General features: G+C 54.4%; 112 protein-coding genes and 2 pseudogenes (2 of these 114 cut by a window edge). 38 read left to right on the top strand and 76 right to left on the bottom strand.

Annotated features, from left to right (window positions below; all coding sequences use genetic code 11):
* From K9N21_04065 to K9N21_04050, 4 genes are all read right to left on the bottom strand, one after another.
* Positions 1–755, bottom strand: partial view of a catalase gene (locus K9N21_04065; GenBank protein ID MCF8143077.1) — the 5' portion only. It extends 700 nt beyond the left edge of the window; the window shows 755 of its 1,455 coding nt (coding positions 1–755); its start codon is at positions 753–755; its stop codon lies off the left edge, out of view.
* A gap of 161 nt (positions 756–916) precedes the next feature.
* Entirely contained in the window at positions 917–1,315 is a 399-nt protein-coding gene (locus tag K9N21_04060; protein ID MCF8143076.1) for a redoxin domain-containing protein, read from the bottom strand.
* 69 nt (positions 1,316–1,384) lie between these two features.
* Positions 1,385–1,639, bottom strand: a complete 255-nt coding sequence (locus K9N21_04055; protein ID MCF8143075.1) for a redoxin domain-containing protein — start codon at positions 1,637–1,639, stop codon at positions 1,385–1,387.
* Between the two features lie 61 nt (positions 1,640–1,700).
* Positions 1,701–2,144 carry a transcriptional repressor gene (locus K9N21_04050; protein ID MCF8143074.1) on the bottom strand — a complete coding sequence of 148 codons (444 nt, stop codon included), beginning with the start codon at positions 2,142–2,144 and terminating at the stop codon, positions 1,701–1,703.
* 283 nt (positions 2,145–2,427) lie between these two features.
* Between K9N21_04050 and K9N21_04045 the strand changes: the two genes are divergently transcribed.
* The 3 genes from K9N21_04045 (at position 2,428) to K9N21_04035 (ending at position 6,007) form a co-directional block, all read left to right on the top strand.
* Positions 2,428–2,730 (top strand): hypothetical protein, encoded by a 303-nt coding sequence (locus K9N21_04045; protein ID MCF8143073.1) that lies wholly within the window; start codon positions 2,428–2,430, stop codon positions 2,728–2,730.
* A 158-nt stretch (positions 2,731–2,888) separates the two neighbouring features.
* Entirely contained in the window at positions 2,889–5,636 is a 2,748-nt protein-coding gene (locus K9N21_04040) for a cation-transporting P-type ATPase (protein MCF8143072.1), read from the top strand.
* Positions 5,633–6,007 carry a metallopeptidase family protein gene (locus K9N21_04035; GenBank protein MCF8143071.1) on the top strand — a complete coding sequence of 125 codons (375 nt, stop codon included), beginning with the start codon at positions 5,633–5,635 and terminating at the stop codon, positions 6,005–6,007. Before K9N21_04040 ends, K9N21_04035 begins: the two co-directional genes overlap by 4 nt.
* A gap of 71 nt (positions 6,008–6,078) precedes the next feature.
* Here the strand turns inward: K9N21_04035 and K9N21_04030 are convergent, their stop codons facing one another.
* The 14 genes from K9N21_04030 to K9N21_03965 form a co-directional block, all read right to left on the bottom strand.
* Positions 6,079–6,852 (bottom strand): class I SAM-dependent methyltransferase, encoded by a 774-nt coding sequence (locus tag K9N21_04030; protein ID MCF8143070.1) that lies wholly within the window; start codon positions 6,850–6,852, stop codon positions 6,079–6,081.
* On the bottom strand, positions 6,845–11,827 hold the full coding sequence (locus tag K9N21_04025; protein ID MCF8143069.1) for a PAS domain S-box protein: 4,983 nt from the start codon (positions 11,825–11,827) through the stop codon (positions 6,845–6,847). Before K9N21_04025 ends, K9N21_04030 begins: the two co-directional genes overlap by 8 nt.
* Positions 11,828–12,403: 576 nt before the next feature.
* Positions 12,404–12,685: a DUF2442 domain-containing protein gene (locus K9N21_04020; protein ID MCF8143068.1), complete on the bottom strand. Its 282-nt coding sequence runs from the start codon at positions 12,683–12,685 to the stop codon at positions 12,404–12,406.
* A gap of 10 nt (positions 12,686–12,695) precedes the next feature.
* Entirely contained in the window at positions 12,696–12,884 is a 189-nt protein-coding gene (locus K9N21_04015; GenBank protein MCF8143067.1) for a DUF4160 domain-containing protein, read from the bottom strand.
* A 26-nt stretch (positions 12,885–12,910) separates the two neighbouring features.
* Complete coding sequence (locus tag K9N21_04010; protein MCF8143066.1) at positions 12,911–13,201, bottom strand: hypothetical protein; 291 nt, start codon at positions 13,199–13,201, stop codon at positions 12,911–12,913.
* A 64-nt stretch (positions 13,202–13,265) separates the two neighbouring features.
* Positions 13,266–13,463 (bottom strand): helix-turn-helix domain-containing protein, encoded by a 198-nt coding sequence (locus K9N21_04005; protein ID MCF8143065.1) that lies wholly within the window; start codon positions 13,461–13,463, stop codon positions 13,266–13,268.
* Between the two features lie 127 nt (positions 13,464–13,590).
* Positions 13,591–13,878 carry a hypothetical protein gene (locus tag K9N21_04000; GenBank protein MCF8143064.1) on the bottom strand — a complete coding sequence of 96 codons (288 nt, stop codon included), beginning with the start codon at positions 13,876–13,878 and terminating at the stop codon, positions 13,591–13,593.
* 680 nt (positions 13,879–14,558) lie between these two features.
* The gene (locus K9N21_03995) at positions 14,559–15,473 is read right to left on the bottom strand and encodes a hypothetical protein (GenBank protein MCF8143063.1); all 915 of its coding nucleotides are present in this window, start codon (positions 15,471–15,473) and stop codon (positions 14,559–14,561) included.
* Positions 15,470–17,101: an N-6 DNA methylase gene (locus K9N21_03990; protein ID MCF8143062.1), complete on the bottom strand. Its 1,632-nt coding sequence runs from the start codon at positions 17,099–17,101 to the stop codon at positions 15,470–15,472. Before K9N21_03990 ends, K9N21_03995 begins: the two co-directional genes overlap by 4 nt.
* Positions 17,102–17,248: 147 nt before the next feature.
* Entirely contained in the window at positions 17,249–17,875 is a 627-nt protein-coding gene (locus K9N21_03985; GenBank protein MCF8143061.1) for a hypothetical protein, read from the bottom strand.
* Between the two features lie 124 nt (positions 17,876–17,999).
* On the bottom strand, positions 18,000–18,620 hold the full coding sequence (locus K9N21_03980) for a GIY-YIG nuclease family protein (GenBank protein ID MCF8143060.1): 621 nt from the start codon (positions 18,618–18,620) through the stop codon (positions 18,000–18,002).
* Positions 18,621–18,740: 120 nt separating this feature from the next.
* Positions 18,741–19,445, bottom strand: coding sequence for a hypothetical protein (locus K9N21_03975; GenBank protein ID MCF8143059.1), 705 nt, complete (start codon positions 19,443–19,445; stop codon positions 18,741–18,743).
* Positions 19,446–19,457: 12 nt separating this feature from the next.
* A complete protein-coding gene (locus tag K9N21_03970; GenBank protein ID MCF8143058.1) occupies positions 19,458–20,516 on the bottom strand; it encodes a hypothetical protein in 1,059 nt (352 codons plus the stop codon).
* A gap of 678 nt (positions 20,517–21,194) precedes the next feature.
* On the bottom strand, positions 21,195–21,401 hold the full coding sequence (locus tag K9N21_03965) for a hypothetical protein (protein MCF8143057.1): 207 nt from the start codon (positions 21,399–21,401) through the stop codon (positions 21,195–21,197).
* A 742-nt stretch (positions 21,402–22,143) separates the two neighbouring features.
* On the opposite strand from K9N21_03965, the gene K9N21_03960 reads away from it, so the two are divergent.
* A complete protein-coding gene (locus tag K9N21_03960; GenBank protein ID MCF8143056.1) occupies positions 22,144–24,057 on the top strand; it encodes a hypothetical protein in 1,914 nt (637 codons plus the stop codon).
* Positions 24,058–24,195: 138 nt separating this feature from the next.
* On the opposite strand, the pseudogene K9N21_03955 reads toward K9N21_03960, so the two are convergent.
* Together K9N21_03955 and K9N21_03950 are read right to left on the bottom strand one after the other, a co-directional pair.
* Positions 24,196–24,842, bottom strand: a pseudogene (locus K9N21_03955) (carbohydrate porin).
* A 31-nt stretch (positions 24,843–24,873) separates the two neighbouring features.
* Complete coding sequence (locus K9N21_03950; GenBank protein MCF8143055.1) at positions 24,874–26,523, bottom strand: sodium:solute symporter family protein; 1,650 nt, start codon at positions 26,521–26,523, stop codon at positions 24,874–24,876.
* Between the two features lie 372 nt (positions 26,524–26,895).
* Here K9N21_03950 and K9N21_03945 point away from each other — a divergent pair, with 372 nt between their 5' ends.
* On the top strand, positions 26,896–29,253 hold the full coding sequence (locus K9N21_03945) for a PAS domain S-box protein (GenBank protein ID MCF8143054.1): 2,358 nt from the start codon (positions 26,896–26,898) through the stop codon (positions 29,251–29,253).
* A 101-nt stretch (positions 29,254–29,354) separates the two neighbouring features.
* Here K9N21_03945 and K9N21_03940 read toward each other — a convergent pair whose 3' ends face one another.
* From K9N21_03940 to K9N21_03880, 13 genes are all read right to left on the bottom strand, one after another.
* Complete coding sequence (locus K9N21_03940; GenBank protein ID MCF8143053.1) at positions 29,355–30,446, bottom strand: carbohydrate porin; 1,092 nt, start codon at positions 30,444–30,446, stop codon at positions 29,355–29,357.
* Between the two features lie 70 nt (positions 30,447–30,516).
* Positions 30,517–30,792, bottom strand: a complete 276-nt coding sequence (locus K9N21_03935; protein MCF8143052.1) for a hypothetical protein — start codon at positions 30,790–30,792, stop codon at positions 30,517–30,519.
* A gap of 156 nt (positions 30,793–30,948) precedes the next feature.
* On the bottom strand, positions 30,949–31,098 hold the full coding sequence (locus K9N21_03930; GenBank protein MCF8143051.1) for a hypothetical protein: 150 nt from the start codon (positions 31,096–31,098) through the stop codon (positions 30,949–30,951).
* The gene (locus tag K9N21_03925; protein ID MCF8143050.1) at positions 31,095–31,757 is read right to left on the bottom strand and encodes a class I SAM-dependent methyltransferase; all 663 of its coding nucleotides are present in this window, start codon (positions 31,755–31,757) and stop codon (positions 31,095–31,097) included. The genes K9N21_03930 and K9N21_03925 overlap by 4 nt, the downstream gene beginning before the upstream one ends.
* A gap of 143 nt (positions 31,758–31,900) precedes the next feature.
* Entirely contained in the window at positions 31,901–33,037 is a 1,137-nt protein-coding gene (locus K9N21_03920) for a carbohydrate porin (protein ID MCF8143049.1), read from the bottom strand.
* Positions 33,038–33,348: 311 nt separating this feature from the next.
* Positions 33,349–33,567, bottom strand: a complete 219-nt coding sequence (locus K9N21_03915) for a FeoB-associated Cys-rich membrane protein (protein ID MCF8143048.1) — start codon at positions 33,565–33,567, stop codon at positions 33,349–33,351.
* A gap of 31 nt (positions 33,568–33,598) precedes the next feature.
* Complete coding sequence (locus K9N21_03910) at positions 33,599–34,390, bottom strand: DUF4198 domain-containing protein (protein MCF8143047.1); 792 nt, start codon at positions 34,388–34,390, stop codon at positions 33,599–33,601.
* A gap of 141 nt (positions 34,391–34,531) precedes the next feature.
* Positions 34,532–34,852, bottom strand: a complete 321-nt coding sequence (locus tag K9N21_03905; GenBank protein MCF8143046.1) for a hypothetical protein — start codon at positions 34,850–34,852, stop codon at positions 34,532–34,534.
* Between the two features lie 119 nt (positions 34,853–34,971).
* On the bottom strand, positions 34,972–37,443 hold the full coding sequence (gene feoB, locus K9N21_03900) for a ferrous iron transport protein B (protein ID MCF8143045.1): 2,472 nt from the start codon (positions 37,441–37,443) through the stop codon (positions 34,972–34,974).
* A complete protein-coding gene (locus K9N21_03895) occupies positions 37,440–37,664 on the bottom strand; it encodes a ferrous iron transport protein A (protein MCF8143044.1) in 225 nt (74 codons plus the stop codon). The genes feoB and K9N21_03895 overlap by 4 nt, the downstream gene beginning before the upstream one ends.
* 129 nt (positions 37,665–37,793) lie before the next feature.
* Positions 37,794–38,090, bottom strand: coding sequence for a hypothetical protein (locus K9N21_03890; protein MCF8143043.1), 297 nt, complete (start codon positions 38,088–38,090; stop codon positions 37,794–37,796).
* 54 nt (positions 38,091–38,144) lie between these two features.
* Complete coding sequence (locus K9N21_03885) at positions 38,145–38,363, bottom strand: ferrous iron transport protein A (protein MCF8143042.1); 219 nt, start codon at positions 38,361–38,363, stop codon at positions 38,145–38,147.
* A 4-nt stretch (positions 38,364–38,367) separates the two neighbouring features.
* A complete protein-coding gene (locus K9N21_03880) occupies positions 38,368–38,916 on the bottom strand; it encodes a metal-dependent transcriptional regulator (protein MCF8143041.1) in 549 nt (182 codons plus the stop codon).
* Positions 38,917–39,358: 442 nt separating this feature from the next.
* Here K9N21_03880 and K9N21_03875 point away from each other — a divergent pair, with 442 nt between their 5' ends.
* The 8 genes from K9N21_03875 to gdhA all read left to right on the top strand — a co-directional run bounded on the left by K9N21_03875 (position 39,359) and on the right by gdhA (position 51,231).
* Positions 39,359–39,553, top strand: coding sequence for a hypothetical protein (locus K9N21_03875; GenBank protein ID MCF8143040.1), 195 nt, complete (start codon positions 39,359–39,361; stop codon positions 39,551–39,553).
* A gap of 2 nt (positions 39,554–39,555) precedes the next feature.
* Positions 39,556–40,356 (top strand): Ku protein, encoded by an 801-nt coding sequence (locus K9N21_03870; GenBank protein MCF8143039.1) that lies wholly within the window; start codon positions 39,556–39,558, stop codon positions 40,354–40,356.
* Positions 40,340–41,155 (top strand): Ku protein, encoded by an 816-nt coding sequence (locus tag K9N21_03865; protein MCF8143038.1) that lies wholly within the window; start codon positions 40,340–40,342, stop codon positions 41,153–41,155. The genes K9N21_03870 and K9N21_03865 overlap by 17 nt, the downstream gene beginning before the upstream one ends.
* Before the next feature lie 181 nt (positions 41,156–41,336).
* Positions 41,337–43,850, top strand: coding sequence for a DNA ligase D (ligD, locus tag K9N21_03860; protein ID MCF8143037.1), 2,514 nt, complete (start codon positions 41,337–41,339; stop codon positions 43,848–43,850).
* Between the two features lie 420 nt (positions 43,851–44,270).
* Positions 44,271–44,981 carry a GAF and ANTAR domain-containing protein gene (locus K9N21_03855; GenBank protein MCF8143036.1) on the top strand — a complete coding sequence of 237 codons (711 nt, stop codon included), beginning with the start codon at positions 44,271–44,273 and terminating at the stop codon, positions 44,979–44,981.
* A gap of 175 nt (positions 44,982–45,156) precedes the next feature.
* Positions 45,157–46,740 carry an FMN-binding glutamate synthase family protein gene (locus K9N21_03850; protein ID MCF8143035.1) on the top strand — a complete coding sequence of 528 codons (1,584 nt, stop codon included), beginning with the start codon at positions 45,157–45,159 and terminating at the stop codon, positions 46,738–46,740.
* A gap of 125 nt (positions 46,741–46,865) precedes the next feature.
* Positions 46,866–49,817, top strand: coding sequence for a phosphoenolpyruvate synthase/pyruvate phosphate dikinase (locus K9N21_03845; GenBank protein ID MCF8143034.1), 2,952 nt, complete (start codon positions 46,866–46,868; stop codon positions 49,815–49,817).
* A 64-nt stretch (positions 49,818–49,881) separates the two neighbouring features.
* On the top strand, positions 49,882–51,231 hold the full coding sequence (gene gdhA, locus K9N21_03840) for an NADP-specific glutamate dehydrogenase (GenBank protein ID MCF8143033.1): 1,350 nt from the start codon (positions 49,882–49,884) through the stop codon (positions 51,229–51,231).
* A gap of 100 nt (positions 51,232–51,331) precedes the next feature.
* Here gdhA and K9N21_03835 read toward each other — a convergent pair whose 3' ends face one another.
* From K9N21_03835 to K9N21_03790, 10 genes are all read right to left on the bottom strand, one after another.
* Entirely contained in the window at positions 51,332–52,474 is a 1,143-nt protein-coding gene (locus K9N21_03835) for an acyl-CoA dehydrogenase (GenBank protein MCF8143032.1), read from the bottom strand.
* Between the two features lie 200 nt (positions 52,475–52,674).
* Positions 52,675–53,223, bottom strand: coding sequence for an XRE family transcriptional regulator (locus K9N21_03830; GenBank protein MCF8143031.1), 549 nt, complete (start codon positions 53,221–53,223; stop codon positions 52,675–52,677).
* 140 nt (positions 53,224–53,363) lie between these two features.
* Positions 53,364–53,594, bottom strand: a complete 231-nt coding sequence (locus K9N21_03825; GenBank protein MCF8143030.1) for a hypothetical protein — start codon at positions 53,592–53,594, stop codon at positions 53,364–53,366.
* Positions 53,595–53,726: 132 nt separating this feature from the next.
* Positions 53,727–54,686 (bottom strand): methylmalonyl Co-A mutase-associated GTPase MeaB, encoded by a 960-nt coding sequence (meaB, locus tag K9N21_03820; protein ID MCF8143029.1) that lies wholly within the window; start codon positions 54,684–54,686, stop codon positions 53,727–53,729.
* A gap of 12 nt (positions 54,687–54,698) precedes the next feature.
* Positions 54,699–55,103: a cobalamin B12-binding domain-containing protein gene (locus tag K9N21_03815; protein ID MCF8143028.1), complete on the bottom strand. Its 405-nt coding sequence runs from the start codon at positions 55,101–55,103 to the stop codon at positions 54,699–54,701.
* 194 nt (positions 55,104–55,297) lie between these two features.
* Positions 55,298–56,983 carry a methylmalonyl-CoA mutase family protein gene (locus K9N21_03810; GenBank protein MCF8143027.1) on the bottom strand — a complete coding sequence of 562 codons (1,686 nt, stop codon included), beginning with the start codon at positions 56,981–56,983 and terminating at the stop codon, positions 55,298–55,300.
* Positions 56,984–57,078: 95 nt separating this feature from the next.
* The gene (locus tag K9N21_03805) at positions 57,079–58,224 is read right to left on the bottom strand and encodes an acyl-CoA dehydrogenase family protein (protein MCF8143026.1); all 1,146 of its coding nucleotides are present in this window, start codon (positions 58,222–58,224) and stop codon (positions 57,079–57,081) included.
* A gap of 1 nt (position 58,225) precedes the next feature.
* A complete protein-coding gene (locus K9N21_03800; protein ID MCF8143025.1) occupies positions 58,226–59,014 on the bottom strand; it encodes an enoyl-CoA hydratase/isomerase family protein in 789 nt (262 codons plus the stop codon).
* A 127-nt stretch (positions 59,015–59,141) separates the two neighbouring features.
* Complete coding sequence (locus K9N21_03795) at positions 59,142–60,428, bottom strand: acetyl-CoA C-acetyltransferase (protein ID MCF8143024.1); 1,287 nt, start codon at positions 60,426–60,428, stop codon at positions 59,142–59,144.
* A gap of 80 nt (positions 60,429–60,508) precedes the next feature.
* A complete protein-coding gene (locus K9N21_03790; GenBank protein MCF8143023.1) occupies positions 60,509–61,699 on the bottom strand; it encodes an acetyl-CoA C-acetyltransferase in 1,191 nt (396 codons plus the stop codon).
* A 266-nt stretch (positions 61,700–61,965) separates the two neighbouring features.
* On the opposite strand from K9N21_03790, the gene K9N21_03785 reads away from it, so the two are divergent.
* From K9N21_03785 to K9N21_03770, 4 genes are all read left to right on the top strand, one after another.
* Positions 61,966–63,276, top strand: coding sequence for an aminotransferase class I/II-fold pyridoxal phosphate-dependent enzyme (locus tag K9N21_03785; GenBank protein ID MCF8143022.1), 1,311 nt, complete (start codon positions 61,966–61,968; stop codon positions 63,274–63,276).
* A 38-nt stretch (positions 63,277–63,314) separates the two neighbouring features.
* Positions 63,315–63,518: a DUF86 domain-containing protein gene (locus K9N21_03780; GenBank protein ID MCF8143021.1), complete on the top strand. Its 204-nt coding sequence runs from the start codon at positions 63,315–63,317 to the stop codon at positions 63,516–63,518.
* Between the two features lie 329 nt (positions 63,519–63,847).
* On the top strand, positions 63,848–64,111 hold the full coding sequence (locus K9N21_03775) for a type II toxin-antitoxin system Phd/YefM family antitoxin (protein ID MCF8143020.1): 264 nt from the start codon (positions 63,848–63,850) through the stop codon (positions 64,109–64,111).
* Between the two features lie 5 nt (positions 64,112–64,116).
* Positions 64,117–64,416: a type II toxin-antitoxin system RelE/ParE family toxin gene (locus K9N21_03770; protein ID MCF8143019.1), complete on the top strand. Its 300-nt coding sequence runs from the start codon at positions 64,117–64,119 to the stop codon at positions 64,414–64,416.
* A gap of 166 nt (positions 64,417–64,582) precedes the next feature.
* Here the strand turns inward: K9N21_03770 and K9N21_03765 are convergent, their stop codons facing one another.
* From K9N21_03765 to K9N21_03750, 4 genes are all read right to left on the bottom strand, one after another.
* Entirely contained in the window at positions 64,583–64,966 is a 384-nt protein-coding gene (locus K9N21_03765; protein MCF8143018.1) for a PIN domain-containing protein, read from the bottom strand.
* Positions 64,944–65,213: a hypothetical protein gene (locus K9N21_03760; GenBank protein ID MCF8143017.1), complete on the bottom strand. Its 270-nt coding sequence runs from the start codon at positions 65,211–65,213 to the stop codon at positions 64,944–64,946. Before K9N21_03760 ends, K9N21_03765 begins: the two co-directional genes overlap by 23 nt.
* Before the next feature lie 222 nt (positions 65,214–65,435).
* Positions 65,436–66,185 (bottom strand): HAD-IA family hydrolase, encoded by a 750-nt coding sequence (locus tag K9N21_03755; protein MCF8143016.1) that lies wholly within the window; start codon positions 66,183–66,185, stop codon positions 65,436–65,438.
* 15 nt (positions 66,186–66,200) lie between these two features.
* Positions 66,201–66,659: a hypothetical protein gene (locus K9N21_03750; protein ID MCF8143015.1), complete on the bottom strand. Its 459-nt coding sequence runs from the start codon at positions 66,657–66,659 to the stop codon at positions 66,201–66,203.
* A 258-nt stretch (positions 66,660–66,917) separates the two neighbouring features.
* Between K9N21_03750 and K9N21_03745 the strand changes: the two genes are divergently transcribed.
* The 4 genes from K9N21_03745 (at position 66,918) to K9N21_03730 (ending at position 69,180) form a co-directional block, all read left to right on the top strand.
* On the top strand, positions 66,918–67,688 hold the full coding sequence (locus tag K9N21_03745) for a four helix bundle suffix domain-containing protein (protein MCF8143014.1): 771 nt from the start codon (positions 66,918–66,920) through the stop codon (positions 67,686–67,688).
* 32 nt (positions 67,689–67,720) lie between these two features.
* On the top strand, positions 67,721–68,017 hold the full coding sequence (locus K9N21_03740; protein MCF8143013.1) for an antibiotic biosynthesis monooxygenase: 297 nt from the start codon (positions 67,721–67,723) through the stop codon (positions 68,015–68,017).
* A 72-nt stretch (positions 68,018–68,089) separates the two neighbouring features.
* A complete protein-coding gene (locus K9N21_03735; protein MCF8143012.1) occupies positions 68,090–68,470 on the top strand; it encodes a hypothetical protein in 381 nt (126 codons plus the stop codon).
* A gap of 188 nt (positions 68,471–68,658) precedes the next feature.
* Positions 68,659–69,180, top strand: a complete 522-nt coding sequence (locus K9N21_03730) for a type 1 glutamine amidotransferase (GenBank protein MCF8143011.1) — start codon at positions 68,659–68,661, stop codon at positions 69,178–69,180.
* A gap of 46 nt (positions 69,181–69,226) precedes the next feature.
* Here K9N21_03730 and hflX read toward each other — a convergent pair whose 3' ends face one another.
* From hflX to modA, 16 genes are all read right to left on the bottom strand, one after another.
* Positions 69,227–70,513: a GTPase HflX gene (gene hflX / locus K9N21_03725; protein ID MCF8143010.1), complete on the bottom strand. Its 1,287-nt coding sequence runs from the start codon at positions 70,511–70,513 to the stop codon at positions 69,227–69,229.
* Between the two features lie 140 nt (positions 70,514–70,653).
* The gene (locus tag K9N21_03720; GenBank protein MCF8143009.1) at positions 70,654–71,796 is read right to left on the bottom strand and encodes an acyl-CoA dehydrogenase family protein; all 1,143 of its coding nucleotides are present in this window, start codon (positions 71,794–71,796) and stop codon (positions 70,654–70,656) included.
* 470 nt (positions 71,797–72,266) lie between these two features.
* On the bottom strand, positions 72,267–73,355 hold the full coding sequence (locus K9N21_03715; protein MCF8143008.1) for an iron ABC transporter substrate-binding protein: 1,089 nt from the start codon (positions 73,353–73,355) through the stop codon (positions 72,267–72,269).
* 224 nt (positions 73,356–73,579) lie between these two features.
* Positions 73,580–74,359 carry an ABC transporter ATP-binding protein gene (locus tag K9N21_03710; protein ID MCF8143007.1) on the bottom strand — a complete coding sequence of 260 codons (780 nt, stop codon included), beginning with the start codon at positions 74,357–74,359 and terminating at the stop codon, positions 73,580–73,582.
* A complete protein-coding gene (locus tag K9N21_03705; protein ID MCF8143006.1) occupies positions 74,356–75,459 on the bottom strand; it encodes an iron ABC transporter permease in 1,104 nt (367 codons plus the stop codon). The genes K9N21_03710 and K9N21_03705 overlap by 4 nt, the downstream gene beginning before the upstream one ends.
* Entirely contained in the window at positions 75,456–76,061 is a 606-nt protein-coding gene (locus K9N21_03700; protein MCF8143005.1) for a TraR/DksA C4-type zinc finger protein, read from the bottom strand. The genes K9N21_03705 and K9N21_03700 overlap by 4 nt, the downstream gene beginning before the upstream one ends.
* A 180-nt stretch (positions 76,062–76,241) precedes the next feature.
* Entirely contained in the window at positions 76,242–76,841 is a 600-nt protein-coding gene (locus K9N21_03695; protein MCF8143004.1) for a flavin reductase family protein, read from the bottom strand.
* Positions 76,842–77,218: 377 nt separating this feature from the next.
* Complete coding sequence (locus K9N21_03690) at positions 77,219–78,601, bottom strand: amino acid permease (GenBank protein MCF8143003.1); 1,383 nt, start codon at positions 78,599–78,601, stop codon at positions 77,219–77,221.
* Positions 78,602–78,856: 255 nt separating this feature from the next.
* Positions 78,857–79,483 carry a LysE family transporter gene (locus K9N21_03685; GenBank protein ID MCF8143002.1) on the bottom strand — a complete coding sequence of 209 codons (627 nt, stop codon included), beginning with the start codon at positions 79,481–79,483 and terminating at the stop codon, positions 78,857–78,859.
* Between the two features lie 42 nt (positions 79,484–79,525).
* Positions 79,526–81,181, bottom strand: coding sequence for a nicotinate phosphoribosyltransferase (locus K9N21_03680; GenBank protein MCF8143001.1), 1,656 nt, complete (start codon positions 81,179–81,181; stop codon positions 79,526–79,528).
* A 208-nt stretch (positions 81,182–81,389) separates the two neighbouring features.
* On the bottom strand, positions 81,390–82,730 hold the full coding sequence (locus K9N21_03675) for an alginate export family protein (protein MCF8143000.1): 1,341 nt from the start codon (positions 82,728–82,730) through the stop codon (positions 81,390–81,392).
* A gap of 307 nt (positions 82,731–83,037) precedes the next feature.
* Positions 83,038–83,493, bottom strand: coding sequence for a hypothetical protein (locus tag K9N21_03670; GenBank protein MCF8142999.1), 456 nt, complete (start codon positions 83,491–83,493; stop codon positions 83,038–83,040).
* A 117-nt stretch (positions 83,494–83,610) separates the two neighbouring features.
* Positions 83,611–84,138, bottom strand: a complete 528-nt coding sequence (locus K9N21_03665) for a hypothetical protein (GenBank protein ID MCF8142998.1) — start codon at positions 84,136–84,138, stop codon at positions 83,611–83,613.
* 331 nt (positions 84,139–84,469) lie between these two features.
* Positions 84,470–85,147 carry an ABC transporter ATP-binding protein gene (locus tag K9N21_03660; protein ID MCF8142997.1) on the bottom strand — a complete coding sequence of 226 codons (678 nt, stop codon included), beginning with the start codon at positions 85,145–85,147 and terminating at the stop codon, positions 84,470–84,472.
* Positions 85,134–85,919 (bottom strand): ABC transporter permease, encoded by a 786-nt coding sequence (locus tag K9N21_03655; GenBank protein ID MCF8142996.1) that lies wholly within the window; start codon positions 85,917–85,919, stop codon positions 85,134–85,136. The genes K9N21_03660 and K9N21_03655 overlap by 14 nt, the downstream gene beginning before the upstream one ends.
* Positions 85,912–86,670 (bottom strand): molybdate ABC transporter substrate-binding protein, encoded by a 759-nt coding sequence (modA, locus tag K9N21_03650; GenBank protein MCF8142995.1) that lies wholly within the window; start codon positions 86,668–86,670, stop codon positions 85,912–85,914. The genes K9N21_03655 and modA overlap by 8 nt, the downstream gene beginning before the upstream one ends.
* 874 nt (positions 86,671–87,544) lie before the next feature.
* Between modA and K9N21_03645 the strand changes: the two genes are divergently transcribed.
* From K9N21_03645 to K9N21_03620, 6 genes are all read left to right on the top strand, one after another.
* A complete protein-coding gene (locus K9N21_03645; GenBank protein ID MCF8142994.1) occupies positions 87,545–88,354 on the top strand; it encodes a hypothetical protein in 810 nt (269 codons plus the stop codon).
* Between the two features lie 21 nt (positions 88,355–88,375).
* Positions 88,376–89,254 (top strand): xanthine dehydrogenase family protein subunit M, encoded by an 879-nt coding sequence (locus K9N21_03640; GenBank protein MCF8142993.1) that lies wholly within the window; start codon positions 88,376–88,378, stop codon positions 89,252–89,254.
* A 14-nt stretch (positions 89,255–89,268) separates the two neighbouring features.
* Entirely contained in the window at positions 89,269–89,742 is a 474-nt protein-coding gene (locus K9N21_03635) for a (2Fe-2S)-binding protein (protein MCF8142992.1), read from the top strand.
* A 30-nt stretch (positions 89,743–89,772) separates the two neighbouring features.
* Positions 89,773–92,127 carry a molybdopterin-dependent oxidoreductase gene (locus K9N21_03630; protein ID MCF8142991.1) on the top strand — a complete coding sequence of 785 codons (2,355 nt, stop codon included), beginning with the start codon at positions 89,773–89,775 and terminating at the stop codon, positions 92,125–92,127.
* Positions 92,117–92,920 (top strand): IclR family transcriptional regulator, encoded by an 804-nt coding sequence (locus K9N21_03625; GenBank protein MCF8142990.1) that lies wholly within the window; start codon positions 92,117–92,119, stop codon positions 92,918–92,920. Before K9N21_03630 ends, K9N21_03625 begins: the two co-directional genes overlap by 11 nt.
* Before the next feature lie 160 nt (positions 92,921–93,080).
* Complete coding sequence (locus tag K9N21_03620; protein MCF8142989.1) at positions 93,081–94,010, top strand: formate dehydrogenase accessory protein FdhE; 930 nt, start codon at positions 93,081–93,083, stop codon at positions 94,008–94,010.
* A gap of 4 nt (positions 94,011–94,014) precedes the next feature.
* Here K9N21_03620 and K9N21_03615 read toward each other — a convergent pair whose 3' ends face one another.
* The 3 genes from K9N21_03615 to K9N21_03605 all read right to left on the bottom strand — a co-directional run bounded on the left by K9N21_03615 (position 94,015) and on the right by K9N21_03605 (position 94,884).
* Positions 94,015–94,113, bottom strand: a complete 99-nt coding sequence (locus tag K9N21_03615) for a DUF2080 family transposase-associated protein (GenBank protein ID MCF8142988.1) — start codon at positions 94,111–94,113, stop codon at positions 94,015–94,017.
* A gap of 182 nt (positions 94,114–94,295) precedes the next feature.
* A complete protein-coding gene (locus K9N21_03610; GenBank protein ID MCF8142987.1) occupies positions 94,296–94,688 on the bottom strand; it encodes a PIN domain-containing protein in 393 nt (130 codons plus the stop codon).
* On the bottom strand, positions 94,666–94,884 hold the full coding sequence (locus tag K9N21_03605) for a type II toxin-antitoxin system VapB family antitoxin (GenBank protein MCF8142986.1): 219 nt from the start codon (positions 94,882–94,884) through the stop codon (positions 94,666–94,668). Before K9N21_03605 ends, K9N21_03610 begins: the two co-directional genes overlap by 23 nt.
* 101 nt (positions 94,885–94,985) lie before the next feature.
* Here K9N21_03605 and K9N21_03600 point away from each other — a divergent pair, with 101 nt between their 5' ends.
* Positions 94,986–95,210, top strand: coding sequence for a hypothetical protein (locus K9N21_03600; protein MCF8142985.1), 225 nt, complete (start codon positions 94,986–94,988; stop codon positions 95,208–95,210).
* Here the strand turns inward: K9N21_03600 and K9N21_03595 are convergent.
* The gene (locus K9N21_03595; GenBank protein ID MCF8142984.1) at positions 95,185–95,583 is read right to left on the bottom strand and encodes a DUF4168 domain-containing protein; all 399 of its coding nucleotides are present in this window, start codon (positions 95,581–95,583) and stop codon (positions 95,185–95,187) included. The genes K9N21_03600 and K9N21_03595 overlap by 26 nt on opposite strands.
* Positions 95,584–95,677: 94 nt before the next feature.
* Positions 95,678–96,013 carry a hypothetical protein gene (locus K9N21_03590; GenBank protein ID MCF8142983.1) on the bottom strand — a complete coding sequence of 112 codons (336 nt, stop codon included), beginning with the start codon at positions 96,011–96,013 and terminating at the stop codon, positions 95,678–95,680.
* 268 nt (positions 96,014–96,281) lie between these two features.
* Between K9N21_03590 and K9N21_03585 the strand changes: the two genes are divergently transcribed.
* The 9 genes from K9N21_03585 (at position 96,282) to K9N21_03545 (ending at position 106,210) form a co-directional block, all read left to right on the top strand.
* A complete protein-coding gene (locus K9N21_03585; GenBank protein ID MCF8142982.1) occupies positions 96,282–97,757 on the top strand; it encodes a HAMP domain-containing protein in 1,476 nt (491 codons plus the stop codon).
* A gap of 15 nt (positions 97,758–97,772) precedes the next feature.
* On the top strand, positions 97,773–99,170 hold the full coding sequence (locus K9N21_03580) for a sigma-54 dependent transcriptional regulator (protein ID MCF8142981.1): 1,398 nt from the start codon (positions 97,773–97,775) through the stop codon (positions 99,168–99,170).
* 103 nt (positions 99,171–99,273) lie between these two features.
* The gene (locus K9N21_03575) at positions 99,274–99,684 is read left to right on the top strand and encodes a cation:proton antiporter (GenBank protein ID MCF8142980.1); all 411 of its coding nucleotides are present in this window, start codon (positions 99,274–99,276) and stop codon (positions 99,682–99,684) included.
* Positions 99,668–99,985 (top strand): PTS sugar transporter subunit IIA, encoded by a 318-nt coding sequence (locus K9N21_03570; protein MCF8142979.1) that lies wholly within the window; start codon positions 99,668–99,670, stop codon positions 99,983–99,985. The genes K9N21_03575 and K9N21_03570 overlap by 17 nt, the downstream gene beginning before the upstream one ends.
* Before the next feature lie 220 nt (positions 99,986–100,205).
* A complete protein-coding gene (locus K9N21_03565; protein ID MCF8142978.1) occupies positions 100,206–101,507 on the top strand; it encodes a hemolysin family protein in 1,302 nt (433 codons plus the stop codon).
* 323 nt (positions 101,508–101,830) lie between these two features.
* The gene (locus tag K9N21_03560; GenBank protein MCF8142977.1) at positions 101,831–102,832 is read left to right on the top strand and encodes a helicase; all 1,002 of its coding nucleotides are present in this window, start codon (positions 101,831–101,833) and stop codon (positions 102,830–102,832) included.
* A gap of 757 nt (positions 102,833–103,589) precedes the next feature.
* Complete coding sequence (locus tag K9N21_03555) at positions 103,590–104,798, top strand: DUF3089 domain-containing protein (protein ID MCF8142976.1); 1,209 nt, start codon at positions 103,590–103,592, stop codon at positions 104,796–104,798.
* A 1,020-nt stretch (positions 104,799–105,818) separates the two neighbouring features.
* Complete coding sequence (locus K9N21_03550) at positions 105,819–105,989, top strand: DUF4258 domain-containing protein (GenBank protein MCF8142975.1); 171 nt, start codon at positions 105,819–105,821, stop codon at positions 105,987–105,989.
* 2 nt (positions 105,990–105,991) lie between these two features.
* The gene (locus K9N21_03545; GenBank protein MCF8142974.1) at positions 105,992–106,210 is read left to right on the top strand and encodes a DUF2283 domain-containing protein; all 219 of its coding nucleotides are present in this window, start codon (positions 105,992–105,994) and stop codon (positions 106,208–106,210) included.
* 281 nt (positions 106,211–106,491) lie between these two features.
* On the opposite strand, the gene K9N21_03540 is transcribed toward K9N21_03545, so the two are convergent.
* The 4 genes from K9N21_03540 to K9N21_03525 form a co-directional block, all read right to left on the bottom strand.
* Complete coding sequence (locus tag K9N21_03540; protein ID MCF8142973.1) at positions 106,492–107,025, bottom strand: hypothetical protein; 534 nt, start codon at positions 107,023–107,025, stop codon at positions 106,492–106,494.
* A gap of 5 nt (positions 107,026–107,030) precedes the next feature.
* Complete coding sequence (locus K9N21_03535; GenBank protein ID MCF8142972.1) at positions 107,031–107,708, bottom strand: energy-coupling factor transporter transmembrane protein EcfT; 678 nt, start codon at positions 107,706–107,708, stop codon at positions 107,031–107,033.
* Positions 107,686–109,062 carry an energy-coupling factor ABC transporter ATP-binding protein gene (locus K9N21_03530; protein ID MCF8142971.1) on the bottom strand — a complete coding sequence of 459 codons (1,377 nt, stop codon included), beginning with the start codon at positions 109,060–109,062 and terminating at the stop codon, positions 107,686–107,688. The genes K9N21_03535 and K9N21_03530 overlap by 23 nt, the downstream gene beginning before the upstream one ends.
* Before the next feature lie 477 nt (positions 109,063–109,539).
* Positions 109,540–109,755, bottom strand: a complete 216-nt coding sequence (locus K9N21_03525; GenBank protein ID MCF8142970.1) for a hypothetical protein — start codon at positions 109,753–109,755, stop codon at positions 109,540–109,542.
* 88 nt (positions 109,756–109,843) lie between these two features.
* Between K9N21_03525 and K9N21_03520 the strand changes: the two genes are divergently transcribed.
* Positions 109,844–110,236 (top strand): PadR family transcriptional regulator, encoded by a 393-nt coding sequence (locus K9N21_03520; GenBank protein MCF8142969.1) that lies wholly within the window; start codon positions 109,844–109,846, stop codon positions 110,234–110,236.
* A gap of 37 nt (positions 110,237–110,273) precedes the next feature.
* On the opposite strand, the pseudogene K9N21_03515 reads toward K9N21_03520, so the two are convergent.
* The 4 genes and pseudogenes from K9N21_03515 to K9N21_03500 form a co-directional block, all read right to left on the bottom strand.
* Positions 110,274–110,993: pseudogene (locus tag K9N21_03515) on the bottom strand (hypothetical protein).
* 10 nt (positions 110,994–111,003) lie between these two features.
* Positions 111,004–112,986 carry a TonB-dependent receptor gene (locus K9N21_03510; protein ID MCF8142968.1) on the bottom strand — a complete coding sequence of 661 codons (1,983 nt, stop codon included), beginning with the start codon at positions 112,984–112,986 and terminating at the stop codon, positions 111,004–111,006.
* 350 nt (positions 112,987–113,336) lie between these two features.
* On the bottom strand, positions 113,337–114,722 hold the full coding sequence (locus tag K9N21_03505) for a hypothetical protein (protein MCF8142967.1): 1,386 nt from the start codon (positions 114,720–114,722) through the stop codon (positions 113,337–113,339).
* 177 nt (positions 114,723–114,899) lie between these two features.
* A protein-coding gene (locus K9N21_03500; protein MCF8142966.1) for a hypothetical protein crosses the window boundary here: on the bottom strand, positions 114,900–115,343 show its final stretch. 1,077 nt of this gene lie beyond the right edge of the window; 444 of the gene's 1,521 nt are visible here — the last part of the coding sequence; the start codon falls outside the window, past its right edge — the gene reads right to left on this strand; its stop codon occupies positions 114,900–114,902.

The raw sequence follows: 115,343 nt of genomic DNA, 5'->3' as shown, positions 1-115,343 counted from the left end.
TGCTTGATGGCCTCAAACAGATCGCGGCGGTGGTAGTCGGCATCCTGGCCGGCGATCCGGTCGGCCTCCTCCTGGGTAAGGTACTCAATGCCCTGGTCTGTCTTGAAGTGGTATTTCACCCAGAAGCGCTCGCCTTCGGCATTGACCCACATGTAGGTGTGGCTCGTGTAGCCGTTCATGTGCCGATAGCTTCGGGGGACCCCGCGATCGCTCATGAGGATGGTGACCTGATGGGCAGTCTCAGGAGACAGGGTCCAGAAGTCCCACTGCATGTCGTTGTCGCGCAGACCGCTTTCCGCACGGCGCTTCTGCGAGTGGATGAAGTGCTGAAATTTCATCGGGTCACGGACGAAGAACACCGGCGTGTTGTTCCCCACCATGTCGTAATTGCCCTGGGTGGTGTAGAACTTGAGCGCAAAGCCGCGTACGTCCCGCCAGGTGTCGGGACTGCCGCTCTCGCCCGCCACCGTGGAGAACCTGGCCAGCACGTCGGTCTTCTCACCCGGTTGAAACACGGCCGCCTTGGTGTAGGCGCTGACGTCCTGAGTCACCTCGAAATGTCCAAAGGCCCCCGAGCCCTTGGCGTGGGGCTGGCGGTCCGGAATCATCTCCCGGTTAAAGCTGGCCATCTGCTCCATGAGGTAGTGGTCGTGCAGCAGAATCGGGCCATCAGGTCCTACGGTAAGGGAAAACTCGTCGCTGGATACCGGGATGCCGGCATCAGTGGTTGTGGGCTTAGGGTCGTTGTCTTTCACAATAATACCTCCTTTCAATTTCTCGGCCTGTTAGTGGTCATTCATACCTCCTGGTCCATTGGCTGAGCAGGATTGTTGGAGCGGGCCGCAGGCACATCCTTGTCCGTGCCGGACGGCCCGCCTGAACAGATGCGGATGGGTACAAGGAGCGACCGCGGGCGCTAATCGAAGGCCATCTCCGTCTTCCAGACCTCCCAGACCTTTCCCACCAGGTCCGGTCCAGGCTTCAGGGTCATTTTTCCCGGCTTCCAGCCGGAGGGCGTCGCCTCGGCGCCCTTGCTGTTGCGTACCACCTGGAAGGCCTGAATCTGTCTCAGGGATTCCGCCACATTTCTGCCCACCGGAGGCGTAAGAACCTCGTACCCCTGAATTACCCCGTCGGGATCGATGATGAACCGTCCCCGTGTTTCCACGCCCGCCTGGTCGTCGTAAACACCATAAATGGCCCCCACCTTGCCCCCTGCATCGGAGAGCATGGGGAAAGGCACCCCGCCCTTGACCATCTTGGACAACTCGTTGTCGTTCCACATCTTATGGACAAACACGCTGTCGATGCTCATGGAGAGGACCTGCGCGCCCAGTTTCTGGAATTCCGGATATTTCTCGGCAACTGCCGAGATCTCCGTGGCTCAGACAAAGGTGAAATCACCGGGATAAAAACAGAGGACCACCCATTGTCCCAGGTATTCGGACAGCGTCACATTCACGAACTTTCCTTCCAGATATGCCGGCGCCACAAAGTCCGGCGCCTTCCTTCCGATCATCACCATGGACCTTTCCTCCTTCTTCTCTGCAGCAGTTGTTTCTTTTCCTTCCTCGGGTTCCGGTTCACCCACAGGACCGCCGGTCGGTCGTGCACAGCCCGCCTTAAATTCTTCAGGCATCAACATCCTCCTTTCTTTGATTACATCGGTTTAAAGATTTAAATAAAGATTGATACTGACCTCAATCTCTCCGCTGTTGACACTCAGGGCAGATTCCAAAAAAATCCAGACGATGGCTGGTAATCTGAAACCCGGTTTCTGAAGCCAGTTCCTTGGTCACCCCCTCAAGACTTTCCAGATCCGGATCGATAATCTTATGGCATTTTGTACAAATCAGGTGCGGGTGGGGGTATGGCCTGGTTCCGTCATATCGGTTGCCTCCCTCCGGAAAGCCCAATTCCATCACCTCATTCAACTCCTTGAGAAGCGTCACGGCCTTGTAAACCGTTGCAAGACTGGTGGTGGGAAAACCCTTTTTGACCTCCTCATAGATACTTTCAACACTGGGATGCCCATTGCTCCGTGCAAGGATCCTCAGCACCGCAATGCGCTGCGGCGTGATCCTGAACTGCTGCGCTTTCAGCTTGTCAAGCATCTGTTCCAGGCGGGTCTGCTTTTTAGACATGCTATATCCAATGATAATGATTATGAAATGATAATGATTCTCCCTAAGAATAGACCAACAATACGGGATTGTCAACATAAACCGGATCGCTCTGGAAAAAACCGTTCTATTTGTATATACGATATCCTTGGATCAAGGATTCTGATTCGACTTCGATCTATATTTTCACATGGGGCGATATTCGCCAATATTTACAAGAAAAAGCCGGAAAATCTCTTCATGGCGCTGTGCTTCTTTTTGAGAATTATCGGATGCGGCCGTTGGTCCGCCTTGGGAGACTGATATGGGAACAACACGACTGCCACAAAAGGCCTTTTGCTCCTGGAGCGGGGGCAAGGATTCCTGCCTGGCCCTGGGTTATGCCCGGCAGGCTGGATATGATGTGGCGGTTTTGCTCAACATGCTGGCCGAGGATGGGGAGTACTCCCGATCCCACGGACTTCAAAGGGGTATATTAGAGGCACAGGCCGATGCCCAGCGCCGACATCACCGCAGGATCACTGAAGGTTTCGGAGAGCAGGATCATTGCAGACCTGCTTCTCCGTGGCACGGACAAACAAGGCTGGCAAACGGCTATCACGGATAGGAACCTTCTTGTCCTTGACCCCCAACCCCGTTTCCAATAGACTATATCTCTATAAAAAAGCGATTTCGTCATATCGCCGAAGACGCGATCTCAAGGTCAAGTGCTCGTAGAGTCTCGGTTTTCGCCCTTTTCACCCCTGTTTAAAGGAGTTGCCCATCATGCAGACACTGCCGACGAAATCCTGGCACCATCTGGATCCGGAGGAGGTCTCGCGGACGATTCAAACCGATCCGGCAAACGGCCTGACCCAAGAGGAGGTCCTGTCCAGACGCAGGACCTTTGGGGAGAACACCCTGACTCAAAAAATCGGGCAAGGACCGGTCATCCGCTTTTTGCTTCAATTCAATCAGCCCCTGGTGATCATTCTCCTGGCGGCGACCCTGATGACCCTGTTTCTCCGGGAATGGGTGGAGGCGGGGGTCATCTTCGGGGTCATCCTCATCAATGCGGTAATCGGCTTCGTTCAGGAATCCAAGGCCCTTAAGGCCATCGATGCGCTGGCCCGGGCCATGGTGAGCAGCGCCATGGTTCAGAGGGACGGCCAACGGCAAAAAGTGCCGGCCCGGGAGCTCGTGCCGGGGGACGTCGTCTTCTTGCAGTCCGGCGACAAGATCCCCGCCGATGTACGTCTCTTCGGGGTCCGGGATCTCCGTATCGACGAGAGCACCCTTACCGGAGAGAGCCTCCCGGTCCAGAAAGACGAGGTGGGTCTCCCTGAAGATACCCCCCTTTCTGACCGCCGAAACATGGCCTATTCCTCCACCCTGGTGACCCATGGCGCCGGCAAAGGGATGGTGATTGCCACAGGCGACCATACCGAAGTCGGTCGCATCAACGAGATGATTTCCTCGGCCGAGGTGCTGGCCACGCCCCTGACCCTGAAGATCGAACGCTTCAGCAAGATACTTCTGTATGTGATCGTTGCCCTGGCAATGGTGACTTTCTTGGTCGGGTATTTGCGGGGCCAGGACTGGGTCGAAATGTTCATGGCCTCCGTTGCCCTTGCCGTGGGGGCCATCCCCGAGGGACTGCCTGCGGCCATCACCATCACCCTGGCCATCGGGGTGTCCCGCATGGCCAGACGAAACGCCATTATTCGCAAGCTGCCTGCGGTTGAGACCCTGGGAAGCACCACGGTGATCTGCTCGGATAAGACAGGGACCCTCACCCAGAACCAGATGACCGTCACCGAACTGTACGCGGGCGGCGTTCTCTATGGTGTCTCGGGCGTGGGATATGCACCCAAAGGCCATATCACCCCCACGGAAGGCGGTGCCGGTGTTGCGGACAACTGGGCCTTGATCGAGCTTTTAAAGGCAGGGACCCTCTGCAATGATTCGGTAGTGAGGCAGACCGGGGAGACCTTTATCGTAGAGGGAGATCCCACAGAAGGGGCCCTCATCAGCTGCGCGGCCAAGGCCGGAATCGTTCCGGAAACCCTCCATCATGAAATGCCGCGCATAGACAGCATCCCTTTTGAATCGGCGAACCAGTATATGGCAACCCTCCATGACCAGGGCACGGACAAGTCCAGGGTCGTTTATGTCAAGGGTTCCATCGAAAGCCTCTGCCTGGAATGCAGCGCCCTTTACACCGCAGAAGGCCGGGTGGATCTGGCCGATGCCCGGGAGATCCATGCCCGGGTGGAAAAGATGGCCGGCGACGGGCTCAGGGTCCTGACCTTTGCCCGCAAGGAGGTTCCGGCTGATACCGCGCGCATCACCCATGAAGACCTTCGGGAAGGGCTTACCTTTCTGGGGCTCCAGGGGATGATTGATCCGCCGCGGCCCGAGGCCATGGAGGCCATCGGCGTTTGCCAGAAGGCAGGCATTCTGGTCAAGATGATCACCGGCGATCACGCGGGCACCGCCGCAGCCATTTCCCGCCAGCTGGGGCTGTGCAGCGAGGCATGTTCCATTCATACGCGCGAGGTGATTACGGGACGTGATCTCTCTCAGCTTGGAAATGAGGCCCTGGTCGATATCGCGGAGAAGACCGCCGTATTTGCCCGGGTATCGCCGGAACAGAAGCTGCGGCTGGTGGAGGCCCTCCAGGAACGGGATCATGTGGTGGCCATGACCGGGGACGGGGTGAACGACGCCCCCGCGCTCAAACAGGCCAATATCGGCGTTGCCATGGGCATCACCGGCACCGATGTCTCCAAGGAGGCCGCCGATATGGTGCTTACCGACGACAACTTCTCCACCATCAAGGCCGCGGTGGAGGAAGGACGGGGGGTTTTCGACAACCTCACCAAGTTCATTACCTGGACCCTTCCCACCAACGGCGGCGAGGCCCTGGTCATCATACTGGCCATTTTCCTGGGCGCCGCCCTCCCCATCCTCCCCTTGCAGATCCTCTGGATCAACATGACCACGGCCCTCCTGTTGGGGCTTACCCTGGCCTTCGAGCCCAAGGAGCCCGGCATCATGACCCGTCAACCCCGGGACCCCAGGGAACCGATCCTCAACCGGGCCCTTATTTTCAGGATCGTGCTGGTGAGTCTCCTCCTCTTGATCGGGGCCTTCGGGCTCTTTGAGCTGGAGCTTCGCACCTCGGGCAAAGAAGACCTGGCCCGGACCATGGCGGTCAATACCTTCGTTTTCGGCGAAATGTTCTATCTGTTCAACTGCCGTTCCCTCACCCGGTCATTCTGGCAATTGGGGGTTTTCTCCAACCGCTGGTTATGGGCGGGCGTCGCCGTTATGGCCGCCCTTCAAGCCCTCTTTACCTATGCGCCTTTTTTCAATACTATCTTTCGAACCCAGCCGATGGGGATGGGTCACTGGGCAATGGTCCTGGGGTACAGCGCCTTGATCAGCTGGATTGTGGGGATGGAAAAGCTCGCCAGTGTAAGGCGCCGGAAAAAGGCCGGGCAGGGGATTTTTGAACCGGCAAAGCCATGAAACTGAGCGATAAGACCTTCAACAGGATCGTGAAGAAGGCCATCGACCGCATTCCTCAAGAGATCCGCCGTCACCTGGACAATCTCCTCATATCCGTGCAGAGACGACCTTCGGAAGAGATGCTGGAGGAGATGGGTCTTTCTCCTGACGATTCCCTCCTGGGCCTGTACACCGGGGTGCCCTGGCCGGAGCGGTTTGTTACCTCGCCCCCACTGTTTCCGGACGCCATCCTTCTGTTCCAGGAACCCCTGGAGGAGATGTGCGAAACCGTCGAAGACCTGGAGCAGGAGATCGCGATTACCGTGGTGCACGAGATCGCCCACGCGCTCGGGATAAGCGAACAGAGGCTGATGGAGCTGGGTTACGATTAAGGCATCCTACAAAAGTGCCGCCGGCTTCGATTGTAAAGCCCTCTTCTCTCATTGAAATGTAACCCAATGATTTATATCTTTTTCCCAATATAGAAAACATAGCCGTAAAACTCTTTGTATTTGGAATATAACTCAGCTTCATGCCTTTGGTTTGCGATGAGTTCCTCGGCAGTCTTATTCCCTGCGTATTTTTTCAGGAAGGTTTTCTGTGCAGGAACTTGTGGATCGTAAAAATGTTCAGTCCAGCAATTCTCAGGCAGAACAGAAGTGGCCATCGGAATGTATCCGGCTTTTTGCACTTGTGCGACCTTATTTGAAATAGTATCGATTTCCGGATAAGCATCCTTCCAAAACTCCTCGATTTCGACAGGTCGCGCTTCGGTAAACCACGAGGCCTCAGAAACGGCAATATAGCCTCCGGTTTTCAAAAACTTTCGCCATTCATTCAAGCCACGTTCAAACCCGATATTATAGATTGCCCCTTCAGACCAGATCAGGTCCAATTCTTCATGATGAAACGGGAGATTGTCCATCGAACCCACAATACCCTCTACTCTATCCTGAAGATTCAGCCTATTCGCATTGGTGTTAAAGAGATCTATAAACGTGGGAAACAAATCGATACCGGTAATACATCCCGGTGTATGATACGCCATTACCATTGTCTGACCGCCGGTTCCACAACCAATGTCAGCGATGCGGGATTCATTTGTCAGATTATCGATAAAGCTCAAGGCCTTAATGGTTACTTCAGGGCTGCCGGGCCCTTGTCGTTCTATGCTTGAGAAATATTCGCAGATTAATTTGAAATCAAATTCGTGAATTGATTTACTTTCTTCACCCATGACGGTTACCCCGTTCCCGATTGCTATCGGCCGATTTCTGATCGAGCACCTCGCGCACTTTGGCTGCCAGGTCCATCATCGAAAACGGCTTCTGGATAAAATAAACGCCCGCCTCCAAGATCCCCCGATGGGCAATTACGTTGGCTGTATAGCCGGACATGTACAGGCATTTGAGGCCCGGCTTGATAGAAGCGAGCCGTTCCGCCAGGTCGTGACCGTTCATCTCCGGCATCACCACATCGGTAATCAGCAGGCGAATGTCACCAGTATCCATTTCGGCCAGACGTATCGCCTCTCCTGGTGTCTTGGCCATCAACACCGTATATCCCAATTTTTCAAGGATACTCTTGCCGATGTCCACAATCGCCTCTTCGTCCTCGACCATCAACACCGTTTCCCTTCCTCCATGGGGTGTTTCCGCTGCGGTTTCCACCAGGGGTCCCGCGGGTTCGGCCTTGTGCCGGGGAAAATAGATCTTGAATGTCGTTCCCTGTCCCGGCTCGCTGTATACGTTGATGAAGCCGTCGTTCTGCTTGACGATGCCGTACACGGTGGCCAGTCCCAGGCCAGTGCCCTTGCCCACGCTCTTAGTGGTGAAGAAGGGTTCAAACAGATGCGCTTGTGTTTCTTGGTCCATGCCGCAGCCGTCATCGCTCACAGCAAGGAGGACATACTCACCGGGGATAGAATCCGGGTGAGTGGCGCAATAGTCCTCGTCAAAGGCAATATTTCCCGTTTCAACAGTGACCTTGCCCACTCCAGCGATGGCGTCGCGGGCGTTGACGCACAGGTTTGCCAGCACCTGATCGATCTGGCTTGGATCTATCTTGACGGGCCACAACTCCGCCCATGGCCGCCAGGCCAGATCAATGTCCTCGCCGATGAGCCGCCGCAGCATCTCGAGCATGCTTGAAACGGTGTCGTTCAGGTTTAGAACCTTTGGAGAGATGGTCTGTTTGCGCGCAAAGGCCAGCAGTTGCCGGGTGAGGTCGGCTGACCGACGGGCGGCGTTGTCGACTTTCTGAAGCCGGGCATAGAGCGGATCCGAGGAGGCGACATCCATGAGCGCCATTTCCGCATTACCGATGATCACTGTGAGCATATTGTTGAAGTCGTGTGCCACGCCGCCTGCGAGCCGTCCCAATGCCTCCGTTTTCTGGGCTTGCGTGAGCTGGGCTTCCAGCTTCTTCTCATCGGTAACATCCCTCAGAAAACAGAGAATGCCCGGTTTCTTCTCCCAAATAATCGGGGCCGTGGTGAGCTGAACCCACCTCTCCTTGCCCTTCTTGTCTATGATCCTGAACGGGAATGGTTCGGGCTGCTTTCCTTCCAGCAGCTTCAAATATCCTTCAAGAACCGCCTCTTTATCTGAAGGATGGACAAGATCAATGAAAGGAATGCCGGCCAATTCTTCAGTGGAATAACCCGACATTTCCAAGGCCTTAGGGTTCGGAAATTTCACGGCATCATCCTGGATAATGAAGATGGCCTCACCGGCATTCGTAATTAACAAGCGGTATTTCTCTTCCGATTCCCTCAGATTTCTCTCCGCGGCCCTGCGCCTCCGCTCCTGGGCGTCTCTCTGCAATCTGGCATTAAGGATCGGTGAAACCCTGGATACAATGCGCTCCAGGAAATCCTTGTCCTCCTTGGCGTATCCCCCTTCCTTGTTGGCCACGGAAATCAGCCCGATGGTCTCCTGACCATAAACGATCGGCACTGTGAGGAAATGATCAATGTGGATGTGCCCCTCAGGCGTGCGAAAAGGTCCATTCGAACAGAAGGCCTTTTTCTCCCTGATCGCTCTCCCCCAGAGGCTGGTTCCCCAGGAATCCGTTGGAAAGACGATGGACTTGCTGGGAACCTGGCACTCACTCCAGATCTCTCTGGTCAAACTGGGCATGACAAGGTCTCCATCTTCCCCTATATATCCAAAGATACCGAAGTTGCTTTTCATCACTTGAAGGACAACCGCCAACACTTCTCCGTACATCGCTTCGTCAGGAATCGTGAGAAAGATGCTCGCAATCTGATTCAGAATTGCCTTTTCATTTTCCGAACGCCTCAGGGCATCCTCCGCTTGCCTGCGCTCGGTGATATCTTCGACTATCCCTATGCCGCCTTTGACCTGGCCCTGTAGGTCAACCAAAGGAGCAGTGCGCATGGAAATCCAGATTTCCGCAGAACTGGTGGTGGCACGATAAAAGCCTTCGTAAGAGCCCTCCTTTCCCTCCGCCGCCTGACGCAGAGCGGAAAGCACACTCTGGTCTCGCAGCGTTTTCATATCCAGGCCCACCAATCGGTCCCGGCTGGATTGGAGAATGGCTACAAAGCGGTCGTTGCAGTCAGTGATGTGAAGCTGCATGTCATAGTGGAACACGCCTACTGGCGAACGCTGGAAGAGCAGGCGATAGCGTTCTTCGCTCTCCTTCAGGGCCTCTTCCGTCTGCATGCGTTCGACAATATCCCAAGACAGGTCACCCAATTGTGATAGGATGTCCACATCGCCTTCATCATAATTGGTAGGTTTGTTGCCCACGCCCACAATCGCCTTTATCAGGTTGCCTCTGAAAATCGGGACAACTACTTCTCTAGTGACCGGTGCATGGCCCTCAGGCATCCCTTTGCGATGAGGTAGAGAGGCATAGTCGTTGTGAATAACAGCACGACGTTCATGTACACAATCCACCCATACACCCGCCTGGGCAACATCATAATGGCTGCCTCTTCCCGTGGCCGTGCACATGTTCTCTAGCGTATTCGTCGACCAACTCTGCAATGAGAGCGTCTTTTGATCTGCATCGAGAAAATGATAGAAACCAATCGAACTGCCGGTTAGCGCCTCCATTTCATCCAGCGTTGCGGTCAGAAATTCGTCCATCGAGTGTGAGTTGGCAAATTCCAACAGACAGAGTCGGGCCTGCATGATACTATTAATCCGCTTGCGCTTGGTGATGTCGCGGGCAACATGCACGCAGCCGATCAGCCGACCATCAGATTCGAAAAGAGGGGATGTGCTAATGAGAAAATCGCCGCCCAGACGCTCTTCTCTCATCTCAACACTATGTTCCAGCCCATCAGCCAATAATTGCAAATGGGGACAGGAAGGAGGAGGTTTCTCTGTCCCGTGTACGACCTTATAACAGGTCTTTCCGATACAGACTTGGTTCGGGAGATTCAGCCGATCGGCCATGGCCTTGTTGGCCTGAACAATGTGAAAGCTGTCATCAATGACTGCAACCAGCTCAGGTACCGCGTCGAACGTTCTTTCCCAAAGTTCTTTGGCGCAACGCAAATCGCGAAAAGTCAACAGACTGGCCAAGCCGTCCGCCAGCCGTCTGCCGATTTCCTTGAAGAGTCGCTCGTCCTCTGCTGTCCAAATGCGGGCGTACGAGCACTGATGGATCCCGAATTGCCAGGGACTGCCTATTCTGGGGTAAATTGCCATGGACATGAAACATTTAAAGCCAAATCTTTCTGACACGGCTGCAGGCAGTGCATTCCGAGTCCCCGGACCGAATTGCACCGGACCATCATTTGCCAACAAGATACGCAGCGTCTCCGCAACATCCGGGTCCATTGGCATTTCAAGTCCCAGCGCGAGAACGCCCGGATATTCCGGCTTGTTCCGCTCCTTCGGCACTCGCCATGCGGTTGCCCCAGGATCGCACGGATACATCAGAAACGCCCGGTCGCACTCAAAGATCGAAAGCACCACGTCGAGCACATCGCTCATCATCTGTTCAGGGTTACTCGTCCCTTGTATCGCCCGATTGATTCGATCCATGGATTCAAGGAATCCGAGATGCACCAGACGTTCTTGCTCCGCGCGCTTTCTCTCGGCGATGTCAACGAACGTGCCCACGATCCCTGCCACGTGTTTGCTTTCATCACGAAATACGTTCTTGGCAAAGATGACGGGGCGGTCTATTCCGTTTTTATCTCGTGCGATGAACTCATAAGTCTGCAGCTCGGGATTGTGCATCAGCTCCAAGTCCCTTTGGTGATATATCTCCGCATTTTCACTTGGCCAGAGCTCCATAACCGTTTTTCCCTTTATCTGATCAGCACTGGCCCCGGTAAACTCAGAGAAGGCTTGGTTGCATCCCAGATACCGACCTTCTTTGTCCTTATAAAATACTGGCGTGGGAATTGCCGATAACAAAGCTTCGTTAAACATCAGCGATCGCTCAAGTTGCTTGTGGGCATCCATCAATTCCCCTTCCGCCCTTTTGCGTTCAGTCATGTCCCTTGCGATGCTCAGAATAACAGTTCTCCCCCCGTATGATACCAGACTGGAACTGACCTCCACTGGTAGTCGCCTTCCATCCTTTGTTTCGTGCCATGTTTTAAATACCTGGATTTTATCTCTTGGCATGGAACGGGCCAGGTCTTGTATCTGTTCGGGCGTCAGGTTATCGTCAATATCAGAAATCTTGGCAGATAGAAGCTCTTCCCGCGTGTAACCCAAGACTTTGGCGGCGGCATTGTTGACATCCAGAATCGTCGTATCAAAATCAATCACCCAGACAGTCTCATTCATTCCATCGATCAAATCCCGATACTTTCTTTCGCTCTCCCGCAGGGCATCCTCTGCCCGCTTCAGGTCCGTAATGTCTACCGAAGAACCGATAATCTGGACGATCTTTCCTGCCTCGTCTCGTACCGCCGAAAGCCGCGTCAGCCACCAGGCTTCCTGGGTGCGCCCAACGAATGGCGCTTCGCACTGGATGGCTTCGTTGGTCTCCAGGCAGCGCTGGCAGTTCGCCCGCAGCGCTGCGGCGTTTTCTTGGGGAAGGCCGGAGATTTCTTCGGGGCGCTTGCCGGCTACGTCCTCATTACGAAGGCCGGTGGCTTTCTCGCAGGCCGGGTTGAGGCCGCCGAAAACGAAATCACCGTCCACATCAACCTGTAAGACGAAGATCGGAACTCCCATATGCTCGTAAATGCTGCGAAAGAAAATTTCCTCGTTCATAAAGTCACCTCGGGTTCAACTGCGGCTCCAGGCTCCCTTGGGCGAAATGCGAGCATCAGCGATGCGGCTTTGCCGCGCCCACCTGGATGCCTTTGTGGTACGCCCCCGCATACGGGATTTCTGACCGGCATGTCGAAGATCCCGGTTAACCGGGAGGTGTGAACTTCGGGGGAAAGCTCCCCATTGTGCCTGCCTCCAATGGCAGACATCAGCTGAATTGACGGGTTTCCGTTTTTGGTGTCTGCTGCCAGGCTTTAACGCCATGCATGGCTTCAGAAGCGCATCAGGACGACCATTTTCAGCGAGCGCATTCGCCGGTACCTATGCCAGACCAGCGAGCGAACTCAAGATGACGAAACATTCCTTAAAGTTGGGAGAGCCCCTAAGAGACGGGCGGGGTCTTCAATGCTGTTGAGATGTTGAACGGATTCTAACAAAAGTATTAGCCGAAGGCAAGAGCCTGCCCCGGACCCGATCCGGGGCGTTGCCGCGGGGGGTATTGAGGGGTACGTTGTTTCAATGCTGTCTAACAAGTCAACATCGCAACAACATCCCCTTCTTTCCCTTACGAAAAACTCAGCCGCGCGAGATACGAGCGTCGGCTGAGGCGTCTTGTTCGCTGGCGTTCTCACCGATGTCGTAGAGAAAATCTGGTGAGAAGTCAGCGTTGTTCGGCCAGACGACTGTGTCTATATCGCGGTTCACATAAAAGGATTTGAAAAACCCCTGATCCTTCAATGGCTCAAAAATAGGGCCGTCAAGATGGGGCTCCAAATCAACAGCTTTGACTTCTCCGTTGTCAAATCGGATTTTAAGCTTGTATCCACCAAGATAGGTTGCTTCAGTGACCCATCGCATGATCGTTCTCCTAATCAAGGGGTTTGATTTTCTCCAAAGCTTCACTCCTCTGGGCTTTTTCCCAGTTCACCATGAGTTCATCTCTATGCTGAAATGCCCACTCCAAAACCATTGAGATTGCCCGCCGTGGAAGCTGGCCCTCCATCAATTTGAGATCTTCAATCGAAAAGGCAGCCCATTGCCCAGCGTATTTGAACATCTCCCCTGGTGGTCGGCGCCACCAACTTATTCGGTCAATGTTCGGATTCGCACGCGGTAGGCTGTCTCGCCGAAACTATCGTAGGTAGATGCCCTCAGGATGAAGTCGCCGGCATCCGTGGTGATCCTCCTGCCCTTCCTCCGGATGGCATGCAAATGCTCGCGTAGGCACCGGGCCTCGTCGGATAACGCTGGGAACCTGGCAATGCCTACCCCAAGGGAACCTTTCATGGCGCAGACCTCTTCGTGTCCATCCTTGTATTCGATCTCGAGTCTGTCGGCGCCGTAAGCCACTGCCTTTGCTACAAGTTGCTCCAAGACATCATTAGACTCGCAGCGTGGCTTAACCATCTTTCTTCTCCGAATCAATCATCTCCACGCACTACGAAATTCTCTCAACCTTGATGTCAAGTATTCCAGCTATCCGTTTCGCCATTGCCGGAGTGAGCCTGCGTTTCCCTCGTTCATAATCGCTGATCATATTTTGGCGCACACCCAGCTTTGCCGCAAGCTGTGCTTGAGAAAGAGTTGCTTTAAGTCGTGCAGCGGAAAGAAGGTTACCGACTCTATTGGACTGCATTTCTTTCCAAAAATCAGTTTCTTCAATGGGCACACTCTCAGAATTTTCGGATGTGAGAATGCTTACCTCAAATTTTTTCCCGATCCATTCGATGAGTTCGTCAACATTTTCACCCTGAAGGGATATCTCAATACGGGGCTTTTTCACGAGAGCCAACATAATACACCTCAATTACGATTTCCCCTTGTCTGTGTGTCCAACATGCCACATAGCGGTAATTCAAATGGCAGTGATATGTTTCGTTTCCCAAGGGGGAAAAATTGTGCCAACCTTTTTGGATTGGTCCATCTGCTTTAAGGTCTTCAATCAATAAAAATAATAACTTTCGCACGTTTCCGGGAAGCTTTTCAAGCCCACGGAGGGCTTTCTTTTGGATTTTGACCTCGTACTTCCTATGGTTATAATATAACCTTATTTGGTTATAATCAAGAACTATTTTAGCGTCGTGGGAATCGGGACAGAAGGAGGCCTCCGCGATTCCCCTCTCCCACACCACCCCCGCCAAGACGGGATCTGCGACAGGCATACGGGTCACCTACCTCGGCGGTTCGGATGAGATGCTCTCTTCATGTACGGCGTCGGCACGCCGAGGCCCGTAAAGGACTTCGCAGGTAATGTCCTTACGTTCTCCTTAATGTCGAGCGATCGCCTCTCGATTTATGCGGCGGCGAAGATCACATTGAGTGAGCACGGGGACTTTGTTTCTTTGTTGCCCAACAAGTCAACATCGGGACAACGTTCCTCTCTCCCCCACGTAGCGCTGGAATGACAATCCGCCTCGAAATCAGTTCGGGATATGGGAGAATGAAACCCCTCGCGAGTTCGGCTTCGAGCAGATGGGAAGCCGCGATGACAACATGGCCTTTGGTAAGAGCAAGAAGCCTCAGGGTTCGAGCGAGGGAATTCTTGATCTAATCTACGTCATCTGGGGTGCAGGCGACCTGGCTGTACGTCACTCGATCAAGTGCAGTGAATTACACTCTATGTGGATGGAGTTGCTCGGGTGTCGCTTGGTCCATTTACAATTTATTACCTCAAGTCGCCCAACCCTCAGCATCAGCGGCGGTGGGCAGCGCCGTCCGCTGGCTGCTGTTGTTAGCCCTCTTCATCTGTTTCATCGTTTCCTGGGGCGCTGGCGATGAAGCTCAAACCGGTTGCCGAAAGTTTCGCGGAGAACTCCACACGAGCCTTGGCGATTGTTTCAAAGTAGTTCCGAAATGCGTCGGCCTGACTCCTTGCCCATGCTTGCGATTTCGGCAATGGAATGATGATCTCGCGAAAGCGCGAACCGCAGTCCTCACGGTTTGTTTGCATGAGCGCGATACGACGCCACTGATTTCTCACCGCACTGAGGCACAAGGCCCAAAAGAGATAGAAAGGCTCCCACACTGAGGTGTTGATGACACGGAAAACGAACATCTCTTTTGTGAGAACCACCTGCTCTTCCCCCGGCACAACTATGGCGAACTCGCCGATGTTACTACTCGCCCGATTTGGCGTCAGAACGTCCCATGGTTGAAGTCCACTATTCTTGCCACGCCAAAACCTTTCGGCGACCTTGGCGGTGACAAGGTTCGTAGGATTGATGTTCATACGCATTGCGCGGATGTCAGAAACCTTGATGTAGGGAATGGTTCCGGCTCTTTGGTCGTTTCCAGGACTGCCATGTCCGCCGCGCACGGTGAGAATCTTTGCATCAAGAAGTGCTCCAAGTGTTATGCCCTCCGTTCCAAGATCACGGAGCAGCTCTCTCATCGGTTGATTGTAGCGATCATCGTAGTATGTCGGCACAATGACGCCAGTTGTGAACACGTCTGATTCGTTGACGTCAAAGCGACAAGCCGAAGGTACCCCCTCAACATAGGCGTCTACCGCCGCAATCAACTCATTGTCTACTTCCTCTGTTCGCTTGCCGGTCGCCGGGTCGGTCCTATACCTTACGCCGCCGCTCTTGTAAATTCCGCAAGTCTTGGGGTTCAGGAATGCAACTGTGTGACGTTTTGTATTCATGCTCGCGTAGCTACTTTCTCAAACACGTAAAAGTTTGTCTTTGCTCGGCAAAAACCTTGAAAGGCCTCCATTGGGATATTTGCAACAACAACAGGACGGAGGCGGGGTCTAATCCATTCCGTCACGAAACGGTAGTTGGGGGAGAAGAAATATGTCTCTGGCAACACAATTCCAACCCGTCCTCCCTTCTTTAGCAATTGGTAGGCTCGTTGCAGGAACAAGAGACCTATCTCCAAGTCCCTGTAGCCGCCGTCATTCTGAGCGGCTATCGTGAGGCCAGACAGGCGACTATCCTTTGCGGCAACCTTGAGATTCTTGCCGAACGGAGGATTGGTCAAGACGACTGAAAATCGGCCATCCTTGAACGTGCCTGACGAAAGATGAGAGAAGTCAGTACTCCACTTGTGCGTCCGCACGGAGTCTCCGCGGGCACAGTGAGCAGAGCCATCCCCGGCTATCTGCATTATCGCCTTCGTGAGCTTCAGGCCGATGGCGTCTTTCTCGATTCCGAAGATGTGAGTCTGAGCCCATTTAGAAAGGCCAGAATCCGTCATTTTGGGAAAACGCCGCTTCATTTCAATCATGCTCTGCACGAGAAAGCCGCCAGTCCCACATGCCGGATCGATCACGATGTCTGATTGCTGAAGCCCCATGAGGCGAACCCCCGCCTCGATCACGGCTTGAGGAGTGAAGTACTGGCCTTCTCCCTGTTTTAGAGCCTCGCTTCGCAGCACTTGAAAGGCCACGGCGACCGAGGAGACGCCCATGTCCAGCAGACGAAGCCCTGACAGGGCATCAACACATGCTGTGATAGTGTCATCGGACAAGCGCAACCTCTTGTCATTCTCTGTCGTGAAAGTTTCTGGGTAGACGTCGGCAAGGTTCTCGAATGCGTCGCGTACGGCGGTAGCGGTCTTCTTTGCTGATTCCATGCGCCGGAAGATGACTGGACTGTCTGGATCAGACTTGCCCTGTTTGTCGCTTTCTAGTTTGATCAGCAAGAGATTGCAAAGTTGGTCAAGTTGCTCTTCCCTGCGAGTCACCACCGTGTCAAAGATCACAACCTTGTCCAACAGGTCCGAAATGACTTTTCGAAATATCTGTTCGGTCGGTTCGACCAAGTCAGAGTATGTTGTTGTTTGGACGTCTGGCGCAATCGGCTCACCGGGCCGGGGCAACTTGTCCAGTTCAAGTCGTTTCAGCAGCAATCTGCCATCGGGACTTCGGTACAGGAATGCTGCCTTTGCTGAGGGCTCCGGGGAGTTGACCCATACGCCAAGGCTCGCATGCGGCTCGCCGACGAAGTAGCTCTCCAGTTGACTGACTCCGGCCTTCTCATTCGGTTGCTTGCATTCAACGATGAAGAGTAGATGGTTTGGATCACCACGGTGGGTTTCCCCGTCAAAGACGGCTACATCAACAGGAAAGCCAGCGAAACTCTGACCTTTTTCCCGTTTTGTGGCCTCAGATGGGGTCTTCGGAATCCGCCATTCCGTCTTGCCGAAAATCATTTGACCAGCCTTCCACCCCCGGGAAACGAGGAGGTTTACCAGTGGTCCAACAACGCCGTACTGCTCCTTGGTCTCTTTCAGGACGGCGACAACGTGTTCTTGGTAATCGTACTTCATGATTTCATACGCTCGTCTTCTTGTTTTCGACGCATCGCTTTCATTCTCTCCAGGCTAACGGTGAGTTCAGTTGGCCCGTGCTGTTTCAGGATCAACTGAAACGACAGGTTATGCCAATCACTACATCGCTTGGTTCCATCAGATCTGTCATACTTTGGGAGGCTTAACCAAGGACTCTTTCATGGTTTCCAGTTGTTCTCGCACTCGGGCCAATTCCGTAGCAACATTGTGTATGTCGAATTTACTCGTTGCTCCCCACGCAACCCCATCAAAGGCGCTAAAGTCAAAGGGGAACTCAGTCTTGCTCCTGCTTTTGAAATACCTATACACCGGGACAGGGTTGTCATACTCAACTATTACCGTAAAGGGCTTTGCGAGCACATCTCTATTCGCAACCATGTCACACCAAAAGAACTGTATCTTCTCATTGGTGCCCAAGTACGGAAAGCTCTTCTTGAAATATTCTGAAGTTCTCTTTGCCACTAGACCCGCCTTTTCAGCAGAAGGCCCAAGATTATCCCAACCGATGTAGTCTGGGTTGGATGTAATAACCACGTTCTTCAGTTCTACTCCCCTATTCTCAAATATGAAGTCAGTGAGCTGTACTGTCCGACTCCACTCTTTTGTGTCGCGCGGGAGGGTCTGCATAAAGAAGGCGACATTGGGGACTTTCGGCTTTACAATTGACTCATATACGATGAATAGAAGCAGAAAGAAAGTCAGCACGTCATACATTGCGGTCAATGCTATCGACCATTTTTCATAGCAAGACATTTCTCACCTCCGCTTCCAACCATTGCCGCCAAGCAGCAACGCTTGCAGGAAAGGTCTAACGCGCATCACGACGCTCGACGGCTTTTGCCTTAACCCCAAAACCCGTTGTTATATGAAAACTACTTCAGCGTCGGAGGTAACCCACAAATTTGTGGACGGTCCTTTTCTCCGTGATATCTATTGCTCTATTCACAATGCTCACGGCCTTTTTATCAGAAACATGGAAAAATTCTCGCTTGGGACTTATCCTTTTAGGAAGCATTTCATGTGCAAGGGATTCAGCGTCCTTAACATTGATGGTATATCTGTAATAAAGTATCTCAAACCAATATCCATATCTATTTTCAATTTCCCTTAATCTGTCCTCCACATTTCGCAGAAACCCTATCATTCCGACTTTCTTGAAATGCCTCTCATTGGGTCGGTACAGAACGTAAAGGTACCCATTTTTATATTGTTCATGATTCAAATAGCCATACCAATTGTCTTCCAGATCCCCGAAGCATCTAGCTCTCAAATATTCATTTATGTTTTCGCACATTTCTTTTGGGATACTGGAGTTTTTTGCCCGTTTATATGCTCTATTGACCCAATCATCCGCTTCATTCTTGCCCCATAGGAGATGGCATTTTCGATGTAACTCAATCAATTTTAGGGCCACATCTGATGGACATCTCTGAGCTACCATGTCATCCTTAATGTGGTAGGGGAGAACTTCATATTTTGCTTCTATTGATTGGTCCATAAGCTCTTTTCAAAGCCATTTCCACCTCGATATTCCCTTTTCGTATTCCGTATTCAAGCATAACGAAAAGCTGTCGGGCGGCATGGTCCTCGCCGTCCCGACCAGCGCCAGGTTAAATGCTTACCATATATTGTTGCTTGGAAATGATCTGATCTCTTCTTTCTCAACCAACATCAAAAGTGCATCAGTTTGTATGAAAGTAATATTAAATATCAGTATTTCATTCCAATATTGTTCTAACGCTTCTCTTAAAAAATCTAATCCCTTCGAATAATCTAATGATGGGAGAGGCAAGTTATCATAGATTAGAAGATAATTTCTTGAGAATTTATCGAAATCATCCTTTCTGAGCAAACTGGTCTTATGTTTAATTATCTCAGACATTGCGACCGCCCACTGGATTTCTGGGCTGTCACCTTCCCAACCTGGTCCTGTCAATTTCGTACTTTTCGCAATTTCATATATTTCCTGGGGTCTTCGTTTTTGTCCCCATTTGAATAGAGACATATCCACAACTGTTTCATCTTCCGTCTTTTCTGAAATTGCACTGGCATGTGCATAATCTTCAGGTATGGCCTCAGTGTGCTCGATCCCTATTTCCAGGTTATTCGTTACAAGATGGAAATCTGGCTTGTCGCGATGAGTAAGCTTGATTGGAAAAGTCAATTCATTGAAAGCAGTTAACCAATGACAAATAGACCAGCGCTCACAATGTTCTTTTGTTCGGCCGCACGAGCGTAACGGCACCGAAATATCAACAGATGATAACTCTGCTATCAGATCGGTTCTATTTGAAGCTGAAATATTCATTATCTCTACGCGCATTTAACGTTGCACTTAACCGGGCGCGGCTGGTGGCGCTCCGGTTGAAGCGCTTGTTGGCTTTCGTGTCTTTGGCATCCCTTTCGCCTGCCATACGTTGGGGTACAGGAGTATTCCTATCAGTTGATACACAGTCGGCGCAACCAGATCACCGGACTTAGTTCTCCTCAACCGCCGTTTCCATCGAACCGAAAGCCGGCTATCCAGCAGTGCTTGATACAGCAAGCTATGCCTCTGGAACCGGCTTATTCCACAGCTTTCAAACTCAAGAATCATTTCGCTTGGACTCCACTGTCTCCCATCGGGATATACCATTCTTGGCATAGCAGCCGCCAAGGGCTCTCGCGGTTGAGCCCACAACCCTGTATCGACCCACCCATGAGCAGGGAAAACTATAGCACTAACACGGGAGCCGACTGCCGATGTTGCCGAGCTTGCCCTTCGAATACGCGAAACGGCGAGGTTGGCAACATCATAAGCCTGAACACCTGGCACCGAAAGCAGGGATTCTATATCCTCCGTAGTTTTTGGCGGAAGCGCTGATGTATACCCATTGAGACAAACGCGTGCCTTTGACGGGACTGCAAAATAGATTCGAAAAGGTTTCGGGGCTGGGACTTCAGCCTGCTTCTCTTCATTTACCCAGGCAGGAACGTACTCCTGATCTGTTACTACTGCTATCCACGGATCTGCAAAGAGCCGCGTGTAACCAGCAAACACAACTGTAAATATTGGCGGGCTCTTTGGGTACATGGAGCGTATGTGATTTGATTCTTCGGCCAATGACACGGCAACACGGTGCAGAGCAGTTCCCAGATTATTGCCACAATTCGCGGCTTTCGACAATGCATCGGCAACTACTTTGTCCGTTGTCACGTACTTGCCATTTCGCCGTTTCCACTTTGCAAAGCCCGTGTAAGTGACAGCCCCCCGAACGTCGGCAAAGGCAAATGCAATATGCTTGTTGAATTTCTCGTCTTCCGGCTCGAATTGATTACCGCGCTGAACCACAGACCTGCGATCAGCAACAGACAAAACAAACTCCTGATGTAACATGGTTGCAAGAATCGTCACGGGAAAAGAACTCCTTGAAAGATTGTCACATTACGCGTCCGATTTACGATGCCGTGTTAAGCCAACAGATATTAGACAGAAAAAATCTATTACAAAAAAATTGGCTGAAGCAATTATTCAATGATATTTACAGGATAGCCCACAGGCTCAAGATGCTTAAAAAATATGATTAATAATCTCAAAGAGTTATGCTAACCCATGCCAAAGTGATAGAATTTTGCTGCCTATCATGGCAGCGAACTTTGTAAGGGAACCATTTGAATCGGCTGACTTTTTTAGCTGCAAAAGGGCATCCTACGACAAATGGGTTCAGGTTCATGGTGACGTTGACTCGCGACAGGGGTTTCGGATTCGTCGGCACGAAGCCCGAGGTTGCTTCCGGGTTGATCCGGACAAAGATACAGGCTTCCGGCAGAGACAGGCCCGGGGGTCTGGAGGGACCCGGTCCCGAGAATATGCCGGGGCGGACAAGTGTCAGGGGTATGGATTGGGTGCGGCGCCATCATCAAAGAGTCCCTCCTGCGAGAGGACTATTGCCGTTTGAACCCGCAGCATGACCTTCGCCGCCGGACCCGGCAGACATCCGGAGAAGCCGGGGCGAGGGGCGTCTCCGGTGGGTCGGAAACTGAAAAATTATCCTATGTCACCCTAAATAAAATGTCAACATGCAGGTTTTGTTCAAAGCCGGATCATGAGACTCAAACCGAGCTTTTCACGGCCTTGTTGAGCGCTGACTGCCGACCGAACAAGTCTGACTCGGGTCATCCGCATGGGAAACCCCCGACCTATTTCCAGGCGATATCCATATCTAACGGTATCAATGGTGCAGGGCTTGGTGTGCTCGTGGGTCAGAAGGTCTGTCTTATGGTGGTTGGTGAAACCCATTCACTCGGTGCTCCCATGACCCAGGAGGCGCTCTCAGGGATGAGGTCGGCCCCGAACTCCGTAGATCCTTTTTGTTTGACTTTTGTGTCAAAAGCGGTATGCTTTTGAACAGTCATTTGATTAAAACCTTACCGCAATGAGCTTCAGTTCCGCCCGCCTTTCCAGTTCCGCCATCGCCATCCCCAGCTAAACAGCATACCAATACCACAACAGATTTTCTGCGCCCATCCGGTCTTCTTCCCACCGAGGAGCTGTTCCCGCGATAGGGACACTCCTCCAACTCCGATAGATCCCAAAGAACTCAGACCCTCAACAGGTTCAAATCGGCTAACGATGAGCACCATTTCCAGGCAATATCTATATCCATTGGACCCATGCGGGAATCGATGGTGTGGGATCGTGCCCACCGAAACCCGCATCGGAGGGCCTCCCGCCCCGAACTTAGACCCCCTTATTGTGGCGCCTTGTCCCGACCATAATATCCTGCGGTCATATTTCCGTTTACGTCCGAGCCCGTTTCCGCTATATTTCACCTTTAAAAAGCAACTTCTTATCGCCTCACCTCAACCTGATTGTGCCTGAACGAAAACCCCGTTCAGGCACAATTACGAATTGAGGAATTGCGAATTCCGAATTGATGGAATAGAGTTGAAATTAATAAAACCAAGTTTTCGATTCCACCCTTTTTGGATTTCCGGGTTTCCGTTCAGACACTAATTAACAAACAAATCAAGGGAGAAAAATGAGACCATTCTTTTTTTTCATGACGAAGCCGGCTTTTTGTCGAAAGGGCTTAATCTTGCTGTCCTGCCTGTCTGCATTGCTGATATTGACACTGGCACAGGTGCCCCGTGCATTCGGCGCGATCACCTATTACGAGATGACGGTGCACAACAACTTCGGCCCGGGCGAGTTTTACGGCGCCACGCCGACGGATGGGCAGATTTGGCTGTTGACCGACTATGCGATCGAGTATTGGCAATCCGGCACACTGAAAAAACTAAATCCGGATTCGGTGCAGGGAAACTACGATATTGTGCGATTGAGTGACATCGACCAGGGCAAGATACATATTCTCCGCCCCAACAATGGCACGCGGTTTTACGCTATTTTGAGCGATTCGAAACCTGCGACAACACAGCCGGACGTTACCACAACGATGCCCTACAACTATTTCGAGTGGGTTTTCTTTGGTTCCGCGCCTCAGACCTTTGATATGTCCTGGATCGATCGGTGGGATTTCCTCACCCGTATGGAGTTTTCGAATCTTCCGGCAGATCGGGCCCCCTATGGGCTTTATGGAGCAAAGCAAGGCCAGTCCACCGCCGTGGCAAGCGCCGCTATTGCAGCCTACACCACCCAGCCCCAGTTCGCGTGGCTGGGTGCAGAGGGTGGCGGCTTTTCGAAAAAACTCTTGTTTCCGGGTGCCACTAATCCCATCGGCTGGATCACGCGGAATCAATTTACGGGTATTGGATTTGCTAAGAATATCGGTAGTTTTACCAGCGCCCTGGACCGGATTATTGCCACCACAACGGCGTCTGGAACTGTATGGACGGCAGGGTACGAAGGCACGGGACCGAACTGGACCACCGCGGGTTTCCGTGTGGGCTACACCGAGCCCTTGAGCGATCCTGCGACGGGAACGGTCAATGATGCAACTGCCTGGACCGCCTACGTTTCTTTTACAAAGGATGGCTCCGGCGCGTACACCATGCATGTCAAAGACTTCACGCTCTACAAATTCAACGCGGCTGGGCAGGGTGTTCAGATATGGAATGCGGTGACCAACGCCGGCGGCGCCGTATACGAAGCAACCGAGGCTCAGGGCGTGCTCGACTGCATCTGGATTTCCTCGTGGAACAATCTCGCAACTCCCTGGCCAGCCTGGGTCACCAATCTCGGCGGAAACAGTGCGAATATGATGTATGCCATCTACAACGCCATCTTTTCGGGGGTTATCTACAAGGACGAATTTGTGAACAATTCGCCGCTTCCCACAACGGGGGTATGGACGGGGTACGTGCCGCGCATCAAGGGCGTAGACACCTACAATTTCGAGATTCTGGTCGAGGGGGCCCCGGTAACGGGTGGACTTGGCGGGCTTCTGACCGGACAGGATATGATCACCCTGCAGGACGATCGCCGAACAGCCGGTGATCTGGTGAATCCGTACTATCTGGAACTGATGCGCACACAGGAGGTCACCCCCGCCTATCTGTATCCCTCTGCGGACATGTGGGCGTTTAAAGGAACCACCGGTGATCCGCCGCAATTGGGAATTCAATCAGGCGCCCTGGGTCCCGGGGACTTCGGTGATAACGCCACGCTCGACTGGTATCTCGGCGGAGGCGGAGGCCAGACGCAGCACCACCTTTACGTAAGCAGTGACACCGAAAACAAGTGCGGAGGCAAGACACCCTGCCATACCACCATTCAGGCGGCCGTTGACGCAGCCACCACCGGATCATCCATATTCATAGCGGGCGGGAACTACTCGGAAACCGTTACCGTGAAAGGATCCAAGGCGCTGACTTTTAATGGAAACTGGGATCAGACATTTGAAAACCAAAATGGCAACACGGTGTTGACCCGGGCCCCCGGCGTGGAACAGGGTTCGGCTTTGACGCTGCAGGAATTACATATCACGCCGTGATGTGTAACGTCATCTGTGTCATGGTGGTGTCTGTACGTCTGAAGGCGCACCCGCCGGTCTCCGCTGTGAGGTGGAAATACCCGGCAAGGAGCACAGACGATCAAAGGCGGTCAATAGCAGTCCTCCTTCTTTAATTTTCTAAATTTCCGCCGTTGCCCTGAGCCCGAAGATCCATCCACCCGGACTTTCCCCCGCATTCATGGAGTCTTTCATGTACTGCACGTCTCCTGTGATGGCAAACATGTGGTTCAGGGCAACACGGACATAGGTCTCGAACACATGGGTGTGATCCACATCCTGATTGCCGCCGTTCATGTGGGCGTAGCCGATGCCGATAGTGTCGGAAAAACGTCCCCAGAGGGTGCCGTTGATATGGACTCCTCCCGAATAGACTGCCTTGCAATCTATGGCCGCCGCGTCATCCTGCCAGCCGAACCTGATCCATGCCCCCAGAATGTCACCCAGTTCCTGATCAAAAGAGGCGATGGCGCACCTGCGTCGTTCCAGGTGCGTCCCCGCAGGATTGGGATAGGCATCGCTGGACATGCCCAGCAGGAGTCGATAGTTTCCATGCCCCAGGCCCGAATCCGCGGCATAGGCCAATTGCATGAAATATGCATTGTACGACTCATCGAACTTCCCTTTCCGGCCATTGCTTCCAACGGCCATGGCAAAAAGCGACCCATCTCCCATTCAACGGCAGCGCCCAGGTCATAGGGTGCCAGCCGCCAATCGAGAAGCTTACCCGGCCGGTATGAGTCGTTCTCTCGAGAGGGGGTGGCCATTAAGACGGCTTCCTATCGGGGGTCTCAATTCTCATGAAGATGCGATCGAGAATCGATCGGAGTTTTTCCTGCCCGATCCTGCATCGACCATTCGGACCATCAAGTAGGTTTGAAGGAGGGAAAGCCCCACAAAGTACCCGATCCAGAGGGGTATTCCGGCCCACATGGGACTGGTGCTCCCCCAGGCCCAAAAATCGAGAGAAAGGAGAAACACGCCCAGCAGGAGGTAGACATAGGGGCCCGACATCCATTGAGGCATGGATAAGTGAAGGAGTCCCTCCCGCCAAAGCAAAAACCCGTGTATGGTCAGATAAACCAGAAATGCCAGCGCCATGACCGGGACTACCGGCAGAAACCCCCAGGTGGGCGTTGCTTTAAAGTAGCCGAGGATCATCAATCCCTCGCCGGTGAGTATGGATAGAATGGCCGGGAGCGGCCACACTTTTTTGAAATAGAGTCCGAATATGACCGTGGGAAACAGGACGGCGAGCCCGGTGAAGGTCTGTGTTGCAATCTGGAGGATGGTTGCGGGAGGCCGGTATGCGAGGGCAAGCCCTGAGATGCTCAGGATAACGACAAAGATCCTGCCTGCCGCATGACCCTTCCAAGCTCTTTGTGCAACGATGGGGAGGACGTCTCTTGTAAAGATGGAACTGAGAGTGAGGAGCTGAGAGTCCATGGTGGACATGAGCGCGCCAAGTCCGCAGGCAATGACCAGTGCGGCCATGGCATCTCCGGAGACCAGGGTAATTACCATGGGGAGGATGCGGTCGGCCTCCTTGCCGGCAAGATCCGGAAATGAGAGATGCCCCAGGACCCCAACAGTAACCGGCATAAAGAAGATGATGGTGCATACGATGGGATAGAGAATCATCATCCGGCCGAGGGTCTTCTCGTTCCTTGCCGAAAAAAACCGCTGAAAGAGCTGAGGGAACATCGGATCGCAGAAAAACCAGAGCATGATGAAACTGAACCAGATGGCAGGGGTATATTTTCCGGAGGCCCCCGGCCGTGAGAAAAGCTCCGGATAAATGGCGAAGACCTTCTCACTTGCCGCGACAAACCCGCCATGGTGGTTGGCTACCTCAAACAGGGATATGCCTAGCATCACGGCCATCAGCATCCCCTGGAACAGGTCGGTCCAGGCAACCGCCCGCAACCCCCCGCGAAGGGTATAGAGGAGGGTGATGCCGGTCACAAGGGCACATCCGGCGAAGTATGGAAAGCCTACCAGCTCCTGGAGGGCATATCCCGCGGCCATCGGCTGCAAGGCCAGGTAGGGTATAGTGAATATAATCATGACCAGGGCAAAGAGAAAAGAGAGGAGAGGGCTGTTATACAACAGCCGGATCATCTCCGGAGGGGTTATCGTTCCTTGTTCCCGGCCCACGCGCCAGATTTTTCTGCCAATGACCCAGAAGGTGAGGGCCATGAAGCCCGTGCCGAAGCCCATGATGGGGAAAAAGGCATAGCCGTCCCGGTATCCGGCCCCGGAGGTCCCGAATACCGTGAACGCAGAAAAATTAGTGGCCGCCATGGTGCCGAGGAGCACAAAGGTCCCTAACTTCCTGTCGGCCAGGAAATATGTCTCGGGAGTTGATTTCCATCGGGTCCGCGCGAGAAATCCGATGATCAACACAATGACAAAGTAGCCTGCCAGGACGCACACTTTAATAGACATTATCAGGGACTCCTTATGGAATGCCGTGCCGGTTCCACGTGAGGTGAACAAAAAAAGCCACCCCAAAGTCGGGATGGCTTTTGCCTGACATAACTTTGTCCAAAACCGATATTCACTGTTGACTTATTCTGTTCAACTGCAGATGTTCTGTCAAGAATTTTTTGTCACTATCAGGCGACCTGATCAGGCCCGCCGGATCATGAGGTCAACCTCGTAATTCGCCTCCGCTCGGGTTTCCCGCTTGACGATCACCCGCGCATCTTATATAAGAGATCGGCTATCAATGCGAGTTTTTTGCCGAAATCAGACCATGGGTTCTTCCCAGCGTTTCACCTTTTGTTCCACAAAATCAGAGAGGATGGGGGTGCATGGATGCACACGAAGCCGAGCTATGACGAGCTGGAGCGGAGAATCGAGAGACTGGACCAAGCGGAATCGGCACTGAAACAGGCACAGGAGGCCTTGCGTAAGAGCGAGGAGATGTGCCGCCTGTTGTTAGAGAGCGGCGAAGAAGGAATCCTTATTATCCAGGAGGGTAAGATCAGGTTCTTGAACCCACGAGGCCTTGCGTTCATGGGCTATTCTCTGGAAGAGATGCTGTCTCGGGACATGTTGACCTTCATCCACCCGGACGACAGGGGATGGATTGCCCCGCTTTGCCTCGCCAAGCTGGCAGGGGAAGACGTGCCTTCGGGCAGTTGCTTCAGGGTCATCCACAAGAATGGCTCCGTCAGATGGGTGCAGAGCAGATCCACCCTGCTGGACTGGGAAGGCAAACCCGCCCTTCTCTCTTTTCTGACCAACGTCGACGACCGTAAACGGGCAGAGGAGAAATACCGTCTTCTGGTGGAGAATGCCGGGGAAGCCATATATGTGGCCCAGGCCGGCAAGCTCACGTTCGTCAACAAGAAAACCATGGAGATCAGCGGATACTCGGAACAAGAGCTGACATCCGGGCCTTTCATCGAGTTCATTCATCCGGATGATCGGACCATGGTCCTGGAACGGCACATCAGAAGACAGAGGGGGGAAGATCTTCCCTCCTGCTATCCCTTCAGGATAGTTCATCGCTCCGGCGAAATCAGATGGGTGGAACTTCGCGCGGTTGCCATCCAGTGGGAAGGGAAACCCGCCACCCTCAATTTCTTGTCCGATATCACCGAACGAAAGCGGGCAGAGGAGGCCTTGCGGGAGAGTGAGCTCTTTCTGAAGGAAACCCAAAGGATTGCGCGGCTTGGCGGCTGGAAGGCGAATCCTTTTACAGACTATCTGGCCTGGACCGACGGGGCCTATGACATCATGGAGGCCGACCCGAATTGCCAGCCCGGTTTTACAGAGGGACTCCGGTTCTTTTTGCCCGACTGCGCTGCCTCCATCCGGGAGAAGGTGATGGCATGCATGACCACGGGGGAGCCTTTCGTCCTGGAGTGCCGGCTCGTCACAGAGAGCGACAAGCAGCTCTGGACGGAGTTCCGTGGGATTGCCCCGGTCACGGAGGGGGAGCGGTCCTACGTGATCGGGACGATTCAGGATATTACAGAGCGCAAACAGGCATTGCAGGAGGACGAAAGGCTTCGAGCCCAGTTCCTCCAGGCCCAGAAGATGGAATCGGTGGGCCGCCTGGCCGGCGGCGTGGCCCATGACTTCAATAATTCGCTCCAAATGATCCTTGGCTATGCAGACCTCGCCCTGATGAAGGCAGACAAGTCTCAAAGAATCCATGCCGAGATCGAGAAAATTAGAAGCGCCGCCACCCGCGCCACGAACATCGTCCGACAACTGCTCGTATTTGCGCGCAAACAGACCATCGCGCCGGAGGCTCTGGACGTGAACGATACGGTGGGGGGCATGCTCAAGATGCTGCACCGGCTCATCGGCGAGGACATCGACCTGACCTGGATCCCGGGGCCGGACCTCTGGCAGGTCAAGATGGACCCGTCCCAGGTAGATCAGATCCTTGCCAATCTCTGCGTCAACGCCAGGGACGCGATATCTGGGGTCGGCGAGATCAGGGTCGAGACCTGCAATGCCGTGCTTGACAGAGGCTATTGTCAGAATCATATCGGGGCGGTCCCCGGCCAGTACGTCCTGCTCGCGGTCGGCGATAATGGCTGCGGCATGGACAGGGATATCATGGCCCAGATCTTCGAGCCCTTTTTCACGACCAAAGAGGCTGACAAAGGCACCGGGCTGGGCCTTGCCACCGTTTACGGCATCGTGAAGCAGAACAACGGCTATATCGAAGTGCAAAGCGAACCGGGAAAAGAAAGCGTCTTCAAAGTCTTCCTCCCCAGACACGAGGGGGAAGAAGAAGTGCCGTCTGCACCTGCGGCCGGGCCTGGCGACTCCCTGACCATTGGTACGGAGACCGTGCTTCTGGTTGAGGATCAGGGACCGGTGCTCGAACTTGGCAGGCGCCTGCTCGTGGAATTAGGCTACACCGTCCTGACCGCTGGCACGCCGGATGAGGCGCTTCGCCTGGCAGAGGCATATGCGGAACCAATCCATTTGCTGTTCACCGACGTGATTCTGCCGCAGATGAACGGTAAAGACCTGGCCGGCCGGCTCGCCGCCCTGCGGCCCGGCCTCAAGTGTCTATTCATGTCAGGGCACACGGCCAATGTGATCGCCCACCGGGGCGTCATCGAAAAGGGGATGCACTTCATCCAGAAGCCGTTTTCCATCAAAGAGCTGTCAGCCAAGATCCTGGAGGTCCTCGGGCAGACATAAGTCTATCCTGACGGCAAGTGTATGGGCGACATTCCCCAGGAAAACAACCATCAAAAAGACCACCTGCAAAGACGGTGCAATTGCAGTCCGTCTTTAATTTCCTAAAATTCCGCCGTTGCCCTGAGCCCGAAGATCCATCCGCCCGGACTTTCCCCCGCATTCATGGAGTCTTTCATGTACTGCACGTCTCCTGTGATGGCAAAGATGTGGTTCAGGGCAACACGGAAATAGGTCTCGAATACATGGGTGTGATCCACATCCTGATTGCCGCCGTTCATGTGGGCATAGCCGATGCCGATAGTGTCGGAAGAACGGTCCCAGAGGGTGCCGTTGATATGGAGTCCTCCCGAATAGATTGCCTTGTAATGTATGGCCGCCGCATCATCCTGCCAGCCGAACCTGATCCATGCCCCCAGAATCTCCCCCAGTTCCTGATCAAAAGAGGCGATGGCGCACCTGCGTCGTTCCAGGTGCGTCCCCTCAGGATTGGGATAGGCATCGCTGGACATGCCCAGCAGGAGTCGATAATTTCCGTGCCCCAGGCCCGTATCTGCGGCATAGCCCAATTGCATGAAATATGCATTGTACGACTCATCGAACTTCCCTTTCCGGCCATTGCTTCCAATGGCCATGGCAACCCCTTTTATGGAAAAGCGATCCATCTCCCATTCAACGGCAGCGCCCAGGTCATAGGATGGCAGAAATGCATTGGGCGCGTTTACTAATGCCGCGTTCATAAACTGGGTGTACTCGTCATTGGAATAGGCGTTTTGATCCAAATAATCGGTGGCGTCGATGATGCCGCCGGAAATCCCCAGCGTGTGATCCGCATTGAATTTGAAGATATGCCTGTACCATGCGGTGAGGAGGTAATCGCGCCCTCTCCCGTTGATGTCCTTAACACTATCCTGAGTGTCGCCCCCCCATGGCGCCAGCTTGAATGGGGATTTGCCTCCCTCCGTGAGGCCGTTTCCCGCCCCGAAACCGAACTTGACAAACAGCTCATCGTTTTCCGTCGGTGTGAAACCGGCCTCAGGCTGAATGGCCAGAAGCCCTCTTCCAAGGCTATTATAGCCCGGCGCATCGGATATGCTTTGGTACTGATAGATCCCTGCCATGACGCCGCCGATGGAAAATTTATCGTTGATCTCGTAACCCGAACCGCTGTCTGTCAGAAGCAGGATTCCGCTCATCGCCAGCAGGCAATCCAAGCCAAACTTTTTAATTACTCGTATACTCACGTCTCTCTTCCCCCCCACAGGTTCATCTTATTTCTATCATTTTTGGATTCGAATAGGAAGGCCCGTGCCCGCCTCCCAAATCTAACATCTTTTTGAAGTCTGAGAATCCGGGCAGGGCCGAGAGCATTCGGGCAACCTTTTGTCCCAGGGCTCCCATGGCCCAGGCAGCGCTGACACGGGTGAGTCCGGTCCAGAGCTCCTGGGAAGAGAAATCCCTGGCTGCTTCCTCCCCACCCGGACCCTCTTTGACAAGACGGGTCAAGTCCTTCAGGGGGGCGACGCTTCTCTTTTCGATCATCTGAAATAGGGGACCTGTATAGGTGGGGGACTCCTTGACAAGGAAGGTCTCAGAGATGGGAAGGTTACGATACAGGCCGCTTTTCTTTTCGATCAGATCGATGGTGGCCAGGACGTTCAGAAGGCGCTTGGTGTTTTCAGGATGTGCCCCAATGTCTCAGGCCACGTCCTCTGCTGAACGGAACGTTGTCAGGGCAATGAAGATCTTGAGTTCGATCCCCGTCATCATCAGCCTGGCCTTTACAGGCCCCATGAGGATTTGAAACAGATCGTCGTAATCAATGGATGTTTCGGGCAGACTGATCACGTTTGCTTCCTCCCTTTTGCACATACCACGTTGGTTTCCTTTTGAATCAGCCTCGACTCTTCCACCTGGAACCCGGCAGCTTCAAGCCATCGGGCCACATCACCCGGACCCACGATGCGGTTTTCCCTGGGGGGCAGGCCGAATTTCTTCAGATAACGAATCCCCATGGCAAGTTTGGACCAGAAAGGCATGCCACAGGAGGTGGCGTCTGCCACCAAAATGCGTCCTCCGGGTTTGAGGACCCGCCGGCTTTCGGTCAATGCCTGCATCGGCTTCCCAAGGATGTGAATGACGTTTCCCAAAAAGACCACATCAAAGGTGCCGTCGGGAAAGGTGGTCCGATAGCAGTCTTCCACTTGAACGATCACATTGGCGAAGGGCGACAGCCTTCGCATTGCCACATCCAGCATTTCCGATGCGACTTCCGTGGCCGTGAGATGTCGGGCCTTTTGAGCCACAGCCTCGGAAAACTGCCCGGTCCCGCAGCCCAGCTCCAGAACATCGTCGGTCTCCTGCAATTGGTTTAACAGCCAGCCCTTTGTCTCCCGCTGGGTGCCTTCACCGACCACATGGGCCGTCGCCGCATCATAACTGCGCGCTCTTTCTCCCCAGTAGTTGTATTCCTTCATGCGCTTTTTCGCCCCAATCCTAAGATGCAATTGCTTTATCCAATGCCGACTTGATCTCCGGTGTTGCGATCGATGAGAAGGGAGGACGCCTTCTCGGATCGAGGAGGCGCCTCATCCTCTCGGGCCTAAGAGGAGAGAGTTCTATAGGCCAAACTTAAAATCATTAAAATTTCCTAAAATTCCGCCGTGGCCCTAAGCCCAAAGATCCAGGCACTGGGATCATCACCCCCGTTTTTATACGAATCCTTCATGTACTGGACGTCGCCCGTGATGGCGAATATGTCGTTCAGGGCGATCCGACCGTAGACCTCGAACACATCCGTATTGTTAACGTCCAGATTGCCGCCCCTCAGATGGGCATACCCGATCCCGATGTTGTCCTGGCCACGGCCCCACAGGTTGCCGCTGATGTTCAACCCGCCGGAGTAGGTGTCCTTATAGCAGATGGCCGCCTTGTCATCCTGCCAGCCGAACCGCAGCCAGGCCCCCAGGATCTCGCCAAACTGCTGGTCAAAAGATAGGGTCAGGCCGCTCAGGCGTTCCCTTTTGGTGCCGGCCACGTTGCTGAAATCGTCGCTGGTGGTATCAATGAGGAGGCGGTAATTGCCTTCTCCCATGCCGAAGTCCATGGTATAGCCGAACTGGAGTCCGTAAAAGTTGTAGGGTTCTTCGAATTCCCCTTCCTGGCCATTGGTCCCCAGGGCCATGGCAGCGCCTTTGATGGAAAAGCCCCCGATTTCCCACTCCATGGCGCCGCCAAGGTCATAGGACGGTAAAAAGCAATGGGGGCCGTTGACGAGGGCGCAGTTCATGAACTGAGTGTACTCATCATTGGCAAAGGTATTTTCATCCAGGTAATCCGTAGCGTCGATGATGCCGCCTGTGAGCCCCAGGGTATGGTCATCGCTGAATTTGAAGGTATGTTTGTACCAAGCGGTGAGCAGATAATCGCGGCCCCTTCCGTTGATGTCCTTGACGCCATCCTGAGTGTCGCCGCCCCATGGCGCCAGCTTGAATGGGGATTTGCCTTCCTCCATGAGGCCGTTTCCCGCGCCGAAACCGAACTTGACAAACAGCTCATCGTTTTCCGTCGGCGTAAAACTAGCCTCAGGCTGAATGGCCAGAAGTCCTCTTCCAGTGCTGTCAAAACCCGGCGAATCCGATAGACTGTCATATTGATAGATCCCTGCCACAACGCCGCCGATGGACAATTTGTCGTTGATCTCGTAAGCGACGCTGGGTCCTGTAAGAAACAGCACCCCGCATATCACCGAGAGGCTATTCAGGCACAATTTTTTAATGATTAACATCTTCATTTTCTTCTTTCCTCCTCTTAAATTGAATTTCTCACCCCAGTAGCATCTTCCGGAGCTACGGGGCAGGCAGAGCACTCAGAGGCACAGAGATCATCCCTTGAAACCAAGAAGTTTATTTCTTTGTGTCTGAGGTGAGATGACCCTCTATCTGTAAATGCGTTTGCCAAACAAAAAGGCGCAGACAGGCCCGCCTTCCTAAATGGCTCCTGTTGCGCCTTCACTTGCCCCGCCGTTGATCGAGACCCGTAAGACCCGCACCGATATCTTAACCGGCGCCGTTTCAGTTGTAATTCACCCTAATGCCATCAGGGTCTACCATGGCAGGACTTATCGGAAATCCGTTCACCTCCGCCAATAATCAAAGGCCGGTAGGCCGTGCAATCCGTTTTGTCGAGACCGCACGTACCTCCACAGGTGCCGCACCCGCACGGAGGCCTTTTCCCTTTTACCGCTGCTCGGAATCGCCGGAACAGGTATCCGCCGGCCAGCAGTGCAATCACTAAAACCACGATCGTATCCAACATCGGTGCGCCTCACATTCTGATTCCTCAGACATCATTTCATATCCTTGGCCTGGACCCAGATCACGGCGCCGACTTCGCTGTCCTTGCCTTCAATCTTTCCTCCTTCCATCAAGGCCGCAAAGCCCCACCAGCCGGCCCTGGGAATGGAATAGGTGAAGACGCCGTTTGCATCCGCCTTGATGGTCTGCGTGACAAATGCATCCTGAGGCGCCTCTGCCTTGGCCGCCTTCACAAATCCGTTCCCATCGACATCGTGATTCAGATATTCCACCTCGACCTCGGCAAAGGGGACGGCTTTGCCCTCAAATTTGACAATGCCCCTGAAGACATTTCCGGTCCAGAGGGCATAAGGCTTATCGAGCGGCACGATCTCGGCCGGAAGCCCGACCTCTGCATCCCAATCCGTCGGTATCCCTGCCGCATTTACAATCATTTTCGTGTGCTGGGTAATATATTTGCTTTCAGAGCCCTCCCAGTAAGGGGCGGGGCTGAGATAGAAGACATAATCCCCCATGCCCTTGAGTTTATAGGATGCCTCGAAGGCCTTGCCTTTATTGCTGAGGCTTGAAAACTCAATTGGCTTCACTTTTCCGAGAAGGTCCTCCTTTTTCTTTTTGTGCAAGACGCCGAAGGCGGCCGGGCTTCCCATATCCATGGTATGCCCAGCCTCAAAGGGGTGGGTAAAAACCAGCTTGAGCTCAATGGGTCCCCCTTTTTGGAGGGCCGACTCCGGCGTATAGATCATCTGAAAATGGGCAAAGGCCGGGATGTGAATGGCCAATGCGGCCATTCCAACAAGTGCAGTTACCATCCACTTTTTCATTGCTGCGATTCCTTTCTTGATTTTTCCTTGGGATTCATGTCAATTTGATTATTGTCCCCTTACCAAAGGGAACGCCCAGGGAGCGGGGCGGGTGTTCAGGGATTCGCCCCGCTTCCAACCTGCTCTGCACGAGGGAAAAGATTAGTCGGAGATCTCCTTTCCCTCCACCTCCACCACATGCCCCGGTCCGGCGTTGAACCGAACCTTGAACGGGACAGAGGGTTTCTTGAAGTTAAACTCACTCCCTTGATCCATCTTGCCCTTGATCAAGACCTTTTCATCCGCGTCCATCACCGTCAACTCCACGCCCGCGGCCGAAGCGCCGTCTGAAAACCCGCCCTCGCAGGTGATAGAGCCGTCCCCGTTGTCATAGCAGGAGCAAATCAGGGTGTGGGCAACCACTTGACCGGCCGCGAGCAGAAAAAGGGCTGTCAGGCCGATTAAAAAGGTTCTTTTCTTCATAGGATTCACCTCCTTTCTTACTGGATACTGGATGCTGGATACCCGACCTCATCCTCTCATCCTCTCATCCTTCATCCTCTCATCTTCTCACCTTCTTACCTTCTTAGCCTTGCAGGCCTCTACGAGAAGTTCTCACGATTCTTAATCAGGCCCATCCCGATAGTCGCCGTCAGGGCCAGTCCATAGAATACAAACATGGCCTGAAGACCTGTAAGTCCCAGGGCCTTTCCACCGGTAAACACCGCCATCGCGACCACCAGCCCCAAAGCCATGGGATAGAACATGGAGAAGAGCATCCATTTGAACGACCCGGACTGGACCTTCACCATGATGGTGGTGGCGATGCAGGGGGGATAGAGGACCATGAAAAGCATGAGGGCCAGGGCGTGAAGGGGCGTAAAGCCTTCCTCGCCTTCAGCCATCCGCTGTTCCAAAGACTGGTCTCCTGTCTCCCCCTGGTCGTAAAGGGCGCCCAGAGTGGCCACACTGCTTTCTTTGGCGGCAAAGGCGCTCAGAAGAGCTACATTAACCCGCCAATTGAAGCCGGCCCACTGGGTGGCCGGTTCCAGGGCCTTGCCGAGACGACCCAAAAAACTGGCATCGATCCGCTCCTTTCGCATCTCCCTGAGGAGTCCATTCCGGTCCTTGACCAGTTTTTTGAGCGCCCTGTTCGCGTTTCTCCCGGTCTTGTCCTTCCCCGGTTTCACAATACTGAAAAACAATGCGTTCTTTTTTTCAAATTCCGCATTGACCTTGTCGACCGCCTCCTTGCCGCCTGCCGTCATTTTTGCCGTCTTATACACGTCCCAGTAGAGCACCAGGGCCAGGAGGTTATCGCCCTGAAGGTTTTGCGTGAACGGGGCGCCCTGGATTTTCTCGTAGAAGGCCTCTATGGCCTTGTCTTTTTCAGCCTGGTAGTGGGCCATGCGATTGTCAGTAAGGCCCGGAAACTGGAGCAGGACAAAGATGACCACGGCCACCGCAGCCACGATGGTGATGATCTTTCGGACAAAGAGCCAGACCCGCTCCACGGCCCGGCCCAGGACCCCTCGAATGGTGGGCAGGTGGTAAGGGGGCATTTCCATGATAAATGGGGCTGTAGGCCTTTTTTTCAACACCGTGAGGGTCAGAAGCTTAGCCACCGGCAGGACCATCAACAGGCTGATGGTGGAGATGAAGAACATGGCCATCCCCCTATAGGCCGCAAAGTAGATGTTGATCAGAAGGACATAGAGGGGAACCTTTGCCAGGCAGTTAAGCATGGGGATGATCAGGATGGTGGCCAGTCTGGAACGCTCATCCGGTATGCCCTTGCAGGCCATGACGCCGGGGACCGCACACCCGCCCACATAGATCCCGCCCAGGACCATGGGAAGGGTGGACTGGCCGTGAAGTCCGAACCGGCCGAAGAGCCGGTCGAGCATAAAGGCCATGCGCGGCATGTACCCGCTGTCTTCCAGGATGGCGATGAGCCCGAACAGGATAAAAAAGATCGGGATATAGTTGAGCAGGGCATTGATACTGTCCACAAACCAGAGGGCGAACGAGCGGATAATGGGGATTTCGATAAACCCCGGGCTCGGGGTGATCGCCTCTGTCAGCGCCCTGAGTTTTGCCAAAATGGGCCATGTGTAGTTGGTGATGTTATACCCCTGCACGATGGAGAGGTAGTAGAGGAGATATATCACGCCGATCAAGATGGCCGGACCTAAGAAGCGGTTGCACACAAAGCGGTCCACCTTGTCGGAAAGGGGTCTTCCTATGCCCTTTTTGGGTTTGACGGACGATCGGCTGATGGTCTCGGCCGCCTGGTACCGATGATAGGCAATGTGCCGTTCGGGCGTCTCCTTATGTTCGGATTCAAACGCATTTCGGGTATGTTCAACAAGATCCAGACAGGCCTCCGGATCTGAATAGCCCTGTCGGACCCGTTCCCGCGCATCGGTGTCCCCTTCCATGAGTTTGACGGCCAGCCATCTCAGGGGATATGCATAGGGCCCTTTCCATGTCTCGGAGAGCCTGTCCTGGATCTCCCTCAGCGGTGGCTCCATGGGTCCATAGTCAATTTGTGCCAGACGTTCGCCTATGTCGGAGTCCGCGACCCTTGCAATGGCCTCTTTGAGGTCTTCTTTCCCCTGTCCCGTCTTCATGGAGGTGGGAACGACCTCCACGCCGAGGAGCCTCCCCAGTTCCTGGGTGTTGATCGCCAGGCCCCGTCTCCCGGCCACGTCCATCATGTTGAGATTCAGGACCACGGGGACCTGCATCTCCAGCAACTGGAAGGTGAGGTACAGGTGGCGCTTGAGATTGGAGGCGTCCACCACGTTGACCACTACGGAGGGGTTCTCTTGGAGCACGAAATCGCGGGATACCCTCTCCTCCGGGGAGTAGGAGGTGAGACTATAGGTCCCGGGGAGATCCACCACCTCCACCCGGGTCCCGTTGCGCCGGTAAGACCCGGTCATCTTTTCCACGGTCACGCCCGGGTAGTTGGCCACGTGCTGGCTCGCGCCGGTCAGCGCATTGAAGACAGTCGATTTTCCGCAGTTGGGTTGACCGGCCAGGACCACCAGGATCTTTTCCCGCTTCATTGCGGTTCCACCTCAACGAATCGGGCCTCGTCATGACGCAGGCTTACAAAAAAGCCGCCCAGGGATACCTCCATGGGGTCATCAAGAGGGGCATTCCGAATCACCGTCAGCTGGGTTCCGGGATAAACGCCCATATCCAGAAGGCGCTGTCCCAGCTTGTCCCGAACAGACAGGCCCTTGATGCGGCACCGGCTGCCGGGTTTCAATTCATCCAATGTCATCGCCTTTCCTCCCGTCGATTTACGCAAACAAAAAAAAGGCGCACCTCGATGGTCGTCCCTATCGAGTCGCGCCTTCACTTGCCCCGCGCCTGTGTTATGGCCGGAACCCGTAAGACAGTCTCTGAATCTCTATCTGTTATCGATCAACAGGCTCGTCAGCCGTTTCCGCAAGGCCTCCAGCCTCTTGGATTTGAATGCCTTCCTGCTCTCATCCAGGACCTCGATGGTCTCCTGAATGGCTTCTCGAAGTCTTGCCTCGCGGTTACGCCGCGGACAGACATGGAACAGCGCCTGTATATCGGCCTCATCCACGCCTGTTCCCAGCATGGATGTCACCAGTTTTCGATGGAGTTCAATATGTTGATGCAGTTCCTCAGCGCTTCTCCCAAGCGCCGTAATCAGTTCTTGTTTGTCCGGAAGTTCCATTTGTTAAAAGCCTCGAACGATATTAGGTGTATCTAATAAGTGGCACAAAAAAAATTACTCCACGAAAATTTTCCGGGCCATTCCCTGACCAATAGCCAGACTGGCGTCCTTTACCCTGAGCATCACAGGCCCTCCTCGGCCCCGACTCAAGACAGTAAAGGCCGACCCAGGCACAAGGCCCATGCTGTAAAGCTTCGACCTCATACCCCTGCCCCCGTCGATTCGCACAAGGGTCACCTCTTTTCCCTGGTCAACCCTGCTGAGATCCGTCATTGTTCTACCCTCCAGTCTCCATGTCTTTCATTCTGTCTTCCAATTCGTCGGCAAAGGCCTTCATATGCACCAGGCATCTGGACGTGTTCCTCCCGTGTGCCCGAAAATCCTCAAAACGCTCCAGCCAGTTCTCGCCGGTCCTCGGACACGACTGGATAAACTCCATAAACGCCACCATCCGGTCCATGGTGGCAGGACCGATGGCATGTTCCATGCTGCATGCCTCTTCATCGGCCTTGTCAAAATCGATACCCAAAATATCTGTCAGGAAATCTCTCAGGATATGATGCCGTCTATTGATCTCTTTGCCGACATCCTCTCCCTTATCGGTAAGCTCAAGATATTCATATCGCTCATAGTTAATCAATCCCCGCTCATTAAGGGTCTTGAGCATATTGGTAACCGTGGGCATCTTGACCCCGAGCCGTTTGGCGATATCCTTGACCCGGACCACCCGTTTTTCATTGTCCAGGTTGTAGATCGCCTCCAGGTAGTTTTCCATGGTGGGCGTCAAAGGTTTTTGGGCGTCTTTTTCCAAGGTACTGATTTCCATGTCTCCACATTCGTTAGCGTTTCGGAATAATGTTTTGTGTTACTAATTAATACCTCCCGATGCCCCTGTCAAGCATTTTTGTTGAGCTTATGCCATTTTTTTCGTCTGAGATGGCGGGGAAGGCGCTTTCCTTCCTCGCAAAATAGGGTTGTTTTCAGAGTGAAATACCGGCTTCACCTACTTAACCTTTCCGCCTGTCGTGCATACATTCTGGATCTATGAGAATCCAAGGGATGCGGGAGTTTTCACTCTTCTTTCAGGCAGTTGCATGGGCTGATAAGAGAACTGCCTAAAGCCCGGACGGCAAGCCATCGCACTCCCCGAACCAGCAGCAAAACCAGCGAAAAGGGCGGGACCATTAAGGCCCGGCCGTGCCTGGATGGATGATGTGGGGATCCAGGCCCCCATGTTCACTGAATATTTATGAATAAGGAGAGAGACCGTGGGTGAAAAAGACGCCCTTCCCTGGTGGTTGGAAGGTGAGGAAACCTGTCCCTTCTGCTGCCAACCTTACAGCTATGAGATGGAACGCCGGTGCGTTCACTGCGACGGACCCATATGTCCATGGTGCTGTGCCTCCGACGAACCGGAGATATGCTGTCCTGAATGTTCCCTTCTGTCCGAAGGAGATAGCTGATAATGGCGGCGCGCGCGATCTGGAAAGGAGTTATTTCGTTCCAATCCATTTCCATCCCTGTAAAATTTTTCTCAGCAGTAGAGGATCGTAAAATCCACTTCAGACTGCTTCACGACAAGGACCAAGTGCCGGTAGTCCAGCAGATGATCAATCCGCGCACCAATGAACCGGTACCCAAAGAAAAGATCCGGCGCGGATACGTGGATGACGAGGAAGGAACCGTTATTATCATAGAGGATAAAGAGCTCGAGGCCCTGGCCCCGCACGCCGACCGGGAGGTGACTGTCAAGGGCTTCCTGGATGCGGGACACATCGGTCATCAGTGGTACGACCGCCCCTACTATCTTGGGCCGGACGGAAACATACAGGATTATGCGGCCCTGGCCCAGGTCCTGGAAACAACCGGAAAAGAGGGTTTTGCCCAATGGACCATGCGGAACAAAACCTATATCGGCGCGCTAAGGGCTGAAAAAGGGCATTTGAAGATGATCACGCTGCGATTCTCGGGTGAGGTGATAGAGGCCGCCGAGCTTCCCCGTCCCAAGGGCCGGACCCTCGAGAAGGAGGAACTCAAAATGGCCGGGCAACTGGTGCACGCGTTGGAGGGGGATTTCAATCCAGGGGATTTTCATGATGAATACCGGGAGCGGGTGATGGAACTGGTCCGGACCAAGGCCCGGGGTGGGAAAATGCGTGTGGAAAAGCCAAAAAAACGAAAAGCGGAAGTCATATCCCTCTCGGAGATGTTAAAACAGAGTATCCGGAAAGCCAGGGAGGAGAGGAAAGTTGCCCGAGCAAAATGAGGAACTGCTCCGCCGCCGGGCCTTCTGGTCAGGGACGGTCACTTTCGGACTGGTCAGCGTCCCCGTGGCCCTTCTGCCGGGGAACCGGACACAGCGAGTATCCCTGCGCATGCTGGCTCCCGACGGGACCCCGCTGGAACGCCGGTATGTCTGTCCGTCCGAAAACCGTCCCATAGATTCTGAAGAGATCGTCCGGGGATACGAGATTGAAAAAGGACATTTTGTGGTGCTTTCGGATAAGGAGCTTGAGTCTCTGGCACCGGAAAAGAGCAGGGAGATCGACCTGCGCCGGTTTGTGCCTGCGGATCAGATCTCCCCTTTTTACTTCGATCGCTCCTATTTTCTCGTGCCCACAGGGGATTCCCGAAAGCCGTACCGGCTCCTGGTCGAAACCATGGAGAAGACAGGCCTTGCCGGAGTTGCCACATTTGTTATGCGCTCCAAGGAATATCTGGTGGCCATCCTGGCCCAAAACGGAATCCTTCGGGCCGTGACCCTTCGCTTCGAGGATGAGATACGCCGGCCCGAAGAGGCCGGCCTGACAGGAACCGAGAAGGCGACTGACACCGGCCTGGCCGCCATGGAAAAGGCGGTTCGCGCCGCCTCCATCGACGATATCGACAAAAAAGACCTGGAGGATGTCGATGCCGGCAGGCTCCTCGATCTGGTGAAAAGGAAGAAAGATTCCGGCCGGGACATCATAGAGGTCCAGGAAGTTGTTGAAGAGAAAAAGAAGGAGACAGGCAAGGTCATCGACCTTATGGAAATCCTGAAGCGGAGCATGGAGGAAAAGAGATAGTTATCGGACCCCTGCTTTCGCCGGGACGACGACATGAAACTCTCTTTACAAGACCGTCGAGTTTAATGATAAAGAAGAGTTTAAATAATACCTCCTACGCCCCTTTCACCATAATTTCCGAAATCAAGCGTGCTACTCAGCTGTTCCGGACAGAAGCACCCCTTCAGGGAAGGCCCTGTTTATGACCCTCCGCAAGTACCGGCAAAAACGGCATTTCGAGCGTACCTCCGAGCCGGGGGCGGGCCAGCCGGAAGGTGGTTCCGGAAGGATCTACGTGATTCAGAAACATGCTGCCCGCCGTCTCCATTATGATCTCCGGCTGGAACTGGGTGGCGTTCTGAAAAGCTGGGCGGTCCCGAAAGGCCCCAGTCTCGATCCCTCCCAAAAGCGGCTGGCCGTTCATGTGGAGGACCACCCGGTAGAATATGCCGATTTCGAAGGAATTATCCCGGAGGGAGAATACGGCGGGGGAACGGTAATGGTCTGGGACCGGGGCGCCTGGGAGCCCGAGGGAGACCCGGACAAGACCTATGCCAACGGGCATCTCAAATTCCGTCTGCAGGGGGAGAAGCTGAAAGGATCCTGGACACTGGCCCGCATGAACAGCCCCTCGGATCAGGAGGGGAAGAATTGGCTGCTCATCAAGAAAAAAGATCCGGAGGCGCGTCCGGGCCATCTCCCGGATGCCTCGGACGAGGAAACCCGCAGTGCCCTCACCGGCCGGACCATGGAAGAGATCGCTTCGGGTGAGGGCGTTTCCCGGCCCGGGGACGAGGGGCTCTTTGCGGTGCAGGGCGCCGAACCGGCCCCCATGCCTGTCCGGCCCAGACCTCACCTGGCAATATTGGCCAAGGCGCCTCCCCGGGGAGATGAGTGGCTGCATGAGATAAAGTATGACGGCTACCGCATCCTGTGCATCAAGAAAGATGACACCCTCCGCCTGATTACCAGGAACAATAAGGACTGGAGCGACAAATTCAAAGAGGTGGCCGGGGCCGCGGCCTCCCTTCCGTTTGACCGCTTCATTCTGGACGGCGAGATGGTGGTGCTCCGGTCAGACGGAAAACCGGATTTCCAGGCCCTTCAGAATATTCTCAAGGGGGAAACCTCAGGCCGCCCTGTCTATTATATCTTCGATATACTTTATGGTTCAGGGTACGATCTCACCTCGGTCCCTCTGCTGGACCGGAAGAGGATCCTGCGGAAACTCCTGGAGGGGGCTTCCCAACCCCTGGTATACGGTGATTATATCCAGGGCCACGGCGACCGGGTATTTGATCATGCCTGCCGGATGGGGCTGGAAGGGATCGTTTCCAAACAGGCCGGCAGCCGCTACGAACAGCGACGTTCCCGGACCTGGGAGAAGGTGAAGTGCGTCAAACGACAGGAATTCGTTATCGGCGGCTATTCAGAGCCGTCCGGCTCCCGCAGCGGTTTCGGCGCGCTTCTTCTGGGGTATTATGAGGAACCCGACCGGCTGGTCTACGCAGGCCGGGTGGGGACAGGATTCAAGGAGAAAACCCTGAAAGACATTTCCGAGCGACTGACCCCGCTGGAACAGACGAGCAGCCCTTTTCACAATCCGCCGTCAGGACCGGACGCCAGGAAGGTCCACTGGGTCGAGCCCCTCTTGACAGCCGAGATTGAATTCGGGGATTGGACCAACGACCATATCCTGCGCCAGGGGTCTTTTAAGGGCTTAAGGCTGGACAAGCCGGCCCGGGAGGTGGGTCTGGAACTCCCGGAAGAAATGTCAGAACCCGCACCCGATGAAAACGCCGGGGGGGACGGGAAACCCAACCGCGTGGCGGGCGTGATCCTCAGCAATCCGGAACGGATTCTCTATCCGGAGCAGGGGCTGACCAAGCGTGACCTGGCATTTTTTTATGAACGTATCGCCGATCTTATTCTGCCCCATCTGGTCGACCGGCCCCTCTCTTTGGTCCGCTGTCCCAGGGGTCATCAGGCCCATTGTTTCTACCAGAAACACCTGAACGAACAGATACCGGGCACCCTGAAGGAGGTCCCGATTCAGGAGAAAGGGAAGCAGCGTGTTTATGCCGCTGTCCGGGATCTTCCCGGTCTGATCTCCCTGGTCCAGCTCGGGGTCCTCGAAATCCACCCATGGGGCAGCCGGAGCGACATGCTGGAACGACCCGACCGGATGATCTTCGACCTGGATCCGGGGCCGGAAATACAGCCGGAACATATGGTGGAAGCCCTTGAACTGCTGCACGCGTTTCTGGACGCGCTCGATCTGGTAAGTTTCTTAAAGACAACCGGGGGCAAGGGGTTTCACGTGGTCATCCCCCTGGACCGGCGTTCCGAGTGGGACGAGGTCAAGGGGTTTGCCAAAAAGGTGGCCCAGCACATGGTCCGTCTGCGGCCGGACCTCATGGTCTCGGTTATGGACAAATCCAAACGCCGCCGCAGGATATTTGTGGATTATCTCAGAAACGGGCGCGGCGCCACGGCCGTGGCCCCCTATTCCACCCGGGCCCATCCCGGGGCCCCGGTTTCCACCCCCATCGGCTGGGATGAACTGTCCCCGGAGCTGTCCCCGAACCGCTTCACAGTTCTGAATTTCTCCTCCCGTCTCACCGGTCCGAACCGCGACCCCTGGCCGGAATTCTTCAACATCCGCCAGTCCCTCAGCAAGGAGAGAAAAAAGCGGTTGGAAATTCCCTGGAAATAGTCCCATCGCTTATGGCTGATATCACTATTCTCTGCAGACTTCATGAATCTTGGCGAACATGGCTTTTATATCAGAGAAGTCTTCCCGCGGAATCAGCGTTTTGCCCGCACGACCCCGGGCGGTTCCTTTTTTGGGCTTGCGGCAGGGAAGAATGTTGTATATTGTGGCAGTTAAGATGAAAACCGGCCTCCACCGCGGTCAGGCATTCGGGACAGAGAGATAAAATAGGGCGCTTTTCCGTCCTGACGGATGTCGGTCTGGTGGGGCTGGCCATGGCCCATATCGATATTCAGGAATTCGCGGCAGGCCGTGTTCGCATTGATTGGAAAGCCGGGGTTTGAAGAACACGCCCGGACCATTAAAAATGGGCTGGAAAAGATGGAGAGGATCCGGATCTGAGGCATCGCGGTTCAATTGATTATGGAAAAAATCACCCCCACCACCTATGAGAAATACATCAAGGCCATCAGCGATATCAGCACCGCCATTACCTCCGAACAATATCTGGAAGACATCCTCAAGCTGATCGTCATGGTAACCGCCAAGGTGACCGGGTTTGAAATATGTTCTCTCTGGCTGATAGATGAAACCGTCACCCCCATAAAGATTCGGCTGAAGGCCACGCAGGCCATCGATCCGGAATATGTGAAGGACCGTGCCCTGGGAAGGGTGGAAGGGGTGGTGGGCTTTGTGGCCACCCATAACCAGGCCCTGGTCATCAGGGATGTTCTGAAAGAACCCAGATTCAAGGAAAAAGAGATGGCCAAAAAACTGGGCCTGGTCTCCATGTTGAGCGTACCCCTCCGGGTGAGGGATGGGAAGGTCATCGGCGTGCTCAACTGTTTCACCGATCAACCCCATGAATTCTCTGCCGCTGAAATCAATCTGATAACGGCCGTGGCCAATCAGGCAGGGGTGGCGATCATGAACACGGAGCTGATTGTCAAGACAAAGGTGATTCAGGAGGAGCTGGAGACGCGAAAGCTGGTTGAGCGGGCCAAAGACGTCCTGATCCGGCGCCGGGGCATGACCGGAGAAGAGGCGTATCGCTGGCTCCAGAAACGGAGCATGGATTCGCGGAAATCGATCCGCACCGTGGCCGACGCAATCCTCCTTTCAGAAGAGGCATAGCGAAAAAATGACTTGACAGAGATGGGCTGCGGAGGTATACATCCTTTTTTAATTTTGAAACTTCGCACAAAGGCGTGCGGGGCTTATCGCAACAAGACAAAGGCGTCTGAAACCCTACCCAGGGAAGACGCCTTTTTTTATTCTCTTCCCTGATCCACAAGAAGGAGGACGACAGGTGAACTTACAGAGACCGAATTCCGATGAAGCGCTGCAAACCAAAAACCGTTCCCGGGACGTGACCCCACAGTCAGGCATCTGCAGCAGGTGCATAGACGGATGCAAGGGGAACTGCGACATGTTCAACGCCACCTTCCGGGGGAGGGAACTCCTCTACCCCCAGCCGTTCGGGAGTATCACGGCCGGCGCAGACAAGGACTATCCCGTGGATTACTCGCATCTGAATATCATGGGGTATGCCCTCGGGGCCAAAGGCGTGGAACCCGATCCGGACAAGGCCACCTTCCCGGCGGTCAACACCGAAACCTCGTTCGGCGTCTCCGAAAAGGTGAAGATGAAGGTCCCCGTATTTACGGGCGCCCTCGGGAGCACCGATATTGCGAGGAAAAACTGGGAGCACTTTGCCATCGGGGCCGCCATCAGCGGCATCACTCTCGTCTGCGGCGAGAATGTCTGCGGCATCGACCCGGAACTGGAGTTCAAGCCCAACGGCAAGGTGAAGAACTCCCCTGAAATGGACCGGCGCATCAGGGAATACCGGCGCTACCATGAAGGCTACGGGGATATCCTCGTCCAGATGAACGTGGAAGATACCCGGAACGGCGTCGCCGAATATGTCATCGACAAACTGGGCGTGGAGACCATAGAGCTTAAATGGGGCCAGGGCGCCAAGTGCATCGGTGGAGAGATCAAGGTCAATTCCCTGGACCGGGCCATCGAGCTGAAGAGAAGGGGATACATCGTCACCCCGGATCCGGACGTCCCCGCGTTCCAGGCCGCCTTCAAGGCCGGTCCACTCAAACAGTTCGAACGCCATTCCCGGCTGGGCTTCATCGACCAGGAAGGATTTATGAACGAAGTGAAGCGGATACGGGACCTGGGGGCCAAACGGGTCACCCTCAAGACCGGTGCCTATCCCATGAGAGAACTGGCCATGGCCATTCGCTGGTCCAGTGATGCCAAGATCGACCTCCTGACCATCGACGGCGCGCCCGGTGGCACCGGCATGAGCCCGTGGCGGATGATGACTGAATGGGGGATCCCCTCCCTCTATCTCCACTCCATGGCCTATGAACTGTGCGATCGTCTGGCCAAACGGGGCCTCTGGGTCCCGGACATTGCATTTGCCGGCGGATTTTCCGCTGAAGATCATGTGTTCAAGGCCCTGGCGTTGGGGGCCCCCTACTGCAAGGCCGTCTGCATGGGCCGCGCCCTGATGATCCCGGGCATGGTGGGGAAAAATGCCGAACGCTGGCTGAGAGGCGAACAGGGCGGGCTCCCGCCGACGGTTTCCAAGTATGGGTCCACCAAAGAAGAGATCTTCATGAATTACGAGGTCCTTAAAGAGAAATACGGGGCTGAGGCGGACAACCTCCCCTTAGGCGCCGTAGGCCTGTTCAGTGCGGTGGACAAGCTCAAAGTAGGTCTTCAGCAGTTGATGGCCGGGTCTCGAAACTGGGAAGTGCAGTATATCAGCCGGAAAGACATCTTCTCTCTGACGGAAGAGTGCGCCAAGGTGACAGGGATCCCCTACGTCATGGATGCCTACCGGGATGAGGCCCTCCAGATCATCGATTCATAGGACCTGTGAATTCCGAAATAACTCTTTTTTCCATGCAACCCATCCCCCTGTTTTCCCGAACCGCTTTCGCGAATGCGGGCGGCGGGAAATCAGGGGGATGATCAACAAACCCAAACAGGCTGCCGATGGAATTTTACGCCCGCTTCAAGATCTATCACGAACTCATGTCCAAAAAGATCCGGGAGATCCTCCTGGTATCGAGCCCTTACGACGCCTTCATCATGGAGGAAGACGGGAGTCTGGCATCCCGGATTATCAACGAGTACAGCGGCTTGAACCTGAGCCATCCGCCCCGGGTCACCCGGACGTCATCGGCCTTTGACGCCCTGGCCCTCCTCAATATGAGGAACTTCGACATGGTGGTCACCACCCCCCATCTGGAGGAGATGGATGCCTTCACCCTCGGGTTGAAGGCGAAAAAGACCCATCCCGGCCTCCCTGTCATCCTCCTGGCCCACAGCCCCAGGGGGATCTACCCCCTTCCTGAAAACAAGAACTGCGAGGGGATCGACAAGATCTTCATCTGGTCCGGGAACTCGGATCTTCTCCTGGCCCTGGTCAAGAATGCCGAGGATCATCTGAACGTGGACGCCGACACGGAGCGGGCCATGGTCCGGGTCCTGATCCTGGTGGAGGACTCCCCGGTGTATTATTCCTCCTTTCTGCCGCTCATCTACAAGGAAATCGTCCGCCAGACCCAGGCCGTGCTCAAGATGGGGCTGAACGAAGAGCACCGGCTTCTGACCATGCGGGCACGGCCCAAGATCCTCCTGGCCACCAATTATGAGGAGGCCCTGGCCCTCTACCAGAAATTCCGGTCCTTTCTCTTCGGCGTGATTTCAGACGCCCGCCTGCCCAAGAACCACCAGATGGACGACAACACGGGATTTTTACTGCTTTCCCAGATCCAGAAAGAGGTCCCTGACGTCCCGCTCCTCCTGCTGAGTTCGGAATCCAGCAACAGAAACAAGGCGGAACAAATCCCGGCCGATTTCCTGGACAAGAATTCTCCCCACCTCCTCTCCGAGATACACGATTTCTTCCTGTCCAGACTCGGGTTCGGCGATTTCATCTTCCGTATGCCTGACGGGACAGAGGTGGACAGGGCCTCCGATCTCCACACCCTGGAAACCAAGCTGGCCTGGATACCCGATGCCTCGCTCCGCTACCATGCTGAACGGAATCACTTTTCAAACTGGATCATGGCCCGTTCCGAGATCGCCCTCGCCTCTAAATTCCGTGAGGTCCATGCCAGTGATTTCGCCAGTGTTCCTGAAATGCGCGAGTACATTATCAGCAATATCCGGGCCCTCCGGAAATTGCGGCAGAAGGGGGTGGTGGCCCGATTCAGGGCGGAACATTTTGACCCTTTAATCAATGATTTTCTCAAGATCGGTCAGGGATCCCTGGGCGGCAAGGCCAGGGGGCTGGCCTTCATGTCTGCGGTCCTCGAGCAGGACCAGGAACTTCACGAAAAATATTCCAAAATCAAGATCCGGATACCCAAGACACTGGTCATCTGTACAGACGGATTTGAGGCGTTTGTGGCGCAGAACCACCTGGAACATTTTGCAAAGGAAGGATTCACCGATGAAGAGGTCGCCAGGGGTTTTCTTGACGCGGACATGCCGGAATGGCTGGCGAATGATCTGGAGGCATTTGCGGCCCGGGTCCGAATTCCCCTCTCTGTCCGGTCTTCAAGCCTGCTGGAAGACGCCCAGTTTCAGCCCTATGCCGGACTGTATCAAACCTATATGATTCCCAATAATCATCCCGATCTCTCCATTCGGCGGCAGCATCTCATAACGGCCGTAAAGCTGGTCTATGCATCCACCTACTATGAAAGTCCCAAGGCCTTTGCGAGAAGCACGTCCAACCAGCCCCAGGCAGAGTCGATGGCCGTTATCATCCAGGAGCTCTCAGGGAGGGAATACGGGGACTATTTCTATCCGGCCATTTCGGGCGTGGCCCAGTCTCATAATTTCTATCCGGTATCCCGGATGAAGCCGGAGGAAGGGATCGCCCATATTGCACTCGGGTTGGGCAAGACCGTTGTGGAAGGGGAAAAGACATTGCGGTTCTCCCCCAGATATCCGGAGATCATGCCCCAGTTTTCCACGGTGAAAGACATCCTTTCCAATGCCCAGAGATTTTTTTATGCCTTGAGGATCCGGAATTATCCGGAGGGCCCGGAGTTGTGGCGCGATTCCAACCTGGAAAAACGGGACCTGGATGATGCGGAAAATGAATTTCCGGTAAAGACCCTGGCCAGCACCTATGTGCCCGAGGAGGACCGTATTCGAGATACGGGGTATATGCCGGGGCCCAAGGTGCTGACCTTTGCCCAGGTCTTGAAACATCATATTTTCCCCCTGCCGGACCTCCTGTCCGATCTCCTCACAATGGGGAGGAAGGGCATGGGATGCCCTGTGGAGATCGAGTTCTCCGTGGAACTCACCCCTGATAAAGATCATAAGAACGAGTTCATCTTTCTGCAGATGCGACCGATGGTGGCTGACGAGGAACGATTCAATGTGGAAATCACCCCCCAGGATCTGGACCGGGCATTCTGCCGGTCCTCAACCGCCCTGGGAAACGGCAAAAACGAGGAAATCACGGATATCATCTATGTCAAACCCGATGCCTTCGATGCCGGCGCAACAGTGCAGATTGCAGAGGAAATCGGGCAGATAAATGCGGGGCTCTCAAAGGAAAAGCGGAAGTATCTCCTGATCGGGCCGGGCAGATGGGGATCCGCAGACAGATGGCTGGGCATTCCGGTCCAGTGGCGGCATATCTCAGGCGTGGGCGCCATCGTCGAACTCAGGAACAAGCAGTTGAAGGCCGACCCTTCCCAGGGGTCCCATTTTTTTCAGAACATCACGTCCCTCGGCATCGATTACATCACGGTGACAGAGGACGCGGAATCCGAAGACTATCTGGACTGGAACTGGATCCGTTCGATCCCTGCGGTTCAGGAAACCACCTTTTTGAGACATGCGACAATGGAAAAACCGCTCATCATCAAAATCGACGGCAGGAAATCCCGGTGCGTGATTATCGGTGATGACGGATGAAAATGAGGTTTTGTGCAGGAATTTTTAAGATCATGGCAGCATCAATAAAAAGGGGAGGTTATTTATGGAAGACATTTTAAATTACGTTAGGGCAAGAGATCCTCACGAAAAGGAATTTCACCAGGCGGTGAAAGAGGTCCTTGAAACCATTCAGCCCGTGCTGGAGCGAAACCCCGAATACCGTCAGGCGGCCATATTGGAGAGGATCATCGAACCCGAAAGGGTCATCATGTTCCGGGTCCCCTGGATGGATGACGAGGGACAGGTACATGTGAATCGCGGTTACCGATTACAGATGAACAGTGCGATCGGACCGTACAAGGGGGGCACCCGCTTTCACCCTTCGGTGAATCTGAGCATCCTTAAATTCCTGGCCTTTGAACAGGTCTTCAAGAACGCCCTGACCACCCTCTCCATGGGAGGGGGAAAAGGCGGCTCCGACTTCGATCCCAAGGGAAAATCAGAGAATGAGGTCATGCGGTTCTGCCAGAGTTACATGACCGAACTGAGCCGGCATGTCGGCCCTGACACGGATGTTCCTGCCGGAGATATTGGGGTGGGGGCGAGAGAGATCGGGTATATGTTCGGCATGTACAAGCGGCTTCGGAATGAATTCACGGGGGTTCTGACCGGCAAGGGCCTCGGCTGGGGGGGGAGCCTTATCCGGCCGGAGGCGACAGGATACGGCTGCGTCTATTTTGCCTCTGAGATGCTGGCCACTCGAAACGACACCCTCGAGGGAAAGACCTGCCTGGTCTCGGGGACGGGAAATGTCGCCCAGTACACCGTGGAGAAACTTATCGAGATGGGCGCAAAAGTGGTGACCCTTTCCGATTCATCCGGCTATATCTACGACGAGGCAGGCATTGACCGGAGCAAACTGGATTTTGTCATGAGGCTCAAGAACGTCCGTCGCGGCAGGATCATGGAATACGTGGACAAGTATTCAGAGGCAACCTATACCGAGGTGGATACGACCCTTGATTATAATCCCCTCTGGAACCACAAGGCCGATTGCGCCTTTCCCAGCGCCACCCAGAATGAAATCAATGGGAAGGACGCCCAGAACCTGATCGCCAACGGCGTGCAGTTGGTGGCCGAGGGCGCTAACATGCCTTCCACCCCCGAGGCCATCGACATCTACCTGGACAACAAGATCCTCTACTCGCCGGGCAAGGCCTCCAATGCCGGCGGCGTGGCGGTTTCAGGCCTGGAGATGGCGCAGAACAGCATGCGGCTGAACTGGCCCCGGGAGGAGGTGGACGGCCGCCTGAAAATAATCATGAAGAGCATCCACCAGAGCTGCGCGGATGCAGCCGCGGAATACGGCCGGCCGGGCAACTATTTTGCAGGGGCCAATATCGTGGGATTTGTCAGGGTGGTCAACGCCATGCTGGATCAGGGATTGGTATAAGAAACGCCCACAGATGTTTATTTCCATGCTGAACCGGCGGGTCTTGAACAAGACCCGCCGGCGTCTTTTTCTCCCTCGGAAGATAATCTGAAGACCGGGGTTACTTCCCGATCACATGATTGGAAATCACCATCCTCTGGATCTCGGAGGTCCCTTCGTAGATGGTAAACACCCTGGCATCCCGGTAATATCTCTCCACCGGAAAGTCCTGAATATAGCCATATCCGCCATGGATCTGCAGGGCCTTATACGCCACCTTGTTGGCCATCTCAGAGGCAAAGACCTTGGCCATGGAAGCGGCGGCCGAGAAATTTTCCCCCTGGTCCCTCATGGCGGCGGCATTAAAGGTAAGGAGTCTGGCCGCCTCGATCTGGGTGGCCATATCGGCGATCATCCATCGAATCCCTTGAAACTGGGAGATGGTCTTTCCGAACTGGACCCGTTCCTTGGCATAGCTGACCGCTGCGTCCAGTGCGGCCTGGGCCAGGCCCACGGATTGGGAGGCGATACCGATCCGTCCCCCGTCCAGAGAGGCCATGGCAATACGGAACCCATCCCCTTCCTCCCCCACCAGGTTTTCCGCAGGCACCCGGCAGTCCTCGAAGATCAATTCCGTCGTGTCCGAGGCCCGCAGCCCCATCTTCTTCTCTTCCTTGCCCACGGAGAACCCCGGGGTCCCCTTTTCCACCACAAAGGCGCTGATCCCGCGATGCCGCTTATCTCTGTCTGTATAGGCCGTCACCACCGTGACATCCGAGTTCTTTCCGCTGGTGATGAACATCTTGGCGCCGTTAATCACATAGGTACCGCCGTCTTTGACCGCCTTGGACCTCTGGCTGGCCGGGTCCGAACCGGCGCCGGCCTCTGTCAGTGCAAAGCAACCGATCTTCTCTCCGGCAGCCAGGACCTTCAGGAAATGCTCCTTGAGATACTCCGATCCAAACAGATAGATGGGGCCGCAGGCAACAGAGTTGTGCACCGACATGACCACGGCCGTGGAGGCGCAGGCATAGGCGATCTCCTGTAATGCCACGGAATAGCTCACCGTGTCCACGCCGGCCCCGTTATATTCGGGCGGGACGTTCATGCCCAGAAGTCCCAACTCCCCCATCTGCTTGAGATGCTCCGCAGGAAATTCGCAGGTCAGATCCCTCTCGGCAGCCGTGGGCAATATCGTATCCCGTGCAAAGTCCCTGACCATTGCCCGAATCATCCGCTGTTCTTCATTCAGTTGATAGGCCATCTGCTCCTCATATTCTCAGCTCGGAACTTGTCCTGCTTAAATCCACCTTCCAAACACCAGCAGGCGGTTTTCATTTTGTTGTCACACACAGCCACAACGCCCGCAAAGGAAAAGTCCGGCAAATGCATGCGGTTATAAAATCTTCGTGTCTTCGTGTCTTTGTGTGAGAATTCTCTGGTTCCAGCCTGCCTGGATTAGGTTCAAGGGGTGTACAGCACCACCAGCAACTCCGCCCGTTCCGAGCTGATATTCCTGAGCTTATGGGTGATCGAAGAATTGAAATGGAGACTCTGCCCGGGTTCCAGGATATTTCTGCTTTCCCCTACCATCACCTCGACCTTTCCTTTCAGGACATACTGAAACTCCTCTCCCAGGTGCTGGTAACTGATGGACTTATGCTCTGATTTCGGATCGATAAAGACCTTGAAGGCCTTGAGGTGTTTATGGATGGCCTCGGGCGTGAGGGTCTCGTAGGTATACGCCTCGGTTCTCTTCTTGAAATCCTCAGCGGATTTTTTGCCCGCCTGCTGCTTCTCCTCCTTAAGGAGGATGCTGGAGTCGATTTCAAGGGCCCTTGAAAGCTGCAGAATCACGGAGACGGGCGGGATCACCTCTCCTTTTTCAACCTGGGAGATAAAATTGGTGGCCAGGCCTGTCTCATTGGCCAGGTGCTTGAGGGTCAATTTCTTCTCCCGCCGCCGCTTCAAGAGCCGTTTACCGATAGGTTGACCGGTTTTGGTGCTCGGCATCACACTACCTCCTTTCCCGATCAAACGGGATTCATTAATCCGTGTGAAGGTTCCGGTGGTCGATGTTCAGGAATAGAAGCCCACCCCGTATCAGGCCTGAACCCTCCCTCTAAACTCCACAAACCCAATTGCGCATCCGGTCATTTACCCTCCTTCAGGCGACGGTACACCCTTATCATTCTCAGCACAAAGCCCAGGATCAGGGTGGCGCTGATGAGTATGATGAGGTTGGATGCAAAAAAGGCCATAACAAAGGAATACGGATCGTTCAGTTTATAGGCGGCGATCAGGATATGGATCCCGAATGCCAGGAAGAAACAGCCTGCAAGAATGAGGAGGGCCTGGCGTAGCCACCAGAACATGTTGACCATCGGTTCATCCGGGATCAGAGGTTAAGGCGCAACGGTTATCATCGCTTGACAGGAATCGTGAAGGCAATCCCTTTCCATGCGTGGATCTTGCTTGGGGGAGGAGGCGCTTCAAAAATCGGCCGTGAGACGGATTCAGCCGGACAGAATCGGGAGAACCAGGTCTTCACATGCAGTATAGGGATCCACCTTCCCTTCCACAATCGATGTCACGGCGGCATCGAATTCACCCGAATCCGTCAATCGGTCCAGAACCTCCTCGATAAGCCGGGCCTTGATCATCTCTCCCAGTTCCTGGCGGACCTTGACCCTGTTCGCCCTGAAGTGGAGGCCGTCCTCGGTATTGGCGAGGTATGCTGCATGCCGGTCCACCGCCTCCAGAAATTCATCCACCCCCTTGTCAAACACCGCCTCGACCTTGAGTATGGGCGGCTTCCATCCGCCTTCATTATACTTCTTCTGATCCATCTCGATCATCAGTCTCAGGTCGCTCATGGTCTTGTCCGACCCTTCCCGGTCGGCCTTATTGATCAGGAAGATATCGCCCACCTCGAGGATCCCGGCCTTGATCGCCTGGATATCGTCCCCCATACCGGGAATCACTACGATAACGGTGGTATGGGCGCTCTTCACCACATCCACCTCATCCTGGCCTACCCCTACGGTTTCCACCAGAATATAGTCTTTGCCCATGGCATCCAGGACATCGATGGCGCTCCGGGTGGACTGGGTCAGGCCGCCGAAGTGGCCTCTGGTGGCCATGGACCGGATAAAAACGCCCTGATCCATGCTGTGCCGCTGCATTCTCACGCGATCCCCCAGGATAGCGCCGCCGCTGAACGGGCTGGTGGGGTCCACCGCCAGGACCCCGACCGTCTTTCCCCGTTTCCTGATGTGGGCAACCATCTGATCCACCAGGGTGCTTTTTCCCACACCGGGAGATCCCGTAATCCCGATAACATAGGCCTTTCCGGTATGCGGATACAGCTCTTTCAGGACCTCTCGCACCTCGGGCATGCCGTCGTCAATATCCCGGATCAGACGCGCGACCGTCCGGATATCGCCGGCAACCACCTTTTCTGCTACACTGGCCATAATCTCCTATTTTTACCTCGGTGATACATTTTCCTCGACCCATCTCACGATCTCGTCGAGGGGCGTTCCGGGGGTAAATACCTCCTGGACCCCGGCCGCCTTTAATTTCGCAATATCATCCTCCGGGATGATTCCGCCCCCGCACACCACAATGTCATCCGCCCCCCTGTCCCGAAGCAGCTGAACCACCGCAGGAAACAGATATCTATGGGCCCCGGCCAGGCTCGACATCCCGATCATATCCACGTCTTCCTGAATGGCGGCCTCCACAATCTCTTCGGGTGTCTGGTGAAGCCCTGTGTACACCACCTCGAAACCGGCATCCCGATAGGCCCTTGCGATGATCCTGGCCCCCCGGTCATGACCGTCCAGACCCGGTTTTGCCACCATCACCCTGACTCTTCTCTTCTGTTTCATCTATAATTCCTCAATCCCATCCACAGATTTCTCAGATTCGCGCAGATGTAATGACCATCTCTCCACTCGTTTATTGAACCGTCTCTAATCCCCTGTTGCCGGATAAGCGACTCAAGTGACACAAAGGACTAAAAGGAAATTTTTTGCCCATTCGATGTTGGACGTCCGATATTCGATGTTGGACGTTCAGCTTTCTAATATATCCCCGGATCCCTGTACTCGCCGTACACCTTCCTGTAGACATCACACACCTCCTGAAGGGTGGCGTGCGCCTTGACCGCGTCAATCAGATCCTCCATGACATTTCTGTCGCCCGAACATGCCTCGCCCACCCTTTCCAGACAGGCCTTCACCCGGGAATTGTCGCGCTCATTCTTGATCCGGTTGGTCTTCTCCATCTGGAGGCTTTCCAGTTCTTCGTCGATCTCCAGGATCTCCACCGGGATATCCTCTTCGGTAACATACTTATTGACCCCTACCACGGTCTTTTCTTTGTCATCGATCTGTCTTTGATAGTGATAGGCGGCGTCGGCGATCTCCTGCTGGGGATAGTTCTTCTCAATAGCCGACAGCATGCCGCCCATGTTGTCGATCTTCTCTATGATCTCAAAGGCCTCCTCCTCCATCCGGTTGGTGAGGGCCTCCACAAAATAGGACCCCCCTAAGGGATCGATGGTGTTGGCCACGCCGGATTCTTCGGCAATAACCTGCTGTGTCCTCAGGGCAATGGTCGCGGCCTCCTCGGTCGGGATCGCCAGAACCTCATCCAGTGAATTGGTGTGGAGCGACTGGGTGCCGCCCATCACCGCCGCCAGGGCCTGAAACGCCGTCCGGACCACGTTGTTGTACGGCTGCTGGGCCGTAAGGGAACACCCTGCTGTCTGCGTGTGGAACCGCAACCACCACGATCTTGGATCCTTGGCCTTGAAGCGCTCTTTCATGATCTTTCCCCACATCCGCCTGGCCGCCCTGAACTTGGCAACCTCCTCGAAGAAATCGAGATGGGAATTGAAAAAGAAGGAAAACCTGGGGGCGAAGTCATCCACGTCGAGTCCCCGCTTCATGGCCTCTTCAGTGTAGGCGATGCCGTCTCCCAGGGTAAAGGCCAATTCCTGCACCGCAGTGGACCCCGCCTCCCGGATATGGTACCCGCTGATGCTGATGGTGTTCCATCTCGGGACCTCCTTGGTCCCGAATTCCACCGTATCCGTAATAATGCGGACAGACGGCACCGGCGGGCACATGAAGGTCTTCTGGGCAATGAATTCTTTGAGCATGTCGTTCTGGATGGTGCCGCCCAACACCTTCCGGTCGATTCCCCGTTTTTCCGCCATGGCGATATACATGGCCCAGATCACCGAGGCAGGCGGATTGATGGTCATGGAGGTGGTGATTTTATCGATGGGAAGCCCTTCAAAGAGATCTTCCATATCCTTGAGGGTGTCGATGGCCACACCGCACTTGCCGCACTCCCCCCTGGCCTTGGGGGAATCGGTGTCGTAGCCCATGAGGGTCGGCATATCAAAGGCGGTGGAGAGACCGGTCTGCCCCTGATTCACCAAAAGATGAAACCGCTTATTCGTATCCTTGGCGCTCCCCAGGCCGGCAAACATGCGCATGGTCCAGAGACGGCCCCGGTACATGGAGGGCTGGACCCCGCGGGTGAAGGGGGCGTCTCCGGGAAAGCCGATGTCTCTCATAAAATCCTGGTTTTTGATATCGGCAGGGGTATAGAGCCGCCCGATCTCCAGGTCGGAAACCGTGGAAAACCTGGGGAGACGTTCGGGCCGGGCTTCAAACACCTTCTCCAGCTTCTTCTGCCACTTCTCGTTTTCCCTGTTTATGTCCTCAAAGATCCCGTCATTAAACGTCAAGGGCATATGACCCCCCTTTCGACTGCTGATTGTTGATTGTCGATTCTGGACAAGACTCTTGGTCGGATGCGTTTCAATCATCAATCGCCAATCGTCGATCGTCAATCTCTGATGAGGTTCTTCGCCACCACCATCCGCATGATCTCATTGGTTCCTTCGTAGATCTGACATATTTTGGCATCCCGCATGTGACGTTCCATCGGGTAGTCCTTGCAATACCCGTATCCCCCAAGGACCTGAATGCCTTCGACCGATGCCCTCATGGCCGCATCCGATGCATACATCTTGGCCATGGCAGCGGCCTTCTCATACGGTTTCTTGCGGTCTTCCAGCCAGGCCGCCCGAAGGGTCAGGAGTTCCGCGGCATCCAGTTCCGTGGCCATATCGGCCAGTTTCCACTGGATCGCCTGAAAAGCGGTAATCGGCTTGCCGAACTGCTCTCTGGTCTTGGCATAGGCCACCGCCTCTTCCAGAACGGCCCGTCCGATCCCGATGGCCTGGGACGCAATCCCGATCCGGCCCCCGTCCAGGGTGGTCAGCATCTGCTTAAAGCCTTCGCCCTCCTTCCCCAGAAGGGCATCGGCAGGCACCCTGGCATCCTCAAAGATAATTTCTGCCGTACCGGAGCCCAGGATGCCCAGTTTGTCTTCCACCCGTCCCACCTTGAACCCGGGGGTATTTTCCAGGTCCACCACAAAGGAGGAGATCCCCTTGTACCCTTTCCCCTTCTCTGTGACCGCCGCAATGACGCCGTAGGAAGAGACGTTGCCGTTGGTGATGAACTTTTTCTCGCCGTTGATCACCCATCCGTCTCCGTCCCTCACCGCGGTCGTGCGCATTCCTGCAGGGTCCGATCCGGCGCCTGCCTCTGTCAACCCGTAGCATCCGATCTTTTCGCCCGATGCACAGGGATAGAGGTACTTCTTCTTCTGTTCATCCGTTCCGTATGCATTGACCGGAAAGCAATAGAGGGAATTATTCACCGACATGATCACCCCGGTGGATGCGCATGCCTTGGAGATCTCGATAAGGGCCAGCACATAACTGACGTAATCCATGCCCCCGCCCCCGAACTCCTCGGCGATCACGATGCCCATCATCTTCAATTCGCCCAACTGCCGAACGATCTCTGCGGGATGTTCATGCTTTTCATCCAGTTCGGCCGCCTTCGGTCTGATTTCGCTCTCGGCAAACCGGGCCGCCATATCCTTTACCATCTGCTGTTCTTCGGTCAGTGCAAAATCCATGTCAACTCAAGCCTCCTTTGAACTCGGGCTTTCTCTTCTCCAGGAATGCGCTCATCCCCTCCCTGCCGTCAGGGCTCGCCATGCACAACGCAAACTGGTCCGTCTCCAGACCGCACGCAGCACGCAGCTCTAAATTGAAGCCCCGGTCAATGCAGCGCTTGGCCGCCATCAGTGAAAATCGTCCCTTGGATGCCATGATCTTGGCGGTCTTCAGGGTTTCTTCCCACAGCTTGTCCGCGGGAAAGACCTTGTTGACCAGGCCGATCTCCTTGGCTTCCTGTGCGCTGATAATGGCCCCGGTCATACAGAGCTCCTTGGCCATCCCCTTTCCCACCAGTCTGGGAAGACGCTGGGTCCCGCCGGCACCGGGAATGATCCCCAGGTTGATCTCGGGCTGTCCGAACTTGGAATCCTCTGAGGCGTAGATGAAATCGCACGCCATGGCGATCTCGGTCCCGCCGCCCAGGGCAAACCCGTTGACGCAGGCGATGACCGGTATGGGAAGCGCTTCCATGCGGAATCCCAGGTCATGAAGTGCAACGGAGAAGTCCCTCAACTGAAGCGGGGACAGGTTGACCATGAGCGAGATATCGGCGCCCGCCACAAATGCCTTGCCCCCCTCGCCTGTCAGTATCAACACCCGAATCGACGGATCGGCTTCAACCTCGTCCAGGGCCTTCTGCATATCCTTGACCACGTCCAGATTAACGGCGTTCAAGGCCTTAGGCCGGTTGAACCGGATGACCGCCACATTCCCTTCTGTCTCATAAATGATATTTTCGTAAGCCATTGGTGCTTACCCCCATTCGCATTGTTGATTGTTGATTTGCCAGATCTGGCGATAACTGACGATTGAAGAGCGGGACCTTTCATGGTCCATCCGACATTACGAAAGTCCCAAGGCAATCGACAATCTGTCAATCATCAATCTCTAAGACCATGGCCATCCCCTGTCCGCCACCGATGCATAAAGAGGCCAGCCCCAGATGGGCACCTGATCGCAACATCTCGCCCATCATGGTGACGACGAGCCGGGCCCCTGAACACCCGATGGGATGACCGATGGAAATGCCGCTCCCCAGGCGATTGGTCTTTTCCATATCGCATTTCAGCTCGCGCACGCACGCGATGGCCTGTGAGGCAAAGGCCTCGTTGAGTTCGATTACCCCAAAATCATTGATGGAGAGGTTTTCCTTGTGCAGGACCTTCCTGACCGCCGGAATCGGCCCCAGACCCATATAGGCGGGATCGATGGCCGCGGATGCGCAGGCACGGATCTTGGCAAGGGGTTTCAGGCCGAGTTCAGCGGCCTTTGAATCGGACATGACCAGAAGGGCCGCTGCCGCGTCATTAATTCCGGATGCATTCCCTGCGGTCACTGTACCGTCCTTTTTGAAGGCGGGTCTCAGTTTTGCCATTTTCTCCGCACTGGTATCCATGGGCCGCTCGTCCGTGTCGAAGACCACCGGGTCCCCTTTCCGCTGGGGGATGACCACCGGCACGGTTTCATCCTTGAACAGGCCTTCTGCAATGGCCTTTCTGGCCCGCTGATGGCTCAGGGCGCCCAGTTGATCCTGCTCTTCCCTTGAAATGGCATATTTGGCCGCAATATTTTCGGCGGTGACGCCCATGTGATAGCCATAAAAGATCTCGAACAGACCGTCCATGATCATCAGGTCCACCAGATCGGCGTTGTTCATCCGCGCACCCCAGCGCGCCGCCGGAAGGGCATATGGGATGAGGCTCATGTTCTCCATGCCGCCCGCCAGTATGATGTCTGCCTCGCCCGCACGGATGGCCTGGGCTGCAAGGGCAAGGGACTTCATGCCCGAGGCGCACACCTTGTTCACGGTGAATGCGGACGTCTCCTTGGAGATCCCCGCACGGATCATGGCCTGCCGTGCCACATTCTGTCCCTGGCCCGCGCCCACCACATTTCCCATAATGACCTCATCGATCTGAATGGGCTGACCGGATGCGTCGTAGTCATAATCCTTCTTTTCCAGGTCGATCATACCGAGCCCCTTCAGGGCGTCCGGCTCGAACCGCGTCAGATCGTCTGTCGCGGCCGGTTTCAGATTCAGCTTCTTGAGCGCCCCCTTGAGCACCAATGCCCCCAGATCTACAACCGGCGTCGACTTCAAGGTCCCCCCGAATGCCCCCACGGGCGTCCTTACACCAGAAACAATCACCACATCTTTCATCATTTCGTCTCCTATTCCTTAAATTCCATCTGTAGACTCCGCAGAATTACGCAGATGATTAATAAATTTCTCAGATACGTTTATCCCTCATTGTAAACCACCAGGGTTACCGCCTCTCCGCCCCCCAGGCAGAGGGAGGCCTCACCGATCCTGGCCCCTCTATCTTTCATGGCATAGATGAGGGTGGTGAGGACCCGGGCCCCGCTCGCCCCGATGGGATGGCCTATGGCCACAGATCCCCCGTGGACATTGACCTTTTCAGGATCGATCCCCAGTTCGCGATTGATGGCCACGGAAGAGGTGCTGAAGGCCTCGTTGATCTCGTGCAAATCCACGTCTCCCACCGTGAGGCCGTCCTTGGCCAGAACCTTGGGAATGGACAGGATCGGCGCCACCAGGACGTATTTCATATCAATGCCGGATGCGCCCTGTGCCCCGATCCGGACCAGGGGCGTGCACCCTAACTGATCCGCCTTTTCCCTCGACATCACCACCAGGGCGGATGCCCCGTCACTGATCTTGGAGGCGTTTCCCGCGGTCACCAGGCCGTCTTTCTTAAAGGCGGGCCGAAGTCTTGCCAGGGCCTCCAAGCTGGTCCTCGGTTTTCTCACCGCGATCTCGTCCACCTCGAATATCTTCGGGTCTCCCTTTCTTGAGGGAACCTCAACCGGGACGATTTCATCCTTGAATTTGCCTGCGTCAATGGCCTTCCAGGCCTTTTCGTAGGACCTCATTGCAAAGGCGTCCGTATCCTCCCGGCTCACCCCGTACTTCTCAGACACCAATTCCGCGCTGATCCCCATGTGAAAGTCATTCACATGGTCCCACAGGCCGTCATGGACCATCCCGTCAATCAACTGCCCGTTGTTCATGCGGTATCCGGTCCTGGCCTTGTCGAGCATATAGGGGCACTGGTTCATGTTTTCCTGGCCGCCCGCCACAACCACCTCGGCATCGTTGCATTGAATCGCCTGGGCCGCCAGCATGACCGCCTTGAGGCCGGATCCGCACACCTTATTCACGGTAATGGCCCCCACATCCCACGGAAGGCCGGCCCGCACCATGGTCTGCCTGGCCGGGTTTTGTCCCAGGCCGTGGGGGAGGACGCTTCCCATGATCACCTCGTCCACCTGATCCTTCTCAATGCCGGCCCTTTTAATGGCCTCCCTGATAACAAGCGCGCCAAGATCTGTGGCGGAAACCGTACTGAGCGATCCGGCAAAGTCCCCCACCGCTGTCCTGCACGCACTGACAATAACCACTTCTCTCATAAATATTCCCCTTTTCTGGATTCTGGATTCCCGGTTCCGGATGCACGTCCATGTCCCGTTTTCAGCGGGAATACCAGGCTTATCAAAACCGATTCAACGCATCTGGAATTCAACTCATCTCTTATATTAAAGGAACGCTTTTTAAGTCAAGACAAATTAGCCCTAAGTCGCCGCCTGACAATTTTCTTGACAAATCTGAGGATTAGCAGCTAATCAATATGAATGATAATTGCACAAAAATACCATGAACCATGAGGAGTGAAGCGATGAACCCGATTGCAGAGGAGTTAAACCAGGTCATCCGGGCAGGCAACGAGCATATCTATGGAACGCTGTCAGAAGTGGGGAAAAACCTCTTCTTTCCAAAGGGGATCCTTTCCCAGGGCGCCGAGGCAAAGGAAAAGGCCCATAAGTTCAACGCCACCATCGGAATGGCCACTGAAAAGGGAAGGACCATGCACCTCCCCTCGGTGATGGCCATGCTGCATGAGATCGAACCCGAGGAGGCGCTTACCTATGCCCCTTCTTTCGGCATTCCCCCCCTCCGCCAGGCCTGGCAGGAGGAACTGTTGAGAAAAAACCCCTCTCTGAAGGGAAAAGAGATCAGCCTGCCGGTCGTGTCCCACGCCATTACCCACGGCCTCAGCGTGGTATCGGACATGTGGGTGGACCCGGGCGATACGATCGTCCTGCCGGACAAGATGTGGGGCAATTACAACCTCATTTTTTCCGTCCGCAGGGGGGCGCGGATTGTCACCTATCCGCTCTTTGATGGCGACGGGGCATTCAATCTGAAGGGATTCGAGGCCTGTGTTGAGGGCGAGGCGGCATCCGCCAAAAAGATTATCGTGATCCTCAATTTTCCCAACAACCCCACCGGCTATACCGTCACCCCCCGGGAGGCCGACGGGATTGCGGATATCCTGAGGAAGGTTGCGGAGAAGGGCGTCCGGGTCCTCGCCCTGACCGACGATGCCTACTTCGGTCTCTTTTACACCGACGATGCCCTGAAAGAATCGATCTTCACCCGGCTGATCGGCCAGGACCCCAGGCTCCTCACCATCAAGCTGGACGGGGCAACCAAGGAAAACTACGTCTGGGGCCTGCGGGTCGGTTTTGTCACCTACGGCGCCACACTTACAGGGGAAACAAGACCCGTCTACGAGGCCCTTGAAAAGAAGACCGCGGGCGCGGTCAGGGGATCCATCTCCAATGCCTCCCGTTTGGGCCAGGAGATCGTTCTCAAGTCCCTTAAGGCGGATTCCTATCTGGCGGAAAAGGAAGATAAACTGGAGATCATGCAGGAGCGGGCCCAGGAGGTGATGCGCGTCCTTTCAGATACGAAATTCCAGGATGTGTGGGAACCCTATCCCTTCAATTCAGGCTATTTCATGTGTCTGCGGCTCAAGACCGTCGATGCCGAAGCCCTCCGGGTCCATCTCCTCGACACCTACGGGATCGGACTCATCTCATTGGGGGAGACCGATCTCCGCGTGGCCTTCTCCTGCCTGGAAAAGGAAGACACCCGGGAACTCTTTGACACGCTCTTTCAGGCGGTCAAGGATCTGGAGGCATAGCGCCCGAGGATTTTGTGTCAACCTCGGACGGCGTCACAGTGTTGGATGCAATCTCCATGCGGCTCCAGGTCATAGGCGAGTCGGTGAAACGAATCCAAAAAAAAGGATCTTCGCTTCTGAGTCGTTTTGCCGAAATTGAGTGGGATAAGATTGCACGATTCCGGGATCTGGTTTCTCATCACTATGACCATGTGGATCATAAAATCGTCTATATATCTGTCAGAACCATATCCCAAAGCTGAGGGAGATGGTAGAAAGAATAATCAAAGGGCTCTCCGCAGGGGGAAAAACAGCACAGGCCTCTTAAAGCATTGGGTTATTGTCGTTCATTCCTAAGCCACAGGAAGAAAGCCATGATTCAGGGCACACGAAGACCCCGTTTCTCCAATCAAATGGAGAGCGGGGTTTTGCATGTCGTGGTTCTGTTTTGGGGCACATGGATAAGACATGCGGTTCAAAGCGGGATAACCCATCGAAGTCAGTTCCGTCCTGGACATCACACCTTGACATCAAGAACATAACACCATAATATGGTCTAAAATTATGGTCGACTTTAATGGAGGTCTGTCCTATGGCGACACTATCCCTTTCCGAGGCAAAAATGAAACTCAGTTGGCTGGTTGACAAGGTCAACACCACCGACGAGGAGGTCGTTATCACAAAGAACGGGCGTCCGGCCGCAGTCCTTGTCAGCCCTGATGAATTCGAGGGCTGGAATGAGACCCTTCTCATTCGATCCGATCCTGCATTTCTAAGCGAGATCAAAAAGGGTATTCGAATACTCAGGCAAAATAAGGCAAAGCTCTACACCCTTGAAGAGCTCTTCGATGAGTAAATGCCATGTCCGGATATAAACTCAGAGTCCCCGATCACCTCGTCGGATTCATTCGGGGCCTCCATCCCGAAATACGGAGAAAGATCAAGGGCTCACTCAAGATCATTACCTCTGAGCCCGGCTCCGGAAAGCCGCTGAAAGACGAACTGGAAGGGCTCAGAAGCCTTAGGGTAAGCCGGTTCAGAATCGTCTATCGCATTGCCGATCCCAAAGAGATTCAGATTGTCGCTATTGGGCCCCGGGACCGAATCTATGAGGAGACCTACCGCCTCATTCGCAGGGAAAACAGAAGCCAAAGAGGGTAAATCCAGAGGTCCCCTGGCGATTTGAAGGGCATTCCTCTGTCCCCTGAGACAATTTTAGTTTTTCCCTGATGACTTTTGGCGGGGAAGGATCCCTGAGCGTGCCAAATCAAAATTCAAGACGTAATCCACCGGGAGTTGGCAATCCCTCGATTTTTTTGAGTAACGCTTATAAGGAGAGGTTAATGATCTTGAGCCCCTTTTTTTGGTAAAGCTCAAAATGCGCATCCGCGGTGTAAATTTCGGTACATTCAGATACCAAGAGTGAACTCAGTATTAATGCGTCAAGCCCCGGCATACCGGTGCCGTGCCCTATGTGACTCGCTTGTAAGGCTGTTTTCTTGTCAAGAGGAACTATGGCTACTGCCAGACTGATATCAGAAATCATCGTCGGCCAGTCCTCGAATTGTCCCTTCAGAAGTTTTCTCTGCAGCTCATATAAGACGATGACGGATGTGAGCTTTTCGACCTCATCCCAGATTCGAAGCGCAAGCGGATGTTGGTTTTGTAGGGCAAAGAAAAAGCCGGTATCAAGACCTGCAAGCATCTGCATCAGTCCTTTCTCTGTGCACATCTTCCCAATTGCCAAGCGGTTTTTCCTTTATAAGGGCATTGAGTACACGTTTTTTGGCAGCCTCCTTTTCACCATCTTCAACATCCCCTTTCAGCGAATCAATAAGCTTGTCCATACCGGTAACGGCCGCCTGCTGAATACTGGAAATTTTCCCCATAGTTTGGAGCTCCCTCAGAGTCTTCCATATTTTAAAAGGTATTTTAATGGTTACACGTTTATCTTGCATTTTGCCCTCCTGGCTGGAATTGAAAAAATGCATTTTTATATCATAACACGATAATGTCAAAGTGTAAATCATACGGCAATGCCGTAATGGGTGAAAGAACGTATCAGCCGTTTTTCGTTTCATTGAAATCTCGGGTTTGCTTGCCTACGATAAGTCACCTTTGGAATCCAAAAAAAGGAAGGGTGTGCAAGAGAGGAACCGTGGACGGGATTTGAAAAGAACTCACCGATGCAGAAGGGCCGGCAATTCCCCCCAGCTGGAAATCGAGGGGATGTCGGGGGCCGGGATCTCGGATGGGTCGGATGTTGCCCCGAGAGGCAGGGGGCTTTTCCGGTCGCGGGCATAGGTGAACCAGACCGGCTGAATCCCCGCGCTGAGGGCCCCGCCGATATCGGCATCGGTATCATCCCCCACGTAAAGCATCTCTCCCCCGTCCACTCCCAGGGAACCCGCGAGCTTGTCAAAGACCCGCGGGTGGGGCTTCCGGAACCCCATCTCACCGGAGATCAGCACCACCTCGAAAAAATCATCCAGACCCAGAAGATCGATGAGCTTCAGGGCCGCGGGGGCGTGGGTAAAATTGGAGAGCAGACCCAGACGGTATGACCCCCTGAGCGTCTCGAGCATGGCATGGGTTCCGGGGACAGGATGGCAGTAATCGAAAAAGGCGGAAAAATAGGCCTCAACAGCAGTGGATATGCGGGGATCATCAGGACTCAAGGAGTACCCCGTCCCCTCCAGGGCCGCACTGATCCAGAACCGGTTATGGGTCTCCACGCCGTCCTTGGCCGCCTGTCGGATAAAACCGAGGGCGGCCTCCCGGTAGGCCTGTTGAAACGGTTCGATCTCCGGGCAGACGCCGTTTTGCGCCAGGCCCGTCATCAATCGCCGCATGGCCTCATCGAGCGCGCCGGCCTCTGCGATAATCAGGGTGTTGAAGAGATCGAATCCGATTGCCTTGATATGGTCCATGGCGTCTCTCGCCTCTTATCTCGTGGGCAGCCCCAGGCCTGCACACCCCCGGGTTGTCCACGGGGCTTCCATTTTTCGCCGCACCCTGTTCTTGAACGCCTCAAGGGACACGACGATCTGCTCATTTTCGCCCTCGGCCAGTTTTTCAACCGGGTCAAAGGCAACCACGTGAAAAATGAGTCTGCGCCCCTGAACCGCCGTAAGCTCGGCCTCGGCGCAGACCCGAACCCCCGGCGGTGCGGCTGCCAGGTGCCGGATATCGATGCGGGTCCCAAGGGTGATTTTTCCCTCTGGAATCCTCCCCGAAACAGCGTTCCGCGCCGCCATCTCCATCAAGAGCACCACCCGGTGCGTGGACAGGACATCCACGCCGACATTCCCGGCAAAACTGGCGAGGTCCTTTTCCGAGACCACTATTTCCTCATACCCCCTCAGACCCGTTTCAAGTTCCACGGCCATGTTCCTCGTTTCCATTCAGCTATGCAGACGTCTGAAAGATGAGCTCTCCTGTCTTGTCGTCGGCCCAGGCGCCTGCAGGCGCCCTCTGAAATCTGTTACCAGGCAAGGGCCATCGAGTCAAGGCGAAAAGATCGCCTTGCAGGGGAACGAATGTATGGCGATCGAGTGTTTCCTGGCAAACCCCATTGGGGATTTTCAATTGAAGGATGACAGGTGGCTGTTTTTCGGATATGATTATGTTACAGGCCAAAGAGAATAGGGAAGAGGTGAATTATGCCTAAGAAACTTCGGCCAAGCGGCGGGTACCGAAAGACGGTCAGTTTTCAGACGGCAACCATCATCTACGACGCGACCTACTGGTTTTGCGAGAAATACATTGACCCGCTCTCGCGCACCGTGGATCAAATGGTGCAAGCGGCCCGTTCCGGCCGGCAAAACATCGCCGAAGGGAGCCGGACCTCTGCAACCTCTTCCCATACGGAGTTACGGTTGCTCAATGTGGCCCGCGCCAGCTTTGAGGAACTGCTCCTCGACTTTGAGGATTTTCTGAGGCATCGGCGGCTGGCTCTGTGGGCGCCGAATTCAGCGGAGGCTGCCGCCGTCCGGCAGGTGCCGCAGAGGTTTAAAAAAAACCAGACGGATCGGTCTGACCGGAAGGATTTGACGGATCTGTCCGATCAGGAGCGCTGGGCACTTTATGCGCCCTGGCTGGAACACGAAAATCCTGCGGTGCGGGCGAATGCCCTGATCTGCCTGATAAACCAGGCCAACTACCTGCTGGATCAGCAGATTGCCGCCCTGGAAAGGCAATTTGTCGAAGGCGGGGGCTACAGTGAACAACTGGCCGCGGCCAGGCTGGCGGAACGGAGCAGAAAGAAGAAACCGGATCAGTCCGTTCAATCTGATCCGACCGATCAGATTCCGGACTGTCCACAATGTGGCAAGCCGATGGTGCTGCGGACCGCAAAAACCGGAAAGAACCTTGGAAAGCAGTTCTGGGGCTGCTCAGATTACCCGGATTGCAGAGGGGTGCAGAAACTGTAAAGGCCTGACTAAAAAAATCAGGAGGATTGAAAATGATCGGAGTTATTGCAACACTGCCCATTCAAGACAAAAAAATGGAGGAAGCCATCCACCTCATCAAGGAACTGATGGCCGGTGTGGCCAAGGAAGAAGGAACCCTTTCCTATACCATGAACCAGGACAAGGCCAAACCCAACACGATCATCATCATGGAGCGTTATAAAGACCAGGCGGCCCTTGATTATCATTCCTCCACGCCCCACTTCAAGGCCTTCTTCAAGGGGATCGGGGCGGTCCTGGCGGGGAAACCGGAAATCAATGTCATGGAAGAGATCCATTCGATCCGGTAACTTAAATTCGGGGCTCGGCAGACTTTCCGATAAATCCATCTCTGCCGGATAAACAGCTTTTTGGGGAATCGTATGCCCGTTCATTATGAAAAACTGGATGTCATAAAAGATGCCAGAGGGGATGTTTTTGAGCCCCTTCCCGGAGATGCCCTGTCGGACAAAAAGAACGCCCATGTGGTCATCAGCAATCCGGGGGTCATCAGAGGGAACCATTATCACAAAATCGGCGAAGAAACCATGGCCGTAATGGGGCCTGCGCTGGTGCGCGTTCGCGACCATTCGGAAATCAAAGACATAGATGTACCCGACGGGGAGGTATACACATTCATCTTTCCTCCGGGTCAGTCCCACGCCATAAAAAATCTGAGCAGCGGCACGAATATTCTGGTGGCCTTCAACACCATCGCACATGACCGGCAGCATCCCGATACAGAGTCCGATGTTCTATTATGATCGCAAGGAGGGGAACATAAGACGGTCTCAGGCTTTCCGGTTCGGACTGAACGCGGACGCCGGATTGTGTCTATAAAACCAAAAACATGTTTGTGTCTTAGTGACTTTGTGTCAGAATCCTGGTTGCGGCCGTTAGGCCGCATTGGGCAATAGCAGAATAGCTTGTAACAAGTGCGAGGGAGGTAAAGATGGAACTTGACGGAAAGAAGATAATCGTCCTGGTGGAAGAGATGTTCAATGATCAAGAATTCTGGTATCCCTTTTACCGGCTCAAGGAGGCGGGGGCTCAGGTGGTCGTGGTGGGGTCGGGAAGCGCCGGGACATACGCCGGCAAATCAGGGACCCAGGCAGCGCCGGATGCCGTGGCCGACAATGTTTCGGCCTCGGAATTCGATGGCATCATCATTCCGGGCGGATACGCGCCGGATCATATGCGGCGGTATCCGGCCATGGTCAAACTGGTAAAGGAGCTGTTTGAGGCGCAGAAAGTGGTGGCAGCCATCTGCCACGCCGGATGGATGCTCGCATCTGCCGGAATACTCAAAGGCCGCACGGTGACGTCGGTTTCCGCAATCAAGGACGACCTGATTCATGCAGGGGCGAACTGGGTAGACGAGGAAGTGGTGATAGACGGAAAATTGATCACCAGTAGAAAACCGGATGATCTTCCCGCATTCATGAGGGCGGTTATCAAAGCGCTTGGGCGATAGCCTGGTACAGTTTAGTGGGCAAGAGGCTTATCAGCTCATTCGCTGATCATCCCTTGTCCACGTACGCCTCAAGCTGCCGGATTTCTTTGCTCCCCATTTCCACCTTCAGTCTCACCATATTGCCGTCATATGCCTTTTCCAGGATCCGGCCATGGTTATAGGCATAATGGATGGCCTTCTGCCGGTCTTGGGGAATGGACAGCCGGTATCGCCGGGGGGCGTTCAGGCGGGCGTGGATCTCGTCCAGCAGGCTGTCGATGTGGTCCCCCCTGGAGGCTGAGATGAATACGGCATCCGGATAGTTTTTCCGGACCCTGTCCAAAACCGCAGTGTCGGCCAGGTCTATCTTATTGAATACCAGCAATTGGGGGATGTCGCCCGCTCCGATCTCCCTCAATACCCGGTCCACCTCTTCCATATGCCTTTCGAAATCATCGTCGGATATGTCGATCACGTTTAAGAGGAGATCAGCGTTCTCGGCCTCCCTCAGGGTTGCCCGAAAGGATGCAATCAGATGGTGGGGCAGGTTGGAGATGAACCCTACCGTATCGCTGATCACCACATCCTGAAGGGTCATCCGGTTCAGGGACCGGGACGTGGAATCGAGCGTGGCAAAAAGCCTGTCTTCCACCAGCACCGCGGCCTTGGTCAACCTGTTGAACAGGGTGGACTTCCCTGCATTGGTGTATCCCACAAGACCCACATTTCTGCAGTCCCTCTGCCGTCGCTTCCTTTGGGTATCGATCCTCCGGATGATGGTGACAAGGGACTTCTCGATATCGTGGATTTCCCGCTGAAGCCGCTGCCGGTCTTTCTCACTCTGCTTTTCTCCCATCCCCCTGAACGCAACCCCGGCCCCGGCCCTGCTGCCGAACCGCTCCCGGTCAAGATGGGTCCACATGCTCTTCAGCCTGGGAAGCTCGTATTTCAGTTCCGCCAGCCTGACCTGCAGCCGGGCCTCTTTGGTCTGTGCGTGATCATGAAAGATCCTCAGGATCACCTCGGTACGGTCAATGGCCTCTATGGAAAACGTCTTCTCTATGTTGCGGGCCTGAGAACCGGTCAAATCGTTGTCGAAAATCAGGATATCAACCGCTTCTTCCGCCTCTTCAAGGCAATTTTGGATGAATCCCTCCCCGGCATAAGTTCGCGGATTCTGCTTCTCCCTTCTCTGAATGCACTTCCCCGCCACAGCGATTCCGGCCGTATCCGCCAGCCGATCCAGTTCCTGCATGGAAACCTCTCTGGCCGCCATGCTCTGGTTCGGCAGACACACGCCTATCAAGAGGGCCGTAATTTTTTCGTCTTTCATGTCAGGTGTGAGTTGCTGCATGGCGTATCACATAAATAAGGCGTAAGGCACAAGGCGTAAGGCGCAAGGCGTTAAAGCTGTTGAGGGGTTGAGGTGTTGAGTCCCGCTGGCGGAAATTGAGCGGTTGCGGTTGAATCCTTATCAACGTATCACCTCATCGGCTATCCGCCAAGATCCATTCTGCTGAGGGCGCTCTTGGCCACGATTACCCGCTGGATATCCAGACTCCCCATGACCGCCTGGGCGCTGATGGCCGTCTGATACAGACCGGCGATATCATATTCCCTGCTGAGACCGTAAGCCCCGTGAATCTCCATGGCGTCGGACGTGATCCCCTTTATCTCGCCTGCAACGAACAGCTTGAGGGCGGCCGCTTCCATAAAGACATCTTTTCCCTGGTCCGCCAGGGCGCAAACATGAAAAAGATACGCCTTCATGGCCTCTATCTTTGTCACCATATTGGCCAGCTTGACCTGGGTCATCTGGAACCTGGCGCCGATCGGTTTTCCCCTGTGGGTGCGATGAAGCGCATAGGTGACGGCCAGGTCCAGCGCCCTTTGCGCCATCCCCACAAAAAGGGCACAAAACGCGATCTTCCCCACCGCCTCTGTCTTCAACAGGATTTCAAATCCCTGGTCTGCCCGACCGATCAGATGATCATCCGGCGCAAGATAATCTTCGAGATAGAGATCCCCGTTGTCAAATCCCCTGACATGGATAAAGGACTCTCTCTTGCCTGCCCTGTACCCTTTGCGTTTTGATTCTATCAGAAACGCGGACACGCCGTCTCCTGTCTTGGCGAAAAGGAGCAGATGATCGCATATGCCTGAATGGGTGATGAACCGCTTTGAACCGTTGATCAGCCAGCCTTGTTCCACCTTCTGTGCGACGGTCTTGAGCTGAAGGGGATCGGATCCGGTATCGGCCTCGGTAAAGGCGAAGGCCCCGATACGGTTTAAAGAGAGGAGGGGTTCCAGATAGGCGGACTTCAACGCGTCGGATCCGTAGTTCAAGAGGGGATAGGCCAACATGAAGTTTTCAAACAGGAGCCAGGCAGGCACCAGCGTGGCATAGGATAACTCTTTCAAGGCGATGACCAGCCCTGTAAACGTCCCCCCCGCACCGCCCCACGCCTCAGGGAAGGAGGCTTTAAGAAGACCCATGGAAAAGAGCTTGTCCTTTACCGCATCGGGAAGCACTCCTGTGTCGTCCACCTCCCGGCAGACGGGGAGGAGCTCGTTCTTTACGAATTTCCGAACCGATCTCCGAATCTCCCGTTCCTCAAATGAAAATCTGATTTCCATAATATCTCCGGTTTAAAAGCCGCATGCCCTGAGGATTCACCTCTTTCCAGCATGCCGGCGTTCTTCCATCACCACTCTCCATCTGCCTGCGCCTGTCGGCCCGCCAGATGTGATTTTGGCGAGTATAACGGGAAAACCTACAGGATGCACACAGAAAATTGAAGAACCCTGTAGCAAACTGCAGGGAATCTCCCAAATGTAAGGAATTTTTACCATTTCTTGTTTGCTCGCTAATCAAGCTGCAAGCGGGACCGCAAGCAGCGGGGCATGCGCTCGCTGAGCATTTTAAAGGTATTTGATGGGACGTCGAAGGATAGTCAACCTTCGGGACCGTATCCTGAGATTTCCTTGTCAATATAAGCGATGGGAAAGGAGAGACCGCGCCCCGAAAGGGGCGGACAGCCTTTCTGGAGGGTTGGACAACCCACGGTGCCTTAATTCCGGGGAGAATCCCCGGTTTGCAGGGGCGCCTAAAAAGGGGCTCCGAGGGGACCGAAGTCACGGACCATCTTTTTGTATGCCGGGGCCCCCACAAGGAAGGTATAGATCTCGTCCGCCTTTTCTGCAAGGTCGATATCCTGAAAACGCTCGGGATAAAGAATCTTGCCTGCCCCATAGGCATCGGCCACGGCCGTCCCGATATTGGCTACGTAGTAGATGAACGGGAGGAGTACGTAGACACGGCCGTTTTGAAAGGCCTTCAGGGATTGATAGAATTTGGACTTTTTTTCAAAATCCTGCTTAATGAGGCCGTATCCGCCGGCGTCCACGAAGATGACGTCCGGGTCCCACATGAGGAGTTTTTCCCTGTCGATAAAGAGGTGGTTTTCCCCGGATGCACCGGCCGCGATATTGTCGGCCCGGACCCACTCCAGGGGAATGTAGTCTGGATCCGTACTCTCGATGCCCTGAACCCCCCTGAAACCAACCCCCCCGATGTAGACCCTGGGCTTCCTGGAAGGGTCGATGCCGTCGGTTCTTTTCAGGAGGTCCTTTTTCGCGCCCTCAATAAAGTCTACGACCGCTTCAGCACGAGCCTCCTTTCCCAGGATCTTGCCGGCCAGTCTGAGGGAATCATAGAGCCTCTCGTTGAAGGCTGGAAACCGCCCATAGGTGAGGATCACCACCGGGATACCGATTTTTTTCTGAAGGGCATCGGCTGTAGCGGGTTTCATATAGGTGGCGAAGATCACATCGGGGTTGACCTTGAGGACCGCCTCGAGGTCGGGCTCCTTGTTCAGGTGCTGGGGGCCGCCGGGACCGATCACCGGAAGATCTTTAAGCTCGGGACTGGCAATCCAGTAGGGTCGGCCCTGTGTACGGACATTTTCAAAGTTTTCGATTCCGGCGATCTTCTCTTTTGCTTCCAGATAGCACAAAATTCGGAGTGTCCCGGGTCCGATGGCGATGACGCGGTTCGGATCCGCTGGGACCGCAACCTTCCGGCCTTCCATGTCGGTAACGGTCATGGAATCACCGGCCATTGCCAGGCCCACAGCCCACAGGGATGCAAGGGCTGCCATGCAGCACAACAGAAAAATGCATGAAGGTTTTTTCATCCTTTATCTCCTTTTCGTAAAAAGACTGATAAGCAACTGCGCTGGTGAGCTATTGAGCCTGTGAGCTGATAAGCTGGCAAGCCCTTATGAACCCTTGCTCGGGCATGAGTCGTTGGCCATTCGTTGTGGTTCATTCGATGTTCCATGTTGGACGTTCGACGTTGGACGTTCGTTCTTTAAAACGTTTCTATCCCGACCTAATAGCTCATCAGCTTATCAGCTCATCAGCTCACCGGCTTCCCTCCGTTTCCATTCAGGGCCACAACAATAGGGTATCCCTGTACCTCGCCCAAGATCACCCGGACCCCATAAACCTGATGGATCGCCTCCGGGGTCACCGCGGCCCTGCCCCCCTGGGTATGGACCCTGCCGTCTCTGAGCATCAGAAAACGGTCGGCGTATCGCAAGGCGAGATTGATATCATGCAGACAGACGATGGCAGACAACCCCCGTTTTCTGACGGCCGTTTGGACCAGACCCATGACCTCCAACTGGTTCTTGAGGTCCAGATTACTGGTGGGCTCGTCCAGCAGAAGGAGGTCCGGCTCCTGGGCCAGGGCCCTGGCCAGGACCACCTTCTGCATCTCGCCGCCGCTGAGGGTGCTCACCGGCCTCATGGCAAGGGCCTCCAGTCCCATCTGTTTGAGGGTGGTTTCAACAACCGTGAAATCCGTTTCATCGGCCTTCCATTTCACGTAGGGCGTTCGCCCCAGGAGAACCGCATCAAAAACCGTCAGTTCCTCTTCGCCGTATCTCTGGGGCACATATCCCATATGTCTCGCAATTTCCTCCCCTTTCATGCGGAGGACATCTTCACCGTGAAGACCGACGGCTCCCTTCCTGACATGGAGAATCCGGTTGATACACTTCAGAAAGGTGGATTTTCCGGCCCCGTTCACCCCCAGCACGGCCAGGATGGAACCACGATCCAGCTCCAGATGGATGTTGCTCAGGACAGGGTGGCTGTTGTAGCTGAACTCGATCCCGGCAATGGTAAGCATCATTTTCCGTACCCCCTTGTGAGAAGATAGAGAAAGAGCGGCGCACCCATAAAAGAGGTGAGGACGCCTACGGGAAGGGTCCCGGAGCCTATCAGGATCCGGCCCACCGTGTCCGCCAAAAGCAGGAGGAGGGCACCCACTATGGAGGCAAAGGGGATCAAGAGACGATGATCCGCCCCCACCATGCGCCGGGCAATATGGGGGGCCAGAAGACCCAGAAAGGCGATAACCCCGTGAAAGGCGGTCACCAGGGCCGCGATCAGCGCGGCCATGAGCATGCCCCACAATCGCACCCTCTCCACATCCACCCCGATCCCCCTGGCCACGTCCTCCCCTGAGGAGAGGGCATTCAACCGCCATCGGTTCAGGACAAAATAGACGGTGACCCCTGCCGACGCCGCGGTCATCACGCCGATCTCCTTCCAACTCGATCGGGAGACATCCCCAAAGGTCCAGAAGACAATGGTGGCGATCTCCACCTCTGTGGCAAAATACTGGATCAGGATGGTCCCTGAGACAAAGAGGGAGGAGAGGGCAACCCCGGCCAGGATAATGGAACCGGGCGAGAGCCGCTTCATCCTGGAGAGGGCCAGGATCACCAGCGTGGCCGCCATGGCCCCCAAAAATGCAAAGAAGGTGACGGAGACGATGTTCTCGACAAATATCAGGTTTGAGGCCGTGGTCCTCAGGACACTGCTCTGGGTCGCGCCCCCTCCCAGGACAACAATGGCGAGGGCCGCGCCAAAAGCGGCCCCATGGCTGATTCCCAGGGTAAAGGGAGAACCGAGGGGATTTCTGAGGAGGCACTGCATGGCCACGCCGGAGATGGCCAGGCCCCATCCGGCCACGATGGCTGCCACGATTCTGGGCATCCGGATATTCCAGATTACGATGTCGGCAGCCCCTTTCTCGTACCCCAACAGGGACCGGATAACCTTCAGCGGCGACAGGTCATAGGTTCCGGCCGCAATGGCGTAGACGGCCAATATTCCCAGGAGCGCCAGCAGGGCAAAAAAGAACATCGTTTTCTGTCGCAAGACCCCCTTGTAGGAGGCTGTCAGCGAACTCCCGGTCCCGGTTTCCGTCTCGTCTGCATGGATCATGATTCCGCACAGTCCCCGCACAATGTCCGGCCGTCGACGGTCACCATCCTGGATATCATGGCAGGTTCCCCGCAGCGGTCGCACGGCCTGGAAGGCTCGATGACGGCCTTTTCAGGGACAGGTGTGCTGGTTTTCCGGATCGAAAAAAGCGCTTCCAGGGGCGTTTCCAGGAGTTCCCGTCCTTTATTCAGGTGAAGCGCCTGAAATTCGCTCTTCTCCTCCGGCGTGGCCCGATCCTCCCTGATCTTCTGAATCAGGTCCAGGTGTCGATCATTCAGGTTCATGACGCCATGGAGCAGGGCGATGCGGACCCCCTCCCCTGTTTTTCGGCTTACGATCGTATACGCGTGTTTCCCCTGATCCCTGCAGAGAAGGTTTCCCTTGCCCAGGGTGCATCCGGTCAGGACCTGAATGGCGTCTGTTCCGCAGGCATTGGTCTCCACGGTGGCCACGATTTCCTCATCCGGGGCCCTCCTCTCTGCAAGCCATTCAAGGGCCGCTTTGCCGGCCCGGTACCCGATGGCCAGTCCGGGGCAAAAGTGCCCGTGGAACTCGGCGCACCGCCTGAAGTCTTCCTGCTCCATGATTTTATCTGCATTCATGGGATTTTCTCCTAAAAATGGTTGCTCGTTACTGGTTGGTGGTTGCTAGATACTGGATACTCGATACCGGATATCGGTTCTTTCAACTCCTAACTCCACACTTCACACTCTAACGCATTCCGGTTATAATGAATTAACAGAATCCCTCAATTTTAGGCACTTTAGCTCACTTTAGTCACTTTAGCTCACTTCAAAAGGATCCTTTCCATCCGGAAACATGGCTGAAAAGGCCTGTGATACGCCCAGATCCTGGAGCGTACAAAAATGCATCCCCTTTTTGCTGCCGGTAATCAGGAGCGGTCTGGCCTTTTCAATGTCCAGAGACCCATCCGGTTTCAAGACCTCATCCGCCACCTCGAGCCGCAACACTCTTCCCACGATGAGCGCATATCGGTCTTCCTCGAATTCCCGCACGAGTTCGCATTCCATCCAGCCATAGCAGCCCGCAATGCCCGGCGGTTTGACCAATAAAGACGGCTTTTCTTCCAGACCCGCTTCCGCGAATTCGTCCACCTCAGGGGTGCTGTACCTGGCCGTAGGCATGACCTTGTCCTGCATGGCCGCTCCTGCCAGATTCAATACAAACTGCCCGGTCTTCCGGATATTGACCAGGGTGTCGCGTTTCTTGGCCGATGCCGCACAGATGAGGTCCAGGGGCCGCAATATGGGCATTACACAGGACCAGGGAGCGATATTCCGTACGCCGTCCGGGCTGATGGTGGAGATAAAGGTCACGGGGAGGGGCATCATCCCCTCGCGCATAAACGGTTTAAACAGCACCACATGCTCCTTTTTGTCAAAAAAAAACCACGAAGGCCCCTCCCTTTCGGGGAGGATACACCTTCGTGGTGGTTAATTATCCTTGGATATTGATTTTTGGGACGTTTGGGCCTCTTGCCCTTTGAGACTTCCTGCCTCAAGTGTCTTTATAATGACCCCATTCTTCCTTGTCAAGCCGAAAGTCCGCATGAGCGGCAATTTCTCATGATGAAGCGGCCTCGAAGTGAAAATACACTATGCGTGGCCTCTTGTCTCGACTCTTGGCGGCTGGACAACCGCTCCCGCCAAGTTATCGCTTCGAAACGAAAAATAGCCTGGGCCCGCCCTTGGTCACGATGCGTTTCTTGCCGGGATCCTGACGGCGTTGCTGAAAACCCTTAGGTGATCTGTTCTGCTTTTCTGTTAAAGCACAAAAAAACCACCAACCCGCAGGCGATGGTGCCTCCACTGTACAGGGAAACCATCGGATTGGCCTTTATGAAGAAGACAATCATCCACAGATTGAACAGGATGAAAAAGAGAGGCGTGATCGGATATCCGAAAGTCCTGTAGGGGCTTCCAAGATGACATCCCTTTGCGCGCAGCACCATCATGCCGATTATCGTGAGCATGGCGAAGAGCGAAAGGGTAACGCCGATGTATAAGAGGAGTTTGTCAAAAGACGAGGTGATGACCATCAGTATGGCGATGGCGGCCTGCAGAAAAACGGCCTGGGCCGGCGCCCCGTGTCTCCGGGTGACCCGGCCGAAGCGCGCGAAAAAGAGATGATCCCTTGCCATGGCATAATATACCCTGGGGCCGGCCATGATCATGGCGCTGATAACAGAGAGGAGACAAAAGGTGATCGCCCCGGCAAAGATGCTTTCAACCCCCTTCCCGAACAGGGTGAAGGCCGATGCGGCGCCCACCTCCAGGACCCCGCTCATCTCCGATGGAGGGAGTGCATAGATAAAGACGACGTTCAGAAGGAGGTACAGGACCATGACCGAAAGGGTTCCCCAGAACAGAGAGAGGGGCAGACTCCTGGCCGGGTTTCTGATCTCAGCGCCCAGATAGGCGGCCGCGTTCCACCCGCTGTAGGCGAAGGAGATAAAGATCAGAGATGAGGCAAACCCGGTTGAGAGAAGGGCGCCCTTACCCATCCCGGAAGAAAAATGGTCCATCGACCCGTGACCAAAGGCGATCCCACCTCCCACAAAGGCCAGGATGACCCCGATCTTGAATACTGTCAGCCAGTTCTGGACGCGGCTTCCGAGATGGAGGCTGTAACAATGGATGAGCGAAAAAAGAACGATCACCCCCACGGCAAAGAGGGACAGCGGAGAGATACGGATCCATGCGAGTTCAAGGAACGGGGTATGGGGAGCCCCGGCAAAAGTTTTTGGAAACACGCGGAAAAAATAGGAGGCAAAGGCCATGGCCGCGGCTGCAATGGGCGCTGAAAACCCGACGATCAACGAGATCCACCCGGAGAGAAATCCGGGCAACCTCCCCATACTTTCCCTCAGGTACACATATTCCCCTCCGGCACTGGGAAACATTGCGCCCAGTTCGCCATAGCAGAGTGCCCCTGAAAGGGCCAGGACCCCGCCGGCAACCCAGCAGAGGAGCATGGCCACAGGATCGCCAAGGGCCTCCATGATAAAGCCGGAGGTGGTAAATATTCCGGTCCCTATCATATTGGCAATGACCAGGATCATGGCAGAGCCCGCGCCGAGTTCCCGCTTCAACCCCGCCCGAGACCCGTCAGTTGCTCCCATGCCATCCTTACCCCCGGCAGTTTTCCCCGCCATTCGACCACCCTTCTCCCGGCACCCCCAGGTATCCGGCCTTTCCGCCGCCGGCAGGCAGGGCCGGCATGGATCATAGAGAGGAACTCCTCCGTAGTCCCGTCTATCTTGGATCCGCCTCAGAGAGGCTGGACTTTAAAACGGTCGGATAAGTCATTGAAGAATTACCAAATGGACGGGGTCCCTCCGCAAGGGCAGGTCCCGCTGCCCTTGCGCAGCCCTGTGTCATCGGAGGACCTGAAACCCCATTAGATTCATTCCATCGCGAAAAAGAACAAGCGCAAAGGCCAACAGTATCAGACCCAGTACCCGCATGGTGTATACATAAAAGCGGCCTGTTAAAAACGACCGATATCGGCCCACCAGTACTGCCACCAGAATTTTGGATCCAACCAGCAACAGATAAAAGCTGCCGATAAACGCCACAGCCGCAAAGGCACTTTGATCCCAGGCCTTTATTGTGGAAGGCCCGCCGATGCTTACCCAGAAGAGGTATGGATGCGGGTTTAATACGTTGACGAGAATGCCTTTTCTAAAAGAGTCGGGGTTGAGTTCCCGGAAGCTCAGATCGACCCCTCTGGTAACGAGGCTCTCGTATCCCATATACAAGAGTACAAAACCGCCCAAAAATGAAATCGTCCCCAATATGATATGGAAGGCCGACAGCTTCGTCAATATGTATAAGGTCAATGCAACAATCGGAAGATCGGAGATGATGGGAACCAGGGCAACCTTGGCCCCGGCTTTCATGCCGTGCCTGAGGGTTTCAGATACGACCAGGGCAAGAAGAGGCCCGGGGGCGATACCTGCGGAAAGGCCCAGGACCGTTCCGGTGGTTAAGAACCCTATCATCCGGTATCACCTGGTATTATCCATAACACCGCTGCACACCTGTTAACGCTTCCCCGCGCCATCATTATTGGCGGTCGAGACATGACTCGGGGCCGGAGCGGGCCGACGCTTTCCTGACTTCTCCTTGGGTGCATTCGCGTGGTTGAGTTGGTGCCAGGTGAGGAGTTGCTTCTTGATATCGTAGAGGGTATCTGAAAGTGAGACTTTGTAGATGTGAGGATTGATGAAGCGTTTGGTTTCCGCCTCCAGTCTTCCCACTTCCTCCTCCGCATGGGCCTTGACCTGCGAGAGAGGGGGCGGGTCATAGACCTGTCTCCCCTTCTCGAAAACAGGAATCATGATCTCCTTGGCATGATAGGGAGGCTTATAGGACTTTTTCAGATAGTCATACATGGGGTGATGCGCGACCACCGGAACGCCTTGAGGGATCTTTTCGTTCACGTCGGTCAGAAGATCTCCCATCATCCGGCCTTTGAGGTTGTAGAAACGGACTATTTTCTTAACCCCCGGATTGGTCACCTTTTCAGGGTTCTCGGATATTTTGATCTTGGGGATGAGATTCCCGTCTTTGCTGTCCGCAGCCATGAGCTTGTATACCACTCCCAGTGCAGGAGTCTGATAGGACGTCATCAACTTGGTGCCCACGCACCAGATGTCGATGCGGGCCCCCTGATCCCGAAGGGTTTCAATGAGCCATTCATCCAGGTCGCTGCTTGCCAGAATCTTTACTTCGGAGAAGCCGGCTTCGTCCAGCATGTCGCGAGCGATTTTGGAATAATAGGCCAGGTCGCCGCTGTCAATGCGGATCCCCTGGAGGGCCTTACCGGCCTTGCGCATCTTTTTCGCCACCCGTATGGCGTTGCGCACGCCTTCCACCACCTCGTACGTGTCCACGAGTAATACGCAGTTGTCTGGGAAAACCTTTGCAAAGGCCTCGAACGATTCGATCTCTTTATCAAAGCTCTCCACCCAGCTGTGGGCATGGGTCCCTCTCACCGGGATCCCGAAGAGTTTGCCGGCCATGACATTCGATGTTCCTTCGCAGCCGCCGATATAGGCCGCCCGGGCCCCATAGAGGGCCGCTTCCACGCCGTGGGCCCGGCGGGTGCCGAAATCCACCACCGGTGCTCCCCGGGTGGCGAGCTTCAAACGCGCCGCCTTGGTGGCGATAAGGGTCTGATGGCCCACGATGGCCAGCAGGGTGGTTTCCAGAATCTGGGCTTCGGCAATGGGGCCGGTCACCCTGATCAGGGGTTCATTGGGAAACACGACCGTGCCCTCGGGCACGGCCCATATATCGCCGCTGAACCGGATTCCTTTTGATAATCTCTCCAGGGCTTTCCGGGTGAAGATCCCGAGACCGGCCAGATAATCCAGGTCATCCGGATAAATCTTGAGATGGTTGATATAGCGTATGGCGCTCTCCAGACCGGCAAAAATGCAAAATCCGCCGTCATCCGGATTCTGGCGGTAGTAGAGGTCAAAGCAGGCTTTCTGTTCCCCTTTTCCGGACACGAGATATCCTGCGGTCATGGTCAGCTCGTAGAGATCCGTGTCCAGTGTGTGGTTGCCGATTTTCAGACAGTCCAGGGAATTGCGGGCCTCAAGGAAGCCGATTTCCCGGTTTGCGCGGGTATCGACCACATCAACCCTTTCCATGAGCTTACCGGTGACCGGATCTTTGAAGAGGATGTCCATATCTTAAAATCCTTTCTCCTGGGATTGGGGGATAATCCGAATTTGGGGCGTTAACGATTCACATATCCGAAAGACTTTCGCCTGTCCAATCGGGCTGCCTGGACATACACGCACCTATAGCCCCAGACACCCCTTTTGTCAAATTTTTGATGAGTAACGGATTATCCCCCTCCTGAGCCCCAAGATGCACCGACGCCGTATCAAAGCCCTAGATTTTAATCATAATCTGGCCAAAGGCCCAATAGGCATTATCGTCGCTGCCGGTCGCCTCGACAAAATCCCCCGGAAAAAATGCGGCGCACCCGGCCATAAGGCCGATGCGGGGATGGATCTGATACTGCCAGACGAGATCGATTTCATTGCCCAGGTCGGACCCGGACGCGCCGGTGGGATCCCAGCGCATCTTTTTCCCTGTACAGTAATACCAGGCGTCTTTTTTCTGTGCCAGGCTGAAGTTGTGGTAGTCCAGGGATATTTTCATCTTCTCCACCGGCTTTACGCTCACGCCGACCTGGATGTCCATCAGGTTCATCCAGGAAAAGAGGTTCATCCGGCCATAATACATGTCGATGGCCCCAAACACCCCGTCAAAGGTCCCGTAAGTCCCGTCGTTTGGATCCTTGTCTCCGGAGGCATAACTCAGAGAAACGGCAAACCGCGGGGTCCAGAAATCAATAGGCGTATATCCGACCTCTGCATTGAGGCCGAAGGCGTTGATGTTGTCCTTGCCGTAATCCCCAAACTGATAGGCAAAGGTGGAAGCATAATCGAATCGGTTCCATTTTCCTTTCCCATAAAATCCGACGGTTTGTACGAGGAGTTCCCCGACCCCCGTCTTCCCTTTAGTGGTTTCGTCGGAGTCCCACTTGACCACGTAGAAGAGATCCAACTTGTTTTTGGGGATCGATTTGATCTGGCCGTACGCAGCATAAACCTTATAGGGAAAGTGGTCGTCATCGAATTCATCTTTTTGATAAAGTATCCGCTGTGCGGTAAAGATATCCACGTCCACCGCCGGGGTCTGCACCAGGATCTTCCCCCCATCCCAGGTGTAGCGGCCCACATTACCCCAGCCCCCAGGACCGAATATCCGGTTATCGCCATATTGGATCGCCTGTCTTCCGACCTTGAAGCCTAAAGGGGAGTTTCCGATTTCTCTCCATTCAAAGAATGCCTGGCGCAAATCCAGCTCATTCCAATAAGGGCAGTTGGGACCAAAATTATCTTTTTTCAGATCAGAGAGGGCGAATCGCGCATCCTGGAATTGCACAAAAAATCGTGCCTTTTGAGGCAGCCGGTAGCCTACATTGATCCTCGTCCGCATCAGCAAGACATTATCGGTTTGATTCGTGCCGTATTTCTGGACGCTGAAATTATTTTGATATTCATAACGATACCGAAGACTGCCTCCCAGATCCAGCTCGCCGGGGCCCAGACGTATCCCCGTGAGAGTATCCGATATGGCGTCTGCCCTTGCCTCGCCGCTGACGATTACGGGCCAACATAGGGCGACCACAAAAATGACGAAAAGGATTCTTGTATACCTCATGATATAGATCTCCTTCAGATCTGATATTCCCCCGTTGCAGGTCAATGGGGTGGATGGTGTGGTCTTGCTCCTGTCCCCGAAACAATAAATAGGGACAGGAGCATTCATTCATCAGGCCTTATGGCCAGGTTTTCTGTCACAAAAAAAAGAAAATATGGCCATCCTTCCACTGCACGCTCAGCCTTCCGTCATTCCGGCACGATTCCAGCCGGAGTCCAGAAATACGACGGACTGATTCCGGCTAGGGTTAGGCCGAAATGACGGGACAGCACACAGCCGTTTTGGTTGCGGTTATCCGCTTCAGGCATTAATCCACGAGCTGTTCCGGGTGGTCCATAAATGGCGCCCACTTGGCCTTCTGATCCAGCCGGGGGACCCACATGGGTTCACAATGGGGATATTCCCATTTATAACCGGGCACCCGCTTGATCTGAAAACTCTCCGCTATGGGGTGTTTAAAGACCTCGCGAAGATGTCGATACTGAAGCCAGGTGAATTCCTCCCGGATCTGATTGGGATCGATGGTGGGCTTCTGTCCTTTGGGAAGATACTTCAGGTTATCCTTAATATCTCTCAGTCGTTGAAGCAACTCAGGTTTATCGTATTTCCACTGAATCTTGCAGTCCTTCAGTTGCACTTCCGGCGTGTCCGGCTCATGCTTCCAGGCCGACCATCTCTTGTAGGGCGAGGGATTTGCCTTGTTGGGCGTGCCGAAGACCTTTATGGCATTCCATGATTGAATGCCGTCCTTCCACGCCCCCATCCATGTTTCCTCGGTGTCGATCCTCTGCAGCACGACTGAATGACCTAAATTGGGATCGATATTCAAGGTTCCAAACTGGAACCTGCCGCCTGTAACATAGGCGATCGCATCGGCAATTCACGGAGATTGCCCGGCTATACCCCGCAATAGGGTTCGATCCACAACGCCGTCAGGAAACATCTTGTCAATGATCAGACGAAGGATGGCCGGCGTGTAATACAAGGCTTCACAGGAATGGCCGTGAAAGCGGATGATGTCTTTCATTCCGAATTTGAGAGTATACTTGAAGTACTGACCTGCCGTTCCTTCGGTGAAGATGGACTGAAACTCCGGAAGGTACGGACATTCCTCCTGAAGCGGCGCATAGAACGTCGCCTTGTCGTCAGTCCAGTCAGACCCACGGTAGATGAATTTCTGCGGTGGACCGAATGCCTTATACTGCTTCCGGACCGCTGCCTCCTCGGCCTCATGCTCCTTCTGCTTTTTTTCCCAATACCGATTGATCGCCTCCTCATCGGTCTCCGTGGCGGCACGCGCAAGCGTAACGCCCCCCAGGGCCGCAACCGATCCGGTGGCCATGGTGAACGCCCCCGTCCTTTTTAGAAAATCCCTTCGGTTAAGGCCGTCTCTTTCATTTTCACTCATACCGTTTCCTCCATTTTTCTGTTTGGTTCGGAACCGAGACCTTCTACTTGGAACTCTTGACAACAGCTCCCTCTTTTCCATTAATCCCATCTCCAGATTACGCGCATTTCGAGCAGTCTTCTGGCTTCCGCTCGGCTCACGCGGGAGGTCAAGGTTCGGATACTTCGCCTCCAAGGCCTTTTCCATAGGGGCAAATGGAACAGACAGACTTCCCGCATGAAACATGATCTGATCCTCCTTTATTGGATAATCATTAGAATTTTGGATTTTCAGTTGTTCCCCTTGCCCTCGTTTCACCTGGGCCATCGCCTCTACCCACACCGTGCGGCGGTCAGCCGGAAACATAATCGGCTTTGATCAAATCGAAGGCCTCATCCGCGGAATGAATCTCCTTAATTTCTCCCTGTACCAGGGCCGAAAAACTGTCCCCCACCAGGCCGGCTTCCCTCGGATCGTGAGTGACATATAAAACCGGCATCCCCAGTGCCTTCAGCACCATTTTGAATTCGGGCAGCAGATGTTCCTTGATCGCCAGATCCAGGTCGCTCAGGGGCTCGTCAAAAAGCATGACCTTCGGCCGGGAGGCCAGGGCCCTGGCCAAGGAGACCCGGCTCTGATAGCCCCCGCTCAGAACGCCGGGCTTCTTGTCCAGGACCTCTCCCAGACCCAACATCCTTGTCAATCGGTCTCCCTCTTCGACTGCCCCGCGGCCGTTTCTGAGGGCATAATAGATGTTTTCCTTCACGGTCAAATGCCTGAAAAGGGCCGGATGCTGAGGCACGTATCCGATTTCCCGGTCTTCCGGGCTTAAGTCCGTCACATCTTTGCCGTCGATATAGACATTGCCGGAGTCGGCCTCCCAGATCCCTGCTATGATCTTCAACAATGTAGACTTGCCACCGCCATTCAGGCCGATGATCACCCTGATTTCAGAATCCACAGTCAGGGAGACTCCCCGGAGCACCTGTCGGGGGGGGAAGCTCTTGTCAACCCTTTCAACCTTTAGCATGCCACACCCTCCTCCTCAGGCTCAGGGCCGCCACAATCAATAGAGAAAGAAAGATACAAAAGGCGCTGGCCGTGACCGCCATTTCCAGTTCCCCTTCCTCCACTTTGGTAAAGACATAGGAGGCGAGCACCTGGGTGCTTCCCGGCAAGTTCCCCCCGAACATGACAACAGCGGCGAATTCGCTTAAGGAACGGGAAAAGGCCAGCACAAAGCCGGAAAACAATGCCTCCCCCAGCGTGGGGAGGACCACCCGAAAGTAGGCCTTGACCGGTGTATCTCCCAGAGTTCTTGCGACATCGATCATTTCCGTTTCCATTTTGTCCATTCCGGAGGCCACGGTCCGGGCCGCCAGCGGATAGGATACAAAAAACATGGCCAGCACCACCGCCACCAGGGTGAATGCCAGGCCGGTCTCTCCGATAAAACCGAAGTTCTTCCTGCCGAAGGCTATCAGAAGGGTCAGACCGGCTACTGTATGGGGGAGGGCAATGGGCAGGTCATTCATCAAGTTGGCCACCTTGTAGATCAGGGTGTGCCTTAAAAATAGATAGCAATAGCCAAAGCCGACGGCCAGGACCAGACTTAGAAGGGCGGCCAGCAGGCCGGCACAAAGGGTGTTCCGAACGCTTAACCAGAAATAGCTGTCCGCAAAAGTCTTCAGGGTGCCTGTCCATTCCAGGCGCGCCAGAAGGGCGATCAGGGGGTAAACGATCAGCAATAAAAACAGCGGCGTGAAAAGCACCGCAACGATATTTTTATTCAATTTATTCATACGGTTGCCATCCGTATTGGGTAAACACCGCTATATGGCGGCGGGCAAAATCGTAAAACTCCTTTGCCAGTTTTTGATTCCCGCCCTTGATGATGGCCGCGGCGAAAATGATCTCACCGGTGAGATCCAGGGAGATCATTTCCACGATTTTGAGTTTATGGCCCTTTGCCACGCTCTGGAAAATGATGGCCGCGTCCGCCTGGTCTTCCTTCACCATGATGGCCACCTGGTGTACGGTGGAAGGCCGCGCCTTCAAAATGCCCGCGGCATTGATCTCTTCCCAGATGCCCAGGTTTTTCAAGGCCCTCTCCGCATAGGCCCCATTCGGAGCCTGGGGGTCGGCAATGACCAGGACAACGCCCTTTCTGGTCAAATCCTTGACGGATTTGACCTTTCCTTCTCCTGTCTTGGAAACGATCAGGACTTCATGGTCCTTTAAGAACTTCATTCCCTCGGCCAGTTTCCGATCCTTTTTGATCTTTTCGATATACAGCCAGTCGGCGCTGAAATAGAGGTCGCAGGGTTGTCCCTCTCTGATCTGGGCATAAAGCGACCCCGAAGAGGCATAATTGGCTACCACCTTGATGTTTTCATTTTCCTTTCGAAAATTCTCGATGACCACATCCATCGGTTTTTTCAAGCCGGCTGCCACGTATGTGGTTAATTCTTCCTCCCCGGCAAAGGCAACTGGGCAAACACTTCCCGACAAAAAAATCAGGATCAACACGTAACACCAGAAACATTTTTTCATAACCAGACCTCCATGTTGCGTTTTATAAAAATCGGTCCTTTCAAAAATCAAACACCTTTATGGAACTGAGGACTCAGGAAAGCCGTTTGTCCATGATGCGGGTTCCTTTTGTGGAGCGCCTTTTTTTGGAGGCGCATGTTAGGACCTAGCATCATATGTTGTCAATGTATTTAGAAATAAAAATTGTCTAAGCCTAATAACTACTATTAATAACAATTAATCTCTAAAAAGAACTTCCATTATTGAGAGCATGGCCCTTCTACAAATATCAAGGCCATGGGGACCTCCCGGATTTTGACCTTTCCGGGGTGATCATCCTCTAAGACAAGACCATTCACCCAAACAATGGAGATCCAAACATAAGACAGGGCTGCCTATTAAAAGAAAAAAGTAACGCAAAAAAATATCTAAATTTAGTTTTATTAAACCCGCCTAATCAATATCGGACTCATTAATTTACCGGTTTTCGTTCGAATGCCAGCCAGAATGATTCCCGGCGTGGCAAAAATGCTCTTGAGGATGCTGGCGTGTTATGCCGGCTGCCATACCAGGCATCGGATTCCGTTTGTCCTGGCCAGCTCGACCCAAAGTTAACGCCCTAATCCATGGCGATGATTTTTTGCTTGACAGGCATTTTTATTTTTGCATATATCATATCCGAAATATGGCTTTTTAGTTAGTATAGGTTTATATTAGATATTTATGAATACTTAACAAGTGTCATATTGACAATTTATTCCGCCAATTCATAACTCTGTAGCTTGGCACCTGCGACAACCTGACACCGCCGCAAGAAGCCGGGTCAACAGAAAAGAATGGTGGGCGTCAGACGGTGATCCGGGGCATCCCTATTGGAGTTGGAGGGAGATGACAGATGGTTGTGGTAGAGAATTTCTATAGCCGCTTACCGGATACCCGGTTTTTAGATGGAAGGCCTGCCAGGGAATATGTGCGGCGTCTGGTGAAGCTGAATGCCCTATTGGATAAGGACGCACATCTGAGCAGGTTCAACGAGCCCCTTTTGGAAGAGCGGCTGAACGAACTTGAGGAGATCGGGTGCGAGCACGATGCGGATGCGGCCTACGGGCTGACCCTTGCCCGCATCAACGAGCTGGGTCTGCTGTGTGCGGGCAACTATGCGGATCAGAATGAGGTGCAGGGGGTGGGCGATCTCCTGTTCAATCCGAGGCTAATACTGGTCCATATCCGAGGGCTTCCGGGGCCTGTGGTAAAAGAACGGCACATGGGTCTGACAGAACAATTTGCCGATGTTGCAGACACACGAGAGGGCGTTATCGCCTGGTTCAGGGATGCGACCATCATCGAAATTGAGAAAAGACCTTTATTGCCGCACCTCTACGACAGATTGCGAGATTCAGGGATCGTTTCACTTCAATACCTGGATTCCGTCATGGACCGTACGAGGAAGATAGCAGATCTCACCGGATTTCTTGCCTCGGCCTATTTCCCAAGGGGTCTTGATTTTCATCAATGGATGCAGCACGCAGGGGATGCCGACAAGAAACTCCTCGAGTCGAAACTCTGCCGGTTTGATACCAGCATATTCTGTAAGCTGGGCAATGAATTCCAGCAAGCCCTCCAACTGAGGGATATGCAGACAGGTTTTCCAGGCAAGATGGCCACGGACCCGCAATCGATTAAGAAGCGGCATTCCGGATATTAACACTAACTGCAGGAGAAGAAAGTGCTATTACCCCATTTTGAGTTTCATGAGCCGACTACCGTGTCCGAGGCCTGCGAGATCATGGGCCGGTTGAGGGAGAAGGCCCGCCCCATCGCAGGGGGAACAGACCTGATCGTCAATATGAAGAAGAACCTGATTCGGCCGGACCATGTGGTCTCGCTTGCAAAGATCGACGATTTAAAGGGCATTGTCCGGGAAAACGGCCTTCTGGAAATCGGCGCCTGTGTGACCGCCGCCGAGATTGCCGGTTCCGATGCCGTTGAAAAGAAGTTCGCCGCCCTTGCCCAAGGGGCGAGGGTCCTCGGCTCGCCATTGATCCGGAACCTTGCCACCATATCCGGAAACGTGGTCTCGGCGAGACCTGCTGCGGACCTCCCCCCGCCCCTGATGGCCTATGGAGCCAGGGCGGTGTTGATGAAGACCTCCGGGGAACGATCCGTTGATCTGAACGATTTTTTCAAGGCACCGGGCAAGACCGTCATGGACCCCGATGAAATTCTGACAAGAATTGTCATCGAGGCGCCCCAGGGGCATTACGGCGACAGCTATGTCAAGCTGGGCCTCAGACAAACCTTTGAAATTTCCTTGGTGAATGTGGCTGCGTTTATTTCCTTGGATGGCTCTGACGGCCCCATCAGTAAGGCCCGCGTTATCCTCGGATCCGTGGGACCCACCCCGATCCGGTCTCAGTCCGCAGAAGACGTCCTTGGAGGCCAAATGCCCTCTGAACCGCTCTTTGCCCGGGCAGGAGAGGCTGCCGCCGGAGATGCGCAACCGATTGATGACTTCAGAGGATCGGCCGAATACCGGCGCGACATGGTGGCCGTGCTGACCCGAAGGGCATTGAATATGGCGCTTAAACGGGCAGGGTCCCGCTAATGGAGGAGATCACTATGAAAAGGCTCATACGTCTGAACGTTAATGACAAAATCTACGAAATAGCGGTGGAACCTAACCGGACCCTGGCGGATGTCATCCGGGAAGAGATCGGGCTGACCGGCACCAAGAAGGGATGCGAGGTGGGAGAATGCGGCACCTGCACGGTGATATTGGACGGAAAAACCGTTAATTCCTGCCTGGTCCTGGCGGTCCAGGCCGACGGCAAAACCATCTTGACTATCGAAGGCCTGGAAACGGATCAGGGGCTTCATCCTATTCAGCAGTCTTTTGTGGAGAAAGGCGCGGTTCAGTGCGGTTTTTGCACCTCCGGCATGATTCTCTCCGCCAAAAGCCTTCTCGATCAAAATCCGGATGCCGACGAAAAAGAGATTCGATCGGCCATATCAGGAAACCTCTGCCGGTGCACCGGCTACCAGAAAATCGTGGAGGCGATAGCGAGCGTCAAGGACCGGGGACCCATATCCTGACCGAACAACGAGCACAAGAGGAGATGTAACATGACTGAGTATGACGTGATCAATACCCGGGCGCCCAGACTGGATGCCCCGGACAAGGCCACAGGACGGGCCAAATACATCGATGACCTGCGCATGCCGGGGATGCTGTTCGGCGCGCTTCTTCAGAGCCCTCTCCCCCATGCCAAAATCCTCAACATCGATATCTCAGAGGCGAAGCGGCTTCCGGGGGTCAAATCGGTGGTGACGGCAGAGGATGCCGGTTCAATCCGATACGGGGTCAGCCCGGCGCGATACGATGAAACCATGTTCTGCAAAGAAAAAGTGCGTTATGTGGGGGACGAGATCGCCGCGGTGGCCGCAGTGGACCTGGAGACCGCCCTGAAGGCGGTCTCCCTGATAAAGGTGGATTATGCAGAACTGCCGGCCGTATTCACCCCCGAAGAGGCCATGGCGGAAGGGGCCCCGGTGATCCATGAGGATTACCCACGGAACTTGTGCGCCGAGGTCCACCAGGAGTTTGGAGATGTTGAGGCTGCCTTTAAGGAGTGCGACCTGATCCGGACCGATACCTTCAAGAACAAACGCCAGGACGGTGCCTTCCTGGAGCCCAACGGGTGTGTGGCGGATTACAACCATCTGGGCTATTTAACCCTGCATACCTCCACGCAGGTTCCCCACTACGTGCAGCGCACCGTGGCCATGGTAATGGGCCTCCCCGTGGGCAAGGTGCGGGTGATCAAACCCTATGTAGGGGGCGGGTTCGGTCCCAAGGCCGCCGCAAACCCGATGGAATTGGCCGCATGTCTCCTCTCCATGAAGACCGGAAAGCCGGTCAAGATGAACTATGACCGGGACCAGGTATTTCTCTTTTCCAGGGGCCGCCACCAGTTTATCCATATCCTGACCACGGGCGTGAAAAAGGACGGGACCCTGATGGCCCTCAAAAATGAGTGCTATCTGGAGGGCGGCGCCTATGCGAGTTTCGGCATTGCAACGGTCTACTACGCAGGCTCCCTCCTCGGCGGACCGTACAAACTCCCCAATATGAAGTATGACGGCTACCGGGTCTATACCAACAGACCGGCCTGCGGGGCCCAACGCGGCCACGGCGGGGTGGCGGCCCGGGCGGCCTGGGAACAGCAGCTGGATGTGATTGCCGAAGAACTGGGCATGGATCCTATTGAACTGCGGCTCAAGAATATGATGTCCGCAGGGGATGTCACCTGCAACGATCTCAACATGAGCAGCCTCGGCATGAAGGAATGCATCGAGGCGGTGCGGGACGGGTCAGGGTGGCATGAAAAACGGGGAAAAATCCCCAAAGGAAAAGGGATCGGCATGGCCTGCGGGTTTTTTGTTTCGGGCGCAGGGTACCCGATCTATCGATCCGATACCTATCACTCCACGGTCACCGTCAAACTCAGCGAAGACGGAGGGACCGTCCATGTATATACCGGCTCCGCAGAGATCGGACAGGGGTCCGATACCACCATGGCCATGATCGCGGCAGAGGCGTTAGGGGTTCCCCTGGATCATGTCTCCATATCCTCCGGGGACACCGAGTTCGGGGTGGATCTGGGGGCATACTCCAGCAGGCAGACCCTGATGACCGGTCATGCCACCAAGATGGCGGCGGAGAGTGTCAAGGCGCAGGTCCTGGAGGTCCTCTCCGGTGCCCTCGATGTTCCGAAAGAGGAGATGGACATCAAAAAGGGGCGGATTGTGTTCAAAAGGGGGACGCCTGATTTTGAACCGATCAGGACCCGGTATATCAAGGAGCACCGGGGCTGGAAGGATCAGCCGGCCGGTGACGACCTTACCTTCAGGGAGGCCGCACGAATCGCCTACCTGGCGAAAGGGACCATTGTGGGGACGGGCAAATACAGGCCCGGAGAACTCGGCGGGAAATTCAAGGGGGCCGCGGTCGGCACCTCGCCCGCATACGGATGCTCGGCCCAGGTGGTGCAGGTCAGTGTGGACATGGAGACAGGGAAGGTCACCGTGGACAGGATGACCGATGCCCATGACTGCGGCTTTGCCATTAACCGGACCTCGGTGGAGGCACAGATGGAGGGCTCCCTTTCCATGGGACTGGGGGAGGCCATGTTCGAGGAGGTCAAATTCGACGACAGGGGACGCATCCTGAATGCCAATCTGGGCGAGTACAAGATCCCGACTGCCCTGGACATGCCCCCCATAGACGCCATCATTGTGGAGAGCAATGAGCCAAACGGGCCTTTCGGGGCCAAAGAGGTGGGGGAAGGGGCGATCATGCCGACCATCCCTGCGATCCTGAATGCGGTTTACAATGCAACGGGTGTGCGCATCTGGGAACTCCCCCTGACCCCCGAACGGGTTTATATGGCGCTCAAAAAGAAGAAAAATGGGGCCTGAAATCGCTCCTCGTCACTCGCGAACCGAAAATGGCACAGGCTATCGGGCCCCCGCGGTTCAAAAGGCGTTTCAGCTGCTTCAAAGGGTCGCCTCGGCTGAGGACGGGCTTTGTCTGGCCGAAATATCCCAGGACCTCGGATTCAGCAAGAGTACCACTCACGGATTGATTCAGGCCCTTGTTGCAGTCGGCGCGCTGGACCAGACCCCCCTTCGAAAGAAGTTCTTTCTCGGCCCCTCCATCATGGATTTGGCCTTCAAGAGTCGAAACTACTTTGCCATGTCCACTGAAGTCAGGCCGATCCTGGAACGGCTTCGAAATCGTATCAACGAGACGGTCTTCCTTGGCGTGCTGAGTGATTCGAGGGGGATCATTCTGGCTGCGGCCAGGGCCTCAAAAACGCTGACCATCTCTTCCTCGCCCGGGGACACCATCCCTCTTCTTGCGGGGGCGGTCGGGAAGGCCTATCTGGCATCCCTGAGCGAAACACAGGCCCTGGCCGTCATTCAAGAAAAGGGGCTTCGAAAATACACCTCCGCCTCTATTGTGGATGAAACGGCGTATATCAAAGAACTGGCAAGGGTGCGCCAGGACGGATTTGCCTTGGATAACGAAGAATACCTGGCCGGCGTGAAGGCCCTCGCCATATACCTGGGCCTGCACAGGGGCCTCCCCCTCCTCGTATGGGTTGTCGGATTCACGGATTCCATGTCGAAGGAGAGGATGCCGCAGATCATCCAGGGGACACTGGATGCGGCAAATGAACTGAGGTCAGTGATTGAGGCAAAGCAATAGGTCGGCAAGTGCGATGCTCATCAGTGAAACACATTTATCCGAATGAAGCGGGACATGAATTTTTTGGGTTCCGGGCAATACGTCACGCATTTACAAGCGGTTGTTCATTGCCAATCACACATCGAGATTCACAAAGCCTATATATGTGCAGAGGAAATTTATGGAAAGTGCAACACCCCACAGCGATATCGTAGTCTCTCTCGCCACTCAGATTCAGACGATGGCGGAACGTAAGCCCGTTTTGAAAGAGATCCTGGATGCCTTCATGGGGATCATGATGACCGGGGCCGAACTCAGGACCGAACTGGCGGCCCTGTCGGCCCCGAGCATAGTGCGCCCGGATCCGACCCGGCTTTCGGCTGGGGTCCCATTGCTCTTCGATGTGGAATTCCAGGAGAGGGTTCCCGGCCTAACGGCCGGGGTCAAGAAAATGCTGACTGCCGTGGGCACAGCCTTTCCGCCCCTCAAAGCGGATGGCGCCAAGTTGTTTTCCAGTGTGGTCGAGGATTCCAAGGCCCCGGCTGCCTGGCTGAGGATGTTGCTCCGAAATGAGGACGCGCCTCTAAGAAAACTGGCAGAAGAAGTGGGCCTTGAACCGGACGTGCTCCGGATCGAACTGAAGCAGGTATTCAAGCCCTATCTTCAATGGCTGGCCCACGGCCTGGCCCGGCATGTAGAAGGGATTGCCTGGGACAGGGGATACTGCCCCATCTGCGGGGCCTATCCGGACACAAGTTTTCTCAAGAAGGGCGAAGCGGAGCAGGAATTCCTGATGGCCCATGGGAGTCAGCGATGGCTCCACTGCGCCCTGTGCAGTTACGAGTGGCGGCTGCGCAGGATACACTGTCCCTATTGCGGCACCGAAGATGCCGATTCCCTGGAATATCTGGCCGCCAAGGAAACGCCCCATGAAAAGGTCTACGTATGCCACAAATGTAACAAATACCTCACGTGCCTGGATACCTCCGAACTGATCGAGAAACCACCAAGCGATCTCATCCCCTTTGAACTCCTCCATCTCGACATCATTGCCCGACAAAAGGGCTTCACTCCCCTGAACCGGGGGCATTGGAACAGCATGGCCGTATAGCATATCAATCCAGTCGTACGATTTTCACACGGCATCCGACCCAGAGCAGCGGCAGATAGACCCGGCCGCTGTTGCCGCTCAGCTTCACAATCTTTTCGACCATCTCTTTCCCGCAAATTTCAACCTGCCCCCATGGTCTTGGCTGTCGGACCGATCACTCGATTTCGAAATTCTCTGAGACCTTCCGTTTCGATTCCAGTGTGGAATTCGCAAGGTATTATTTGGCGCTTTTGAAGGCCTTGAGCTGGTCTGCCTCGAACAAGAGATTCCGTCCCATCCCTCCTGTCATTCCGCATAATGCCGTTTCAGTTCCTTCACCTGATCAAAATGAGGATCAACCGTAAAGACCTCGCAGCCGTGCGACATGGCGGTGGCCGCAATGATGAGATCGGACAGCGGAATGGTGATCCCCCGGGCGCGCAGAGAAGCCGATATTTGGCCGGCGTTTTCCCATATTTTCCGAGTCGTCTCCAAATAGGGGAGTTTCTGCAAATGGTCCCTTACCAGCCCCGCCTCTTTTTGCGACTTGATCCCCTGCAGTATCTCAGCCAGAACCATGCCCGTCATGACCACCTGCTCTTCCCTGATAAGGCGTTTGAGGTGCACCGTGAGCGCAGCGTCCGGCTTGCGGAAAAACTCGATCCATATGCAGGTATCAGCTATGATCCCGGTATTCATTCAGTTCCCTTTCCTCGTCCGCTTCCCAATCCGAATCGATGTGGATATTGCCGGAGAGGGCGATAAGATCATCAGCGGCTTTCCTCTTGAGGTAATCCGTGATGGCCACTTGCACCGCCTGAGTCTTGGTCTCGGCCTTTGACCGGGCGAGGAGTTCCTCCATAAGCGCATCCTGTATGTTGATTGTGGTCCTCATAGTATGCTCCTCATTGAATATATTTTCCCCCTAATATGCCTACGCTAATATCCTACGTCAAGCACGAAATTGAACATCCCTCAAAGGAAGGAGACGAATACATGCAGAGTGAGACTCTGGATCTTATTGAGTCCTCCGAACAACTCCAGCGCTACCGGTCCATCTTTCCCAACCTGATCCTGGCCTATGACGTCTGCCAACCGAAAAATCCCCCTGACCATGGGGCACGCTGTGAGTTGTTCTTTATCCCGTCGGTCAGGGGGATTCAGCCGCTGCTGTCGCGGCAGGTTGACAGCCGCGCTATCTTTGCAGCGCCTGAAGCTTAGCCATGAACTTCTCTCTCAAGTTGTCATCAGACTGGACAGCCGTTATGATCTGGCTGTACTCGTCAACGGCAATGCCTTCTCCTTCAACCGCCTGAATCATCTTCTGGTTGGCCTTTTGTTGCAGGCCCTTTCTTTGATCGGGGTCAGGGGCTGCCTGCAGAGATTCCTGGAAGTCTTTCTGGATCTTTGCGATTTGCACATATGCTGCAGCAGCTTTATCCAATTCTGCATCATTGACCTCTACCTTCGGCGGGACAGCGCCCTGTTGTCCCTGGTAGCCCTGCTGCGACTCCTGCTGCGCCGCTGTCGGTACCGCCCACACAAGCGCACACACAATGCCTGCCGTAATGATAAAACCAAACTTGTTCAACATTCAAATAACTCCTTTCTCATTGGTTGAGGTTTAAAAACCGATCCGAATCCACCTGGTACATACCGATTCGAATCCATATCTTCACGGTCATCGGTCAGAAAGCCCGACCGCCGCCCGGTTGTGGGGCCTGCGGCTGAGGCTGAGGTTGAGGCGGCTCAGGTGGTTCCAAAACCTCCTCGATCTCGGTAAGCGATCTATCTACCGATGCCAGTTCCTGGCGCACACCCTGAATTTCGTTGTCCTTGGGGGTATCCATATTGGCGAGCCGAACGTCCAATGCCATTAGTTGCTCCCGCACTTCCTTCACCTGGCTCTGCAGTTCCTTGGCCTCATCGCCGCTGACCCCCTGGGAGCAGCTGCTAAGACCTATGGCAAGCCCAAGACCGGCCGCAACCAGGATACACCTTCCAACCTTCTGTATAGGTCCCATGATCTCCTCCTTTCTGTTTGGCTCCAAACCCGGATTAGGCCCCTGTAAGCGAGGATCACAGCAATGCCAGTTGCTGGATTGTCGGGCCTGAATCTTGATCTTTATGTATCTGCATGTAGCGTACCGGGCCGGCCCCCCTGTTTCATTTTTTGGGATAACTAACCGTTATCAGTAGATGTTTGCTGCTATTCAATGAACCTTGCCCAGTGCCAGGGGTTAATGTATAATAATGGCACATGTGTTATTTTAGTGTGTCAAAGGAGGTATCATGAGTCGGTTCAAAATTTTTTCACCGACCCTTAGTTTACGATCATCCATGCTGATCTATGTTGTAACCCCGTTGATCGGCGCTTTCGGTCTCAGCGGATATCTGGCCTTAAACTCTTTTGAGAAAGAGGTCGAGACTCGAATGCAGAATGACCTGGAGCTTGTGGCACGAGCGATTCAGCTTCCCCTGAGTTACGCCCTTGAAAAAGATAGGGTGGGAAGCATGATGCTGGCCTTGGAGTCGGCCTTCTCCATCAAGCGGGTATACAGCGCTTATGTCTATGATAAAGAAGGGGCCGAAATCGCGACGCTCGGCTTAGACGACCCGGATCCTAAACCCGAGCGATTGACCGAATTAGCCGCAGACGGAAAGCGGCGAGGCGAATACGGCCGTATTGCAGGACGAGAGGTATATTCATACTTTGTGCCTTTGACCGATACGGGAGGTCAGATCAACGGGCTGTTGCAGCTGACGCGAAAGGGCGCGGATTTCGGCGAGCACCTGCGGTCTATCAGGATAAAAGGGGCATTGAGTCTGGTCTTGCTCTTGCTTATACTCTCCGGCGTGGTCCTTTATGGACATCACCGGGCCCTTGGGCTGCAACTGCGCCGGCTTGCTTCCATCATGTCCAGGGTTGCGCAGGGGGAACGCGAGCATAGATTCGAGTATGGGGGGCCAAAAGAGATCGTGGACCTCGGGGCGAGTTTCAACCATATGCTCAACAGCATCCAGCAGGCCGAACAAGAGCTGGCCGAGCACCGCAGAACCCAGGACAAATTACAAAAGGAACTGCGCCAATCCGAAAAGCTGGCTGCCCTGGGCAGATTCGCCGCGGGAACAGCCCATGAACTGGGCAGCCCCTTGAGCGTCATCAATGGAAAGGCCCAGAGATCCCTTAGGGACCAGAAACTTATCCCCGAACACCGGCAAACCCTGAAGACCATCCGCAAACAGGTTTTCCGGATGGAACACATCATAAGACAGTTGCTGGATTTCACCCGCAGCAGCCCCATCCGGTACTCTGCGGCCCTTCCGTCCCGCCTGGCTGCATCTGCAGCGGCTGCCGTAGCGGAAGAAACCGAAGCAAACCGCGCAACACTGAAGTTGAGTGGTCCCAAGGACACTACGCCGATAATGGTGGACCCCATGCGCGTTGAGCAGGCACTCATCAATCTCCTTCGCAACGCAATCCAGTGCGCCCAGAGGGGCGACATCCGCCTTTCCTGGCAGCAGGGAGAAGAGTGGATCCTATTTTGCGTGGAAGACAATGGTCCGGGGGTGCCCGTCGACATACGCTCCGAGATTTTTGAACCTTTTTATACTACCAAGCAGGTGGGCGAAGGAACGGGATTGGGCCTGTCCGTAGTGCATGCGGTGGCCGAAGAACATGGGGGACGTGTGGAGGTGAATGACAGTCGGATGGGGGGCGCCTGTTTTCGGTTCATGCTCCCTGCGAGATTGGCTGAAAACGGATAGATGAAAGGGAAATCCATGCCCGAAGGCAAGTCAGAAAAGGAACTGGTATTGATTGTGGAGGATGACGAAGCCCTTGGGACCCTTCTTCTGGATGAGGTACAGGACTCCGGTCTCGAAGCACGCTGGACTTCGACAGCCGAGGAAGGGGAAAGGGTTATGGAACACTGGCGGCCCGACGTCGTGGTTTGCGATTTGAGGCTGCCGGGAATGGACGGACTGAGCTTTCTAAATAAAGTTCAAGGCCAGGCATCTGATTCCCTGCCCGGATTCCTGATCATCACGGCTTTCGGCACGATTTCAAAGGCCGTGGAAGCCTTGAAAGCAGGCGCCGAAGACTTTCTGACCAAACCGCTTGATCTGGAGCACTTTATGTTGTCCGTGAAAAGAATACTGGAGAGAAAACGTCTCAGGGAAGTGGTCAATCGGATGAAAGACGTTCTTCCACCGGATAGCTTCCACGGAATGTATGGCAAAAGCACATGCATGCGCCTCTTGTTTGAGCAGATACGCCAGGTAGCCGATTCCCAGGGGCCTGTCCTGATCCTGGGGGAGAGCGGATCAGGAAAAGAGCTGGTAACAAAGGCCATTCATAACGAGAGCTCACGCGCAAATGGTCCCTTTCTGCCTGTCAACTGCGCCGGCATACCGGAGCACCTGGTGGAAAGCGAATTCTTCGGTCATGCGGCGGGTTCATTCACAGGCGCCCAAAAAGGCCGCCAAGGCCTTTTTGCGGAGGCTCAGGGAGGTTCTTTACTCTTGGACGAGATTTCGGAAATGCCTCTTTTCCTTCAGGCAAAGCTCCTCCGCATTCTTCAGGATGGAAAAATCAGACGAGTGGGTGAAAATCGCGAATACCAGGTTGATGTCCGCGTTCTGGCAGCCACCCACAGGGACCTCGAGGAGGAGGTCCGCCAGGGCCGTTTCCGGGAGGACCTCTTTTTCCGCTTAGAGACCTTTACCGTAAGGGTTCCGCCGCTCAGGGAACGGGGCGACGATGTCGAACTCCTTGCGAGTAGATTCATGCAGCAGTTCACCCTGGCCCTCAACAAGAAGGTCAAGGAAATTTCCAGCAAGGCCTTGGATCTGATTGTGCGGTATCCTTTTCCGGGCAATGTGCGCGAGCTTTCGAACGCAGTGGAACGTGCGGTAACCTTTGCCACTGGAACCTGTATCCATCCGGAGCACTTGCCAACCAGAATCAGAAATTATCATCCGGAGATGGATGAACCATCGTCTGAGATGTACGGCCCGGTGGAAACGCATAACAGACTTCCATCACTCGCCGATGTAGAGCAGCACTATATCCGGCATGTTCTAAGAAAGGTCGATGGTAACAAGCGCCGGGCCGCCGCCATTTTAGGCATCGGTCGAAGGACGCTTTACCGAAGGCTTGGCGAGAAATCAGATACTTAAAATATATCGTCGTGGTGAGAGGCCTCTCGTTTCGTCTGGATTGGGTTACGATGGTTCCCGCAACGGGAATCCCTGTATCTCCGGCAAGGCTTTGAAAGAACGTATGGAAACGCTATCCTCGCATAACATCACCGCCATGTTCCTCTCTTTGGGAGTTCTGCTTCTTGTGGCCCGTGTTCTTGGCGAGTTGGCTCAGCGGTTGCACCAGCCTGCAGTGTTGGGCGAACTGCTTGCAGGAGTACTTCTTGGCCCGACGATTCTGGGGAGACTGGCACCTGAGCTGAGTGCGTTTCTCTTCCCCTTGCAGGGATTGAACGCCACAGCCCTGGACGCCATTGCGACACTGGCAATTGCCTTATTCCTTCTGGTAGCAGGGATGGAAGTCGATCTATCAACCATTTGGCGGCAGGGGAAGACCGGTCTCAAAGTGGGCATCGGCGCCATTGTTATTCCATTTTTTATGTCACTGGTTGCACCGTCGGTTATACCCGAGGCCCTTGGTCGGCATTCGTGAGGAAGCGCTCAGCACCGGTATCGGCAATGGGGTGGCGCTCCCCCACGCCCGTATCGACGGCCTGAGGGAACCGCTGGTAGTGGTGGGCATCTCTGAAACCGGGATCGATTTCAACTCACCGGACGACAGGCCGGCAAATGTGCTTTTTCTGATTCTTACGCCCAGCAATCATCCAGGCGTTCAACTGGAGATCGCGTCTGAAATCGCACGACTTTTTAAACATCCGCGCATGTCCGACAATGTGCTTCGGACCAGGAGTTTCACGGATTTTTTGGCATTGATACGTGCGGGTATCGAATGAAAACAGTGATTAACCCCTCAGGACCTCACAACCTCCAACATGTTGCAAGAAAGGAAAGGGTTGCGTGTTCCCGATGTAGCCGGATTCGGATTTCACAATATCACAGCTTGGCCCGCCACCCAGGCGCTTCCGTCATCGCCTGGAGAAACATGATATAGGGGTCCCTGATCCGGTGCCGTCCCGTCCTCGCACGATAGGGTCGACAGAAAGGTGACATAGCTTGAAAGACCTGGCTTTGGAGATAATCATTATTTTCCTGCTCCTTGTGGCGAACGGTGTTTTTGCCATGTCGGAGATAGCTGTTGTTGTTGCCCGAAAAATCCGTTTACAACATTCGGCCGACTCTGGCGATAAACGAGCCCAAACAGCATTGAAACTCGCCAAGAATCCGAACCAGTTTCTTGCGACCATCCAGGTAGGTATAACGCTTGTGGGTATCTTCGCCGGTGCTTTTGGCGGGGCAACGATTGCAAAAAAAATGGCGGCGTATTTGAATACATTCCCCTGGTTCGCTCCATACAGCGACGTTATCAGTGTCGGCGCTGTGGTGGTCGTTATTACCTATCTATCCCTCATCATTGGAGAGCTCGTCCCCAAACGATTGGCGCTGAACAATCCCGAACGAATTGCCTCCATGATGGCACCCCCCATGCAGTTCCTGACGAGGACAGCCTTGCCGGTGGTGCGGTTACTGGAGATCTCCACCAATCTCGTTATCCGCCTGTTGGGCGTTAAACCGGCCCATAGGCCGGTTGTCACCCATGAAGAGATCAGAGGCCTCATCGAACAAGGGAAAAAGAGCGGTATTTTTGACGAAGCCGAGCAAGATATGATTGAAAACGTGTTACGGCTGGACGACCGGTCTGTAGGCGCAGCCATGATCCCCCGTACGAAAATTGTCTGGCTGAACATTGATGAGCCTCTCGAAGATATCAGGCACAAACTGGTGCAATATCATTATTCGCGCTTTCCTGTAGCAAAGGGTAGCCTTGAGAACATCCTTGGCGTGGTTCGGGCAAAAGACATGTTGGCGCAAAGGCTAAACCGGCAACCCCTCGATCTCAAACTGTTATTGCGCCCTCCCTTGTTTGTTCATGAGGGCATGTCATCCTTGAATGTGCTTAAGTTATTTAAGGAAAAGGGGATACATATTGCCCTGGTCACCGATGAATACGGCGGCATCGAGGGGATGATCACCCATAATGATATATTGGAAGATATCGTCGGGCATATCCCTACTGCCGGTGAACCTTCCGCTGAACCGCAGGCCCAACAACGAAAGGATGGGTCCTGGCTGGTGGATGGTCTTCTGAATATAGACGAGCTGAAGGAGATTCTGAAAACAGCGGAGTTGCCGAATGAAAAAAACGGAAGGTATCATACGGTTGGCGGGCTCATGATAAGCCAGCTTCAGGGTATCCCCACGGTCGGACAATACTTTGAATGGCAGGGCTTGCGTTTTGAAGTTGTGGATATGGACGGGAGACGAGTAGACAAAGTTCTTATCGCCCCCATAGCATAAGTAGGCGGCGGAAGGCCTTCCTCAATCGCGCCGATCCACACCAATCACCCATTCCACAACGACCATGGTGACTGAGGGAGGCTAAGTATGCCTGGCTGGACGGCGACGGTCTTGAGGATACCGAATGGACCGAGCTGAAGCCTACTTCTCCTTCCTATCTGTTTGTGCCGCGTGACAACGCCCTCGAGGCCGTTTATCAGCGTTTCCCATCCGTTCCAAACATATTTCCCGTCAACAGCGTGGGCATTGTCACCGCGCGCGATAAACTGACCATCGGGTGGACAGCCGAAGAGATTTGACAGAGGGTAAGGCTATTCTCCCAGATGGACCCCGAAATGGCACGGGAGGCGTACGGCCTTGGAAAAGACGCACGCGACTGGAAGGTCGAATTTGCTCAGAAAGACCTGCTGGACTCGGGACCGACAAGGGAAAAGGTTGTGCCGGTTCTCTATCGCCCTTTCGATATGCGATTCACTTACTACACCGGCCACTCACGGGGATTTATTTGTATGCCCCGGCCAGAAGTAATGGGACATATGTTGGCAGGGAAAAACTTCGCTCTGATGACGTGTCGCCAGTTATCCAGGCCTGGCTGGTTTCATGCAATGGTCAGTCAAAACGTGACGGACGACTGCATGGTTTCCAATGGAACACGAGAGCGGGGATATGTCTTTCCCCTCTACCTCTCTCCCACTACCAATTGTGGTAGCCTATTTGCCCATCTGGAATCTGCCGAACGCCAGCCAAATCTGGAGCCGAAGCTGATTGCCTCGTTGACTGAAGCCCATGGCGCCCAGCCTTCGCCGGAGGAGATCTTCCACTACATCTACGCCGTGCTCTATGCCCCTGCGTACCGTGCGAAATATGCCGAGTTCCTGAGAATGGACTTCCCGCGCATTCCGTTCACCAGTGATGGGGAGCTGTTCTTGAAGATGGCCGGACTGGGAGAGCGGCTGACGGGGCTGCATCTCCTTAAATCGGATGAACTGGACCCGCCCGCGTGCCGGTTCGAGGGCCATGGGGATGAACGCGTCGGTAAAGGGAAAAAGGAAGGCCTGCGATACGATCCGGACAAGCAGCGGGTACACATTAACGCGACCCAGTACTTTGCCCCCGTGCCCGAGGCCGTATGGACCTATCGCATCGGCGGGTATCAGGTCTGCGAAAAATGGCTCAAGGACCGGCGGGAACGTCGTCTCGACCTGGACGACATCCGCACCTACTGCCGCATTGTCACAGCCTTGAAACTGACCATCGATATTCAAATAGAAATTGACGCCTTATACCCGGAGATTGAAAAAGCACTCCTATCGTTGGCCGCCTGAGAAACCAATCTGCCGCAGGAGCAGATCGGATGGGTGCTGTTTATTAGGGCGAGCTGGTAGCTCCTGTGGCTCACGAAGCCCAATTCTTCACATCAAAATCCCTTCCAGTCGCTTTTAACCACCCACCCGGCCGATGGATATCACAGGCTTTTTGAGCTTGACCATATTTGGGGTTTTGAGATATAGGATGGGGTAGATTGAGGGAGGCATCTTTAGGATTCGATGCAATGTTCTCAGGAAGGAACCGTAGGCATATCAACGGTTTTTGGTGCTCTGAGAGCTGTGAGCTTTCCGAAACATATCTCGATATTCCAGATTCTTGTCAATCGGAACCGATTCCCATATCCCTTGCCCAGGCCACCAGTATCTTCAACCGAAAAATGCTTTGTCTTGACTTTTGGGGGCAGTGAGATGTATGCAGTCTTTTCAGCGCAACATGTGCGCTGTTTATCTTCTTTAAACCCTTGGCCGGGCCGATCCGAGGCGATGCCCTTTACCGATAACGTGACGTCGGGAATAACGCATAGGCCCAACGGGATCGGATCAAAGCCGTGCCAATGCAGGCACGCAAGGGAAAGAGGATGCAACATAATTTATGTGCCTTTAAACCCCGTTGGCCCATACACATGGAGAACAGGGTTTTGTATTCTGTGGCCCTCAGCATTGCCTATTGGCGAAGAGGTGTGTCAGCAGCACGACTAATTCACCAAACTCAACTACGTCCCGGACGTCCCCCCAACAAGATGGAGAATCAAAAGTGAAGACGGTGAAAATCTGTTTGGCATTGATAAGTATGCTTGCCGGGCTCACTCTGTGTGTTGCCTGCAACGATAACCACGCCAGCGACGCCAACAAGTATTCTCTTTCGAGCAACTGGCAGACTCTCCCGGAGAGTGCGTCGCAACCGGTGGATGTATTCTTTCTGTATCCCACAACCTACTTCCCCAATCTGGATAGCGATGACCATGTATATTCCGCGGCTTGGAACCAGACCATTGAGCAGGCCCAATCCGATCCCGCAATTCAGGCTCAGGTCGAATCCAAAGCAAGCGTCTTTTACAAAGCGGGCGTCAATTTGTACGCACCCTTTTACCGGCAGGCGGCAGGCCCCAACGTTCTCGAAGCCCTGCTCTGGAAAACACAACCGGAAAACAGCGATGCCGCAAACACGGCCTTGGAAATCGCATACGAGGATGTCGAGAACGCATTCGATTACTATCTGGCTCAATACAACAAAGACGCCAATGGACGACCGCGCCCGTTTATTCTCGCGGGCCACAGTCAGGGCTCCAACCTGCTGCTTATGCTTTTGGAGCGGCGGTTCTCGGATCCGGAACTCCGCAGGCTTCTGGTCGCCGCCTACGTGATCGGCTGGTCAGTCACCGCCGATGATATGACAAACTACCCTGACCTGTCTCTGCTCGGTATCTGCGACAGCAAGGAGCAAACCGGATGCATCGTCACATACAACACGCAGCAAAATCCCGGTGATTTTTCACAAACGACCCCTTTTCCGACCGGAATCGTGCAAGCGAACGCGTACAGCGTCAATCCGCTGACTTGGGTTGCAACCCCTCCGAATGAAACAGAGCCCGCCGCCGCCCCTGCCACGGCCAATCTCGGGGCGGTCTTCTACAAGTTCCAGCCGCCGCCGGTAAAGCCCCAATTGGGGCCTCCCCCCGGTAGCCAGGTTCCAGGCCAAATCGAGCCCGATTGGGAAAAATGTCTCATTGGCGGCACAGAGGTCGACGCCATAGTGATTGTCGGCTACACCGGTGCCCAAAACAATCACGGCGCCTTAGTGATCGACCCAAACACTTTGCCGTCGCCAGGGTACTACCAAAACCTGAATAAACCTTACAATACGCTCCCGGGTTGGTATCACAACTACGATTATGCTTTCTTTTTCTTCAACCTTGAACAGAACGTCATCGACCGGATCGCATCGTATATGGCCGGCCGGTAAGCGGAGATCAATGCCACCCCGTCCCGACAGAACGGCTTGTACCGGCCAGGTAGGCTGCTCCTCGACTACTGACTATCCGGTCTGCGTCGGCAAAGACCACATTATGAATTGATGTGCGTAATCTCACTCCCCCATCACCACCCCTTACCCAGGGGTCAGATGTCAGCCCTGCCGCTGACCGCCGAAGCGCCGAGTTTGATCAACCAAGAAACTGAGTTTACAAGTTTACATAATTTATTCACGCACTCTGTGCGAATGCGTAAGCAAGGCATCCATCGCGATCGGAGCCGGCGTTGCTGTGCAAAGCGGGGCCACGGTTACGTTCAGGGCGCCAATTGTGACTTTGCAGAGCGGGTTTCATGCAGAAGAGGGATCGGTTGTTAATATTGAACAGGAATAGAGGGATTATGCCCAAAGGGTAATATCGGCCATCCGCTGCAGGATTGGCCTGCATTTGGAGATTCCAAGTTTCATGGTGTCCAGGCTTTGCCGGTCGCCACCTCCCCTCCAGTTTCCCTGAGTAGCCCGATTATTCAGGCAGACCAAACAAAATCTCGGGATATCCTGAGCACGGACATATGATTGCGATATATGCCGTTATTGACAGGTACAGATAAAGCCACGTACTCGCTGGCGGTCCCAGGCGCCTGTAATTTCCTTCTAATGGCTAGAGACGTCTTTCTGGCCAGAATGGATATCCCAAACGTTTTCTCCCAGCCCGATGGTTGTGATATCCTTTCTCGGGAAGGTGTATGGGTTGGGAATGGGAAGTGGGGGATGCTGGCGCAGAAGGTGATGGTTATATATGGGAACATGAGCGTATCCTTTTATGGTGAGATTAGCACGATGGGATGCGCGCCGGGCGTTATGCACCACGTGATGGATCGAGGCAATGAAACAAACGATATTCTTCAACAACATCGACCGGAACGATTTTATCGCCCGATTGGCTAAACTGGCAGAAAATGTAAACACTTTCCTGTTGCTCACCGGCCATAAGACCTGATAACATGGTTGTGAATGAAACCCGTCACATATACCCGGCACGCAAGAAACAGAATGCGGTGGCGTAGGATTGCAAAAGCCGATGTGGCATCCGCGATTGCTTCTCCTGATTTTGAGGAGCCTGCCCTCGAAGGCCGAAGGAATGTGTGGAAGAAGTTTTCAGATAAATATCTGAGGGTTACCTAAGCATGCGCATTGAGTACGATAGAGAGGCCGACGCACTGTATATCCAGTTACGAGATGTATATGTTGAGGATAACATCGATGTTGAAGAGGGCATCTCCATCGATCTGGATAAAAAGCGGCATGTAGCGGGTATCGAAATCCTGGATGCGAGCAAAAAATTGACATCGCGGGATTTGATGAACATAACCATTGAAAATCTCCCCTTGGAAAAGGCCGCCTGAAGTATTCTTCCTCAAACTCCTTACTGAAATCCTTGGCACAAAAAGATACAACCGCCGCCTACTCTCCAGACGTTGACCTTCGCGTCGCCTTATCGGAAGATCTATCAAATATCAGCAGGGAAATGCTGTCACCGATGTCAGGGCAGATTCTTTTTTGTGGTCTTGAAAAGGAAGGAGAGGCGGCGGAATGGGGGCATCATACGTCGTATCCAGGAGGGCCCTCCTTTGAGAAGGTATGTCGGGAGAATCTGATATGCGAAGGGGAATCAGGGCGTTCCGGTTCACGGGCCCCGGGTAATCAGCCCGCTTCCCTTCAGTCTGCGGACGACCGGCGGCGCCATCAGTGAACCCGCGGCGCCGAACAGAACACCGAAGGTCGACGAGAGGGCCGCATGCTGCAGGATCAGGGACCACTCCATCCCAATCACCCATTCGACGACGACAATGGTGAGGAAACGGCTTGCCGAGGCGCTGGCCCCGATGAGGGCGCAGGCCAGATAGCTCCCCGGAAATCCTGGATAGAAGATCCCCCCTAAATCGACAATCAGCCCGGGCACGACGAACTTGAGGAGGATCAGCGGTCCACCTTTTCCCATTCCCAGGAGCATGGACAGCAATCCTGCCACCAGCCCCGCCAGGGTGGCGGCACCCATCCTGGGAACGCACCCCCTGGCAAGAATGAGGAAAAATACGGTGAAGAACATGGCGTGGCCCGGAATATTCAAATGAAGGCGCAGCCCCGCGCGGGTAATGACGATAAAACTGGCGCAGAACCCGAGACAGATGGCCTCCTGAAGGGTAAATTGTTTCTTCATGGGCATCACCGGCGTTCTCCAAAACCCCTCGCTTCAGCGGAGAGGGCTGCTTCCTTGGCGGTCTTGAGCGCTCTGACCATCAGTGGAATCATGAGACAGTTAAAGAGGTCTTTCCAATGTTTCGGTTTCCATACCTGGCGCGGGGCGATGGGCGCCCCTCGAAGCCGCTGGGCCATGGCGATTTCGCGGAATTCGCGGGCAAAGAACGGGAGAAAACGAAAACTGGTGAAGAGGACAAATGAAAGCCATTCCGGCAGGATCCGCTTCAGGCTTCGCATCATCTGAGATCCCTGGGTGGTCCGAACAAACACCACCCCCGGCAAGAATAAGAGGAGGATCTGGACGCCGGTTCGAATCCCCGGCCAGAGTCCTTCTGCCGGGCCGTATTTCACCACATAGAGGATGACGATAATCGCCGTCTGGATCAGAAAGATGCGGATGTCCCGCCAGAAGTCCCTGAGGCCCAAACCCGCAGCAAAGTAGTACACCAGATTGACTGCCAACAGGGCGCCCAGGGCCCATGGGACCCTCGCCGCGACGGCCAGTGCCCCCAGGGCCCCGCACAGGGCCAGTTTCCAGCCCGCCCCCAACCGGTGTACAGGGGAGTCGTTTGCGCAGTACTGGAAGGCATATCCTCCCTTCGGCCGGCCTTTTTTGCGTTCAGAGGGCGCCGATTTTTCCATCCTTCAACCTCAGCGTCTGGTCTGCCCAGCCCCCATCCGGCAGATATTCATGGGATGCGATCAGAATCGTGGTATGACGCTCCTTTCTGAGCCGTGACAATATCCTTAAAATACGCCCGCGCTGTCCGAAGTCAAGCCCGGCAAAGGGTTCATCCAACAACAGGACGGCGGGTTGCGGAGCAATGGCCGATGCCATTGCAACGCGGTGCTGCTCCCCGAAACTCAAGGTAAGGGGGGACCGGGCGCTCAAGTGGCCTGCCTCACAGAGGGCAAGGGCCTCCAGGACGCGTTCATGAACCACACGGGGGGGAAGCCCCAGCCGCTTGACTGAAAATCCCACCTCCGCGTAAACCGTCTCTTCAAAGAGTTGACGTTCCGGATTCTGGAACATGAACCCCACCTTTCCCAGGAGGGCTTCGGGCCTTAATTTGGTAATGCCGGAGATGTGAATCATCCCTGAATCAGCCTGTGTCAGCCCGGCTATTGATTGTAACAGGGTCGATTTTCCCGCACCGTTCTCCCCCAAGACATGCACGAGGGCGCCTTGACAGATCTTCAGGTCAAGACCGCGAAACAGCGGATGGCCGTCGGCCCCGGCCAGGTGGAGGTCTTTTACGTGGATCAACAAAGGTCCGGCCCCGAGTGCGGAAGATCTGTCGCCACGGCCTTGACCCGGGGGGGGCACCGGTACGATGGGAGGCATTTCATTTAGGGTCTCCCGCAGGCGGCCCCGTTCCATGAGGATAAACCGGTCGGCCAGTTCGCAAAAGGGGGCCAGGTCGTGATCTGCGATCAGCAGGGTGTGCCCCTCATCTTTCAACCTCTTCAAGATCCTGACCAGCCTCTCCTTTCCGGGCGGGTCCAGCTGGGCGGTCGGTTCGTCCAGGAGGAGAAACCTGGGCGACATGGAGAGGACGGAAGCGACGGCAAGACGGTGCTTCTCACCGGCTGAGAGGTGTTCCACATTTCGCGTTTCAAATCCGGAGAGGCCCACCAGCTCCAGACTCTCCTTCACGCTCCGTTGGATATCCTCTGGGGCACGGCCCTGGTTTTCAGGACCAAAGGCGGCCTCATCCTCCACTGTGGTACAGAGGATCTGGGTCTCGGCATTTTGAAAGACCATGCCGCGGGACGAGCCCGGCCCCGACCCGGCTATCTGTATGGAACCTGAAACACGTCCTCCCTTCAGGAGGCCCTTGACTGCCAAAAGGAGGGTGGTTTTCCCTGAACCGGAAGGGCCGTTCAGGCAGACGCATTCGCCCAGGCCCACGGCGAGCGATACGCCCTCCAGGGCAGGCGCCTCTGCCCCCGGATAATAATAGCCGTAGTCCTTGACCTCCAAGACAGGTTGCATCCTCATGGGCCTGTCTTCGGATCCAGGTGCTTCATGCTTGACACGTCGTTGCCTTTGCTCATATGATCCCAAGTATTGGAAAAAGGATTTCTGTGGGGATGACGCACAGTTGAACAGTATCCTGATAAAATCGCGACGGGCTGTTCTCTGCGGCAGGCATTCAGGCTCATGCGACCCCATGGCTGATCATGGGGCTCCGGCCAAAGGGTGACCGGCCCGAGCCCGTATCCTTATAAATTGTAGTTCATTTCATGTTGGAGTTAAAGGAAATTTCGTGGTGTGGCTGCGCGGCCCTTGTTTCAATTCCGTGCAGTCGTGGCGTTTATGGTGTATGGTGAAGCGGTGGTCCGGTAGGAATGGGGATTGGATTTGAGATGTTGATCAGGAAGGGATTCCTGCATTGGATGTCAGACGGGTGGAGCGGCACTGACATGCGCCGATCCCTCCCGATCTCACATCCACTCATGCGCGATTTTTTCAGGCCGCTGCCCCTTCGCCCTTTTTTTCTTTCCCGGCCTTCAAATAGACAATCTCGGCACCGGTAGCCTCGGCCAGTTGGGCCAATTCTTTGTTGCGCATATGCTTCACATAAATCTTGAGGTCAATGCCGCTGACCCCCAACACCCTGAAACGGGGCTTTTTTTCACCCTGTTCAATTTTCCGTCTTTCACGGACAAAGATTTTACCGCCCATGGCCGCCTCCTTTCTCGTTGTGACGCTTTGCATGAAAACTTGATCAAAGGTGGATTTGTTTTTTTGAACCTATATCCTTGAAGCATATATGTCAACAAAAAAAATAGGCCTCTCAGAGAAAAGGCCCTCTCGGGTCTCCCACGGGAAACAGGAGCGCTATATTCAGCCTTCCATCTTGTTGGGGCTTTACATGAAACCGTCTTATGGATATGAGCTCATTCAGGAGATTCAGCGGTTCGGATTCGTGGAGGGGCATGCGCCGCCAGGCATGATCTACCGCCACCTGCGCCAGATGGAGGAAGAGGGGTTGGTTGCTTCCGAATGGCAGACCGAGGGAACCGGTCCGGCCAAACGGGTGTATCATGTAACCCCCGAAGGGGAAGAGGTCTTGGTCCTATGGACCCACTACATGGAGCGTCAGGCGGAAAATCTCAGGCAGTTCATAGCCCAGTTTCGCCAAGTGCAACGGTCGGATACCTGACCGGCAGTTCATCCCCAATGACAATTTCCTGCTTATGGTCTGTTTTCTTTCGTTTCTCTCCCAACGACTCCCAGATGCCATTGGCAATAACCTTTACGCTGATAACGGCCCTGTTGCCCCAGAGTCTTGGCCGAAGCCATCCCTTGGTATGAACCAGGTCTTCCGGGGCCGGGACCTGGGCGTTTCTGTCAAGGGAGACCACCAGGATATCCGAGCGCTCCAGATCGGCCACGGGCACGACATCCGGGAAGTTGCGAAGCCCGTTAAATTCTATCAGGCGGCCGCTCCAGCCGGAGGCGGTGAGTCCCACCGCGGCAGTCGCCCCGATAATCCCGTCATCCGTTCCTCCGTGCCCGGAAAGATGCACCCCTGACGCGGCCCGCAGGGCCTCCTTCTGGCTGACCACCCGTCTGGTGCAGCTGCGACCGAAGTCCATTAGTTCCGGCAGCGTTGAATGGTCTTCGCACGCCACGCATACCCCGGGATCGCTCCCGTCAAAAGAATATCGTTTTACATGCGCGATCGCCCTGGCCGTGAGCTGCTCCAGGAGCGACCTATCCGGCATATTGACAACCACGCATGCGGAGCTGTTGTGTGAGGTATAAGGTATTCCGTCATGGACGAGAAGCTGCTGGCGCACCACGCCCCACAAACTGCATCCCTCCGGGAGTTCCCTTTCAAACCACCGCGCCAGTTTGCCGGTGCCGCGATCGGCGCCTATCACGTCCGTATCATCAAAGCCTATAAAAACGCGCATCCATTATCTCCTAAAAATGAACCTCGACCCCTCCATAGACCGTTCTGCCGGCCATGGGGAACCCGTAGCTCTCCTCATAATCCTTGTCAAAAAGATTGTCGGCCCCTACAAAGACATCCAACAGGCCGTTCAACAGCGTTTGATCAAATTTGATGTTCACCAGGGCATAGTTGTTGAGGTCCCTCTTCTCAAGCGGCGTATCCCTGGAATAATAGACCTGGTCGGCTACATAGATGACATTCATGTACGCTGAAAAGCCGCAGACAAAGGTGTACTTCCCTTCAAAGGTCAATTTATGTTTGGGCCGGTATTGGAGTTCATCCTTTTCCGTGCCCGGAGACTTGTCCTCGGTGTCGAGAAAGGTATATCCGGCCCTCAACATCAGATTCTTCATGAATTGGGTTTCAGCCGTTAATTCAATGCCCTGAAAACGGTATTCGTCATTATTCTCGTAGGGTACGTCATTGAAGAGTTTTTCAATGTAATTTTTCACATCTGACCGGAAACCGGTCAGGCTCACCCGGCTGTTCAGCGGAAGGCCCTGCTCTATTCCCAGCTCATAGTTGTAGGATTTTTCTGTCTCGAGATCGGGATTGCCATACTCCATTTCGTAGAGCTGCCGGATGGTGGGGAACCGGATCTTTCGTGCAAATGATCCCCTGAGCCGGGTGTCTTTCAGGACATCGTAATGGACCCCTGCCAGATAGCTGTTGTCATTGTCATTTGAACCTTCCTGCTTGTCGAGCCAGTGGTGGCTGTATCCTAAGACCACCCCGAAATTCTGAAACGGAGACACCTCGTATTCGATGGAGGCGTCGTATACGTCGAGGTTCGATTTATTATCAAAGTATCTGAATTCATAATTTTTTCCTATCTGCAGATCCCTCACTTTTCCGCTGGATCTGTAGTCCTGGCGCTGGGCATCCAGCCCGATGGTGAAGAAACCGAATGATTTCAGATCGTAGCTCCCCTGCAGGGCGCCTCCCCAGACCTTTGAGTCGCCGTCTTCAAAATAGCTTCCCTTGCTGTTCATGGAATTGTAGTTACTGTTGTCGTACCGGGTTCTCTCCTCGTCCAGGCTGTTAAAATAGACCCATCCCCGGATATCGGCCGGGCCGGGCAGATCATAGCTTGTTGAAAGCTGTGCGGAGAAACCCTCCAGGTCATTGACACGTTCGTATTTCGGGTTGCTGGCAAACGGATCCGGGTCTGTCTTGGTGCTCTGCCTGGTGCTGGCGGGAACGCCGTGGTTTCCCTTGGTATAGCTCGCCACCAGACCGACATCCCAGTCTTCCGTGGGTGAATATCCGATATTTCCAAAAAGGTTGTTTCTCCTGGAGTCGCTGTTGGACCTGAGGTCCTCATCCTCCAGGGGGGTGGGATCGAAGTCATCGGACAGACGAAAGCCTCTTTGCGCCGCCATACTCCCGCTCAGGAAGAAGTCCGCATTTTTTTTAGCCCCGGAGAGATTGAACCGGCCGAGACGCTCAAGCCCTTCACCGATCTCTCCCGAAGCCATGCCCTGGAACCCGTCCTTACCCTTTTTGGTGATAATGTTGATAACACCGGCAAGTGCCCCTTGCCCGTAAAGAACAGAACTGGTACCATAACTGACTTTGATTCTAGCAATGTTTTCCGTCGGTATGATCGAAGGATCAAACTGCCCGTCGAATGTTGAGTTCAGGGGGATACCGTCCAGCAGCAGGAGGACATGTCTGGAACGAAATCCCCGCAAATCCACGCGGGGGGTCCCTTCGGCCCCGGTCCTGACCTCCACGCCCGGCAACAATTCAAGGGCCTCGGCCAGGTCCCTGGCGTCCTTGTTCCGGATATCCTCCGCGGTAACTTCACGGAACGTCCCCACTGTTTCGACGCCTTCCTTCTGGGCTGAGACAACGACCTCACCCAGGGTGTAGATTCCGGTTTTCTCGGCATCGGGGGTCTGCGAGAGTGCTGTGGAGGGAAATCCCAGACAGGCCAGAAAAGCCTGCATGAAAAAGGACCCAATTATTCGCCTAAATGACCTGTGCTTACACAGACGATCTATCCGTATCGCCATGATCTTTCCTTTCTTCGATCTATGGATTGCAGGGGCCTGGGCTAAATGGTATATGGGTGCAAACGGTGTGATTTTCGAGCCCGATATTAGGATTCCATATGATAATTTGTCAACCATTAAAAATTAATTGATAATTTTTTTCTGAGACAACCTGAAACAACTCAAAATATCCGGAAATACCATTAGGCCTCGCTCCCCCTCGATGAGACCGCATCTCATTAATTCTCGAAAGAAAAACTCTCATCCTCCCGCAAGTCGATACCCCGAAATAAATCGAATCCCAGCTAATCCTGCACCTTTACTGCAACGCTATCCAGTCCCCACCAGGGTCCCAAAGGTGCGGCATCCAAAGGATCCACACCGAAATAAAACACATAATCTCCCTCAGGAAGAGGGTTGTTGAGTGCTTCATAGGGTTGACTGAGGGTAAACAGGGGTTCCTGAAAACACGGGGCAATTCCAGTGCCCCATCCCTTGTGGTAAACAAAGGTGTACCAACCCAAGGGAGGATCAAAAGACGTCCGGACAGCAATCCACCAATCAGCCTCGCGGCCTGCATCGTAAGACGGGTCCAGCGTAACGGTTATGGAGACGACATTTGTCGGCGACACAGTTATCGGCAAATCAGAGCCATTGGCCTTGATATCAGCCTTAACCGAAGGAACCGGCGCCAACAAAAAGGCATGCATCTCACCTTTAATCAGGCCGGTTCCACAGATATGACCCCCATCCGTAATTCCTCTGGCCTCCCTCAGCTCCCATCCGGAATCAACGGGAATTGCATGGTTGAGATCGATTCGTTGACCCGCTTTCCATAAATATGCCTTTCCCTCGATTCCGATAAGGGTTCCCTGGGCGCCCACCACATCCCCATGATTGTTGATACCGAAAGCGAGGCTCTCGCCCTCGCCTAAGAGGAGCGTCATGCCTGCGCCCTTTTCCCACAGGAAGGCACGGTATTCATCTGAAAACGTATTGATGTAGCCGACAACCTCTCCACTATCGTTGATGCCTGTGGCATAGTACCGCCACCCTTCCTCATCAAGAGAGCCCAAATCTTTCATCCCTTCCACGCTGTTCCAGATAAAGGCGCGACTTGGGCTCCCTGAGTTCCCTACCACATCACCAAGACTGTTGATGCCAAAGGCGTAACTGGGTCCGCCCAAAGTCCCGAGGATGGTCAGGGTATCGACTGAGGGGTCCCAGAGTACGGCGCTGGTTCCCTCGACATCGTTAAATCTTCGCGCATATCCGATGACCTTTCCGGAATGATTGATTTGGTTGGCCGTGGCAAAGAGAAAATCTCCCTTGTTAAGGAAAGAAAGCCCGTCGACCGAATCCCAGATAAAGGCATCGTCATTGTGGTGATGGATATTGCCCACGACCCGGCTTTCGTTATTGATCCCCAGCGCTTTTCCAGGGCCGATGTCCACCATCCCTGAGACGGCATCCCAATAAAATGCCTTGACATCTCCGTTGTCTGTTTTGGACTTTCCCGCGACGGCCCCCTTCTCATTCACTCCGTAGGCAAAACTCGTTTCACCCCCGAGGGTTCCCAGATCGATAATGGTGAATCGCGGCTGAGACATCGCGCTGCACGGATATGAAAACACCATCAACAACCCGAAGAACATGAGGATGCAAATTCGTTTTATTCGTGTCGGCGTCATGTGGCTTACTCCTGTTCGCTTCTGTTGGATTATCTCCCAGACTTTAAAAGCAATAGTTATACGGAGATGATCCGGATTGGCCCTATCTGCAAATTTCAGAAAAAATCTTCGCGAAAAACAAGAAAGGCAGGAACGTCTCCGTTCCTGCCCCTTTTGCCGAATAGTTGCGTGCCGCGGCTACTGGACAGTCACCTTAACCGTATCATGCCAGGTGCCCGTTGGTTGACCATCGGCATTGCTGTCCACGGCAAAATGAAAATTATATATCCCCGCAGGCAGCTTGCCGTTGAACACCTCAACACCAGGCGACAAATTGAACAGTCCCGCCTGAACGCAGGGTGCAATCCCTGAAGTCCAACTCCTCATGGCGTAGACATAACTGAACCACCCCCAATTCGATTCATATGCAGCCACCCACCAGTCGGCCATCTGTCCGGCCCGGCTGCCGGGGGTGAGCCCGACAGTGACGGAAATGGAATCGTTGCTTGAAATCGCTACAGGGCTGTCCTGGCCGTTGACCTTGATATCGGCAACAGGAGGGTTGGTATCCGTGATGGCGCCGTAGACAATGATTTTTTCCTGGTCCACATATTGCCAGCCGGCTTCCAGAACATCGATATC

Source organism: Deltaproteobacteria bacterium (assembly GCA_021737785.1).
GTDB lineage: Bacteria > Desulfobacterota > DSM-4660 > Desulfatiglandales > Desulfatiglandaceae > AUK324.
This window is presented reverse-complemented; position numbering and strand designations above follow the sequence as displayed.

What these genes read in the sequence shown, in the direction of transcription:
- K9N21_03915 (MCF8143048.1), bottom strand. Translation starts at nt 33,567, where the DNA reads ATGTTGGATACGATCGTGGTTTTAGTGATTGCACTGCTGGCCGGCGGA.
- K9N21_03550 (MCF8142975.1), top strand. Translation starts at nt 105,819, where the DNA reads ATGAAACCCGTCACATATACCCGGCACGCAAGAAACAGAATGCGGTGG.
- K9N21_03920 (MCF8143049.1), bottom strand. Translation starts at nt 33,037, where the DNA reads ATGTTAATCATTAAAAAATTGTGCCTGAATAGCCTCTCGGTGATATGC.
- K9N21_03785 (MCF8143022.1), top strand. Translation starts at nt 61,966, where the DNA reads ATGAACCCGATTGCAGAGGAGTTAAACCAGGTCATCCGGGCAGGCAAC.
- K9N21_03620 (MCF8142989.1), top strand. Translation starts at nt 93,081, where the DNA reads ATGGAAAGTGCAACACCCCACAGCGATATCGTAGTCTCTCTCGCCACT.
- K9N21_03715 (MCF8143008.1), bottom strand. Translation starts at nt 73,355, where the DNA reads ATGAAAAAACCTTCATGCATTTTTCTGTTGTGCTGCATGGCAGCCCTT.
- K9N21_04050 (MCF8143074.1), bottom strand. Translation starts at nt 2,144, where the DNA reads ATGTCTAAAAAGCAGACCCGCCTGGAACAGATGCTTGACAAGCTGAAA.
- K9N21_03605 (MCF8142986.1), bottom strand. Translation starts at nt 94,884, where the DNA reads ATGAGGACCACAATCAACATACAGGATGCGCTTATGGAGGAACTCCTC.
- K9N21_03895 (MCF8143044.1), bottom strand. Translation starts at nt 37,664, where the DNA reads ATGACATTGGATGAATTGAAACCCGGCAGCCGGTGCCGCATCAAGGGC.
- K9N21_03975 (MCF8143059.1), bottom strand. Translation starts at nt 19,445, where the DNA reads ATGCGCGTAGAGATAATGAATATTTCAGCTTCAAATAGAACCGATCTG.
- K9N21_03595 (MCF8142984.1), bottom strand. Translation starts at nt 95,583, where the DNA reads ATGTTGAACAAGTTTGGTTTTATCATTACGGCAGGCATTGTGTGTGCG.
- K9N21_03680 (MCF8143001.1), bottom strand. Translation starts at nt 81,181, where the DNA reads ATGGACATCCTCTTCAAAGATCCGGTCACCGGTAAGCTCATGGAAAGG.
- modA (MCF8142995.1), bottom strand. Translation starts at nt 86,670, where the DNA reads ATGAAAAAATGTTTCTGGTGTTACGTGTTGATCCTGATTTTTTTGTCG.
- gdhA (MCF8143033.1), top strand. Translation starts at nt 49,882, where the DNA reads ATGGAAGACATTTTAAATTACGTTAGGGCAAGAGATCCTCACGAAAAG.
- K9N21_03755 (MCF8143016.1), bottom strand. Translation starts at nt 66,185, where the DNA reads ATGGACCATATCAAGGCAATCGGATTCGATCTCTTCAACACCCTGATT.
- K9N21_03730 (MCF8143011.1), top strand. Translation starts at nt 68,659, where the DNA reads ATGGAACTTGACGGAAAGAAGATAATCGTCCTGGTGGAAGAGATGTTC.
- K9N21_03540 (MCF8142973.1), bottom strand. Translation starts at nt 107,025, where the DNA reads ATGAAGAAACAATTTACCCTTCAGGAGGCCATCTGTCTCGGGTTCTGC.
- K9N21_03660 (MCF8142997.1), bottom strand. Translation starts at nt 85,147, where the DNA reads ATGCTAAAGGTTGAAAGGGTTGACAAGAGCTTCCCCCCCCGACAGGTG.
- K9N21_03505 (MCF8142967.1), bottom strand. Translation starts at nt 114,722, where the DNA reads ATGACGCCGACACGAATAAAACGAATTTGCATCCTCATGTTCTTCGGG.
- K9N21_04060 (MCF8143076.1), bottom strand. Translation starts at nt 1,315, where the DNA reads ATGAGCATCGACAGCGTGTTTGTCCATAAGATGTGGAACGACAACGAG.
- K9N21_03890 (MCF8143043.1), bottom strand. Translation starts at nt 38,090, where the DNA reads ATGGAACTTCCGGACAAACAAGAACTGATTACGGCGCTTGGGAGAAGC.
- K9N21_04020 (MCF8143068.1), bottom strand. Translation starts at nt 12,685, where the DNA reads ATGCGATGGGTCACTGAAGCAACCTATCTTGGTGGATACAAGCTTAAA.
- K9N21_04045 (MCF8143073.1), top strand. Translation starts at nt 2,428, where the DNA reads ATGGGAACAACACGACTGCCACAAAAGGCCTTTTGCTCCTGGAGCGGG.
- K9N21_04055 (MCF8143075.1), bottom strand. Translation starts at nt 1,639, where the DNA reads ATGCCTGAAGAATTTAAGGCGGGCTGTGCACGACCGACCGGCGGTCCT.
- K9N21_04030 (MCF8143070.1), bottom strand. Translation starts at nt 6,852, where the DNA reads ATGGGTGAAGAAAGTAAATCAATTCACGAATTTGATTTCAAATTAATC.
- K9N21_03765 (MCF8143018.1), bottom strand. Translation starts at nt 64,966, where the DNA reads ATGCAGATGCTTGCAGGTCTTGATACCGGCTTTTTCTTTGCCCTACAA.
- K9N21_03655 (MCF8142996.1), bottom strand. Translation starts at nt 85,919, where the DNA reads ATGAATAAATTGAATAAAAATATCGTTGCGGTGCTTTTCACGCCGCTG.
- K9N21_03910 (MCF8143047.1), bottom strand. Translation starts at nt 34,390, where the DNA reads ATGAAAAAGTGGATGGTAACTGCACTTGTTGGAATGGCCGCATTGGCC.
- K9N21_04015 (MCF8143067.1), bottom strand. Translation starts at nt 12,884, where the DNA reads ATGTTCAAATACGCTGGGCAATGGGCTGCCTTTTCGATTGAAGATCTC.
- feoB (MCF8143045.1), bottom strand. Translation starts at nt 37,443, where the DNA reads ATGAAGCGGGAAAAGATCCTGGTGGTCCTGGCCGGTCAACCCAACTGC.
- K9N21_03990 (MCF8143062.1), bottom strand. Translation starts at nt 17,101, where the DNA reads ATGAAGTACGATTACCAAGAACACGTTGTCGCCGTCCTGAAAGAGACC.
- K9N21_03790 (MCF8143023.1), bottom strand. Translation starts at nt 61,699, where the DNA reads ATGAGAGAAGTGGTTATTGTCAGTGCGTGCAGGACAGCGGTGGGGGAC.
- K9N21_03740 (MCF8143013.1), top strand. Translation starts at nt 67,721, where the DNA reads ATGATCGGAGTTATTGCAACACTGCCCATTCAAGACAAAAAAATGGAG.
- K9N21_03935 (MCF8143052.1), bottom strand. Translation starts at nt 30,792, where the DNA reads ATGATCGAAAAGAGAAGCGTCGCCCCCCTGAAGGACTTGACCCGTCTT.
- K9N21_03560 (MCF8142977.1), top strand. Translation starts at nt 101,831, where the DNA reads ATGGACCCCGAAATGGCACGGGAGGCGTACGGCCTTGGAAAAGACGCA.
- K9N21_03600 (MCF8142985.1), top strand. Translation starts at nt 94,986, where the DNA reads ATGCAGAGTGAGACTCTGGATCTTATTGAGTCCTCCGAACAACTCCAG.
- K9N21_03880 (MCF8143041.1), bottom strand. Translation starts at nt 38,916, where the DNA reads ATGGAAATCAGTACCTTGGAAAAAGACGCCCAAAAACCTTTGACGCCC.
- K9N21_03630 (MCF8142991.1), top strand. Translation starts at nt 89,773, where the DNA reads ATGACTGAGTATGACGTGATCAATACCCGGGCGCCCAGACTGGATGCC.
- K9N21_03830 (MCF8143031.1), bottom strand. Translation starts at nt 53,223, where the DNA reads ATGCCGAGCACCAAAACCGGTCAACCTATCGGTAAACGGCTCTTGAAG.
- K9N21_03670 (MCF8142999.1), bottom strand. Translation starts at nt 83,493, where the DNA reads ATGGGGGCGTGGAAGGACGGCATTCAATCATGGAATGCCATAAAGGTC.
- K9N21_03960 (MCF8143056.1), top strand. Translation starts at nt 22,144, where the DNA reads ATGAGACCATTCTTTTTTTTCATGACGAAGCCGGCTTTTTGTCGAAAG.
- K9N21_03615 (MCF8142988.1), bottom strand. Translation starts at nt 94,113, where the DNA reads ATGGTCGAAAAGATTGTGAAGCTGAGCGGCAACAGCGGCCGGGTCTAT.
- K9N21_03705 (MCF8143006.1), bottom strand. Translation starts at nt 75,459, where the DNA reads ATGATCCATGCAGACGAGACGGAAACCGGGACCGGGAGTTCGCTGACA.
- K9N21_03690 (MCF8143003.1), bottom strand. Translation starts at nt 78,601, where the DNA reads ATGGGAGCAACTGACGGGTCTCGGGCGGGGTTGAAGCGGGAACTCGGC.
- K9N21_03770 (MCF8143019.1), top strand. Translation starts at nt 64,117, where the DNA reads ATGTCCGGATATAAACTCAGAGTCCCCGATCACCTCGTCGGATTCATT.
- K9N21_03675 (MCF8143000.1), bottom strand. Translation starts at nt 82,730, where the DNA reads ATGAGGTATACAAGAATCCTTTTCGTCATTTTTGTGGTCGCCCTATGT.
- K9N21_03775 (MCF8143020.1), top strand. Translation starts at nt 63,848, where the DNA reads ATGGCGACACTATCCCTTTCCGAGGCAAAAATGAAACTCAGTTGGCTG.
- K9N21_03950 (MCF8143055.1), bottom strand. Translation starts at nt 26,523, where the DNA reads ATGTCTATTAAAGTGTGCGTCCTGGCAGGCTACTTTGTCATTGTGTTG.
- K9N21_03735 (MCF8143012.1), top strand. Translation starts at nt 68,090, where the DNA reads ATGCCCGTTCATTATGAAAAACTGGATGTCATAAAAGATGCCAGAGGG.
- meaB (MCF8143029.1), bottom strand. Translation starts at nt 54,686, where the DNA reads ATGGCCAGTGTAGCAGAAAAGGTGGTTGCCGGCGATATCCGGACGGTC.
- K9N21_03545 (MCF8142974.1), top strand. Translation starts at nt 105,992, where the DNA reads ATGCGCATTGAGTACGATAGAGAGGCCGACGCACTGTATATCCAGTTA.
- K9N21_03980 (MCF8143060.1), bottom strand. Translation starts at nt 18,620, where the DNA reads ATGGACCAATCAATAGAAGCAAAATATGAAGTTCTCCCCTACCACATT.
- K9N21_03610 (MCF8142987.1), bottom strand. Translation starts at nt 94,688, where the DNA reads ATGAATACCGGGATCATAGCTGATACCTGCATATGGATCGAGTTTTTC.
- K9N21_03590 (MCF8142983.1), bottom strand. Translation starts at nt 96,013, where the DNA reads ATGGGACCTATACAGAAGGTTGGAAGGTGTATCCTGGTTGCGGCCGGT.
- K9N21_03940 (MCF8143053.1), bottom strand. Translation starts at nt 30,446, where the DNA reads ATGAGCGGAATCCTGCTTCTGACAGACAGCGGTTCGGGTTACGAGATC.
- K9N21_03815 (MCF8143028.1), bottom strand. Translation starts at nt 55,103, where the DNA reads ATGAAACAGAAGAGAAGAGTCAGGGTGATGGTGGCAAAACCGGGTCTG.
- K9N21_03825 (MCF8143030.1), bottom strand. Translation starts at nt 53,594, where the DNA reads ATGGTCAACATGTTCTGGTGGCTACGCCAGGCCCTCCTCATTCTTGCA.
- K9N21_03800 (MCF8143025.1), bottom strand. Translation starts at nt 59,014, where the DNA reads ATGGCTTACGAAAATATCATTTATGAGACAGAAGGGAATGTGGCGGTC.
- K9N21_03760 (MCF8143017.1), bottom strand. Translation starts at nt 65,213, where the DNA reads ATGCAAGATAAACGTGTAACCATTAAAATACCTTTTAAAATATGGAAG.
- K9N21_03995 (MCF8143063.1), bottom strand. Translation starts at nt 15,473, where the DNA reads ATGAATACAAAACGTCACACAGTTGCATTCCTGAACCCCAAGACTTGC.
- K9N21_03885 (MCF8143042.1), bottom strand. Translation starts at nt 38,363, where the DNA reads ATGACGGATCTCAGCAGGGTTGACCAGGGAAAAGAGGTGACCCTTGTG.
- K9N21_04005 (MCF8143065.1), bottom strand. Translation starts at nt 13,463, where the DNA reads ATGCAGTCCAATAGAGTCGGTAACCTTCTTTCCGCTGCACGACTTAAA.
- K9N21_03870 (MCF8143039.1), top strand. Translation starts at nt 39,556, where the DNA reads ATGGCGGCGCGCGCGATCTGGAAAGGAGTTATTTCGTTCCAATCCATT.
- K9N21_03535 (MCF8142972.1), bottom strand. Translation starts at nt 107,708, where the DNA reads ATGGAAAAATCGGCGCCCTCTGAACGCAAAAAAGGCCGGCCGAAGGGA.
- K9N21_03645 (MCF8142994.1), top strand. Translation starts at nt 87,545, where the DNA reads ATGGTTGTGGTAGAGAATTTCTATAGCCGCTTACCGGATACCCGGTTT.
- K9N21_04040 (MCF8143072.1), top strand. Translation starts at nt 2,889, where the DNA reads ATGCAGACACTGCCGACGAAATCCTGGCACCATCTGGATCCGGAGGAG.
- K9N21_03700 (MCF8143005.1), bottom strand. Translation starts at nt 76,061, where the DNA reads ATGAATGCAGATAAAATCATGGAGCAGGAAGACTTCAGGCGGTGCGCC.
- K9N21_03520 (MCF8142969.1), top strand. Translation starts at nt 109,844, where the DNA reads ATGTCAACAAAAAAAATAGGCCTCTCAGAGAAAAGGCCCTCTCGGGTC.
- K9N21_03985 (MCF8143061.1), bottom strand. Translation starts at nt 17,875, where the DNA reads ATGTCTTGCTATGAAAAATGGTCGATAGCATTGACCGCAATGTATGAC.
- K9N21_03945 (MCF8143054.1), top strand. Translation starts at nt 26,896, where the DNA reads ATGCACACGAAGCCGAGCTATGACGAGCTGGAGCGGAGAATCGAGAGA.
- K9N21_03855 (MCF8143036.1), top strand. Translation starts at nt 44,271, where the DNA reads ATGGAAAAAATCACCCCCACCACCTATGAGAAATACATCAAGGCCATC.
- ligD (MCF8143037.1), top strand. Translation starts at nt 41,337, where the DNA reads ATGACCCTCCGCAAGTACCGGCAAAAACGGCATTTCGAGCGTACCTCC.
- K9N21_03665 (MCF8142998.1), bottom strand. Translation starts at nt 84,138, where the DNA reads ATGAGTGAAAATGAAAGAGACGGCCTTAACCGAAGGGATTTTCTAAAA.
- K9N21_04035 (MCF8143071.1), top strand. Translation starts at nt 5,633, where the DNA reads ATGAAACTGAGCGATAAGACCTTCAACAGGATCGTGAAGAAGGCCATC.
- K9N21_03720 (MCF8143009.1), bottom strand. Translation starts at nt 71,796, where the DNA reads ATGGAAATCAGATTTTCATTTGAGGAACGGGAGATTCGGAGATCGGTT.
- K9N21_03510 (MCF8142968.1), bottom strand. Translation starts at nt 112,986, where the DNA reads ATGCAGGCTTTTCTGGCCTGTCTGGGATTTCCCTCCACAGCACTCTCG.
- K9N21_03845 (MCF8143034.1), top strand. Translation starts at nt 46,866, where the DNA reads ATGGAATTTTACGCCCGCTTCAAGATCTATCACGAACTCATGTCCAAA.
- K9N21_03795 (MCF8143024.1), bottom strand. Translation starts at nt 60,428, where the DNA reads ATGAAAGATGTGGTGATTGTTTCTGGTGTAAGGACGCCCGTGGGGGCA.
- K9N21_03750 (MCF8143015.1), bottom strand. Translation starts at nt 66,659, where the DNA reads ATGGAAACGAGGAACATGGCCGTGGAACTTGAAACGGGTCTGAGGGGG.
- K9N21_03580 (MCF8142981.1), top strand. Translation starts at nt 97,773, where the DNA reads ATGCCCGAAGGCAAGTCAGAAAAGGAACTGGTATTGATTGTGGAGGAT.
- K9N21_03905 (MCF8143046.1), bottom strand. Translation starts at nt 34,852, where the DNA reads ATGAAGAAAAGAACCTTTTTAATCGGCCTGACAGCCCTTTTTCTGCTC.
- K9N21_03575 (MCF8142980.1), top strand. Translation starts at nt 99,274, where the DNA reads ATGGAAACGCTATCCTCGCATAACATCACCGCCATGTTCCTCTCTTTG.
- K9N21_03810 (MCF8143027.1), bottom strand. Translation starts at nt 56,983, where the DNA reads ATGCCCTTGACGTTTAATGACGGGATCTTTGAGGACATAAACAGGGAA.
- K9N21_03745 (MCF8143014.1), top strand. Translation starts at nt 66,918, where the DNA reads ATGCCTAAGAAACTTCGGCCAAGCGGCGGGTACCGAAAGACGGTCAGT.
- K9N21_03835 (MCF8143032.1), bottom strand. Translation starts at nt 52,474, where the DNA reads ATGGCCTATCAACTGAATGAAGAACAGCGGATGATTCGGGCAATGGTC.
- K9N21_03525 (MCF8142970.1), bottom strand. Translation starts at nt 109,755, where the DNA reads ATGGGCGGTAAAATCTTTGTCCGTGAAAGACGGAAAATTGAACAGGGT.
- K9N21_03635 (MCF8142992.1), top strand. Translation starts at nt 89,269, where the DNA reads ATGAAAAGGCTCATACGTCTGAACGTTAATGACAAAATCTACGAAATA.
- K9N21_03710 (MCF8143007.1), bottom strand. Translation starts at nt 74,359, where the DNA reads ATGATGCTTACCATTGCCGGGATCGAGTTCAGCTACAACAGCCACCCT.
- K9N21_03965 (MCF8143057.1), bottom strand. Translation starts at nt 21,401, where the DNA reads ATGGGTTTCACCAACCACCATAAGACAGACCTTCTGACCCACGAGCAC.
- K9N21_04025 (MCF8143069.1), bottom strand. Translation starts at nt 11,827, where the DNA reads ATGAACGAGGAAATTTTCTTTCGCAGCATTTACGAGCATATGGGAGTT.
- K9N21_03805 (MCF8143026.1), bottom strand. Translation starts at nt 58,224, where the DNA reads ATGGATTTTGCACTGACCGAAGAACAGCAGATGGTAAAGGATATGGCG.
- K9N21_03530 (MCF8142971.1), bottom strand. Translation starts at nt 109,062, where the DNA reads ATGCAACCTGTCTTGGAGGTCAAGGACTACGGCTATTATTATCCGGGG.
- K9N21_03685 (MCF8143002.1), bottom strand. Translation starts at nt 79,483, where the DNA reads ATGATAGGGTTCTTAACCACCGGAACGGTCCTGGGCCTTTCCGCAGGT.
- hflX (MCF8143010.1), bottom strand. Translation starts at nt 70,513, where the DNA reads ATGCAGCAACTCACACCTGACATGAAAGACGAAAAAATTACGGCCCTC.
- K9N21_03585 (MCF8142982.1), top strand. Translation starts at nt 96,282, where the DNA reads ATGAGTCGGTTCAAAATTTTTTCACCGACCCTTAGTTTACGATCATCC.
- K9N21_03625 (MCF8142990.1), top strand. Translation starts at nt 92,117, where the DNA reads ATGGGGCCTGAAATCGCTCCTCGTCACTCGCGAACCGAAAATGGCACA.